Below are 88551 nucleotides of genomic sequence, written 5' to 3' on the forward strand. Positions count from 1 at the left end.
GCCATGTGTGAGACGTTGGAGCAACACACCCCAGAGGAGCTGGCGGCTTTTGCTAAAGAAGCCATCGGCTGGATGGCCAGCCGAAGAACTTAGATGTGTAGATACCAATGCAGCGATGACGGCATTCGAGTCAGTCAACATTCAGGGCAATGTTGGAGCATTTGGAACAACCAATTCCCCCTCGTACGCCCCACGCAAATGGCTTTCAAACTGTTCGATGATCGCCGCCCACCCCTGACGACTCGCATGCTGGCGCGCATTCAGGCGCACGCAGCGCAACGTTTCGTACTTCTCCAGTAACCAGGCTGCGGCATCGCAGAACGCGTCTTCATCTCCGGGCATCGCCAGCACGCCGCTGTATCCATGACGGATATGCTGCGCCGCCGCGGCCTGATCGTAAGCCACCACGCCCAACCCTGACGCCAGTGCTTCGAGTACCACGTTGCCGAAGGTTTCAGTCAGGCTCGGAAACAGAAACACATCCCCCGACGCATAGTGCGCCGCCAGTGCTTCGCCACGCTGCGAGCCGCAGAAAATCGCCTCGGGCAATTCCTTTTCCAGCGCTGCACGTTGCGGCCCGTCACCGACCACGATCAGTTTCAGATTGCGCTGTGGATAAGTGCTGCGCAGCTTTTCGAAACTGCGTTTGAGCAGACCCAGATTCTTCTCCGGCGCCAGGCGTCCTACGTGAATCACCGCAATGTCTCGCTCGCTCAGTCCCCACTGCTCGCGCAACGCGTCCAGACGTTTGGCCGGATGAAACAACTGGCTGTCGACACCTCGGGACAACAAGGCCAAGCGCTCGAAGTGCCGCCGCTCCAGTTCCAGCCGTTGACTGACGCTTGGCACCAGCGTCAGCGCCGAACGATTGTGAAACCAGCGCAGATAATGCGTGAGCAAACGCGTCAGCAAGCCAAGTCCGTACTGACTGGTGTATTGCTGAAAATTCGTATGAAAACCACTGACCACGGCAATCCCCAAACGCCGCGCCGCGCGCAACGCCGACAACCCGAGCGGGCCTTCGGTGGCGATATACAGCACATCCGGGCGCTGACGTTTCCAGCGTCGCAGCAACTTGTGCATCGACGACTGACCCCATTGCAACCCCGGATAACCCGGCAACGGCCAGCCGCGACAGAGCAGCAACGACTCGTCCTCGCTGCGCAGCGGATCGTCGCCCTGACGCGGGCGCACCAGTTCGACCCGATGCCCGCGCGCGCGCAATCCGTCGCACAAGCGGCCAAGGGTATTGGCCACGCCGTTGATTTCCGGAGGGAAGGTTTCGCTGATCAGGGTGATATTTAGAGCTGTCGTCATGACCTCAGTGTCGACTGAGGCCATGTCGTGCTTGTGACGGTCAGATGATGGATTTGTGACCGGATCAGCGTTGGGTGACGAGATTTTCAGCGCCGCGCTCGCGCACCCAGAACAGCGTTGCACCTGCGACGGCAGCCGGCATCATCAAAATGTTGACCACCGGGATCAGCAGCACCAGATACACAATCCCGCCGAAACTCATGCTCTGCCAGCGCTTCTCGCGCAGCCAGGCGAGCATTTCGTTCCAGCCGAGCTTGTGGTTGTCCGCCGGGTAGTCGATGTACTGGATCGCCATCATCCACACGCCGAACAGCAGCCACAGCGGTGCGGCGACGATGTTCACCACCGGGATGAACGAGAGGATGAACAGGCCGAGCGCCCGTGGCAGGAAATAGCCGAGTTTGCGCATTTCCCGGGACAGGGTACGCGGGACCATGGCGATCAGTTCGCCCCAGCTGAAAGCCGGGAAGTCATCGGTGCCGCGCACCACCACTTCGACTTTTTCCGCGAGGAAACCGTTGAACGGCGCCGCGATCACGTTGGCGAGCATGGTGAAGGTGAAGAACACCATCAAACCCACCAGCACCACGAACAGCGGCCACAGGATGTAGCTGAGAAAACTCAGCCATTCGGGCAGCGACGGCATCAGCGTGTCGACCCACAGGCTGAACTGGTGGCCGGCGAGATAGATCAATCCGACGAACAGCACCAGGTTGATCGCCAGCGGCAGCAGAACGAACAGGCGCAGGCCGGGACTGAGAACCAGTTTGAGGCCTTCGCGCAGGTATTGCGGGCCGGACAGAACAGGGGCGGGCATAAGGTGCTCCGAGCAAGGGAAAACGCGCCGACCTTACCGACTTTGCCGGGGTGGCGAAAGCGCGGCAGCTGGATCGACATTCACTGTAACAAAGACGTCCATCTCGTCAGTGTGTCGGCATAGAGACCACCTATGAGCTGGATTGTTAAACCGTATTTCCTTAATCTTGCCCCCCTCGATACGCTGCACCCAACTTTTTACAGGACTGTCGAGCTCATGCCTTCCCCAAGGTTATCCACAGTCCTTTTTTATTCCGCCGGCAATCCGGCGTCCGCGCCTGATGTCTTGGCCGGTCAACAGGAGACAGGTTCATGTCTGAAGTCCGTCATTCGCGAGTGATCATCCTCGGTTCCGGCCCTGCCGGTTACAGTGCTGCTGTGTACGCCGCGCGTGCCAACCTCAAGCCGCTGCTGATCACCGGCATGCAGGCCGGCGGCCAACTGACCACCACCACCGAAGTCGACAACTGGCCGGGCGACGTCCACGGTCTGACCGGCCCGGTGCTGATGGAGCGCATGCGTGAACACGCCGAGCGTTTTGAAACCGAGATCGTTTTCGATCACATCAACGCGGTGGACTTCGCTTCCAAGCCTTACAGCCTGACCGGCGACAGCGCCACCTACACCTGCGACGCGCTGATCATCGCCACCGGCGCCAGCGCTCGTTACCTGGGCCTGCCGTCGGAAGAAGCGTTCATGGGCAAAGGCGTTTCGGCCTGCGCCACCTGCGACGGTTTCTTCTACCGCAACAAGCCAGTTGCCGTGGTCGGCGGCGGTAACACCGCGGTTGAAGAAGCGCTGTATCTGGCCAACATCGCCAGCAAAGTCACGCTGATCCACCGTCGCGAGACGTTCCGTGCCGAGAAGATTCTGATCGACAAGCTCAACGCCCGCGTGGCCGAAGGCAAGATCGAGCTGAAACTCAACGCGACCCTCGACGAAGTCTTGGGCGACAACATGGGCGTGACCGGTGCGCGTCTGAAGAACAACGATGGCAGCTTCGACGAAATCACCGTTGACGGCGTGTTCATCGCCATCGGCCACACCCCGAACACTTCGTTGTTCGAAGGTCAGCTGGAGTTGAAGGACGGCTATCTGGTGGTACAGGGCGGGCGTGAAGGCAACGCCACCGCGACCAACGTTGAAGGCATCTTCGCTGCCGGCGACGTGGCCGACCACGTTTACCGTCAGGCCATCACCTCGGCCGGCGCCGGCTGCATGGCGGCACTCGACACCGAGCGCTACCTCGACGGTCTGCAGAACGCTTCGTTCTAAGATCGCAGGCATAAAAAAACCGGCTTCGGCCGGTTTTTTTGCGTCCGCGAGTCGCTGAAGAATCAGCGACGAGTCAGCGGCTGTGCTTCGAACGTCACACCGGCCAGACCATGCTTGATCAACGCACGGATGTTGCCGTGATCACTGCCCTCAGGTGTCGCAACGACCGAGCGGTAATGCTCGCCGAAAGCCAACAGCGCTTCTGCATCACTCAAGCCTTCGAGCAGCGCCAGACCTAGCGTCTTGCACGAACCTTCGTTCTGCCCGGCCGCGTTTTCCACGCCACCATTGTTGAACGCCTGAGGCTGATAGTCGTAGCCGGCAGCAATAAAAGCCAAAGTGTCGGCAAAGGCGTGCTCGCCACTGTTCAGGCTGGCGCGCAAGGTGTTGAGGTCAGTCATTCGGGTTTTCCTTTGGCGAACGCCGCTTGTTGTTCGGCGCTGGCTTCTTGCTGATATTGGGCTTTCCAGTCGGCGTAGGGCATGCCGTAAACCACTTCGCGGGCGTCGTCGAGGCTGACCTCGATCTGGCGCTCGTCGGCGGCGGCCTTGTACCACTTCGACAGGCAGTTGCGGCAGAACCCGGAGAGGTTCATCAGGTCGATGTTCTGCACATCCTTGCGGCTGTCCAGATGGGCGACCAGTCGGCGGAATGCGGCGGCTTCGAGTTCGAGGCGTTGTTGCTCGGTCATGTTGGGCTCTGTGCAATCAAATCGTGGCGCGGATGATAAAAGTCTGGCGGGCGATGCGCCAGTCACGCTCAGCGGCTGGCGGCCAGGGTAATCGACACCGACTCGGCAAAGCGCAACGCATGCGGTTTGTCGACTTCAACTTCGGCGTACAACACCGACGCATTGGTCATCACCAGATCCAGCAACTCTTGGGTCAGGCGTTCAAGCAGCGCAAAACGGTTGCCTTCCACATGAGCAATGATCGCCTTGGTGATCGTGCGGTAGTTCAGCGCGTGGTCGATGTCGTTGTCGCGCACGGCTTCTTGGGCTGCATACAGGATGGTCAGGTTGATCAGCACATCCTGCTTGTTGAGGATTTCGTCCTCGTTGATTCCGATAAAGGTGCGCAGGCGCAGATCCTTGACCCGAATGCGCGCCATTCCCGGTTGTAGTTGTGGCATTTACTTGCTCCGTCCAATCAATTGCAGGAACTCCTGACGGGTGTTGCTCGACTCGCGAAAAGCGCCAAGCATGACCGAGGTGTTCATGGTCGAATTCTGTTTTTCGACACCGCGCATCATCATGCACATGTGTCTGGCCTCGATGACTACCGCGACGCCAGCGGCATCGGTGACATGCTGCACCGCGTCGGCGATTTGCCGGGTGAGGTTTTCCTGAATCTGCAGGCGGCGGGCGAACATGTCCACCAATCGCGCAATCTTCGACAGGCCTAACACCTTACCGGTTGGAATATAAGCCACATGCGCCTTGCCAATGAAGGGCAGCAGGTGATGTTCGCACAACGAATACAGTTCGATGTCGGCGACGATGATCATCTCGTCGGAGTCGGAGGCAAACAGCGCTCCGTTGACGATTTGCTCCACGCTCTGTTCATAACCGTGACAAAGGTACTGCATGGCCTTGGCCGCGCGCTCGGGCGTGTCGAGCAAGCCCTCGCGCTCGGGGTCTTCACCGAGGTCGATGAGGATTTCGCGGTAATTCTCGGGCAGGGAACGGGTCATTGAGCATCCTCGCGGGGCCGTATTATTTAACGTGCCGTCCGCCGTTGACGGTCAGGGTCGTACCCGTCACATAAGGGTTGTCGAGCAGATAGCGCAGGCTCTGATAGATCACTTCGCTGCCGGGCTCGATGCCCAGCGCGGACTTGGCCAGCGCCTTGGCGCGATACGCCGCGTCGTCGTTGGGATTGAACAATAGCAGGGCGGGCGCGATGCCGTTGACCTTGATGGCTGGCGCATAACGCGCGGCGAAGGACAGGGTCAGGCTGTCGAGCCCGGCCTTGCTTGCGCAATAACCGATGTGTTTGCTGCTGCCCTTGCGGGTCACGTCGTCGCTGATGTGGATGATGTCGGCGGGGTTCGAACGCTTGAGCAGATCGGCGCAGTGCAGGTTGATCAGATACGGCGCGAGCATGTGAATGTTGTACATGCGCGTGAAAGCTTCGGCTTCGCTGCCCTCGGTCTCCGCCAGCCATTCCGAGGCGTTGTGCACGACGCCTCGGAGGGTGTCGGTGTGGGTTTTCAGTGTTTCGATAAACGCCAGAATCCCGCTTTCACTGGAGAAGTCCGCGTGCAGGCCGATGGCGCCGAGATCGCGCAGAGTCTGTACGCCCGGTCGTTCAGTGCGGTACGTGAAAATGACCTGATGACCGTCTTCGAGCAAGCGCTGCGCACAATGCAGGCCGACGCGCTGGCCGGCACCGGTGATCAGAATGGGGGCTGCGGGAGTAGTCATGAACGGCTCGCGTCTCTGCATGAGCAAAAACTATAACAGCGACGCGAGCGGTAAGCCTATCGCCGGGCGGCTTCAGCGGTTTAGCGTGGATGGCTCAACGGGCAGTCGGCGCACCGGCGTGCTGTTCAGCCAACTGGCGAGCATCCGGGTCGACAACGGAATAAACAGGTAAACCATCAACGGCGTCAGACACAGCGTACTGATGAATACCCGTGGCAGCAGGCTCATATCCGCGAGCAACGGGCCGAGCACAAAGTTGAACAGTAACGACACCGGAAAGAACGCCAGCCAGATCGCCACGGCCTGTTTCCAGCGCGGTGGCCGCGTGCCCGCAGCACCAAACCAGCCCTCGATGCCGCTGACCCGATGTTCCTTGGGATGCTCGAACAGTTCGCTGCCACGCGCCAGCCACGCAGTACGCGACACCGAGTGCTCCCAGGCATGCAGGGTCGGTTCGTCGGCGAAGCGGAAAATGATCTGGAATTCGTTATCGCCGGGCGGCGGAGCCAGCACGCCGGAGCCGAGATAACCGGGGAAATCAGTGGCCAGCTGTTCGCCTTCGCGCAACCAGCTCATCAGATCCAGATAGCGACCGTCGGCGACACGGCGCGCAACCATCAACGTGACGGGGGAACTAGACATTGTGTATCTCCGTATTACAAGTGCGTCACTCCGGGTAGGAGTTTCGCCAGACGCAGCACCGGGATAGAGGGCTGCGTTTTTCGACAAGCAAGGATTATTCCTGATTTTCGTGATTAGACCAGCGACTTTCGTCGCATTTAACGGCTTGAACCGTCACCGGACATCAGGGTTAGAATGGGATCCAAATTCGCCAACAAGGACGTGCACGCAAGATGGCTGTCATTACCGAGGATAATCCTGCTGCGCTGGCATCCGGCACGTTCGAAAGCACAGACCTGTTTCCCATCCGCGAAGTAGCCCGCCTGACCGGCGTCAATCCGGTGACATTGCGCGCCTGGGAGCGTCGCTACGGTTTGCTTCAACCAACGCGCACTGAAAGTGGGCATCGGCTGTATTCAATGACCGATATCGAGCGTGTGCGCAGCATCGTTGACTGGATCGACCGCGGCGTCGCAGTCAGCAAGGTCGGCAAGATTCTCGCCAAGACCGAGCCATTGAAGGTACTGGCGCACATCATCCCCGACGATCTGGTGCAGTCCGATTACCGGCAATGGCAGGAGCAGGTTCAGCGCGCAGTGAGGTCTTTCGACGACCAGGCGCTGGATCAGGTCTACGGTCAGATCTTCTCTTCTTATTCGCTGCCTGTGGTGTTCCAGGACATCCTGATGCCGCTGTGGCTGCAATTGCTGCAAAGTCAGGACTCGTTCGGACAGACCAGCGAGTGGCTGTTTTACGACGGGTTTCTGCGGGCGCGAGTGTTGCAGCGAATCGTCACGCTGCGTGGCAACCAGCCGCGCAGAGTGATCGTCAGCGCCTTGGCCGGCCAGTGTCGGGAGCTTGAACTGCTGGTCGCCGCGTTGTTTCTGAGCGGCAATGATGCGGGGGTTCGCGTGTTGACCACCGGCCAGCCGTTCGATGAACTCACCCTGGTTTGCGACAAGGTCAAACCCCAGGCGCTGGTGCTGTTTTCCAATCACGCGCCGACCGCGGAGCTGCCCCGACGGCTAAATCGTCTGGCCATGAGCCTGGATTGTCAGTTGCTGCTGGCAGGTGATGCGGCAGATCTGGCGCAGGAAAGCCTGGCGGGATCATCGATTGGATGTCTGGGCAATGAAGGCGCAAGCATGCGTCAGCGCATGACGCAATTTCTCGCCGGTACGCTGGATACTTGAATCTCAGGTGTGCAGGGCAGGGTGGGTCAGACGGTGTTGTTGCAGGATGAACTGGCGCAGGCGCTCGATCTCATCGGTGTCGGTCTGGCTCAGGTCATAGGCGTAAAAGCCGTTCTCGGTTTCACGTTCGAAAGTCCCGCGCAGGGAAATACGCTCATAACCTGAAGGGCTGAACCACAGGGCAAAATGCTTCGCCGCTTTGGTCTTGTTGCGGACTTCCACCAGTACGCCTTTATGCGAAACCTCGTGCACCCACAACGTGCCGGGCTGGCCCTTGGCATTTTCCAGGGCCACCGGCTCGTCCAGCACCAGCCGCCAAGGTCGCACCATCGGGCCGTCTTCGAAAATGCTCGGTACACCCAGGCGCAAATGCAGTGCATGGAATTCGTCTTCCACCAAGTGCAGCGGGAAGGTCATCTGTTGGTTTTCGAAGCTGGCCTGGATGGTGACTTGCTCATGGGCCGCGAGGCGGGTGAGCAAATCACGAATCTGCGATCCGCCGTTAACCAGCAGGCTCGACGTCGCATCCCGCACGTTCAGTTGCGGGTTGTGTTGCATGGTCTGGATGAAATCCAGCTCATCCTGGGTCAGGAGTGCGTCGCGCTGCATGGCCAACTCGAAAGAAATAGTTACAAAGTCATTGGTGATTGTAGTTAATGACAATTAGTTCGCAGTTTTGTTTGCGCCGTTCGTCGTTTTCAGTGCCGCCAGTTCCGTCTGGAGCGCGGCGACCTGAGCTTCGAGCTGCGCAACGCGCTGCTGAGCCTTGACCTGAACGGTGACATCTTTCTGCACGCCGACGAAATAGGTATTGCCGTCGTCCGCGTTTTTTACCATCGAAAGCGACAACTCGTTCCAGAAGGGTGTTCCGTCCTTGCGGTAGTTGCGCAAAATCTCGCGGCAGGCGCCGCCGTTTTTCAGGACTTCGCGCAAGACTTTCAGCCCTGGCTGATCTCGATCACCGGCCTGCAGAAACCGGCAGTCCTGATAGAGGATTTCCTCACTGCTGTAGCCGGTGAGGCGCTCGAAGGCCGGGTTCACATAGATCAGAATGGTGTCCTGGTCGCCTTCCTTCTCGGCCACTACGATTCCGTCGTTCGACGCGTCCACCACCATTTGCAGCAAAGTCGCATTAATCATCATTGAATCCATTCAAGGGTATCGACGGCTGGCATTCTAGAAGATCAACCGGCGCTGTCTACTGGCCATTAGCGCTGATTGAGAGCCAATCGCAGCGTTGCACTCGCGACTGTTACTATCGGCGCTCTTTTTTTCAGTTTCAGGATCAGATTGATGAAAGTCGCCATCCTCTCCGGTTCGGTCTACGGCACGGCCGAAGAAGTCGCTCGCCATGCCCAAAACCTGTTGCAAGCCGCCGGTTTTGAAACCTTCTACAACTCGCGCGCCAGCCTTGCCGATTTGCAGGCGTTTGGCCCGCAAGCGGTCCTCGCCGTGACCTCGACAACTGGCATGGGCGAACTGCCCGATAACCTGCAACCGCTGTACTCGACCATCCGCGATCAATTGCCCGCTGCATGGCGCGGTCTGCCCGGCGCAGTCATTGGCCTCGGCGACGCCAGCTACGGCGACACCTTTTGCGGTGGCGGTGAGCAGATACGTGAACTGTTCGCCGAGCTGGGTGTGCACGAAGTGCTGGACATGCTGCGCCTCGACGCCAGCGAAAGCGTGACCCCGGAAATCGATGCCGAGCCATGGCTGGAACAGTTGATCGAAGCGCTCAAAGCCTGAGCCGTGCGGCTTTATTGGCGTCGACGCGTTGACATGGATCCAGGCTGTTTGCGTAGCTGACTCGTTCAGTCATCAAGCTGGCTGCCAATGCAACTACGCGAACGCTGGCACCTGACTAGACTGCTGACACATGCAAAAAACAATAAGAACGCAGAGGTGCATACAGTGAGCGTAGCCCCCGTCCAGTCGTCAATTAATGTCAAAGACCAAGTCAGCGCCGCCGAGTGGCAGACCCGTGTGGATCTGGCTGCCTGTTATCGTCTGGTCGCGCAGCACGGCTGGGACGATCTGATCTTCACCCATATTTCCGCGAAGGTACCCGGCACCGAAGATTTCCTGATCAACCCGTTCGGGCTGATGTTCCATGAGATCACCGCGTCGAGCCTGGTCAAGGTCGATCAGGCCGGCAACAAGCTTATGGATAGCCCTTACGAAATCAACCCCGCCGGTTACACCATTCACAGTGCCGTGCATGAAGTGCGTCACGACGTGGTATGCGTGTTGCACACCCACACAGCATCTGGCGTCGCAGTATCGGCGCAGAAGCAGGGCGTGTTACCGATCAGCCAGCAATCGTTGTTCGTCCTCTCGAGCCTTGGCTATCACGCCTACGAAGGCGTGGCGCTGAATCACGAAGAAAAAGCTCGCCTGCAGGCCGACCTCGGCGAGAGCAATTTCCTGATGCTGCACAACCACGGTCTGCTGACCTGTGGCGGCACCATCGCTGACACGTTTCTGATGATGTTCACCTTCCAGCGCGCCTGCGACATTCAGGTCATGGCGCAGACCGGCGGCGCTGAACTGATCGCCATCGAACCGCAGATTCTGGCCGGCGCCAAAGCGATGATCGCCGGCGTGACCAAGAGTGCTCAAGGCATGGGGGGCGCGCTGGCCTGGCCGGCGTTGCTGCGCAAACTCGATCAACAAGACGCGGGTTATAAACTCTAATGCCTCTCGCCGAGATCCCTCTGAGCGCCTGGCGCAAGCGCGGCCAGACGTTTGTCTTCGGCGGTCAGTCGATCCGTTACTGGAGCGCCGGGCAGGGTGAGCCGCTGCTGCTGATCCATGGTTTTCCGACCGCCAGTTGGGATTGGCATTATCTGTGGCAGCCGTTGGCGCAGCGCTATCGGGTCATCGCCTGCGACATGCTCGGTTTCGGCGACTCGGCCAAACCGCTGAACCACGCCTATAGCCTGCTCGAACAGGCGGACCTGCAACAGGCATTGCTCGCGCATTTGCAGGTCGAAGAGTCGGTGCACATTCTGGCTCACGACTATGGCGACAGCGTCGCCCAGGAACTGCTCGCCCGGCATTACGAAGGACTGATCGAAGTCGCCAGTTGTGTGTTCCTCAACGGCGGCTTGTTCCCGGAAACCCACCGGCCATTGTTGGCGCAAAAACTGTTGCTTAGCCCGTTGGGCTGGATGATCGGCCGGGCCTTTACTCGCGATGCGCTGGTGAAAAGTTTCCGCCAGATATTCGGCCCGAACACTCGGCCGAGTGAAAGCGAAATGGATGATTTCTGGAGCCTGGTCGAGAGCAATCGCGGGCCGCGGATCATGCACAAGCTGATCGGCTATATTCCCGAACGCCGGGTGCAGCGTGATCGCTGGGTCGCGGCGATGCAGCGGGGCGACGTGCCGTTGCGCGTGATTGATGGCGAAGTCGATCCGATCTCCGGTGTGCACATGGTCGAGCGCTATCGCCAGCTGATTGCCGATGCAGATATCGTGTTGTTGCCGGGCATCGGTCACTATCCGCAAACCGAGGCCCCGGTGCAGGTGCTCAGGCATTATCTGGAATTTCGTGATCAACTGATATTGCCGCCGCGCCGAGTGGCTTGCTCCTGACTGATCATCATCCCTGCGCCTTATCGCGCACCATTCAGCCTCTGCCGTATTCGTTGTGACCCGAAGCATCGTGCCTGACACTCCGGAGCACTGTCCCTCAGGCCTGCTGGAGTTGCCCCGATGAATGAGTCTGTACGTTTCGAAGATAAAGTCGTGATCGTCACCGGAGCTGGCGGCGGTCTGGGCCGGGCCCACGCATTGTTGTTCGCGAAACAGGGCGCCAAAGTGCTGGTCAATGACCTCGGTGGTTCGACCCAGGGCGAGGGCGCCAATGCTTCGGCTGCCGATCGGGTCGTTGCAGAGATTCGCGAAGCTGGCGGCATCGCTGAAGCCAACCACGACTCGGTCACCGACGGCGACAAACTCGTACAGAACGCGCTGGATGTGTTCGGCCGTGTCGATGTGGTGGTCAACAACGCCGGAATCTTGCGCGACAAGAGCTTCCACAAGATGGACGACGCGGACTGGGATCTGGTCTATCGCGTTCACGTCCAAGGCGCCTACAAAGTTACCCGCGCCGCGTGGCCGCACATGCGCGAGCAAAATTATGGCCGGGTGATCTTCACGGCTTCCACTTCAGGCATCTACGGCAACTTCGGCCAGTCAAACTACGGCATGGCCAAGCTGGGTCTGTACGGCTTGACCCGTACGCTGGCCATCGAAGGTCGCAAGAACAACATTCTGGTCAACGCCATCGCCCCAACCGGCGGCACACGCATGACCGAAGGCCTGATCCCGCCGCAAGTCTTCGAGCAACTGAAACCGGAACTGGTCAGCCCGCTGGTGGTGTATCTGGCCAGTGAACAGTGCCAAGAGACTTCTGGGTTATTTGAAGTCGGCGGCGGCTGGATGGGCAAAGTGCGCTGGGAGCGCAGCCTCGGCGCCGGATTCGATCCGCGCGCAGGTTTCAGCCCGGAAGATGTCGCCGCGCACTGGCAGCAGATTTGCGATTTCGAAGGCGCTGCGCATCCGAAAGACAACATTGAAGCGCTGAAGGAAATGATGGCGAATTTGCAGAAGTATTCGTTGTAGGGGCGCACGGCCACCAAACGCGGGTTTGGTGGCCGATTGGCCGATCAGGAATATTTGTTTTCGAGCATGAACGATGGAGGCGTCCAGTTCGGTCCTTTAACCGCCAGACCACTCTCACCGATAGCCAGCACGCGTGCGGCGAATAGTCGAGAGTAAGCGTTTTCCAATGTACCGTAGCCTTTGAGCAAGTCCGGGTTATAGCGTCTGATCATCATGTCCAGGAGCGGATTGGGCTTGGTCAATGCGAACACAGCAACGATGTCATCCAGAGATTCGTTTTTGACAATCTGTTCAACCGCGCTCATTTCCACATCTCCTTCAACAGTTGCTGATAATCGCGTTCGTCCTGTTCTGCTTCGGCGGCCAGTGCTTCCGGTGTGTAAAGCAGCGAAGCATCATCCGCCAGTTGAAAGTCTTCCAATGTTGCTGTGTGCACGTTGTTCCACACTGGTGAGTCCGGATCAGGTCGCTCGGTATCTCCGTACCCCAAGGCTCTGAATCTTTCGAACTCCCTCAGCTCATGAGTGTAGAAGCGCTTATCTGTATCCGTCGCTTCAAGCTCGCCACGAACAATTCTTTCAAGGCGATCGATCATTACTTTATTGGCGGCTGATGCCGAGAACTTGGAAATATGCAGTTTCACGATATTTTCCCCTTCTGATGTAGCCATAGCTGTAGTCCAATTCAGGTTTAGAGTCGGGCCACCCGTTTCATTCGGGTTGAATGGTCGGCCGCTGTGTTCGCCGTTTTCACTCCCTCCTTCATACGTACCGCTAAACACCACATAAAGCGGCTCAATCCCCGAGTCATCGGGGAACACAATGATGAATCGTTCCCAACCCTCGACCAGAATCGGATGCAGATCCAGTCGCCCTTCAACCGGAACTATCGGTGCGCCGGAGTACGGCGGCGACTCGGTTTCAACCATTGGCGACTCAGTAGAGCTATCACCCGGTGAGATGGTGGGTGTCCAGGTGAGAAAATCCGTGGGCGAATCCGGCAGTGCTATCTCGTAAACATCATTCAGCAAGTCATACGCTGCATTGAGAACAAGCACACTCGAGCGAACATGGAAGTCGTCGGCCGATATAACGAACACTTCCGTGCCAGCACCTTGCGGTCGCACGCCCAAGCCTACGGGCATCTCCAGTGTGCCTTGTCGGTCTGCTATTTCGCGCAATGTCTGCGAAGACTCCGATGACAGCTCGGAAAATGGAACGCTCATGGCAAACCGCTCGCCGTTGCCCAGACGGGACGGCATCAGCAGCGCCGCGAAACCAATCAGTACCGGGCCGCCGAACAGTGCGGCGCCCGTCGCTTTCACCGTCAGTAAACCGGCTCGCAGTGCATTGAGAATTGCGGATGATGTCGCCGGGGGAAGACGAATGGCTGTCGAAGCAAAGGAGAAATGCGGACTGGTGGAAGCCGCTACTCCTGACGCCGGGTAAACACGTTGCATCTCCGGCGAACGGCCCTCCCGCTCTCGTATCGCCTCAATGCGCTGTTCCATGTCTGCTTGAAGACGAGCCTGCTCGGCGGCCAACTCCCGTGCGGCTGTTTCAGCTATGGCTTGTGCTTCAGCCAAGGCGATCTTCAATGCCGTAATCCGCGCTCTTTCCTGAACTTCAGCTTCAGCATTGATTCGGGCAACTTCGGCAGCCAGGCGAGCCTGTTCAGCATCCCGGTGTTGTTTTTCTGCGAGCGCGGCCAGCCTTGCCTGTTCCCGCGCCCGGACTTGTTCCTGCTCGCGGCGTATTGCCTCGGCAAGTTCTCGCTGACGTTGTTGTTCGGCTGCGATCCGCGCACGTTCTGCGGCCAAGCGCTGGGCTTCTTGCGCAGCGGCAGCCGCTTGCGCCTGATCATTGGCCAGCACGGCGGACAGCCAGTTCTGCACGTTGATTTGTTGTTGATTGAGCAACTGGACAGTCTGGTTTAGAAGCCTCGCTTCATGAGCTGCCCTATAGGACTGACTCCATAGCTCTCGCACGGCCGGACCTGCGTGGTTCATTCGCCGGATAGCCGAGGCCTGGTTCAGAAAATCATTGAAGTTTTTACCCAGCGGATCGCTTCCGAAAAAACGGTTGGCAACGGCGGTCTGCTCGTGAAGTTCAGCGGATTTGCGTTGAATAAGCGTATTTCGGACATCCAGTTCGCGGACTATTGCTGCCGCTGGCGGTAGAGGGTTCGTTGCCCCCTGTCAGCCGTGCGGCTGCGAGTTCATTCTCAATGGATTGCGGTAACAAATTGGACTTTGCGTTGAACTCTTGTTCCAGGGCGACTTGAGTTTCGTACATTAATTCGCGGGTTTTATGGTTGGCGCCTGCCGGCCCAAACATGCCGCTATAGGAATAGCCCTGATTACTTTCCTGGAAGGGGTCGTAATGATCTGGAGCGGGTGCATTAATGCGTGTTTCATCAAGTAACAAGGGGGGAGGTCTCTGCATATTCATGTCCTTTTGAATTGCGTGGTAACTCGCTGAAACGCTAGCACGGGCGATAGTGACGTCCGTGTCGCCAGCGCATGTTTGAGGTTTTCAAGTTACATCAAAATTGCTGTTACAAAATCTGAGAAACCCGTAAGTAACACGGTGTTGTTTTGACAGGTTTTTCGCAGGCTGAAAGCAAAACAGAGAGAATTCTTCTGCGTAACAGGAAAGGTCCGACGTCTTTCTCGGAAAGAGTTCATAGATCGTGGGAATGACTTTTTAAACAGCCATAAAAAAGGCCGCTGCAAACGCAGCGGCCAAATAAGACGTTGGATCAAGGAGCTACAAATCAACGTCAGTGAACACCGGGTGAGAATAAGCGTATGAGTCTGAAGGAAAAACCCCAAATGCGGACATGCACTGTTACGGGGCATGTAACAGTGGGCTCATCATCCGCCGCACTGATCATGGTTCATCCAGCGGATTCATGGACGGCGCAAAGCCCCGTTTCGAGCGGGTATTCATCCTTTCGAGCGACAATACGAATACCTCCTTGGTGCGCTTATCGTCCCCGGCGCGGGGCAGTAGGGTGAGGCCTTCTGTCACTCACCGGGGAAGACGCATGACAAAAACAACAATGCGCGCCATCTTCACACCGCAGGCGCTGGCCGCCGCGGTGGCTTTGGGTTGCTGTGCCCAGGCGCACGCGGTCGCTTTCAACATCGGCGAAATCGAAGGCACGTTCGACTCGTCGCTGTCGGTTGGCGCGAGTTGGGGCATGCGCGATGCCGACAAGTCGCTGGTGGGCACGGTCAATGGCGGTACCGGGCAATCCTCGACCGGTGATGACGGGCGCCTGAACTTCAAGAAGGGCGAAACCTTTTCCAAGATCTTCAAAGGCATCCACGACCTAGAACTGAAGTACGGCGACACCGGTGTGTTCGTGCGTGGCAAGTACTGGTACGACTTCGAACTCAAGGATGAAGACCGCGAGTTCAAGCAGATCAGCGACCAGGGCCGCAAGGAAGGCGCCAAATCCTCCGGCGCGCAGATTCTCGATGCATTCGTCTATCACAATTATTCGATCGCCGACCTGCCCGGCACCGTGCGCGCGGGCAAGCAGGTGGTGAGCTGGGGCGAAAGTACTTTCATCGGCAACTCGATCAACAGCATTAACCCGATCGACGTCTCGGCGTTCCGCCGGCCCGGTGCCGAAATCAAGGAAGGCCTGATTCCGGTGAACATGCTGTTCGCCTCCCAAGGCCTGACCGATCAACTCACCGTCGAAGGTTTCTACCAACTGGAATGGGATCAGACCGTTCTCGACAACTGCGGGACGTTCTTCGGCGGCGATGTAGCGGCGGACGGCTGCAATAGCGGTTACACCGTTGGTAACCCTGCGATTGCGCCGCTGGTGCCGTTGACCACGGCCTTCGGTCAAGGCATTCAGGTGACTCGCGAAGGCGTAGTGATCCCGCGTGGTGGCGACCGCGATGCGCGGGATTCCGGGCAGTGGGGCACGGCGTTGCGCTGGCTCGGCGATGACACCGAATATGGCCTGTACTTCATGAACTACCACAGCCGCACGCCGACTGTCGGCACGACGACCGCCGGGCTGTCGACACTGGCAGCGTTGCCGGCGATGGTCGGGATAACCAACGGCCTGGCGCCCGGCAGCGGCTCGGGCCTGGCACAAAGCGTGATGCTCGGACGCGGCCAGTACTACCTAGAATACCCGGAAGACATTCGTCTCTACGGCGCCAGTTTCTCCACCACATTGCCCACCGGCACCGCATGGACCGGCGAGATCAGCTACCGCCCCAACGCGCCCGTGCAGCTCAGCACCAACGACCTGACCCTGTCGCTGCTCAACCCGATTGCCGGCGGCGCTGCCTCGCCAATCGCCACCACCCCGGGGGCGGACAACAAGGGCTACCGGCGCAAGGAAGTCACGCAGATCCAGAGCACCCTCACGCACTTCTTTGATCAGGTACTCGGCGCTCAGCGTCTGACGCTGGTCGGCGAGGCAGCGGTGGTGCGGGTCGGTGGTCTGGAGTCGCGCGACAAGCTGCGTTACGGCCGCGACTCGGTCTACGGCCAATACGGTTTCGGCGGTGACAGGGACGGTTTCGTCACCTCGACTTCATGGGGCTATCGCGGCCGCGCCATTCTCGATTACGCCAACGTGATCGGCGGAATCAACCTCAAGCCCAACCTGTCCTGGTCGCATGACGTCGCCGGTTATGGCCCCAACGGTTTGTTCAACGAAGGCGCCAAGGCAATCAGCGTCGGGGTCGATGCCGATTACCGCAACACCTACACCGCGAGCCTCAGCTACACCGACTTTTTCGGTGGCGATTACAACGTCCTCGAAGATCGTGACTTCGTGGCCCTGAGCTTCGGCGTGAACTTCTGATCTGCCCGAGAAGGATGAAAGCAATGCGCAAATTGATTCTGCAATGCGGCGTGCTGGCCCTGAGTTTGCTGGCCGCCAATGTGATGGCGGCGGTGTCGCCGGATGAAGCCAACAAACTTGGCACCAGCCTCACTCCGCTCGGCGCCGAGAAGGCCGGCAACGCCGACGGTTCGATTCCGGCGTGGACCGGCGGCATCGCGAAAAACGCCGCAGCGGTGGACAGTAAAGGCTTCCTCGGCGACCCGTTCGCCAGCGAAAAACCGTTGTTCACCATCACCGCCGCCAACGTCGACAAATACAAAAACAAGCTGTCCGAAGGTCAGGTGGCGATGTTCAAGCGCTATCCGGAGACCTACAAGATTCCGGTTTACACCACCCATCGAACCGTGGCCGCGCCGGCGGAAATCTACGAATCGGCCAAGCGCAGTGCGCTCAATGTCACGACGATCAACGACGGCAACGGCCTGGCCAATTTCACTGGCAATCGCTACTACGCTTTTCCGATTCCGAAGAACGGCGTCGAGGTGTTGTGGAACCACATCACCCGTTACCACGGCGGCAACGTCAAACGCATCATCACGCAAGTCACCCCGCAGACCAATGGCAGCTACACGCCGATCCGCTTCGAAGAAGAGATCGCCGTGCCGCAACTGATGAAGGATATCGATGCGGAAAAAGCCGCCAACGTGCTGACCTTTTTCAAGCAGTCGGTAACCGCGCCGGCGCGGCTGGCGGGCAACGTGCTGCTGGTGCATGAAACCCTCGATCAGGTGAAAGAACCGCGCCTGGCGTGGATCTACAACGCCGGCCAGCGCCGGGTGCGTCGCGCGCCGCAAGTGGCCTATGACGGACCGGGCACCGCCGCAGACGGCCTGCGCACTTCGGACAACTTCGACATGTTCTCCGGTGCGCCTGATCGCTACGACTGGAAGTTGATCGGCAAGAAGGAAATGTACATTCCCTACAACAGCTACAAGCTCGATTCGCCGAAGCTCAAGTACGACGACATCGTCAAGGCCGGGCACATCAATCAGGATCTGACTCGTTATGAACTGCACCGGGTCTGGGAAGTAGTCGGTACGGTCAAACCGAACGAGCGGCATATCTACGCCAAGCGTCACATGTACATCGATGAAGACAGTTGGCAGGTGGCGCTGGCCGACCATTACGACGGTCGCGGGCAACTCTGGCGCGTCGCAGAAGGTCATGCCCAGTATTACTACGATCAGCAGGCGCAGGCCTACACCCTCGAAGCGCTCTACGACATCATTGCCGGTCGCTACATCGCGCTGGGTATGAAAAACGAAGAGAAGCACAGCTACGAATTCGGTTTCGAAGCCAAGTCTGCGGACTACACCCCGTCGGCCCTGCGCGCCGAAGGCGTTCGGTAAGTTTTGCGATACATACGCAAGGCAGAAGGCGACCGCTCGGTCGCCTTTTTTATGGGCGTCAATCAGCGCGCTGAATACTCGTCAACAAGCGTCCGGCAGAGGACTAGGGTTAGCGCACAACGATAAAAAGGCGCACCCGATGACCGCCATGCAGCCCACTGTGGATCGCCGAGGATTTTTCCCCAGGCTTTCTCCCCATCATTTGCTGCGTCCGCGTTTGAGTGCTGCACTGCTTGAATCGTCGGCGCGGGTCAGGCTGATTTGCGCCCCGCCCGGCAGCGGCAAAACCGCATTGCTGACCGAGTGCCTGTTGCAGGCGCCCCCGGATTGCACGGTGCACTGGATGCCTCTGGCTGGTGCGACAATCAGCGCCAGTGAATTCTCTCGGCAGTTGGCATCTGCGCTGGGTCTGCCCGAGACGGATGAAGCTGGACTGATCGCATCACTGGCGCGCTGGGCGGTGCCAACCTGGTTGTTCATCGATGATTTTTGTCGCCTGCCAGATGCGCCAGTGGATGCCTTGCTGGATCGCTTGCTGGCGGTCAGTAGTCCGGCACTGACCTGGTGGCTAGGCTCGCGTCGGCGCCCGCAATGCAATTGGCCGCGGTTGCTACTCGACGATGAGTTGTACGAGTGCGAAGGCGCGGCGCTGGCGCTTACCCGAAGCGAGATCATCCAGGTGCTGCAGCATTTGCCGGCAGAGCAGGCCGACAGCGTGGCGGCGCGGATCATGCAGCGCACGGATGGCTGGTGTGCGGGGGTGCGCATGGCCCTGCTGCAAAAGTGCGACTGGTCGCAAAAAAGCCTGCCGCAACAGCGCGTGGATACGTTGCTCGATTATCTGCATCACGAATTGTTCAGCTCGCTTACGCCAGAACTGGCGGAGGCCTGGCGGGTGCTGGCGCACTTGCCGCGTTTCAATGCCGGGCTATGCGATCACCTGTTCGGCGCCTCGGAGGGCGCGCAATTGCTGCGTACGTTGCAAGCACTTGGCTGTTTCATCGAACCGTGGCGAGACTCGACCGAGTGGCTGGAGATTTTCCCGCCGCTCTCGCGCTTGATGCGCGACGAGCAGTGGCCAACAGGACGTTCCTGGCATCGCCGGGCGTGTCAGTGGTTTTCTGCTGAGCAGGACTGGAAATCGGCATTCGAACAGGCGCTGCTGGCCGATGAGTACGAAATGGCGATCAGTCTGTTGCAGCATTTCAGTTTTGAGCAGTTGTTCGAGGAACACACCGTCGTGCTCCTGCTGCGACTGCATGAACAACAGGGCGAAGCGCTGATGCTTGGCTCGCCGCAACTGATCGGCCTGGTGACCGCCGCACTGTTGTTTGCCGGACGATTTGAGCAGGCCGGCATCTGGATCGAGCATTTTGCGCGGTTCCTGCCGCAGCCATCGGCCACCCTTCAACAGCAGTTGATTGCCCGCTGGCAGACCCAGCAGGGCTGGTTATTGCATTTGCAGGGCCGCATGCAGTCGGCCGGTGAGCATTTTCTGCAAGCCCTGGCGGTACTCGCCGCGGATGCCTGGCCGGCGCGGTTGTTGTGTCTGTCGGGACAGACCCAGCAGGCGTTGCTTCGCGGTGAGTTGGAACAGGCGCTGGCAATCAATCGCGAAGCCTTGTGCCTGGCTCGCGCCCAGGGCTCCTTGCTGTTCGAGGGCTTGCTGGAACTCGATCATGCGCAATTGCTCGAACAGCGCGGAACACCCGGGCGGGCCGAAGCGTTGTTGGCGAACATCCACGAGCTGCTGTGCCAGCAGGCCGATCCACCGACGCCGTTGCTCGGCCGTATCGCCCTGCGACGCGGACGTCTGGCGTTGACGATGGGCCAGCAGGAACGCGCGGCTGAATTTTTTCAGTCCGGGCTCGACGACTGTCTGCGCAGCCACGATAAGCGCGTGCTGTACGGCTACCTCGGACAGGCGCAACTCGCCGCCAACCGCAGCGATTTTGCCTTGGCTTTCGTGCGGTTGCGCGATGCCGAACGACTGATGCAGCAACGCCAGATTCCGGACACGGTCTACCGGGGCGTGCTGTTACAGGTCAGCAGTCATTTCTGGTTGCAACAAGGTCGCGCCGGGCTGGCGTGCGAAGCATTGCGACGGGTGCTCAAGCATTATCAGAAGCCCGACGCTCGACAGGCGCCTCCGGCGACACTGGATTTGATTGCCCGACTCGAGTATTTGCTGATTCTCGGCAGCGTTCGCGGCGAAATGTCTGCGAATGAAGGCCTGAGAATGCTTCATTCGCTGATGGAAAAAGCGCAGGCCAGCGGCATGCAGGCGCTGGCCACCGAACTGCAACTGGCCTGCGCCGAAGTGCTCTGGCTCGATGGCCGCAAACAGCAGGCGCTGGAGACCCTGAATGAGGGCTGTCGTCGCGCCGAACGTGTGCAGGCGCCGCAACTCTTGCACGAGTTGGGCCTGCGCCAGCCGCAGCTGATGGAGGCGGCGAGGCAATCGCCGGGTGTAGAGGATGTTATCGCAACGCCTCAGGTGCATTCGCTCAGTCAACGCGAACTGCAAGTGCTGCGGCTGATCGCCGGCGGCAACTCCAATCAGCAGATTGCCGATACCTTGTTCATCTCGTTGCATACCGTGAAGACCCATGCCCGACGCATTCACGGCAAGCTGGGGGTCGAGCGTCGCACACAAGCTGTGGCGAGAGCCAAGTCGCTCGGCCTGTGTGGATGATCAACCGCTGGCGATCAGTTCTGCTCCTCGCTTGCAGGTTGATAACCCATCCGCCAGCTCACGGCCTGCGTCGCAGCCAATAACCGCTGCGCCGCCGGGCCGTTTTCGTCGGCATGAAACAGCGAAGTCGGGCCAACGATGGTCAACACCGCAGCCACCTGACCGACCGCGTTGAACACTGGCGCCGACAAGGCATCCACCCCCGGCATCAGCAAACCGTGCACATGATGCAGACCGCGTTCGCGGATCTGTTCGCACAAGTTTATGTAGACCTGTTCGTCGGCCAGCGGATGCGCGCCCACGGCGACTTCCCGTTCACGTAGTTCATCGGTTTCCCGATGCGGCAGAAAAGCGCTGAACACCAGACCGGTCGATGAACTGAGCAGCGGCAGCACCGACCCCAGTTGCGTAACGACAGTGACCGCGCGCACCGCCGGTTCGATGTGCACCACGGTCGCACCTTGATTGCCCCACACCGCGAGGAAGCAGGTCTCGTTGAGTTCGTCGCGCAATTCGGACAGGGGCAGGGCGGCGACTTTCAGCACGTCCATACTGTTGAGTGCGGCCAGGCCCACGCGCAAAGCTTCACGACCCAGACCGTAATGGTTGGTAGCGGCGTTCTGTTCGGCGAAACCGCTGGCGATCAACGCCTGTAGATAGCGATGCACTTTGCTCGCGGGCATCTGCACGTGTTCGGCCAGACGCGACAGCGAAGTCGAGGGCGACAACTCGGCTAAAGCCTTGAGGATGTCGGTGCCGACTTCGGCCGAGCGCACTTTCTGTTTGCCGTTGCTGTCGCTGGTTTTTTCCATGGTGCTGCCGTGTCCCGGAACGAATGGGCGTCTTTATAGCTTGACGCTGGATAGCGAGCAAATTACGTTATGCGTAATCGAATTACGATAAAAATAACCCCGGCGTGCCAAGACCTCTGTTCCAGAGCGTTCGGCCATGCCGACTCCCTGTTCAGGAGGCTCCATGAACTCCGATTCAACGGCTTATCAGTCCGGCTTCGGCAACGAATTCAGCTCTGAAGCGCTGCCCGGCGCACTGCCGGTCGGCCAGAACTCTCCGCAAAAAGCCCCGTACGGTCTGTACACCGAACTGTTCTCCGGCACCGCGTTCACCATGCCCCGCAGCGAATCGCGGCGCACCTGGATGTACCGGATTCAGCCATCGGCCAATCACCCGGCATTCGTCAAACTGGAGCGGCAACTGGCCGGCGGGCCGTTGGGTGAAGTGACCCCCAATCGCCTGCGCTGGAATCCGCTGGAGATCCCGGCAGAGCCGACCGATTTCATCGACGGACTGGTCAGCATGGTCGCCAATTCCGGCGCCGATAAGCCGTCCGGGATCAGCATCTACAACTACTGCGCCAACCGTTCGATGGAGCGGGTGTTCTTCAACGCCGACGGCGAAATGCTGCTGGTGCCGCAAATGGGGCGGCTGCGCATTGCCACTGAACTTGGTGTGCTGGAAGTCGAACCGCTGGAAATCGCCGTGCTGCCGCGCGGGCTGAAATTCCGCGTCGAACTGCTGGATGCGCAAGCCCGCGGTTACATTGCCGAAAACCACGGCGCGCCGCTGCGCCTGCCGGATCTGGGGCCGATCGGCAGCAATGGTCTGGCCAACCCGCGTGACTTTCTGACCCCGGTGGCTGCATACGAAAACCTGCAACAGCCGACGACGCTGGTGCAGAAATTCCTCGGCCAGTTGTGGGGCACCGAACTTAATCACTCGCCGTTGAACGTGGTCGCCTGGCACGGTAATAACGTGCCGTACAAATATGATCTGCGCCGCTTCAACACCATCGGTACGGTGAGCTTCGATCACCCGGATCCGTCGATTTTCACCGTGCTGACTTCGCCGACCAGCGTGCACGGTCTGGCCAACCTCGATTTCGTGATCTTCCCGCCGCGCTGGATGGTGGCCGAGAACACCTTCCGTCCACCTTGGTTCCACCGCAACCTTATGAACGAATTCATGGGCCTGATCCAGGGCGAGTACGACGCCAAGGCCGAAGGTTTTGTACCCGGCGGCGCTTCGCTGCACAGCTGCATGAGCGCCCACGGCCCGGACGGCGAGACCTGCACCAAAGCGATCAACGCCGAGCTGAAACCAGCCAAGATCGATAACACCATGGCCTTCATGTTCGAGACCAGCCAAGTGCTACGCCCGAGCCGTTTTGCCCTCGACTGCCCACAACTGCAATCCAGTTACGACGCCTGCTGGGCAACGTTGCCCGCCACGTTCGACCCGACCCGGAGATAACCCATGACTCAGAATTCCATCACCCGCAGCTGGGTTGCTTCGGCCAACGATCACGCCGATTTCCCTTTGCAGAACCTGCCGCTGGGCGTGTTCAGCATTGATGGCGGCGAGCCGCGCAGCGGTGTGGCCATCGGCGACCAGGTGTTCGATCTGCAAGTTGCACTTGAGGCCGGTTTGTTCGACGGTGCTGCGCGCACTGCAGTCGAAGCCACCCGTGGCGGCCAGTTGAATGCATTCTTCGATCTCGGTCGCGAAGCGCGTGTTGCTCTGCGCGAGCGTCTGCTGGAACTGTTCAGCGAAGGCAGCATCCATCGCGGCACCATCGAAGCGCAAGGCGCAAAACTGCTGCCGCTGGCAGCTGATTGCCAGATGCATTTGCCCGCGCGCATCAGCGATTACACCGACTTCTACGTCGGTATCGAACATGCGCAGAACGTCGGCAAACTGTTCCGCCCGGATAACCCGCTGCTGCCGAACTACAAACACGTACCGATCGGGTATCACGGTCGCGCGTCCACCGTTCGACCGTCCGGCACCGATGTGCGTCGCCCGAAAGGCCAGACCCTGCCGGCCGGTGCTAGCGAGCCGGTTTTCGGCCCGTGTGCGCGGCTGGACTATGAGCTGGAGCTGGGGATCTGGATCGGTCAGGGCAACGAGATGGGCGATTCGATTGCCATCGGTGATGCGGCCGAACACATCGCCGGTTTCTGTCTGCTTAACGACTGGTCGGCGCGCGACATTCAGGCTTGGGAATATCAGCCGCTGGGTCCGTTCTTGTCCAAGAGCTTCATCACCAGCGTCTCGCCGTGGGTGGTGACTGCCGAAGCGCTGGAGCCATTCCGCGCGGCACAACCGGCGCGTCCGGAAGGTGATCCGCAGCCGCTACCGTACTTGTTCGACAAACGCGATCAGGATGGCGGCGCGTTCGACATCGAACTGGAAGTGCTGCTGCTCACCGAAACCATGCGTGAACAGAATCTGCCGGCGCATCGCCTGACCCTGAGCAACACCCGCTACATGTACTGGACTGTCGCGCAAATGGTCGCGCATCACAGCGTTAACGGTTGCCAGTTGCAAGCCGGTGATCTGTTTGGTTCGGGCACTTTGTCCGGGCCGCAAAACGGTCAGTTCGGCAGCCTGCTGGAAATCACCGAGGGCGGTAAAAAGCCGATCGAACTGGCTTCCGGCGAAGTGCGTAAATTCCTTGAAGACGGCGACGAAATCATCCTGCGCGCGCGTTGCGCCCGTGACGGATTTGCCTCCATCGGCTTCGGCGAGTGCCGCGGCAAAGTGCTCGCGGCGCGGTAAGGGGAGCGGGTCATGGATCTCTACACTTACTACCGATCGACCTCGTCGTACCGGGTGCGCATCGCGTTGGCGCTGAAGGGCCTGGATTACCAGGCGCTGCCGGTCAATCTGATCGCGCCAACCGGTGGCGAACATCGGCAACCGGCGTATCTGGCGATCAATCCGCAGGGCCGGGTGCCGGCGCTGCGCACGGAAGAGGGCGCGTTGCTGATTCAGTCGCCGGCAATCATCGAATACCTGGAAGAACGTTATCCACAGGTGCCGCTGCTGCCGGTCGATCTCGTCGCACGCGCGCAGGTGCGCGGTGTGGCGGCGGTGATCGGTTGCGATGTGCATCCGCTGCACAACGTCAGCGTGCTCAATCGCCTGCGTCAGTCGGGGCATGACGAACCGCAGGTGGTGGAGTGGATCGGGCACTGGATCAGTCAAGGCTTGGCGACGGTCGAGCAGTTGATCGGTGATAGCGGTTTCTGTTTCGGCGAGTGGCCGTGCGTGGCGGATGTGTATCTGATTCCGCAGTTGTATGCGGCGGAGCGTTTCAATATTTCGCTCGAAGCTTATCCACGGATTCGTCGGGTTGCTGCGCTGGCCGCGGAACATCCGGCGTTCATCACGGCCCACCCGGCGAATCAGCCAGATACACCTTAACGCCACACCGCAAAATCTGTGGGAATCCAATTTCCCACAGGATCACCGCCGCACAAAAAACCATAAAAACAAAACAGGTACCTTGCGATGCACAACCAGATTGCCAGCTTCCGGGCGGCACTCGACGCCCGTCCTGTGTCCCGATATCAGTGGTTACTGTTGATCCTGCTGGCCTTGCTGCTGGTCACCGACGGCTATGACGCGCAAGTGCTCGGCTATGTGGTGCCTGCGTTGGCGCAGGATTGGGGGTTGGAGAAGTCGGCATTCGGCCCGGTATTCAGTGCCAACTTATTGGGGCTGACCATTGGTTCTCTGGTTGTCACGCCGCTGGCCGACCGCTTCGGCGTGCGGCGGATTCTGCTCGCTTGTGTACTGATCTACGCCAGCCTGACCGTGCTCATGGTCTTTGCTAATTCGCTCAATTCGCTGATGATTGCGCGCTTTATCTGCGGGATCGGCATGGGCGGCGCGATGCCCAGCGCCATGGCGTTGATGTCCGAGTATTCACCGCCACGCCTGCGCACGCTGATGGTGACGCTGGCTGCCTGCGGTTTCTCCTTCGGCGGCGCGGCGGGTGGTTTTGTGGCTGCCGGGTTTATCGACCAATTCGGCTGGCAAGCGGTGTTCCTCGCTGGCGGCGTCACGCCGTTGCTGTTGTTCCCGTTTCTCTGGTGGATGCTGCCGGAATCCCTGCCGCGCTTGCTGCGCGATGCGCCGCCCTACACTCGACTGCGCAAAGTCACAGCGCACATGCTGCCGGACTGGCAACCGCCCGCTGCATCGGTCGAACAGAACGAGCGCGAGCAGGGCAGCAAACTGACGGTGGTGGAGTTGTTCCGCAATGGTTATGCGCGGCCGACGTTGCTGATCTGGTCGACGTTTTTTGTCAGCCTGATTCTGCTGTATTTCATGATCAGTTGGTTGCCGTCGCTGCTGCTGGAAAGTGGTTTGAAGCTCAACGAAGCCAATCTGGTGACATCGATGTTTTTGTTCGCCGGCACTTTGGGCGCGATCTGCATGGCCTGGTTTGCCGACCGCTTGAAGCGCAAAGTGCGTTTGCTCTCGGGCGTGCTGGCCGGCGCAGCGCTGTGCACGATTCTGCTCGGACTCAATCACGATAATCCGCGCTATCTGGTGGCCTGCGTGTTCGCCGCCGGGTTCTGCATCATCGGTGGGCAACTGACGCTGAATGCCTTTGCCAGCAACTTTTATCCGGCGCATGTGCGCGCTACCGGTACCGGTTGGGCATTGGGGGTAGGGCGCTTCGGTTCGATTCTCGGGCCGTTGTTTGGCAGCCTGTTGCTGGCGATGCACATTCCGGTCGAGCAGATATTTTTCTTCTGCGCGATTCCGGCGGTGATTGCGGCGTTGCTGATTATTCAGGTGCGTTCGCCCGCAGAGACAACGCTCAATGCACCACTGAATTTGGCGGCAGATGCCCCAGGCGTTCAGTCAGCCGCAGCCGCTGAATCGGGTCGTCGCTGAGCAGCAACGCGTGTTCCAGATCGAAGCGCTCGGCGTTCGGGCAGTCGAGCCGTTGATACAGACTGGCGCGCGCCAGGTAATCGGCAGCGTTGCCGTTGCCCATTTCCAGTACGCGTTCGGCGTCGATCAGCGCCGCGATGTAATCGTCATGGGTCAGATGCAATTGGCGCAGGTTGCGGGACAGACGCTGGAGCATCTGCGACGGCGTCGCAGCCAGCAGATGTTCGGCGTTGAGCTGCAGGTGATGGCCGTATTGGCGTTGCAGCAGTTCCCGGCAATCGTTGGGGTACAAGCGCCGTCCACCGCACGGGTCGAGCAAGTGATCGGCGCCGGGCACCCGCAGCAGGAAATGTCCGGGAAAGTTGACGCCGACCAAGGGGATTTCCAAACCTCGCGCCAGTTCAAGCGCGATCAGCGCCAAGGTCAGTGGCTGACCGCGCCGGGTCTGCAACACCTTGTGCAGCAACGCGGCCTGCGGGCGCAGAGGCGTGAAGTCATCCTGGGCAAATCCCAGATCGTTCATGCGCCGTAACAACGGCTGGGCCAGTTCATTGACCGGCAACATCGGCAAGCCATAACTGACCTTTTGCTGCAACTCCTTGAAGTCTTGCAGCAACGCCTCGGGATCAACGTCTCTGGAGTGCTCGGCAGCCAGCCACAGCGCCGCTTCGAACAGCGCGGGCGGTGAACGGTGCAGGCACTCGAAAAAACGTTGGCGCGGACTCATCGAAATCTCCGGGGAATGCCTCGTTTTAGCCCCGTCTCAGGCATTCGTCCAGTGCTGCGCGGCACCGCCGCCGGGATATGCCGCAACGCTCTGATGATGGGGGCTGCTTATTCCGGTGCGCTCCAGCAATTTTCAGGCGCAAGCCTATACTGGCGACTTACCAGAAGTGATTCGGGAGCCTGCCGATGTTCGCTCTCATGCAAAGCACTCGCCTGGACTCGCTGCACCTCAGCGTTGACCCGGTGTCCGGGTTGAAGGCGGTCATTGCCATCCATAACAGTCGCCTCGGGCCAGCCCTTGGCGGATGCCGTTATCTTGCCTATCCGAATGACGAGTCCGCGGTCGAGGACGCCATCCGCCTGGCCCAGGGCATGAGTTACAAAGCCGCGCTGGCCGGTCTGGAACAAGGTGGCGGTGTCGCGGTGATCGTGCGTCCGGCGCATGTGGAAAACCGCGCCGCGCTGTTCGAAGCGTTCGGGCGCTGCATCGATCAACTCGACGGACGCTACATCACCGCGATCGACAGCGGCACTTCAGTAGCGGACATGGATTGCATCGCGCAGCAAACTCAACATGTCACCAGCACCACCTCTGCCGGCGACCCCGCTCCGCACGCGGCAATGGGCGTATTCGCCGGCATTCGCGCCACGGCGATGGCGCGCCTTGGCAGTGACAATCTCGAAGGTTTGCGCGTGGCGATTCAGGGCCTGGGCAATGTCGGATTTGCGCTGGCCGAACAACTGCATGCTGCCGGGGCCGAGTTGCTGGTCAGCGATATCGACCACGGCAAGGTGCAACTGGCGATGGAGCAACTCAACGCGCATCCGATCGCCAATGACGCTTTACTCAGCACACCGTGCGATATCCTCGCGCCCTGCGGTCTGGGCGGCGTACTCAACAGTCACACGGTCACGCAATTGCGCTGTTCGGCGGTGGCCGGGTCGGCAAACAATCAGCTGACGCATCTGGACGTCGCCGATCAACTCGAGCGGCGCGGCATTCTGTATGCGCCGGATTATGTGATCAATGCCGGTGGCTTGATTTACGTTTCGCTCAAACATCGCGGCGAGGAGCTGGGCACCATCACCGCGCATCTGTCGAAGATAAGCTCGCGGCTGACCGAAGTGTTTGCCCATGCGCAGGCGGAAAAACGTTCGCCGGCGCGGGTGGCGGATGAGTTGGCGGAGAAAGTCCTGTATCGCTGATCTTTTAATGTTGCGGGCATTAAAAAGGCCCTGAGTCTCGCGACTCAGGGCCTGTTCAATTCGGGCATCGATTACTTCGCAGCCTTGGGTGCTTTGGCCGGTTTGCTCGATTCAGCCGGTTCAGCAGCATCTGCCACTTCAACAACTTCGACAGGTGCATTGATCAGCTCCGACAACGCATCGGGCTGGCTCTTGAACGCTCTGGCGAACACATCGCGGTTCTTCGCCATGAAGATCCCGACTTCTTCCACTTGCTTCTCACTCAACGACGGAACGGCTTTTTCCAGCACTTCAGCCAGCAATTCGGCGAGTTCGAGCATTTTGTCATGACGGTCAGCTTCGGCTTTATCCATGAACAAGCGCTCCAGATCTCGGCTGCTGCGGTATACCACTTCGACGGCCATTCACCACCTCACATGCCTTCATTAAGTTGTCTTAGCGACTACTGTATCTATATACAGCGAAAAGGATAAGCGAATCCCTGCGCTTTGGGTAGTGGCTTTTTAATGTAGACCGGATTTGGGCTTTGTCAGCCCGCAATTGCTGGCGAGGTGCGACCAAACGCCACGGCGCAGGTTTTATGGCGGGTCGCCATGATGCGTGGCCTTATTTCTGCATGAACACAATCGCGTGCAGAAAACCGTCACGTCCAACCTGCATCATCCGCTCGCATCGGGCTAAGGAAACATCATCGTGAAAATCAACTGGGCCGAGAGACTGCGGCAAAACGTGCATCAACTCGCGGAGTCGCTGGGCAACCTGTTCGTTGAGACCTTCCACTACCTGGCGCTGTTCGCCATCGGTGCGGTGACCGCCTATGCGGCAGTGGTCGAGTTTCTCGGGATGCTCGAAGAAGGGCACATCAAGATCGATGACATTCTGTTGCTGTTCATCTATCTGGAACTCGGGGCGATGGTCGGGATTTACTTCAAGACCAACCACATGCCCGTGCGTTTCCTGATCTACGTAGCGATCACCGCGCTGACGAGGCTGCTGATCTCCAACGTGTCCCACCACAACCCGCCAGACATGGGCATCCTCTACCTGTGCGGTGGGATTCTGCTGCTGGCATTCTCGATTCTGGTGGTGCGTTACGCCTCGTCACAATTTCCTTCGGTGAAGATCGAACACCCGCAACGCAAGATCGGTACGGGTTCCGGTGAGCATCCGGAAGTGGAAAAAGGCGAGATTTAAAGACCGGCCACCGGGCGTGGCTGGCCTTTGATCTGCGGCGGTGGCGGGGTCAGCCCGTCGCCGCTGGTCATGGCTTCGAGGATCGCCATGGCGCTGTGGCCCTGTTCGATGGCGATGCCGAACTGAATGCTTTGCACCAGCATTTTCAAACGTTTTGGGTCGTTGCGCTGTTCAGCGCTGATCATCCGTTTCGCGACGATGCGGCCGCTATTGGACAGGGTCAGCATGATGCTGCCGTCCAGGCCCTGAATGCTCAGATTGATCTGATAGTCCGGCGCGAAGGCATCGGTAATGATCTGAAAGGGGTTGTCCATGATGCGTCACCGCCTGATTGAACGTGCAGTTGTTGACCGGCCGTGCTCGGGTTGGTTCGCCCATCCAGACCACCGGCCATTCCGTGGCCAAATCGCCAATATCGCGGTTAAGGGCGTAGCAAGGGGCATGCCGGGAAAAATCCCGGACAATGAACCCGGACAAAAACAAGGCGAGCCCAGTGCTCGCCTTGTTCATTTACGGCCCGTTTCAGGGCAGGAATGAGTAGATGATCGCTGACAGTGCAATCAGGCCGATCAACACCACAAACACGTTCGACGCCTGGCCCGAATACTGGCGCAAGGCTGGCACGCGCCGGATCGCGTACATCGGCATCAGGAACAACAGGCAGGCGATCACCGGCCCGCCGAGGGTTTCGATCATGCCGAGGATGCTTGGGTTGAACGTCGCCACGGCCCAGCAGCTGAGTATCATGAACAGCGCGGTGGCGCGGTTCAGCCAGCTCGCCGACATCACCCGGCCACGGCCGCGCAGGCTTTTCACGATCAGGCCCTGAAAGCCTTCGCTGGCGCCGATGTAGTGGCCGAGGAAGGATTTGGTGATCGCCACCAGCGCAATCAACGGCGCAGCGTAAGCGATCACCGGCGTCTGGAAGTGGTTGGCGAGGTACGACAGGATCGAGATGTTCTGCGCTTTGGCCGCTGCCAAATCCGCTGGCGACAGTGCGAGCACGCAACTGAAGCAGAAGAACATTACGGTCACGACCATCATGCCGTGGGCCATCGCGAGGATGCCGCTGCTTTTGCGTTCGGCCTGATCGCCGTAGCGCTGTTTTTGATCGACGGCGAACGCGGAGATGATCGGCGAGTGGTTGAACGAGAACACCATCACCGGGATCGCCAGCCACAGGGTCTTGAACAGTACCGACATCTGCATCGGCTCCTGAGCGCTGGCAAAGAATGCGCCGTTCCAGTTCGGAATCAGGCTCAGGCCAAGCAACAGCAGCGCCGCGACGAACGGATACACCAGCACGCTCATGGCTTTGACGATGACTTGCTGGCCGCAACGCACAATGGCCATCAGCCCGAGAATCAACCCAAGCGACAGTACCGCGCGTGGTGGCGGGGCGATGTGCAATTGGTGTTCGAGGAAACTGGTCAGGGTGTTGGTCAGCGCCACGCTGTACACCAGCAGGATCGGGAAGATCGCGAAGAAGTACAGCAGCGTGATCAGTTTGCCGGCGCCGATACCGAAATGTTCTTCGACCACTTCAGTGATGTCGCCAGAGCGCCCGGACAGCACGAAGCGGGTCAGGCCTCGGTGCGCGAAAAACGTCATCGGGAATGCCAGCACGGCCAGAATCAGCAACGGCCAGAAGCCGCCGACACCGGCATTGATCGGCAGGAACAAGGTGCCCGCGCCAATCGCCGTGCCGTACAGGCCAAGCATCCAGGTGGTGTCGAATTTGCTCCAGCCCTTGTGGGCAATTGCGTTTTTGCTGGTGCGGTCTACAGCGGGATTTTCGGCAGCAGGTGTGCGTACATCGGTCATCGTTTTGGCCTCGTTATTATTCTTGCTCGGGCTCACGTGTTACGGGCGGTCAGGGAATGCTCCTCAGCACTCCACCCAGCTCACGGCCAGGCCGCCCCGTGAAGTCTCTTTGTATTTGTCATGCATGTCGGCGCCGGTATCGCGCATGGTGCGGATCACCCGGTCGAGGGAAATGAAGTGTTTGCCGTCGCCGCGCAAGGCCATCTGGGTGGCGTTGATCGCTTTCACCGCCGCAATCGCGTTGCGCTCGATGCACGGCACTTGCACCAGCCCGCCGACCGGATCGCAGGTCAGGCCGAGGTTATGTTCAAGGCCGATTTCGGCAGCGTTTTCCAGTTGCTCAGGGGTAGCACCGAGGATCTCGGCCAGACCGGCGGCGGCCATGGCGCAGGCAGAACCCACTTCACCCTGGCAGCCGACCTCGGCGCCAGAGATCGAGGCATTTTTCTTACACAGAATGCCGACAGCGGCCGCAGCCAAAAAGAATGCGACTACGTCATCGTCCGACGCTTCGGGATTGAATTTCATGTAGTAGTGCAGAACCGCCGGAATGATTCCGGCTGCACCGTTGGTCGGCGCGGTGACCATGCGCCCGCCGGCAGCGTTTTCTTCGTTGACGGCGAGGGCGAACAGGTTGACCCACTCCATCGCCGACAGCGTTGAGCTGATGACATTCGGCTTGCCGATTTCCAGCAGGCTGCGGTGCAATTTCGCCGCACGTCGCGGAACATTCAGACCACCGGGCAAGATGCCTTCGTGGCGCATGCCCTGCTCGACGCACTCGCGCATCACCGACCAGATGTGCAACAGGCCCTGACGGATCTCGGCATCGCTGCGCCAGGCCCGTTCGTTGGCCATCATCAATTCGGAAACACGCAGGTTGTGTTGGTTGCACAGCGACAGCAGTTCGGCAGCGCTGGAAAAGTCGTACGGCAGCACCACATCGCCCGCCGGTGCGACACCGGATTCGGCTTCAGCCGCTTCGATGATGAAACCGCCGCCAACCGAGTAATACGTCTGCTCGAACAGTTGCGCGGATGCACCGAAGGCTGTCAACGACATGGCGTTGGGGTGGTAGGGCAGGCTCTCGTCGAGCAACAGCAGATCAGTGTTCCAGTCGAAGGCAATCGAGCGCTGGCCGGCGAGGGACAATTGCCCCGATTCGCGCAGTTGCTGAATGCGTGGGTCGATGGTCCCCGGATCAATGCTGTCCGGCCATTCGCCCATCAGGCCCATCACACAAGCGCGGTCGGTGGCATGACCGACGCCGGTGGCGGACAGCGAGCCGTACAAACGGATTTCCACGCGTTGCACATCGAGCAACAAATGCTGGTCAATCAGTGCTTGGGCGAAGGTTGCGGCTGCGCGCATCGGGCCGACGGTATGGGAGCTGGACGGACCGATGCCGACTTTGAATAGATCGAAAACACTGATAGCCATGCTAAAGCCTTACAAGCAATGGTGTGGGAATCGCTGCCATTTTTTGTAGGACAAGCGCAATGTCGGCGATACTGCCTACCTCGCTACAGCGTGACTAACGAAACTTCCTAAGCAAGCCTTTAGCAGGACTAAACAATGAGTCGTCAATTGCATGCCCAGACTTACGTCTGGCTGCAGGTGTTTTCCTGTGCCGCGCGGCACTTGTCGTTCACCCGTTGTGCCGAGGAGTTGCACATCACACCCGGTGCGGTCAGCCAACAAATCCGACAACTGGAAGAGCGTCTGGGCCTGCGCCTGTTTCATCGCCGTGCGCGCGGTGTCGAGTTGAGCGCTGAAGGCCAGCGACTGGCCATTACCGTGAATGAGGCATACGGCAGCATCGACGCCGAATTGCGTCGGCTGGATGCGGGCATGATCAGCGGGATTCTGCGCGTGCGCTCGATTCCGTCGTTCCTCAGCAAGTGGCTGACTCCGCGCTTGCCACGCTTGCAACAGCGTTATCCGGACATTCAGCTGCGGCTGGTGGCCGAAGACAGCAGCGTGCCGTTGCACGAAGGCGATTTTGATTTGGCCATCGATTTGAACGACGGCAGCTATCCGGGGCTGTTATCCACAGCCTTGCTCGATGAACAGATTTTTCCGGTGTGCGCGCCGAGTCTGTTGCGTGGGCGCCCGCCGCTGCATGGCCCGGCGGACCTGTTGCACTTTCCGTTGCTGCACGACATCACCGCCTGGCGCGGCAGCTATGAATATGCGGAGTGGGAGTTTTACCTTAATGCCATCGGCTTTGAAGGCGCCGACGTACGGCGCGGCCACACGTTCAATCGCAATCACCTGACCATCGAGGCGGCGATCGCCGGCATGGGCGTGGCAATTGCGCGACGCACATTGCTTAACGATGAGTTGGAGCGGGGGACATTGATCGTGCCGTTCGGGCTGTCGGTGCCCAATCACAAACGCTATGTATTGCTGTATGCGCCGGGAGCACTGAGCCACCCGGGCGTGCGTGCGGTGCATGATTGGCTGGTAGAAGAAGCGGGGATATTTCGCAGCTTGCACCCGTTGGGTGATGGCCAATTGTGACTATTTTTTACTAGATCACCAGGCGACCCAACTCCCGACCTTACCAGCGCTGCGAGTGGTTGTCCGGCTTTTTTTGCGAATGAATATTTTTCTTTTTTCAGGGGTTGAAATGTTTGTTGGTCGGGCCGATTGTTGTAATCAAGAGGTCACGAAAACCATATTCACGGCCTCTCGCGAGCTAGCTGAAATAAGGGATGAACTATGCAAATCCAAGTCAACAGCGATAACCATATTCAAAGTAGTCAACGACTGGAGGAGTGGGTACGCACCACCATTGAGAGCACGCTCGAACGTTACGAAGAAGACCTGACCCGTATCGAAGTCCATCTGAGCGACGAGAACGGTGACAAACCTGGTCCGCATGATTTGCGCTGCCAACTGGAAGCGCGGCCAAAAGGTCATCAACCGATTTCCGTTACCCATAAAGCCGATTCGCTGGAACTGGCGATCGACGGCGCAGCCGAAAAACTCGAGCACGCGCTGGATCATCTGTTTGGCAAACTGCGCGGCAAGCCACGTGCTGCGACAGTGCCATTCAAGAGCAAAGCCAACGACAAGTTGCTGGAGGAAGAATTTCTGGAGAACGAGCAGGCAGCACTTAACAGTTGATGCGCTGATTCTTTAATTCACCTGATGATGACGGGCCTGCGAATGCAGGCCCGTTTTGTTTTCCGCCGCGATCAGAATGCTACAGACGTCTGCACATACACGGTCCGCGGCTCACCCACATACTTACCCTTGTTGTTGTCATCAAACGAGCGCGTGAAGTACTGGGTATTGAAAATATTCTTCACCCCCACCGCGACATTCAAATCCGACAGCTGCGGCCCGAAGTCATAGCCGGCACGGCTGCTGAACAACATATAGCCGGGGATCTTGCCGGTGCTGCCGTCAGCGCTTTCCTTCGAGGTATTGGCGTTGTCGGCAAACTGGTCGCTCTGGAAGCTGCTGTCCAGATTCAGTTTCCATGCGCCTTCGGTGTAACCCACACCCAGAGTGCCTTTGTGTTTCGACGCGAACGGCACACGATTGCCTTTGTTCGGCCCGTCCTCGCGGATGGTCGCGTCAACAAAAGCGTAACTGGCGTACACATCAAAACCGGCCAGCGCCGGGCTCAAGTCGTCGAGTGCGTAGTTGACGCTGGTCTCGATGCCTTGATGACGGGTTTCGCCGCGAGCGATCACCGAGTCGTTGGTCTGGTTACTTTCGTACTGATTGTCGAAGTTGATCAGAAACGCGCCGATTTCCGCACGCAGCGCGCCGTTGTCGTAGCGGGTGCCGAGTTCCCAGGTGCGCGCCTTCTCCGGTTTCACTTCGCCGCTGCTCACGCGATTGGGCATCTGGCTGTATTGCACGCTGCCGAACGAGCCTTCGGTGTTGGCGTACAGATTCCAGCTGTCGGTCAGGTGATACAGCACGTTGAGCGCCGGCAGCGCGGTGTTGTAGTCGCCTTTGTATTTGACGTTGGTCAGATTGTTGGTCTGCTGCGACTCGATCATCTCGTAGCGCACGCCCGGCGTGATGGTCCACTTGCCGATGTCGATGCGGTCATCAATGAAGAATGCGTTGGCCTCGGTGCCGCCACGGGTGTCGCGGTCGTTGCGGCTGTCGGTGGTCGGGAATTGGTTGCTGGCAATTGGCGTGCGATAACGCAGTTCGTGGCCGGCCTCGTTGATGTAGCGATAGCCGACCCCGACTTCGTGGCTGGTCGGGCCGAGGTCGAAACCTTGCGCGAAGCGGGTTTCCAGACCGCGCACCCAATACTCGCGCGGCGACAGCGACAGGAACGAACCCTGATCCAGATAGCCGCTGCGCAGGGTCTTGGTGAAGAAGGTGTTGGCGGTGAATTCGCGGCGATCTTCCTGATAGCGATAACCGAAATTGAACATCGTGCGACGGCCCCAGAACTGGTCTTTCTTGCGCGTGGACTGATACGGATCAGCGTCGTAATCGGCAACGTTCAGACCACCGGGCATGTCCGCCTTGCCTTCGTAATACTGGGCCATGGCGTTGAAGCTGTTGGCGTCGTCGAGCTGGTATTTGCCCTTGAGGATCAGGTCGTCGATTTCAGTATCGCTGTGCTCACGCCAGTCGCCACCACGAGTGCCGGAGTACAGCAGCGCGCCGCCCAGACCATTTTCATTGGTGCCACCGGCCAGCAGGTTGGCGCTGGTCTTGAAGCCGTCGTGGCTTGAAGAAGGACTGGTTTCAGTCTGGAAACCACCCTTGACCGTCGGTTCATCGGGGATCGCGCGAGTCACGAAGTTGACCACGCCACCGACGTTCTGCGGGCCATAACGCACCGCGCCGCCACCACGCACCACATCCACCGCGTCCATGTTGCCCATGCTGATCGGCGCGAATGACAGTTGCGGCTGACCGTACGGCGCGAATGGCACGGGAATGCCGTCCATCAATACCGTAGAGCGTGCAGCGAGGCGCGGATTCAAACCGCGTATGCCGAAGTTCAGCGCCATGTCGTGGCTGCCGGTGCCGTTGTTTTCTGGCGCATTGACGCCGGGAATGCGGTTGAGCACGTCACGCGCCTGAGTCGCGCCTTGGCGTTCGAACTCTTCGCGACGGATCACGTCACGCGCCCCCGGATGCTCGAAGACGTTGATCTGCGCCGCATCTCCCAGCCAGTCGCCAACCACTTTCGAGGTGTCCAGCTCCAGCGCCTCATCGCTCGACGATTGCAGGCTGAAGGCATTGCCGCCCTCGGCGCGGGCTTGCAGGCCGGTGCCTTCGAGCAGCGCGTTCAGACCTTGTTCCGGCGTGTAACTGCCTTCCAGTCCACGACTCTGCACGCCGTTGGTGACTTGCGAGCCAAAAGAAATCAACACCCCGGCTTCACGGCCGAACTGGTTGAGGGCGTTTTCCAGCGACGACGGCGCGATGTGATAAGCCTTGCTGTCGGCGGCATGCGCCAGCGGCAGAATGCTGAAACTCAGGCTGGCGCCAAGGATGAGATTGCGCAGAGTGCGGGCCAGAGGCGTGAGGCGGGTGGGCTGCATGGAGGACGATCCTGAGAAGGTTGAATCAAGGGGGCTTTCCTTCTCTGTCACGCCAGATCTGAAAAACGGCTCATTTATTTTTGCGCGGATTCAAACGCTGGCTTCGACGTTGACCCAGTAGCGGGTAAATCGCCGCACCTTCACCGGCAAACTGATTTGCAGCAGATCGAGAATCCGCTCGCTGTCGTCCAGTGGATACGTGCCTGAAATCAGCAGATCGGCAACCTGTGCATCGCAACTGATTTGCCCGCGACGGTAGCGGCTGAGCTCATCGAGGAAGTCGCCCAGACGCATGTGCGCAGCTATCAGCATGCCGTCAGTCCAGGCCCCGCTGTTGGCATCCAGCGATTTTGCTTCGCTGATCGTCGTCTCGCCGAAGCTCAGTTGTCGAGCGACCGGCAGCAGCATCGGCGCACGCTTTTGCGTAATCAGTTCAACCCGGCCTTCGAACAGCGCCACCTGCGTGCGCTCGGCAAACTGGCGTACGTTGAGGCGCGCGCCCTGAGCCTTCAACACACCGTGGGCGGTCTGCACTTCAAAGGATTGCGTGGCGCTCAGGTACATTTCGCCTTCGAGCAGACGGATCAGTCCACCATCCCGAACATCGGCGGCACTCGCGGTGTTGAGCTGTAAAAGGCCGCCTGAGCCGAGCGAGATTTTGCGCCGCTGACCCAGCGGGCTGCGGTAATCGGCGAGCAGCGAAGGCAATGGATTGTGCTCGCGCACGCCCCAGGTCACGGCCGAGCCGGCACCGAGAATCAGCAACAGTTTCAGTGCCTGACGTCGGCTGCCGGACTTCGGCGCATTCAACGCCGCATGCGCCAGTGGCGACGACAATCCACGCAAGCGCGAATTGACCCGCTGAATATGCTCCCACGCACGGCGATGTTCACTGTGCGCATCGAGCCATTGCTGCCACGCGAGTTGCTGGCGCGGGCTCAGCTGTCCTTGCTGCATCTCAAGCAACCAATGCACAGCTTGTTCGGCGACCTGCGCAGAAAAATCCATCGGCGGATTCACAGGGCGAAGTAGCAGCGCATTGCCGCTTTGTGCAGATGACGTTTCACCGTGGCCACGGAAATTCCCAACTCAGCGGCGATCTGCGGATAAGTCAGGCCATCGATCTGCGCCAGTAAAAAAGCGCGTTTGACCGGACGCGGCAAACCATCGAGCAACTGATCAAGCTCGAGCAGGGTTTGCAGGATGATTGCTTTGTGTTCTTCCGAAGGCGCAAGCATTTCCGGCATCTGCGCGAGCGTGTCGAGGTAGGCGCGCTCCAGGTCCTGGCGGCGGTAGTGATTGCACAGAACGCGCTTGGCCAACGTGGTAAGGAATGCGCGCGGCTCGAGAATCACCGGCGTTTCGCGAGCGGTCAGCACCCGGATGAACGTGTCCTGCGCCAGATCCGCCGCGCGCTCCGGGCAGCCGAGCTTGCGCCGCAACCAGCCGTTGAGCCAGCTGTGGTGGGCCTGATAGAGCGATTCGACAGGATGGGCGGGTGGCAACGGCATTACTCCGGGCGCATTGGGCGTGCGTTAGAGAACAAGAACGGTTCGCATTGTAGGGTGTCGAGGCGACGTGCGGCAATCAAACGCTTTTGCGTATGAGAATATTTATCATTAATATTGCCGTCTGTTGATTCGGCTTCGTTGGCCGGACGTTTTTCGTTTCAGGGTCGAAACATGAAAGCCAAACTCGCCGCACTTCCCATGTCCTATCGTCTGGCTGTCACCTCGCGGGTGCTGGCGGCGGTGTTTGGCGGCTATCTGGTCGCGGCGCTGGCGAGTGTCACGCTGACGATGTGGCTGCCGCTGAGCCGCGCCGAAGCCGTGGTAACCGGCATGACGGTTTCGTTTCTGGTGTATGTGGTGGCCGTGCTCTGGTGTTTCGCCTGCCGCAGTCCGTGGTCGGCATGGGTCGGTTTGTTGGTGCCGAGCGTGATTCTGGCGACCGTTTCCGGCGCGGCGCGCGGTCTGGGGTTCACATGAAAGAGGGCTTTCGCCAGTCGATGGCCTGGCTGCATACCTGGACCGGGCTGGTGTTCGGCTGGTTGCTGTTTGCGATTTTCCTGACCGGCACGCTGGCGTATTTCAAGGATGAAACCAGTCACTGGATGCAGCCGGAAATTCCCGCACGCCCGCTGAATGCCGAAGCCAGCCTGAATCTGGCGCAACACTATCTGCAACAGAACGCCGCCGGCGCGTCACGCTGGCTGATCGACTTGCCCGACGCCCGCGACCCCGGCCTCACCGTGCGCTGGCAGCAGACGCCAGCCAATCCCGGCGAACGCGGACGGTTCACCAGCAAGACCCTTGACGCGCAGACCGGCGCCGAAGTGCAGGCCCGTGAAAGCATGGGGGGCGAGTTTTTCTACCGCTTCCACTTCCAGTTGCAGATGCCGTATCCGTGGGGCCGCTGGCTGGCAACCATCGCCGCGATGGTGATGTTCGTCGCGCTGATCAGCGGCATCATCACCCACAAGAAAATCTTCAAGGACTTCTTCACCTTCCGCCCGCGCAAAGGTCAGCGCTCATGGCTCGACGGGCATAACGCGGTAGGGGTGCTGGTGTTGCCGTTTCATCTGATGATCACTTACAGCAGCCTGGTGATTTTCATGTCGATGGTCATGCCGGCGAGCATTCTCGCCTCCTATGGCAACAACGCCCGGGCGTTTTACGACGAGGTTTTCCCGGCTTCCAATGTTCCCGAGCGGGCCAATCAACCGGCAGATCTGGCACCAATGACGCCACTGTTGATTCAGGCCCGCGAGCGGTGGTCGGGCGGCAATGTCGGGCGCGTGTCCGTCAATAACCCGGGTGATGTGAATGCATCGGTGGTGGTGTCGCGCGCCGGGTCCGACCGCGTTGTTCACGACTCCGGCAGCGCCGTAACCTTCAATGGCGTGACCGGACAAGTCCTCAGCGCAACGCCGCAGCAACGCGTGCCGATGGCGATTGCCGGCGCTTTCTACGGTTTGCACATGGGCCATTTCGCCGCGCCCGTGCTGCGTTGGATGTACTTCATTTGCGGTCTGGCCGGCACGGCGATGATCGGCACCGGGCTGGTGATCTGGCTCGGCAAACGTCAGCTCAAACACGCGAAAAGCGCTGTGATGCCGTTCGAATTGCGGCTGGTGGAAGTGCTGAACATCGCCAGCATGTCCGGGCTGGTCGCAGCAGTGGCGGTGTTCTTCTGGGCCAATCGTCTGCTGCCGGTGAGTCTGGCCGGGCGTGCCGATTGGGAGGTCAATGCGTTTTTCATCGCTTGGGGTTTGAGCCTGGTCCATGCGTTGTTGCGACCGGGCCGCAAGGCGTGGATTGAGCAGCTTCTGTTCGGTGGCGCGTTGTTTGCGGCGGTGCCGTTGCTGAGTGTGCTGACGCCTTATCACCTCGGTGTGACCTTGGCGAATGGTGACTGGACGCTCGCCGGTTTCGACCTGACCTGTCTGGCAACCGGGGTATTCCTCGCATGGGCCGCATGGAAAATGCAGCGCGCCGGACAGTCGGTCAGCGTGAAAAAACCACGCCCGCAAAAATCTCGACCGATCACCCTTGAGCAAGGGGTCAACTGATGTTGCTGGCGCTCTTGCTGTGTTACGCCGGCTTCACGGCACTGTGTCTGTCGATGCCCCGTCACCATGATCAATTGCTCGGCAACAAGCCGACTGCGCAGCGTCGGCGCACTCTGCATATCGGTGGATGGTTGCTGCTGGGTTTGTCGCTGTGGGCGGCGATCAGCATCCACGGCTGGAGCTTCGGTCTGGTCGACTGGTTCGCCGTATTGATGATCAGCGCTTTGGCGCTGGTGCTGTTGCTGCCGTACCGCCCCCGTCTGGCGCTCGCCTTGGCGGGCGTGAGTCTGCTGGCCAGCCCGGTCGCTGCATGGGCATTCAACTGAAATGCTGATCAGCCATCCCCCGGAATCTCGCGACGATGAGCCGAGCGGGGCGCGTGCGCATTTCCTTCAGGTGTTTCTCTCGCAGCGCCCGCAGATGGAAGCGTTGGTCAGCCGGCGCGTCGGCTGTCGGGCGACAGCGGCGGATCTGGTGCAGGATCTGTTTCTGCGCTTCTGGCGCCGGCCGCTGGTGCAAGTCGAAGAACTCAGCACCTATCTTTTGCGTTGTGCCGGCAACATCGCCATCGATCATTTGCGCAGTGAAGGTGCGCGGGTGCGCGTCAATGAAGGCTGGCAACCGGATGAACCTGACAGTAGCGCCAGCGAACCGCAAGCGGCGCTGGAAGCGGGCAACGATTTGCGCCATGTCGAGGCAGCACTGCGCGCCTTGCCCGAGCGCACGCGACAGATCTTTTTGCTCAACCGCATCCACGGGCGCAAGTACGCCGAGATCGCCAAAGCCATGGGCCTGTCCCAAAGCGCCGTGGAAAAACATATGATGCGCGCCCTCGAGGCCTGCAAGGCCAGCCTGCGCGAACCCACGCCACGCATGCGAAGGAAAGCACCGTGAATCACATGGATCGCGTCACGCCGACGCCCGCGCAGGAACAGGCCGCTTTGGCCTGGCTGAGCCTGCTGCACGACCGCCCAAGCGCTGGCGATCAACTGACGTTCAGCCATTGGCTGCGCGCCGATCCGGCCCACGCCGAGGCCTACTCCCAGGCGCAAGTGGTCTGGGAACTGAGCGAAGAGCCGGCGCGCACCTTGGCCGATGAAGATTCGCTGGCGTTGCAGTCGTTGCTCAATGCGATGGATCGACCGCGGCGTCCGCAGATTCGGCGTTGGGCTGGAGCGCTGGCAATGGCCGCGTGTCTGGTGCTCATGATCAGCCTCGGCAGCGGTTGGCAGCCGCAGCGTTGGGTCGATGATCTGGGCGCCGATTACGTGTCGGCTCCCGGTGAAATTCGCATGGTCACGCTGGCCGATCAATCGCAAGTGACGCTGGATGCCGACAGCGCCATTGCGGTGGATTTCAGTCACGGTGAGCGCCATGTGCAACTGCGCCGTGGCGCCGGATTCTTCACCGTCACCCACACTGGCGAGCCGTTTGTGGTCGAGGCCGAGAAAGGTCAGGCGCGCGTGCTCGGCACGCAATTCGAAGTGCGTCTGCAACCGCAGGGTGCGCAAGTCACGGTGCTGTCCGGGCGCGTCGGCGTGAGCGCAACCCCTGGCGCTCAACAACAGATTCTTACCGCCAACCAACAAGTCGCGTACGGCCAGGGCAATGCGGAAAAATTGCATGCCGTGGACAGCGCCGCGCAACTGGCCTGGCGTCAGGGCTGGCTGACTTACTACAAGACTACGCTGGCCGATGTCGTGCAGGATCTGCGCCGCTATTACCCCGGACGAATCATGCTGCTCAACGATGAACTGGCGGCACGCAAGGTCAGCGGCAGTTTCCCGAGCAAGGATCCGCAGGCGGTTCTGAGTTCGCTGCAAGGGGTGTTGGGATTCGAGCAGCATCAGGTACTCGGAACGCTGATCATCCTGCGCTGAAAATATTTTCACAATTGTAGTGAGGTAAACCCGGAGCTCATCCGTGTAGTGACTGAAACTGCGAGTCATTCGCATCCGTTGCGGTTCTACACAGGTCATGAGCAATGAAGTCCAGGGCAAAATCGGGTTCGGTCAAACAGTGGTTCGGTGCATCAGTGCTGAGCGTTTCGGCGATGGCATTGTTGCCACTGAGCGTGGCGCTCGCCGCGGAAACCGTCAGCAGCCAGCCGCAGAAGCAGTTCAGTTTTTCCCTGAGCGCCAAACCGCTACCGCAGGCCTTGAGCGACTTCAGCCGCGTGACCGGCCAAAGCGTGGTTTACACCGATGAAGCGCCGTACGGCCTCACCGCGCCAGCGGTCACTGGTCAGATGAGCGCCGAGCAGGCGCTGCAACGTCTGCTGAGCGGCTCGGGCCTGAACTTCCGTCGCACCGACAGCCACACCTTCGCCCTCGAACCGCAACCGACTGCCGGGGCGTTGACCCTCGGCGCCACCACCATCACTTCGCAGGTCAATTCGTCGATGAGCTATCAGCCGCCGGCGACCACGTCGGTGATGCGCTCTTCGGCTTCGCTGCAGGAAATCCCGCAGACCATCAACGTGATCCCGGCCCAGGTCATCCGCGATCAGGCACCGCGCAATCTCGACGATGCGCTGGCCAACGTCAGCGGCATCACCCAGGGCAACACGCTGGCCAGCACCCAGGACTCGGTGATGACCCGAGGTTTTGGCGACAACCGCAACGGCTCGATCATGCGCGACGGCATGCCGGTGGTGCAGGGACGCGGCATGAACGCCACGGTCGATCGCGTCGAAGTGCTCAAAGGCCCGGCCTCGCTGCTCTACGGAATCCAGGACCCGGGCGGCGTGGTCAACATGGTCAGCAAGAAGCCTGAACTGACCCAATACAACGCGTTGACCTTGCGCGGCTCGACCTACGGCGATGGCAAAAATGGCAGTGGCGGCAGCTTCGACAGCACCGGCGCATTGGGCGATTCCGGCCTTGCCTACCGCATGGTGCTCGATCACGAAGACGAAGATTACTGGCGCAATTTCGGCACCCACCGTGAATCGCTGATCGCGCCGTCGATTGCCTGGTTTGGCGAAAGCACCAAGCTGTTGTTCGCCTACGAGCATCGCGAATTTCTTACTCCGTTCGACCGGGGCACGGTGATTGATCCGCGCACCAATCATCCGCTGGACATCTCGCGCAACGAGCGCCTCGACGAGCCGTTCAATGACATGGAAGGGCGTTCGGATCTGTACCATTTCGAGGCCGATCACGAACTCAACGACGACTGGAAAGCGCACTTCGGCTACAGCTGGAACCGCGAAACCTACGATGCGAGCCAGGTGCGCGTGACTGCGATCGACACCAAAAAAGGCACGCTGACGCGCAGCATGGATGGCACGCAAAACGCGATCAGCACCGACCGTTTCACCACTGCCAGCCTCGAAGGCAAAGTCAATGTATTGGGCATGCAACACGATCTGGTGTTCGGCGTCGACGACGAGTACCGCAAGATCTACCGCGAAGACCTGATCCGCCAGAAAAGCCTGAGCACCTTCAGCTACGTCAACCCGGTCTACGGCCGCGAAGTTGCCGGCACCACTGTCAGTGCCGCCGACAGCGCACAGACCGATGAACTGCGCAGCGACTCGATCTTTTTGCAGGACTCGATCCACCTCACCGACAAGTGGATTCTGGTGGCTGGCGGACGTTTCCAGGAGTACGACCAGTACGCCGGCAAAGGCGTGCCATTCAAGGCCAACACCGACAGCAACGGTCAGAAATGGGTGCCGCGCGCAGGTCTGGTGTATCGCTACACCGACGCGTTGTCGTTCTACGGCAGCTACACCGAATCGTTCAAACCCAACTCGACCATCGCCCCGCTGAGCGGCAGCAGCACCGTACTCGACGGCAGCATTGCGCCGGAAGAGGCCAAGTCGTGGGAGCTCGGCGCACGCCTCGACATGCCGGGCAGCATCACTGGCAACATCGCGTTGTTCGACATCAAGAAACGCAACGTGCTGGTAGCCAACTCAGAAGGACCGACGACAATTTACAGCGCGGCCGGTGAAGTGCGTTCGCGCGGTCTGGAAGTTGATCTGAGCGGCCAGCTCAGCGAGCGCTGGAGCATGATCGGCAGCTACGCCTACACCGATGCTGAAGTCACCGAGGATCCGGATTACAAAGGCAAGAAACTGCAAAACGTGGCGAAGAATACCGGCTCATTGTCCGCGGTGTACGACTTTGGCAGCGTGATTGGCGGCGATCAGTTGCGAGTCGGCGCTGGGGCGCGTTATGTCGGCGAGCGCGCGGGAAATGCGGTGAATGATTTTGATCTGCCGAGCTATACCGTGGCTGACGCGTTTGCTACGTACGACACCAAAGTCGAAGGGCAGAAGGTCAAGTTCCAGCTGAATGTGAAGAACCTGTTTGACCGGACTTATTACACGTCTTCGGCGAGCCGGTTTTTTGTGTCGATGGGGGATTCGCGGCAGATTTCTTTGTCGAGCACTTTGGAGTTCTGAGGGCAGATCAAAAGCTACCCTCACCCCAGCCCTCCCGAAACGTCGGACCGCCCGAAGGGAGAGGGGGCCGACCGAGGTGTTTGGCGTTGTACATCGACCTGAAAGATCGAGGCGATTATGGATTCAGCGCGGCACGTTCAGGTCGGCGTATTTCCCCAATATCCCCGTATCGGTCCCCTCTCCCTCTGGGCGGTCCGACGTTTCGGGAGGGCTAGGGTGAGGGGAAAAGGCTTCAGCGCAAAAACGCCTGGCGATACTCGCCGGGCGTCCCACCCAATACCTGCCGAAACCGGTTAGTGAAATGACTCGCACTGGCAAAACCGCAAGCCAGCGCAATCTCCCCCAACGGCAACCGCGTCCCGCGCAACAACTGCCGCGCCCGGCTCAACCTGCGTGCCAGCAGATACTGATGTGGCGGCAAGCCAAAACTCATCCGAAACATCCGCGCAAAGTGGTATTCCGACAACGCGCACAAACCGGCCAGTTGCCCGAGGCTGATTGGCTCGGCCAACTGACTGTCGATGAACTCCACCAACTGTCGGCGTTGATGCGCCGCCAGTCCACCCTTCAGGCGCAAACCCTGACGAATCCCGACTTGGCTGAGCAACGTATGGCTGATCAATTCATGCGCCAGACTGCTGGTCAGCAGACGCTCGCCCGGCTCATCCCAGTTGAGGCTGATCAACTGGCGAAAGCGTTTGGCCTGTTGCGGATCATCGAGAAACGTCTGCTCGCGCAACTGCAATTCGCGAGGTTCGCGATCGAGCAAGGTCACACAGCCCAGCGCAAACTGCTCAGCACTGAAATACAGATGCGCGAGGCGGATATCGCCGTTGATCACCCAGCCGGATTCGTGGTCGGCCGGCAGGATGCACAGCTTGTCCGGCCCGCCCTTGTGGCCCGGCTGACCACGGCGAAACGTGCCGGTACCGCCAGCGATGTAGCAAGAGAGGGTGTGATGACTCGGCGCTTCGTATTCCTGCGCGTCGTGGTGGTTGGTCCACAAAGCGGCAGACAAGCCGTCACCGAGCTCGGCGCTGTGCACAAGGCGAGCGTTCGGCGAGCGGTTGAGGGCTTGAAAGACTTGCAGTGAATCCAGGGCGGCCATATTGGTTCTCTCCATCGCCTTGCATCCTACTCCGTAGGCCCTGCGCTGCCAGCCTGCGCGCCGACAAAAGCGCAAGTTTATGCAAGTGCGATCGAACACCGCGGGCGGACACTGAACGCCAATTGAGGAGTGTCCACCATGAACCTGTCGTTGTACCTGCTGACCGTGCTGATCTGGGGCACCACCTGGATTGCCTTGAAATGGCAACTGGGCGTGGTGGCGATTCCGGTGTCGATCGTCTATCGCTTCGGCCTCGCCGCGTTGGTGCTGTTCGTTCTGTTGCTGTTGAGCCGGCGCTTGCAACCGATGAACCGTCGCGGGCATGTGATCTGCGTGGCGCAGGGCTTGTGCCTGTTCTGCGTCAATTTCATGTGTTTCCTGACCGCCAGCCAATGGATCCCCAGCGGTCTGGTAGCGGTGGTGTTTTCCACCGCGACCTTGTGGAACGCGCTGAATGCGCGGGTGTTCTTCGGCCAGCGCATCGCACGCAATGTGCTGATGGGCGGCGCGCTGGGGCTGGGTGGTCTCGGTTTGCTGTTCTGGCCGGAACTGGCCGGGCATCAGGCCACCCCGCAAACCTTGCTCGGCCTCGGTTTGGCGCTGTGCGGCACGTTGTGTTTTTCGGCCGGTAACATGCTCTCGAGCCTGCAACAGAAGGCCGGTCTCAAACCGCTGACGACCAACGCCTGGGGCATGGCTTACGGCGCGGCGATGCTCACGGCGTGGTGTCTGGTCAAAGGCATTCCCTTTGACATGGATTGGTCACCGCGTTACGTCGGTGCGCTGCTGTATCTGGTGATCCCGGGATCGGTGATCGGTTTCACCGCGTACCTGACGCTGGTCGGCCGGATGGGGCCGGAGCGCGCCGCTTACTGCACCGTGTTGTTCCCAGTGGTGGCGCTGAATGTCTCGGCATTTGCCGAAGGCTACCAGTGGACAGCGCCAGCGCTGGGCGGTCTGGTGTTGGTGATGCTGGGTAATGTGCTGGTGTTTCGTAAACCACGCCCCCCGGTTGCTTCGAGTCATGGAAAGTTGGCCTGAGATAATCAGGAAATTGAGCGCTGCACGTTCAGCGCTCGGTTTTCAGTGCAATAAAAATCAGCAGCGGCAACATGAAATCGACAATGTGCCGCGCCCAGTCCTTGGCGTTCCAGGTTTTTGAAGTGTCCATGTTGAACCATTCAACTCCAACTATTTGCAAGCATACGTAATAAATAAATATCGCGATTAACAGGCCGATAATTGAAAATTTTTTAGCATCGTGGAACATTTCTGCAGGGTCATTGCGCTTTCGAAACAGTTGATAGGTGCCTAGCAGGCAAAAGGCCGTGTAGGTCACTTCCATGGTGATGATGAACCAGTAGATTCGGTGGTGCATCATCGGTGATTCGATCGCCCGATATCGTATGTTCGGATTAACCAGGGTCGTATCCATGCTCAGAACATGTCCGACATACTCATAGTTGGAAGCGTAGTCGGTGAAGTTGCTGTACATCACCAGCAAGCCGAAAAAACTGATGTAAGCCATCAGGAGTATTTTGCTATAACGGATTAATTGATCGGTACTCAATGTGTTCACGGATATTGTTCTCCATTGTTTTATCGTGGTTTCGATAAGTCAGGAGAGTTTATAGCGGTAGTCACTATTTCGGTGTCAGGTTGGTTTGCAAGGTATGTATCTGCAAACTTTGAACAGGGCAAGTACAGTGCTGTACTTGCCCTGTTTGATTCAGCCGCGCCAGACTTGCGGATTCACCAAGTCCTGTGGTCGCTCACCCAGCAGGGCGCTGCGCAAGTTGGCGAGCGCGCGATTGGCCATGGCTTCGCGGGTTTCATTGGTTGCCGAGCCGATGTGCGGCAGGGTCACAGCGTTTTTCAGCTGGAACAGCGGCGATTCTGCCAGCGGCTCTTTTTCGTAGACATCCAGGCCTGCGCCGCGAATGCGGTTGTTCTGCAACGCTTCGATCAGCGCCGGTTCATCAACCACCGGGCCTCGGGAGATGTTCACCAGAATTGCGCCCGGCTTCATCAACCCCAGCTCGCGATGGCTGATCAGGTGACGAGTCTTGTCACTGAGCGGCACTACCAGGCAGACGAAGTCGGCTTCGGTGAGCAGTTGATCGAGGCTGCGAAATTGTGCGCCGAGTTCTTGCTCGAGTTCAGTCTTGCGGCTGTTGCCGCTGTAGATGACCGACATGTTGAAGCCCAGGCTCCCACGGCGGGCGATGGCCGCGCCGATGTTGCCCATGCCGACGATGCCCAGGGTTTTGCCGTGCACGTCACAGCCGAACAATGGTGCGCCGACGCTGGCTTGCCACTGGCCGGCCTTGGTCCAGGCATCCAGTTCGGCGACGCGTCGGGCGCTGCTCATGATCAGCGCAAAGGCCAGGTCGGCGGTGCTTTCGGTGAGCACGTCGGGGGTATTGGTGAGCATGATCCCGCGCTCGTTGAAATAGGCGAGGTCGTAGTTGTCGTAGCCGACCGAGACGCTGGAGACCACTTCGAGTTTTGCGGCGGTTTCAAGTTGTGCGTGGCCGAGTTTGCGCCCGACGCCGATCAAGCCGTGGGCGTGGGGCAGGGCTTCATTGAACTGGGCGTTGATGTCGCCGTTTTTCGGATTGGGGACGATGACGTCGAAGTCCTGTTGCAGGCGTTCGATCATGGGTGGGGTGATGCGGCTGAAGGCCAGGACTGTTTTTTTCATTGCTGAGGACTCGTCGGGCGTCTGGGTGCCAAGCAAGCTAACATTTCTGTTTTGTGTTGTCTTGGCGGCCTCTGGGCCGACCATGCTTTGGGGTGTTTGAGTGAATATCCGTTCCTTCGGGTGCTGGCGCTGGCGGTTTCGCTTTTACAGCGACTCACTTTTTCAAACGCCAAAAAGTAAGCAAAAGGCTTTGCCCCAACGTTCGGCCCGCTCGCCGGGGCTCGGGGTTCCTTCGCTCCGGGGTTCATCCGGGGCATCGCCTCCGGTTTGCTGCGCTGCACCTCCTCTCGATGTCTCCCCCGGATGAACCCCTCCACTCAGCCGGCCGACGGGGCCTTGAGATCAAGAGCGGTACGCGAGCTAACGCTCATTGTGTTGAGTGGTGGTGGGGCAAAACGGGGCGGATCTTTGTGCTTTTCAAGTTTGAATTCACTTCGGTATTTCACGTCGGCGTATTTCTTGTGGGCACCTCGGTCAGTCCCCTCTACCTTTGGGAGAGGGTTAGGGTGAGGGGGCATTTACCATTGTGAACCTCACTGCCTACTGTGATGACGGCAGTGAGGAATTGATGTTTTCCGCCTTTAAACTTCGCTCCACCTATCGACTTTGATTTTGCCAATTGCTTGGTGGCCTTTGCCTTCATCTAAAACACTGACGTTGAATTCGGCTTCGAATTCACCTGTCTTTCGATCAAACTTTTTAACGGTGAAATGACCTGAATTCTTGTCGGTTACGTAGTTTCTGCTGTGAGTTTCACCGTGTTCATCCATCCAGACTTCTCGAAAGTTGGGGGCGATGTTAACGGCAGCGTTGGGTAGCTCATAGCGTATAGGCTGGATGTCCTGAGAAACGACGAAACTGATTTCATTCCATTCGGTTTCACTAAGTGGTTGCTTGGCGATTAGATAAATTCCTATGGAGCTGCCGTCGAAAAAAAACGAGACCTGACCTTGAAAGTCGGGAAATTTGAAACCGTGGATTTTAGCGTCAAGTGTGCCAACGTCTGCACGTGTTTTGATATCAGCGAACATAGGTGATGCTCCTCGAATGAACTATGAAATTACGTCACAAAGTGTCATGTCGAAGAACTATCCTGCCAACTGTCAGAAATGACAGCTGGCTAGACTTGATCGCTATTACCGGGCGCGACTACTGCCAATTTCCAGCACTAGCCGCCAATAATCAATTCGCCACCCGCGCGCCCGCCAGGCTCCCGCTCAACTCATAAGCCGCCAATGCCGCCTGATGCGCCGCCAGTATCTCCGGCAGAGACCCGCGCATGTATTCCACCCAGGTCTTGATCTTCGCATCCAGGTACTGGCGCGACGGGTAGATCGCATACAGGTTCAGTTCCTGCGAACGGTAGTTGGGCATTACCCGCACCAGTGTGCCGTTGCGCAGGCCTTCTATTGCTGCGTACACCGGCAACACGCCAACGCCCATGCCGCTGGTGATCGCGGTTTTCATGGCGTCGGCGGAGTTGACCAGGAACGGTGAGCTGTTGATGGTGACCATTTCCTGGCCTTCCGGGCCGTCGAAGGCCCATTTTTCCAGCGGGATCACCGGGCTGACCAGGCGCAGGCAGGCGTGGTTGAGCAGGTCGCTGGGTTTTTGTGCGCAGCCGTTGGCTTTCACGTAGGCCGGGGAGGCGCAGACGATGCTGTAGGTGATGCCCAGGCGTTGGGAGACGAAACCCGAGTCCGGCAGTTCGCTGGCGAGCACGATGGACACGTCGTAGCCTTCGTCGAGCAGGTCCGGGACGCGGTTGGCCAGGGTCAGGTCGAAGGTCACGTCCGGGTGGGTCTTGCGGTAGCGGGCGATGGCGTCGATCACGAAGTGCTGGCCGATGCCGGTCATGGTGTGCACTTTGAGCTGTCCGGCCGGGCGCGCGTGGGCGTCGCTGGCTTCGGCTTCGGCTTCTTCGACGTAGGCGAGGATCTGTTCACAGCGCAGCAGGTAGCGTTTGCCAGCCTCGGTCAGGGCGATGCGCCGTGTGGTGCGGTTGAGCAGGCGGGTTTGCAGGTGGGCCTCAAGGTTGGAGACCGCGCGCGAAACGTTGGCGGTGGTGGTGTCGAGTTGCACGGCGGCGGCGGTGAAGCTGCCGGCTTCGGCCACGCAACTGAAGGCGCGCATGTTTTGCAAAGTGTCCATGGGGTGCTCTCAAGGCAGATGGCAAATTGTGACACGAAGTTTCGAGGCTGAGACCCCGACCAAGGGATTATCGCGTTAACGGTAACAAAGATTCACAGGAATCCCAGCTTATCGCCGCAAAGGCGCCCCCCTAGAATTGCGCCACCTCGAAACATCTCCCTCTCTCAGGAATTCGCAGCAGTGCCGCGTCGCATCAACAGAGCGCTTATGCCGCTCAGTGTTCTGGCTTTTACCCTGTTCATCAGCGGCTGCATCGGTACCCAAGGAATTGCCCCGCAGGGCAAGGCGCTGGAAGCCAATTCACTGGCCACCGACGAGGCCATCGCCCACGCCGCCCGTGATGCAAACTGGCCGACTGCGCAATGGTGGCAAGCCTACGGCGACCCGCAACTGAATCGCTGGATCGATCTGGCCGTGCAAGGCAGCCCGAGCATGGCGATGGCCGCCGCGCGGGTGCGTCAGGCCAGATCCCTGGCCGGCGTTGCCGAGGCCGCCGAGTCGTTGCAGATCAACGGTGAGTCGACGCTTAAACGCCACAACTGGCCGACCGATCAGTTCTACGGTCCGGGCGAGTTGGCCACCACCACCACTTGGGACAACAACGCAGCGCTGGGTTTCAGTTACGCCCTCGACCTCTGGGGCCGGGAAAAGAACAGCAGCGAACGTGCAGTGGATCTGGCGCACATGAGCGCCGCCGAAGCGCGTCTGGCTCAACTCGAATTGCAGAACAACGTCGTGCACGCCTACATCGAGCTGTCGCTGCATTACGCCCAGCGCGACATCGTTGTCGCGACGCTCAGGCAGCAACAGCAGATTCTCGATCTCGCGCAAAAGCGCTTGAACGGCGGGATCGGCACGCACTTCGAAGTCAGCCAGGCGCAAACGCCGTTGCCGGAAACCCATCGGCAGCTGGATGCGCTCGACGAGGAAATTGCCCTGAGCCGCAACCAACTCGCCGCCCTCGCAGGTAAAGGGCCGGGGGAGGGCGCGCAATTGCAACGGCCAACTTTGGCGCTCGGTGCTGCGCTGAAACTGCCTTCGGCGCTGCCGGCCGAACTGCTCGGCCAGCGTCCGGACGTGGTCGCCAGTCGCTGGCAAGTCGCGGCGCAGGCACGCGGAATCGATGTGGCACACGCGGGGTTCTATCCAAACGTTGATCTGGTCGGCAGCCTCGGTTACATGGCCACTGGCGGTGGCGCGCTGGAGTTTTTGACTGGCAAGAAGCTCACCTACAACGTCGGTCCGGCGATCTCGCTGCCGATCTTCGACGGCGGCCGATTGCGCGCTGAACTCGGTGAAGCATCCGCCGGTTACGACTTCGCCGTGGCGCATTACAACCAGACGCTGATCAATGCGCTGAAGAACATCTCCGACCAGTTGATCCGCCGCGAATCGATGGACAAGCAGCAAGCATTTACCGCCGAGTCCGTGGCCACCGCGCAGAAGACCTACGACATTGCGCTGATCGCTTATCAGCGTGGGCTCACTGATTACCTCAACGTGCTCAACGCCCAGACTTTGCTGTTCAAACAGCAACAAGTGCAGCAGCAAGTGCAGGCGGCGCGGCTGAGTGCTCACGCGGAACTCGTGACTGCATTGGGCGGAGGTCTCGACGCCGGCAACGACGCGCCAACCGCCGAACAAACCCAAGCCCCGAAAACCCCGGCACTCTTGCGTTGAAACTACCCCCTGTGGCGAGGGAGCTTGCTCCCGCTGGGCAGCGAAGCGGCCCCAGAAATCCTGTGAGTGCTGCGCACTCAAGCGGGAGCAAGCTCCCTCGCCACAGGTTTTGCATTCGCCACAGAAAATTCTGTAATCCTGGATCACTGAGCCAAACTTCATGACTCCCTTGCCCGCCCCTCTGCGCTGGCTCTACTCGCTCGAATGGCGTCGCGGTTTGTTTGACTGGGCGCGCAGCGATGGCGTGACCTGGGTCTACATCTTCAAGGTGTTGCTCGCCGCTTTCCTCACCCTGTGGCTGGCGATGCGTCTGGAGCTGCCGCAACCGCGCACGGCGATGATCACCGTGTTTATCGTCATGCAGCCGCAAAGCGGTCAGGTGTTCGCCAAGAGTTTCTATCGCTTTCTCGGCACCTTGGCAGGGTCGGCGATGATGGTCACGCTGATCGCCCTGTTCGCGCAGAACACCGAACTGTTCCTCGGTTCGCTGGCGATCTGGGTCGGTGTCTGTACGGCTGGCGCAACCCGCTGCCGCAACTTCCGCGCTTATGGTTTTGTGTTGGCCGGCTACACCGCTGCGATGGTCGGGCTGCCAGCGCTGGCGCATCCCGACGGTGCGTTCATGGCGGCAGTTTGGCGGGTGCTGGAGATCTCGCTGGGGATTCTCTGCGCCACCGTGGTCAGCGCCGCGATCTTGCCGCAAACCGCCAGCGCGGCAATGCGCAACGCCTTGTATCAACGCTTCGGCGTGTTCGCGCTGTTCGTCACCGATGGCCTGCGTGGGCGTAGCCAACCTGATTCGTTCGAAGCCACCAACGTGCGTTTCATCGCCGAAGCCGTCGGCCTCGAAGGCCTGCGCAGCGTGACCGTATTCGAAGACCCGCACATGCGTCGGCGCAACGGTCGGCTCAGTCGCTTGAACAGCGAATTCATGAGCATCACCACGCGCTTCAACGCCTTGCATCAGTTGCTCGAACGCCTGCGGCGCAACGGCGCGGATCATGTTGAAGCGGCGATCCAACCGGGTTTGCAGGAGCTGGCCGAAGTGCTCGACGGCTTCAGCGGCCGCTCGCTGACCAGCCCCGATGCGGCGCGTCTGGTGACGGCGCTTGCGTCCTACAAGGCAGGCTTGCCGGCGCGCGTGCGGGCCTTGCGCGCTGAGTTTCAGCAGAGCGATCCAAGCGACGCCGAGCAGCTGGATTTCCACACCGCTTACGAACTGCTGTATCGCTTCGTCGACGAGCTGCACAGTTATGCACAGACCCACGCCTCTCTGGCCGAACACAGCCACGAGCGCGAGCGCTGGGATGAGCCGTTCTCCCCGCAAACCAACTGGTGGGCCGCAGCGGCATCGGGGATTCGCGCGTCGTTCATCCTGATTGTGCTCGGCAGTTATTGGGTCGCCACCGCGTGGCCGAGTGGCGCGACCATGACCATGATTGCCGCCGCCACCGTGGGCCTGTCTGCCGCGACCCCGAATCCGAAACGCATGGCGTTTCAGATGGCTTGCGGCACCTTTCTCGGGGCGCTGATCGGCTTCGTCGAGATGTTTTTCATCTTCCCGTGGATCGATGGTTTCCCGCTGCTGTGCGTGATGCTCGCGCCAGTGATCGTGCTCGGTTCGTTCCTGACTTCGCGCGCGCAATACGCCGGAGTCGGTCTCGGCCTGCTGATCTTTTTCAGCACCGGTTCGGTGCCGGACAATCTGACTATCTACAACCCGTACACCTTCATCAACGATTACATCGCCATGGTCATCGGCATGCTGGTGTGCGCCGCTGCCGGCGCGATCATCCTGCCGCCGAACAGTCGCTGGTTGTGGAAACGTCTGGAGCAGGATCTGCGCGGGCAAGTGGTGTATGCGATCAGCGGCAAACTCAAAGGTTTGACTTCGCGTTTTGAAAGCCGCACCCGCGATCTGCTGCATCAGGCTTACGGCTTGGCGGCAGGTGAGCCGAAGGTGCAGCAAAATCTGCTGCGCTGGATGTTCGTGGTGCTTGAAGTCGGTCACGCGGTGATCGAGTTGCGCAAGGAGCAGGCGATCCTGCCGGTGCATCCGGCGTATGCCGAATCGCAGCCGTGGCGTCAGGCGATCCGCGTGATGGGCCGTTCGTTGGTGCGGCTGTTTCTGCAACCGAATACGAGCAATCTCGAACGCGCACTGGTCGCGGTGGACCACGCGATCAGCCGTGTCGCGGCCACCGACGAGCCGTTCGCGCCGCACTTCGACACCTCGGCGTTGCGCCGGGTAAAGAGCTACCTGCACTTCATCCGCACCTCATTGCTCGACCCGCAATCGCCGCTTTCGGCCTACACCGTCGCCAAGCCCGAAGGACTTGCCCATGCCTCGTGAAATTGCGTTCCACGGCGTGTACATGCCGACCATGACCCTGATGTTTTTCATCGCTGCGGCGTTGGCCTGGGCGCTGGATCGGTTTCTGTCCGGGTTCGATCTGTACCGTTTTTTCTGGCACCCGGCGCTGCTGCGTCTGAGCCTGTTTTTCTGTCTGTTCGGCGCGCTGGCGCTGACTGTCTACCGTTGAGAACGATCTGATGAAAAAGTTTTTCAGCCTGCTGGCGACCCTGTTGGTGCTGGCCTTGGCGCTGTGGATCGGCCGCACGTTGTGGGTGCATTACATGGACACGCCGTGGACCCGTGACGGACGCGTGCGCGCCGACATCATCAACGTTGCCGCCGACGTCACTGGCGAGGTGATCGACGTGCCGGTGCGCGACAACCAGTTGGTGAAGAAGGGCGATCTGCTGATGCAGATTGACCCCGAGCACTACCGCATTGCCGTCAAGCAAGCGCAGTCGCTGGTGGCTTCGCGCAAGGCAACGTGGGAAATGCGCAAGGTCAACGCCCACCGTCGCGCCGACATGGACGCGCTGGTGATCTCCAAAGAAAACCGCGACGACGCCAGCAACATCGCCGACTCGGCGCTGGCCGATTATCAACACGCCCAGGCACAGCTGGAAGCCGCCGAACTCAACCTCAAACGCACGCAAGTGCGCGCTGCGGTCGACGGTTATGTGACCAACCTCAACGTGCATCGCGGCGACTACGCGCGCATCGGCGAAGCGAAAATGGCCGTGGTCGACATGAACTCGTTCTGGGTCTACGGCTTCTTCGAAGAAACCAAACTGCCGCATGTTCGGGTTGGCGATAAAGCCGACATGCAGTTGATGAGCGGCGAAACGCTTAAGGGTCATGTGGAAAGTATTTCGCGCGGCATCTACGACCGCGATAACCCGCAAAGCCGCGAGCTGATCGCCGATGTGAATCCGACCTTCAACTGGGTGCGGCTGGCGCAACGGGTGCCGGTGCGGATTCACATTGATCAAGTGCCGGAAGGAGTCTTGCTGGCAGCGGGGATTACTTGCACGGTGGTGGTGAATCAGGCTTCTGTGGATAACTGATCGACCGAGTTGCTGTCATCGCGGGCAAGCCACGCTCCCACAGGATTTTTGGCGTACTCAAAATTCCTGAGCACCGCAAAACCTGTGGGAGCGTGGCTTGCCCGCGATGCAGGCAACTCGGTCCTGCAGGAAATTGCCGAACGACTAGACGCTGCAAAACGTCTCGTGCAGATGCAGCCAGATAATCTGCCCGGATGCGAGTTTTTCAAACACCACGGTCGAGCGCCGATCCGTATGCAAGCCGCTCGCATCGGTCTGCTGCTCGCGGTAACTCACCGTCGCTCCGTGTTCATGGATGGCAATCCCGTGCAGCTCGCTGAGCGCGATCCGGAACCCGCTCTTCTTGCCTCCGGCCATTTGAAACAACGCGCGCAAGGCCTCGAAATCCAGCACCCGGCCCAGCGGCGAGACCATGCAAAAGCGTGGCGAAAAACGCGTCAGCAATCGCTCCAGTTCAGCCTCGGCTTGCGCCACGGCAAACCATCGTTCGATCGCCTCGTGCGCCTGAATCACTTCGTCAAAATATTCGGTGTAGTCAGTCATGTGGATTTTTCCGGAAGGGGTGGAGAGGTCAGCAGCGCGAGCACTTTGCTCGCATCGAAACGCAGCACGGCGACCATTGGCAACAGTGTGAGCAGCGCGGCGGCGAGGAAGCAATATTTGAAGCCGTTGGCGCCCAAGGCGCCGAGCAGTGAACTGAGCAGCGCCGCGCCGAGGCAGAAACCGAGCTGGCGATTGATGTTCCACAGGGCGCTAGAGTGGCCCATTTTCTCCGGCGCGATGCCGACAAACGCCAAGGTCTGCGCGGTAACGCTGCACAGACTGCCGCCCAGCCCCATCAGCGCGTAGGCAATGATCAGCGGGCCACTTGCGGGTTGTTCAATCTGCATCAGCACAACAATCCCAACGCATTGCAACAGCATGCCGGCGATCAGCAACGGTTTGGGACCGACGCGGTTGAAGCTGCGTTTGCCAAGCATGATCGCCACGCCCGAGGCCGCCGCCCAGGACAGCATCAGCGCGCCGGTTTGCGCCGCGCCGAAACCGAGCTCGTGCAGGTACAACACGGCAATCATGTTGGTGCCGGTGAAGATGCCCGGCACAAACAGGTAGATCAGCATCGCCAGGCGCAGGGACGGGTTCCTGATCAGTTGCAGATCAAGCACCGCACCGGGTTTGTGCCAGCCATCGCGCAGATATATCCACAGGATCACGCCGCTGAACAGCAGCACACCGCCCGCGAGGTTACGAGTTGCGGCTGCGCTCGCCAGGCTCACGGCAACCAACAACAGACTCAGGGCCGACACCGCCAGCAGCAGGCCGCGAGCATCGAGGGTCGGGCGTTCGCGGGTCGGTTGGTCGGTCTTTAACCAGAGCAAGCCGAGCGCGAAAGCCAGTAACGCCATTGGCATGTTCAGGTAAAAAATCCAGCGCCATGACAATGTCTGAACGATCAACCCGCCGGCCGCTGGCGACAGCGCCGGCACCATCAGCGCCACCAGCAAAACCACGCCAGTGAAGTGCGCGCGTTGCGTCGCCGGAAACTCGCGATAGGCCAAGGCCTGACCGACCGGCAGCAGCAATCCACCGCCCAGCCCTTGCAACAGCCGCCAGCCGATCAGGCTTTCAATCGAACCGGCCTGGGCCACCAGTCCGGACGCTACGCCGAATACCAGCAACGAAGCGAGGATCAGCCGGCGCTCGCCGACCCGCGCGGCCAGCCACACACTCAGCGGAATGATCAGTGTCAGCCCGAGCATGTAAGCGTTGGTGATCCACGCCAGTTGCGTCAGCGATGCCTGCAACTGCCGGGCGATGTCCGGGTAGGCAATGCTCGCGGCGAACATGTTCAGCAAGTCGAGAGCGAACCCCAACAGATACACCAACGCGACTTTCGAGCGGTAGGCCATGGCAACTTCCCTGTGATGAGGTGTGCAGGGTAGGGCGCTTCTGATGTTAGGAAAACGCTGGTTTGGCTGTTAGTTTGTCAAAATAATTTTGACAAGGAGCGCTGCGAGCATGGTCAGCCTGGATCGTTTTGACACCTTCAAAGCTGTGGTCGAGGCCGGGTCATTGACCGCAGCCGCCGATACGCTGGGGCAGACCCGCGCAGTAGTGAGCTTCAACCTCAAGCGGCTGGAGGAAGAGTTGGGCGTGACCTTGCTCACGCGCAACACCCGGCAGCTGGCGCTGACCGATGCCGGCGAGCGCTTTTACCGGCGCTGTTTGCGCACCTTGGACGAGGCGCGACTGGCCATCGAGGAAGCGCGGTCGGAGCATTCACAACTCAAGGGCACGCTGCGCATCACCACCACCGTGGAGTTTGCGCTGGCGCAGGTGGTGCCGGCGCTGGAAGTGTTTCGTCAGCAGCAACCGCAGTTGAATATTCACTTGTCCACTTCCTCGACCCACGCCGATCTGATCTCCGAACGTTTCGACATGGCGATCCGTCTGGGGCGCATGCACGACTCCAATCTGCGCGCGGTACAGTTGTCGACGTTCGAGGTGTTTGCGGTGGCGGCGCCGGGGCTGGTCGAGCGTTTCGCGCCGGTCGACACGCTGGCGGTGTTGGAGTCGATGCCGACGCTGGGCCATGCGCGCGTGCCGGAAATGAGCGTCACCGACCCGGCCGGCACCGAGCATTTCTATCAGCCGAAACCGGGCACCAGCGCAATCGTCGCCGACAACTCGGCAACGTTGCGGGCATTCGCGTTGACCGGGCAAGGCGTGGCGATTTTGCCGCAATGGCTGATTCAGGAGGATCTGGACGCCGGGCGGTTACAGCGCTTGCTGGTGGATTTTCGTTTTGCTCCGCAAGGGGTGTACGCGCTGTACCCGGACACCCGGCACCTGCCGCTGAAGGTGCGCGCGTTCATTGATTTCATGAAGGGTTGGGCTTGAGATTTGTGTTGGCTGATCGGACCTCATCGCGGGCAAGCCACGCTCCCACAATTTTTGCGTCGTTCGGGATATTTGGTTACCCCCCAAAACCTGTGGGAGCGGGCTTGCCCGCGATTGGGTCAACTCGGTGTCAGAGCTGCCCACGCAAACCAAACCGCTTCATCAACGCCGACTCCAGCAAGCCTTTGGGCAGCAGCGTCGCCAACAACGGCAACGCCCGGCTGCCGTTACCGATCCGGATCATCCGTGGCGGCTTGCTCTGCTGCACGGCTTTGAGCAACTCGGCAGCAAACTCACGCGCCGGCGTCGGTTTGTCCTGCGACGCCTTGGCCCGTGCCCGAATGCCCTCGCGCAACGGAAACCATGGTGATTGTTCGTTGATCAACTGCTCGGCTTCATGCCCGGCATTCTTGGCGAAACTCGATTCAATCGCCCCCGGCTGAACTTCCATCACGCGAATGCCGAACGGCGCCAGCTCCATTCGTAATGCATCGCTGAGTGCATGCACTGCCGCTTTCGACGCGCAATAGGCGCCAGCGAACGGCGTGACCAGAACCCCGGAAACGCTGCCGATATTCACCACCAGGCCCTTGGCCCGACGAAGCACCGGGAACAGCGCGCGCGTCACGCCGACAATCGAAAACACATTGGTTTCAAACTGTCGCTGCATCGCCGCAACTCCACCGTCGAGCAGCGGCCCCATCGCGCCATAACCGGCGTTGTTGATCAGTACATCGAGGCCGCCGTGCTGCTGATTGATCCGTTCACCCAACAACTCCAGTGCCGTGCCGTCATTGACGTCGAGCTGCATCGCGGTGAATCCGGCAGCGCTCAATGCCGACACGTCTTCAGCCTTGCGCGCACTGGCCCAGACTTCATAACCAGCGGTTTTGAACGCATCGGCCAAGGCACGGCCGATGCCGCTGGAACAACCGGTAATCAACGCAACGGGCATGGCGCATTCCTTGTGCAAACGTGTGAGGAAGAGGATCAGTCGGAGAAACTACCCTGCAAGCGCTCGGCGCGAAACTCCAGGGTTTGCGGGCGATAACCGGGGCGCAGCGGCGGCAGCGGCAAACAGTCTTCCCAATTGCCGCCGGCCTGTAATTCGCCGGGGCCGCGATAGCGCGGGGCAGTGTATTGATTGTCGGCCAGATTGACCGTGTCGCCCGGCGCATAAGCCGCGATGCGCCAACGCAGTTCGGTCAGCGGCACGTCGTTGCCATTATTCATTTTAAGTTGCAGCGGACGATCCGCCGGGCACTGCTCCGGGGCATAACTGATGCGCAGCTCAAGGCGCGCCAGTTGCTTGACCTCGCGATTGTCCAGCCACACCACCCACATCGCCACCAACCCCAACCCGACGGCGGCCGCCATTGAAACCGGCAAGGCTTTGGCCGGGTAGCGCAGCAACAGGATCAGCCAGGTGATGATCAGCAAGACGCCGATGAACATGTTGGAACGCTCCTTGAACTCGTGACGACCATCCTACCTAAGGGGCGCGGGAATGGACATTCGCAGATATCGAAGCACCGTTGGTCGGGACTGTAATTTCTGACAGGCGCCAATTCCCTGCCTGCCGGTGTAGAAGCATTGAAGCGAGGAATTTTTCCAGGAAGCGGTGATGCACTTCAACACTCCCAAGCTGACAGTCGTTGACCCGCGCGGCTTGCCGATTCGCTCGGTCGATTACTGGCGTGCGATTGAGGGGGCAGCTGTCGAGCCACGGGTCGAACGTACCTGCCACGATGCTGCCGGGCGGCCGGTGCAGCGGTGGGACGCTCGGTTGTGGGCGTTGCAGGCGGGCGATCCCGCCACGCCGCCGAATCAGCAAACGGTGTATTCGTTGGACGCAGCAGCACTGTGCACCGTGAGTGTCGACGCCGGGGCGCAATTCAGTCTGTATGGTCTGGGCGGGGAGCTGCGGTCGGGTTTCGACAGTCGTGAGACGGTGGTGGAAATTCAATATGATCCCTCCCTGCGCCCGGTTGCGGTACTCGAACAAGGGGTCGGGCAGCCTCGTGGCTGTGTCGAGCGGTTTACCTACGGCGCTCCTGGTGTGGGTGATCAGCAGCGCAATCAGTATGGCCAGTTGATCGATCACTACGACACGGCGGGTCAAATGCGTTTCGACGCATTCGCGCTCGGCGGGCAGTGCACGGAAAACACCCGGCGTTACACACTTGATCCGCGCCTCCTCGACTGGCCGCAACTGCCAGCCGAGCGTGAGCGGCTGTTGGAAGCTCCACCAGGTGCGACGACGCAATGGCGTTACGGCGCCCTGGGCGATGTGCTTGAGCAGACGGATGCCAAGGGCAACCGTCAGTCCTTCTCCCAGACCGTTGATGGTCACTTGCGCGAATCTCGCCTGCAGCCAAAAGGCCAACCTGAAAAAACAGTGGTCAGCGCGATCGAGTACAACGACTATGGCAATGTCGAGCGCGAAACTGCAGGCAACGGCGTGCAGACCAGGCTGAGCTACCGTGCTGCAGACGGGCGTCTGATATCGCGCGAGGACAAGCACAGTGGTGCGGTTCTGCAGCATTTGATCTACGCCTATGACCGCATGGGCAATGTCTTGAGCATCGAAGACAAGGCGCTGCCCATCCGTTACTTCGCCAGCCAGCGCATTGATCCGGTCAGCCGCTTTGACTACGACAGTCTGTATCAGCTGATCCACGCATTCGGCTGGGAAGCGGGGAGCGTCAGTCAGGGGCCGCAATCGATCGGTCGTGCTGATCCGGCGGCCATCGGCAACTATCAGCAGACCTTCGATTACGACGCGGCCGGTAATTTATTGAAGCTGACCCACGTCGGGCCGCAAAGCCACGGGCGCAAGTTGCAGGCCGCGCGCTACAGCAATCGCTGCTTGCCCTGGGAAGGTGATGTGCCGCCAAGCGAAGCGAAAATCGCTGCCGCTTATGACCGCCGAGGCAACCTGCTGGAAATCGATAAAGGTCGCTCGCTACGCTGGAATTTGCGCAATCAACTGCACTCGGTCAGCCCGGTGGAGCGCGCCTCCGGCCTCGAAGACAGCGAAATCTATGTCTACGACGGCAGTGGCCAGCGCGTGCGAAAGATTCGCTCACTGCACACCAACGCCCGCTCAGTGATCGCCGAAGTGCGTTACCTGTCTGGTGGTCTGGAATTGCGCAGCGACAGCGGTACCGGTGAAAGGCTTCAGGTCATCAATATCAAAGGTGCTCTGAACACTATTCGGGTGTTGGTTTGGGACAGTCCACCGCCAATGGGTAATCATCAATACCGATACGGTTGCGCTGATCATCTGGGCTCGACCAGCCTGGAAACGGCTGATGATGGCACGATCATCAGCCGGGAAAGATTCCACCCATTCGGCGGAACCGCCTCGCAGGATGGCGATCTCGCCTACAAGTTTGTGCGCTATTCAGGCAAGGAGCGGGACGCGACCGGGCTTGATTACTACGGTCTGCGCTATTACATCCCATGGTTACAGCGTTGGGCCAGCGCAGATCCGGCGGGTTATGCCGATGGATCGAATCTGTACCGGATGACCCATAACAATCCGGTCAACTTCGTGGATGACGATGGCGCGGTCACCCGCCAACAGCTGCCAAACGGGTTGTGGGCGCCTGTCATCGCGACGGGGGCAGATCGCGTGATCGCTGGGGCGCGGAATGTCGAAAGCGGCCCTCCTCATCGTAGTGTGCCAGCGTCGGGCAAACCGACCAGTATCAGCTCTGCGCTCAATGCCGCAGAGTTCGGCCGGCTGGAGGTGAGCACACAATTTCTGGATCCTGCCCCTGGCCGCTATTCACCGGCAACAGTGGCCCATTTGAGCCGCAAACAGGGCGGGGGCGAGATGATATTCACCATGGACCGAGTGAGCTATTCGGGAGTAGCCAAAGGCGAGTTCAATGCGTTGAGGATTGTCGACATTCCGCGAGGCGAAGTCCCCGACAAAAACAGCGCGGTTTCCGGGTTCTGGGCACCTCAGGGTGGATTCGTCGACATACCGCTGCATCCGGCCGGCACGCAACCGGATCACGTTTTCACCCCCGGGTTCAGCGGCTGTTCGCTGACGGTCGACCAATTGAATGACAACGTGCTGCGAGTGCGGCATGTGGAGGGTGGGAAGGAAGATGCGCAATACAACAAACTTCCCGCGCAGGAGCATGGAATGGGTCAGGCGGCAGCCATGGAATTCGCCGATTACGGCTACGCCAAGGATCAGCAAGGTCGCTCGGAAACCGTGACAACCGGTTTCGCTTTTATGAAATACGACCGCAAACAGCAAGCCTGGAACATTCATCATCAGACCATTCAAGGCGCCAGCGGCATCGAACGCTACACCCCGGGCGGTGGCGGCATTTTCAGTCGATCGAATGCGTCGGTCTCGGTCTATTCAAAATACCGGGTCAGAAATGCCATGGCCAGGAAAATCATGACGAGCAACAGGCGAAGCGCGGGCTAGAAACAGTCATTTATCCTCTTCAAGGCAGAAGGAGTTGGCGATGGGGGGGCAATCCAGAACACCAGATGTGACGGTATTCGATCCGCGTGGGTTGGAGGTTGGCAGGGTTGCTTATTGGCGTTGTGCCGCCGACTTGCCAGTTCAGCCCCGGACAAGTCGCACCCTCCACGACGCCGCGGCAAGAGCAGTGAAGCAGTGGGATGCAAGATTGTGGGCACAGCAAGCAATAGACCCCTTGACGGTGGCCAATCTGCAATCCGTTTTCTCACTCAGGGGTGAAGTCTTGCGCACTGAAATTCTTCGGACTTCAAACTGGTTGAAGTGGGCGAGGGACCTGAGTTTTCAATAAACAAGGGTGAGCTGTCGCACCACCTGAGGCTGTTTCGGCGCCAATACCGTGAGATGTACCACAACTCGATGCGGCGAGATCCGCAGAGCAGAGATATCAGCGCGGCGCAGAATTTTGAATTGGGAAAAGAGATTGCCGAGATGACCTCCTCCTCTCTCAAGTATGCAAGCGAGCCCCGTGTATCGGAGGAGAAAACGGTCACCCACCGTTTCTTCGCATTGATCAATCGGGACGATGTCGAAAAGAAAGATCAGGACAAAGTGATTTACGGCATTGCTGAACTGAGTATTGCGTCAACGAAGGGCGGAGAGCGCACGGTTGGTGTCAGCAACGTCCTTGCGCATCCACTGTCGCAGCCGGGAGCTGAGAATTTCGCGGGTGAATCGGCTGAGTCAGCCGAGGTTTTCCGACCTTTCAAATTACGTGGTATCGGAACCTATCTGACCATTAAATCGTTGGCGCGGATGGTGGACACGCATGAGATTCAGAAAGTCAGGACAGCCGCCGTCAATCCGCGATCGGCGGCTATCGCCATAAGATTGGGGGCCAAAAAAGTAGCGTAAAAAAGCCCCCGCCCAACCCGCTTCGGATAGGGGACGCAGCGGGCTGGGCGAGGGCTTGTTGTGTTACTGAACACTTACTGCGCGATGGTTTTCACCGACACGCCGCGCTCGAGCGGGGTGGAGCGACCGTAGATATCTTCAAAACGCTCGATATCGTCTTCGCCCAGGTACGAGCCCGACTGCACTTCGATGATTTCCAGCGGGATCTTGCCCGGGTTACGCAGACGATGCACCGAGGCGATCGGGATGTAGGTCGACTGGTTTTCGCAGAGCAGGAACACGTTGTCATCGCAGGTCACTTCGGCGGTGCCGCTGACCACGATCCAGTGTTCGGCGCGGTGGTGGTGCATTTGCAGCGACAGGCACGCGCCCGGTTTGACCGAGATGTGCTTGACCTGGAAGCGCCCGCCCATGTCTACCGAATCGTAGGAGCCCCACGGACGATAGACTTCGCAGTGGTTCTGGGTTTCGCTGCGGCCCTGCTCGTTGAGCGTGTTGACCATCTGCTTCACGCCTTGGACCGAGTCCTTGTGCGCGATCATCATCGCGTCCTTGGTTTCGACCACCACGATGTTTTCCAGACCGATCACCGACACCAGTTTGCCGTTGCCGTGGATCATGCAGTTCTTGCTGTCCTGGATCACCACATCGCCTTTGCTGACGTTGCCGTTGGCGTCTTTCTCGTTGACCTCCCACAGCGACGCCCAGCAACCGACGTCGCTCCAGCCGGCAGTCAGCGGCACAACACAGGCGCGCTGGGTTTTTTCCATGACGGAGTAGTCGATGGAGTTGTCCGGGCAGCAGGCGAAAGTCGCTTCGTCCAGCGTCACGGTGTCGGCATCTTGCTCGCTGCGTTCCAGGGTCAGCAGGCAGGTGTCGTAGATGTCCGGATCGTGCTTTTTCAGTTCTTCGAGGAAGCGGCTGGCGCGGAACAGGAACATGCCGCTGTTCCAGTAGTAACCGCCGGACTCGACGTATTCGGTGGCGCGTTTGACGTCAGGTTTTTCGACGAAGTGCGAGACGCGGCTGACGCCCTCCGGCAGCAGCGAGTCTGCGGTGGATTTGATGTAACCGTAACCGGTTTCCGGTTTGGTGGCAGGTACGCCGAACAGCACCATCTCGCCGTTTTCCGCAGCGACGGTGGCCAGGGCCAAGGCGCGTTGCAGGGCTTTCTGATCTTCCAGCACGTGGTCGGCCGGCAGCACCAGCATCAGTTCGTCACGACCTTCGTTGACCAGCATCATCGCGGTCAGCGCCACGGCTGGCGCGGTGTTGCGGCCGAACGGTTCCATCAGGATGCGCTGGGTTTCCAGTTTGCGGCTGGCCAGTTGCTCGTTGACGATGAAGCGGTGGTCCTTGTTGCAGACCACGATCGGGGTGTCCATGCCTTCGAACACCAGGCGTTCCAGGGTTTGCTGGAACAGCGTGTGTTCGCCGGTCAGGGCGAGGAATTGCTTAGGGAATTGTTTACGCGAAAGCGGCCAAAGACGTGAGCCGCTACCACCTGACAAGATCACCGGAATCATATTGTTACTCCATAAAATCGATTGGTTAGAGGCACGAACGCTGTGTCGTTTCACTCTTGTTTTTGTCACATATCCGAACTCTCACCTCGGTCCCTGTGGGAGCCTGGCTTGCCAGCGATGGCATCACCTCGATGTATCTGCAGAACCGAGGTGTCTGCATCGCTGGCAAGCCAGCTCCCACAGGAAGCCGGGTCAGTTCGGGAAAAATTGGTTAGCGGGTCGATACCGGGCGTTTCACCCAGACTGGCGACAGGCTGCTGCCCGAGCCGGTGACGTACAGCACTGCTGCCTCACCGCGCTCCAGCGCAACCGGCTTCACGTCGCCGACTTTCTTGTCGCCTTCGTACAGCGCGAGGCTGACTTTGACCGGGTTGATTTCACGTTCGCCACGGCCCTTGGCGGCGACATTCGGCACCACGTCGGTCTTGCCGTCGGCGGTTTTCAGGGTCAGCGCTTTGTCGCTGAGGTTCTGCACACGTACCAGGGATTTCTGCTTGTTCTTGAACGGCGGTTCTTCGATCAGTTGCGGTGCGCCGGAAGCGTTGTTGACCAGGGTGTAGTAGTGATCCCCGGCGAGTTTCACCGGCAGGGTCTGGCTGCCGACCTTGGCGCTGTAATCGCCACCCGGCATGAAGCTGAAGTCGCTGCTGGCCAGTGGCGCAACATCGCTGAGGTTGGTGCTGCCAACGGTGGCGCTGACTTCCGCGTTGCTGGCGTTGTAGATGCGCACGAAGCTCGAGCCTTTCGGCGCAGTCGGGCCGTACAGCGCGGCGTCGCCACCGGCGAATGCGGGTACGGAAAGCACGCTGAGGCCAGCAACCAGTGCGAAGCTTTTAGCGAGACGGCGAGGAGTAGTAGTGAAAGTCATGGTGTACCTCTCTTTCAGTTTTGCGCCCGGTCGGGCGTCTCGGATTTAGTGTTTGCAACTACGTTTTGTTGGCGTGCGCCGGCTTGTTTGAGCTCTGCGACCCACTGCGGGTCGGCGTCACCGATTTCGTTGTTCACAGGCAGATAACGTTCAGGAAACTCCCAGATCAGCACCTGTGGCGGGCTGTTCTTGAAGTCATCGCTTTTCAGATAGCTGAGCATCGGCAGAATCGGGCCGTGGCCGTCTTCGGCGTAATTGACCACGTCGCTGTGCAGCGCTTGCTTGAGCGCACCAACGAAGTTCCAGTTCGGGTTGGCGCTGTAACTGGTGCCGATCAGTGCGACCGGTACTTCGCTGTTGGCGAACAGTGCGTCGTCACCGGCAGGCTGATCGCCAGCCGCCACGGTGTTGCGCTTTTGCAGTGGCTCTGGCGCCGGCATCAGGTTTTCAAACAGCGGATCGAGCGGCAGGAACAGACGCAGGTCGCCCTTGTGCGTGACCTTCTCCGCTGGCGTGGTGACGAAGCGCTGCGGTTCGCCGCTGAGCGGGAATTTTTCAGCGATGGTCTTGGCCAGGGTGTTGGCGGCGATTTCCGCACCTTCCGGCGTCCAGTGCGTGTCGGTGCGCAGGAACACTTGCTGACCGTTGTCTTTAGCCTGCTGGAATGGCTTGAGCAGATCAGGCGCAAGGATCTTGTCCGCCGCGACCCGCGCGTGGAAATCCTCGTAAAGGTTGGCGTGGATGCTCGCCGGTTTCACCTCACCCAAGTGCTCCGGGTACAGGCGAACCTTGGCCGGCACAATCGCCATCACCAGTTTCACGCCTTTCTCTTTAAGGGTCTGGCGCACGCCTTCGACCAGCGCGTAGTTGCCTTGCAGGTTCAGCTCTTCGTTGACGATCGGGTTGAATTCCTCATCGCTGTACAACCATTGATCGCGACCGAGCACGACGCCCGGACGACCTTCGTTGAACAGTTTGAAATCCAGCGCGGCCCAGAGATTGGTGCCCAGACGCTTGATCGGGAATTCGTCGTCGTAATGGGTTTCCACGGCTTTGCTCCAGCGACCGTTGAGCACGGTCGCGTCGGCGTTGGTGCTGAAGCCGAAGAAGCTGCGCACCGACCACACGCCGAGCACCAGCAGGGTCACCAGAAACAGCGCGATGTAGAAGATGCGTAATGAGCGGGTCATGTCAGATCCCTCAGAACTGGAAGTAAAGGAACGGCGAGAAGCTTTGCGCCGAGAGTTTGAGAATCGAGGCAATGAACAGCAGCAGAATCGCTGCGCGCATTGCGTAGCGCGACCAGTCAGCCGTCCAGTAGGCCGGTTGCACCTGGGCGTCGACGCCGACGATGTAGCCGGGTTCGTGGATGCTCGCCGGGTTGTCGCCGGGCACCGCTTTGATCATTCCAGGTGTTGCGGTGGCAGGGCCGTCGGCCGCGACGTTGACGTCTGGCTTGACCTTGGCCGGTGGCTGATTGGTGTACAGATCACGCAGGCCGAAGAACGCCAGCGTCACGTAGGCCACCACCAGCGTTGCGACTTGCAGGCCGGTGAGGCTGGCCTGATTGAGTTCCGACAACGACCATTCGCCGAAGCTGAACATCGCGCCGTACATGCGCCCGGCAACGTGCAGGTTCTCTGCGCGGAAGATCACCCAGCCCATCACTACCAGCAGGAACGTCAGTGCCCAGCGGATCGGGTTGAGGCTGCGTGGCGAAGTGTTCAGGCCCAGCGCTTTTTCAATCGCCAGCCACATGCCGTGCCAGGCGCCCCAGACGATGTAAGTGATGTTCGCGCCGTGCCACAGACCACCAAGCAGCATGGTCAGGAACAGGTTGCGATAGGTCATCAACGTGCCTTTGCGGTTACCGCCAAGGGTGATGTACAGGTAGTCACGCAGCCAGGTGGACAGGCTGATGTGCCAGCGACGCCAGAACTCGGTGATCGACTGACTGATGTACGGCTGTTTGAAGTTTTCCATGAAGCGGAAACCCATCATCAAGCCCAGACCAATCGCCATGTCGCTGTAGCCGGAGAAGTCGAAGTACAGCTGCGCGGTGTACGCCAGCGCGCCGAGCCAGGCATCGCCGGTAGTCGGGTTTTGCAGGGCGAAACAATGGTCGGCAACCACCGCCAGGGTGTCGGCAATGAACACCTTTTTGATGAAACCCTGCATGAACCGCGTGCAGCCCTCGGAGAACTTGTCGAGGGTGTGGGTGCGGTTGTTGAACTGGTCGGCGAGGTCACGGAAACGCAGGACCGGGCCGGCAATCAGGTGCGGGAAGATCGCCACGAACGCTGCGAAGTCGATCAGGTTACGCGTGGCCGGGGTGTCGCCGCGATACACGTCGATGATGTAGCTGATCGACTCGAAGATGTAGAACGAGATACCGATCGGCAACAGCACGTGGGTCAGGATGAACGGCGACAGACCGACCGAAGTCATCATCGCGTTGATGCTGTCGACGCCGAAGTTGGCGTACTTGAAGTAGCCGAGGATGCACAGATCCACTGCCACGCCGAGCAACAGCCAGCGCTGGGCCGGTTTGGTTCTGACCCCGGCGGCGCCGACTTTCAGGCCGATCCAGTAGTTCCACAGCGTCACAGCGGCGAACAGCGCCAGGAAGTCCACCCGCCACCACGCATAAAACACGTAGCTGGCGAGCAGCAGCAGCAGATTGCGATAACGAATCCCGCTCAGGTAGTACATGCCGAGAAAGATCGGCAAGAACAGAAACAGGAACACGTTGGATGAAAATACCATCCCGATCTCTCCAGTTTTAACCAACAGTCAAGGGCCAAAGCCCCCCCAAACCCCCCACGCAAAACCGGAGGGCTAACTCAAATCTCGATGCTCCCCTGTAGGAGCTGCCGGAGGCTGCGATCTTTTGATCTTGATCTTAAAAAACAAGATCAAAAGATCGCAGCGTGCCGCAGCTCCTACAGGGTTTTGCGTCTGCCTTACGAACCTTTGCCCTTTTCATGGGACGGGTCGTAGACCTTGGTCAGATCCCCGCCAAGCCGGAAGGTCTTGAACGGCTGCATCTCGCGCTTCTTCTCGATCACATCCGCCGGGCAGGTGTAGAGCGTGCAGAACGGTTCGAGCCAGGCGAATTTGGAGTCAACCTTGAGGTCGTCCATGTCCTGTTTTTTGCCGTTCTTTTCTTCAAAGGCATCGGGGTCTTTCACCCCGGCCAGCACCCGGTCACCCAGACGTTTCAGCGCGCCATTGTTTTCCTGACGCAGATCCACACCATTGACCTGCGCGAAACTGGCGATCATCGCCAGCGGCGGCAGGGCGTAGTTGTGATAGGCGAGGGCGCGTTGCTGGCGCTTGAGTTCGTTGGGCAGGAAGCCGTCGGCATCGACTTGATTGACGCCGACCTTGTATTCCTTCACCGACCAGTCGAACAGGTCGCGACGGTTGGTGGCGATAGAAGTTGCCATCACCGACCAGGCGGCCCAGTACGAGTGGTTGTTGGTTTTTTCCAGCGGCAGGTTGTCCCAGTCGCTGACCACTTGATCGGCCATCTTGCTGAACCACGCCTCGATCAACTGCGCTTGCTGCTGATGCTGGGCCAGTGGATGCGAGTCGGAGAACTTCAGGCGAATGTACGAAGAGGCCATGCTGCCCAACGCCCATTTGCGCATCGACTTGCCGGTGTGGTTGAAGTCCTTGGACATCAACGCGTCAGCCTTGGCCCACGCGGTCAGCCAGTTCAGCGTGCATTCGAGCTGCTCCGGGCGACCGTCGCGCATGAACTGCATCACGCGTTTGGCGGTGCCGCGTTCCAGCGTGGTGATGTCTTTGGTGGTGTCGCGGAAGGCTTTTTCCGACTGCACGTTCAGGGTCGAACGGGCCTTGTCCGAGCCTTCGTATTTGCTGCGAAATTGCAGCGGGCCGGTGTACGGCGTCGGCAGTGCATCGCAGCCTTCGCTGTTGTCGCCGGTCTTGAATTTTTCCACCGGCGCGAAGTAGCCCTGAGGTGGACGCAGTGGCGCAGCGGCCTGAGTCGCCCCGGCGAACATCGCCAGGCTCAGCAGCGTTGGCGCCAACAAGGATTTCAATTTCGGATTTCGCATAGCAGACCTCATTGCCCGGCCTGAGCAGTTTGTTGCCCAGTGCTCGGGAATACGTTGCGTTTGCAGATTTTCGCTTCGACTTTCTGTGGCGCGGCACCCGCTTCCGGGCCCTGGACTTCGACGGCCAGCAGATTTTGCGAGGCCCAGTCTTCGTCCGTGCGCAACTCAAAGGCGAAACGACCGTCGGTATCGGAGGTTTCCGGTTTCTCGATCTTGATGTCCTCGTGGCGACCGTTCATGTACCAGAGGGTGGCTTGCAGGGTTTTCACCGAGGGGTCGGCGAAGCGGATGTCCACCTGATGGCTGCTGTTCTGCAGGTTCAGGTTTTTGCTGTTGACCAGCAGTTCTTGTTTGCTGCCCGGCTTGAGCGTGGTGCTGCCGGTCATCTGTGCGTCTTTGCCTTCGCAACCGTTATCCAGCAGCGCCATCATCTGGCGGTAGATGGTTTCCTGGTCGAGGCGATACAGCGGCGAGAATTCCCAGATGAGAATTTTCGGCGGGGTTTTCTGGAATTCGTCGCTGCCCAGATACTGCAACATCGAACCTTCCAGACCACCGCCGGGAAACGCAACGTTGAGGATGTCCGCGCCGATGGCTTCCTCAAGGAAACCTGCGAAGTTGTAGTTCTTGCCGCTGTGCGAGGTGCCGACCAGGGTGATTTGCGGGTTGCCGGAATCACCGAACAGGTCGCCGTCGCCCGCTTCGCCTTTCGGCTCGGTGGTGAACTGGTCCATGTACTGGATCGCGTAACTGGTGCCACACAGCTGGCCGGCCATGTTATGCAGAGTGCCGGTCTTGCCCATGCGCCCGGAGCGCTTGGTTTCGAATTCACGCTTGGTGATGTCGGCGAAAGCCGGGATCTGCTTGACCTTCTCGGCGACGATTTTAGCCGTGCGCTGGGCGCCGTATGGCGTCCAGTGCTGGTCGCCACGGAAGTAGAAGTCGTGGGCGGGCAGAGTGTCTGGCAGCGACTCGTTGGTCAGCGGCGACAAGTCCGGCACCACATAACCCATCTGCGCGAAACGGCCGAGCATGCTCTTGTAGTTCTTCAGTGCCTTGTCGTAATCGAACGCGGCTTTTTCCTGCGGGTTGAGCTTGTTGCGATTCACCAGACCCCGGGTCGGTTGATAGACAATCACCAGCTCGACGCCTTTGCTCTTGAACGCATCGTGCAACTGCTGCAGGCGCTTGTAGCCGGCCGGGGTGGTGTTGAACTCGGTGCGCAAGTCTTCCTGGGTACGGAACAACCAGTCGCCTTGGGCTTGCACCAAGGTGGTGAAGTTCTGCTGATAACGCGTGGTGTAGTTCTTCGCGTCGTGCGCGGCCGGGCACAGGTTGCAGCACGGCTCGGCGGTGAACTGCGGCGCTTTGACTTCGTCCGCGCGGGCGCCGTTGCTGGCCGCCAGAATGCCCACGGTCAGGGCCGACAGGCTGAGTAATTTGATCAAGTGTGGGTGCATAAATTATCCTCAGTCCTGCATTTCGGTCTGGCGTTCGACAGGGTCGATCAGCACGGCTTTCTGCTGGCGCACCAACAGGTCAAGAATTTCATCCTGACGTTCGCCGAGGATGCCGTTGAAGCTGATGCCGCTGGATTTGGTCGGCGCCAGCATCGATACGCGATACAGCTCGACGCTCAACGGCGAATCGATCGACAGCGGGCCGCTGCCGTTGGCCGCCAGTTCGCCGCCAACCACGATCAGCGACACCTGGGCGTCGAACGGATCGAGCTTGATGTCACGGTCGGTGTCGCTCAGATCCTTGATGTGGCCGTAGACGCCGGTCAGCCCATTGGCCATGGCGATGTTTTCGTACAGGCGAATGTTCACGCTGTTACGAATGCGGATGCCGTGGCGCCGGTTGCTGATGACCTTGTTGCCCCACAGCAGATTGTCGGCAGACTCGTAGAGGGTGATGCCGTCTGTGTGGTTCTGGTAGATCTCGTTGTAGGCGATGATGTTGTTGACGCTGTTACGGTCGATCACCAGGCCCGAGAGTTTGTTGTCGTAGCTTTTGTTGTTGAAGATAAAGCTGTCGTTCACCTCACGGGAAATGATGATCCCGTGTTTTTTCTTGGTGCCGTGGACGGTGTTCTCGGCAATGATCAGACCGTGCGAGCGGTCGTGTGGGTCGATGCCGTAAACGATGTTGTCTTTGTAGGTGTTGCCCTTGACCACGAAGTCGCGGGTCTCGTAGCAGTAGAAGCCGTACCACATGTCCGAGAATTCGGAACCGACGATCCAGCCAGTCGGCTCGGGACGCTTGAGCACCTTGGCCATGTTCGGCGTGTACTGGGAAATACTTACGCCGTACGACTTACTGTTGGCGTAGCCGAAGCTGGCCATCTTGCTGTTGACGATGTAAGTCTCGGTGCCGCCCCAGGCCAGCAGGAACGGACGGAATTCTTTCGGCGAACGAAAAGTTGCCGGGCCGTTTTCCTTCTCGCGCCAGCCAGTGATTTTGGTATCACGCACGAACAGCTGACCGTCGTTGACCAGGAACGAACCGGCCTCTTGCGACAGGCGCAATTCCTGGGTCTGCCCGTCGATTTCGAGGATGCCTTTACGGCCGACCACGATCGGCAGCTTCGACAGATACACGCCCGGCGCGGTTTCGCTGAAGTACTGCTTGGGCAGTTTCTGCGCGAGTTCCTTGAGGTTCATGTAGCCGTCGTCAACGAAGATCGCCTGCGGGATACCGTGCTGACGCACCACCCACTCGGCCATCTTGTTGTCGCCGCCGATGAAGTCCTTCAGGGCGTCTTCCTGCATCATTCGGCGCACGCTGACCTTGCCCGCTTTGCTGCGGACGATTTTCGCGGCAGCGGCTTCGGCGGTGTAGCCGGAGATGTCCGGCAGTTTCGGTGCGGCCAGATTCAGCGCCTCGGTCGGCGCGCTGCTGACGGTGTAAGTCTTGGCTTGTTGCAGCTCTTTCGCAGTGGTCACCGGTTTGGCCGGCTCCACTGTGGCGAAGGCGCCGGCCGAGGCCAGCAGCATCGCGCCGGCCAGCAGACTGAGTGAGCCTTTGCGGGCACTGTTCATGTCGGGCACTCCCTTGGCGGTCAGCATCAGAAGCGCCAGATCACGTCGACGAACGCGCGGTGCATGTACGAATCGACTTGCTTGCCGTAGGCATCGCCGGGCTTGAACACGCCGCCACGGAAACGCACCAGCGCCGACGGCTCATCGATCGACTGGCTCAACGCCGCCGGCAACAGGCCTTGCTTGAAGTACTTGGTGACGACCAGATCCATCTCCTGACCCAGATCCTTGTTGCCATCTTCCAGCGGCAACGAAGTGCTGGAGAGGATCGCGCCAGTGCCGTCGTCGGTGTTGTTCTCGACCGCGTTGATGCCGTTGCTGCCGACCGGCTTGTTGCCGTCGACACGCCAGAACTTGTGGTAGATCAGGCTGGCGTCGTACTCGTCGTTGAGCATCCACGAACCGAACAAGGTCGCGGTCTGCATGTTGTTCATTTCGCCACGGAACGCTTCGCCGAAACGGTGTACTCGTGAACGCGTACCGGTGTAGTTCGAGCGGTTGCTTTCCAGGCCGGTCTGTTCGTAATCAGCGCTGGCGCGGGCATAGGCTGCGCCGACTTGCCATTGCGGATCGAGGCGCAGACGCACGCCGATGTCGGTGGCCCAGCCATTGACGTCATCGCTGCGCTTGGCCTGCGTTGGACGCGTGCCATCGGCGTTCAGCGCGTTGACCGTGTCACGGTCGCCGCTCATGCCGGTGATGCTGCCCCAGTAGTTGACGCTGTTGGTGTTGCGCCAGTTATAGGCGTCGCTGTCGGCGGTCAGGCCGAGCCAGCTGATGTCGCCATTCTCTTTCTTGTCCAGCGAATCGCCGGCAACGCCTGGCTCTGGATAGTCGAGTTTGCCGTCATCGTGGGTGTGGTGACCGCGAATGCCGACCCAGTTGCCCGGTGTCCATTGGTAAGCGGCATCGGCGTAGGCGTGCAGGCGATCCTTGTCTTTCGGCGCCAGCTCTTTCAAGTCGGTGCGGTATTCGCTGAAGCGTTCGGCGACACCGGCATTGGCGCGCAGCAGGGTCGTGTCGAAGGTCCAGTTCAGCGCTTCGATGTTGCTGTCGCGCCACTGGCCGTCGTCATTGCGCAGGCGCTGGCGACCGAGCTTGAGCATCTCGCCCGGGTAAGGAGTGAGGCCGCTGTAGCCGACCCAGAACTCGCGCATGGCCAGGTAGTTTTTCTTGGTCTTGCGATCACCGCTGTCGGTGGTCTTGGTGGCGTCGCTGTCCGACTGCTGCAGGGTGTCGGTCTCGATGATGTCGGTCGAGGTCACGGCCTGGCCCATGGCGTAGGCGCTCCACGCGCCGCTTTCGCCGTAGACCCATGGACGCAGGTCGAGGCCGACGCCGTTGACGTCGCCGCCGCTGGCAGTACCCAGATCACGGTCGTCTTCGGACTGGCCGGTGAGCTTCACTTCGAGGCCGAAGTTTTTGCTTTCAGTCATCGCGGCGAGAGTCGGGCAGGACCAGATCAGCGCGAAAGTGAGGCCAATGCCGGCCTTCACGAATGGATTGAGCTTCATAGTTTTTCCTCGCCGTCTTCTTCTTGCAGGGCGTGCAGTTGCAGCGTGTTCTGGTTCAGCGCGCCACGGCTGGCCTGCTCTTGTTGCAGCAGGCGCCGGGCTTCGGCCAGACGCTCGGGCGGCAGTTGCGCGGCGAGGGTGGTCGCCAGCTCATCCGCCTGCGGAGTGTTTTGCGCTTTGGCCAATTGGCTGAATACATAAGCGTTGAGCGGGTCGGGCTTGGTGCCTTTGCCTTGAGAAAACAGCTGGGCGATGGCGAAATCGGCGCTGTTCTGGCCGTTGCGCGCAGCGGTCAACAGATGATCGAGGGCCTTCTGCGGATAGACCTTACCCAGGTAACCACGGCGATAGATCTGGCCGAGGTAGTAGTCGGCGGCGACTTCACGGCCGACAGCTTTCTGGAAATGTTCCTCGGCGACCTTGGCATCGGCCGGGACCATTTTGCCTTCGTAGTAGAGCTTGCCGAGCAACAGTTCGGCGCGCGGCTGATCCGCTGCGCGGCCGTTTTCCAGGTACTTCATCATCTGGTCTACGTCGCCCAGTTCCGGGTAGTCGTAGAGCAATTGCGCGAGGGTCACCCAGGATGCCGGGTAGCCCGGAGCGATTGGCTCGAGCAGCGACTGCGCGGTTTTTTCGTCGGTCTTGCCCAGGGTCGGATCAGCCAATACGCGGGCGACGCTGTCGACGCGCTGAGCACTGACCGTGCCACGGCTGTGACCGGCCTGCAGTTGCTTGATCAGCTCGGCCTGTTGCTCGGGCTGGGCACGTTTCTGATAGACCGTGGCCAGTTCGACGTAGCAGATGTCGGTGCTGTTGAGCGCGGCTTTGCAGATCTTTTCCACGTCATCCAGATGCTGGTCGTAGGTGCCCTGAGTGCGATACAGAAGCACTTGCGCCAGGCCCGCTTCCGGATAACCGGATTTGCGCCACTGGTCGATCTGCTGCTGGGCATTGATGTTCGGGAAGCTGTGCGGGTATTGCAGATAGAGCATCGCCAGCGGGATCAGCGTGTTGCCTTCGCCGTTGGCGGCGGCTTTTTTCAGCAGGCTTTCGGCTTCCTGATGCTCGGCTTCGGTCGAGCCAGGCTTGGCCACCAGCAAGCGCCCGAGACGCGCCTGAGCACGCGGCGACACGCTGGCCGCCGCGCGATAGGTGGCTTCGGCCTGTTTCATTTGCGCCGGGTCGCGGCTGTCGACCTGAATGTCGGCCAGACCGACCTGGGCTTCGCTGTAGCCCAGATCCGCCAGTTGCCGATAATTCTGCGCCGCAGTTGCGGTGTCGCCGCGCTTGAGCGCTTCGTTGGCCAGACGCTGGTCGGGCAGGCCGGCGCAACCGGCGAGAGACACTGCCAATGCCAGCGAGCAGACGATATGGCCCCTGTGGGAGCTGGCTTGCCAGCGATTCAGGCGACTCGGTATTCCAGCAAGACCGCAGTGATCCCATCGCTGGCAAGCCAGCTCCCACAGGGATTGTGGTGTTTTCAGGAAAAAGGTCACAGGCATGTCCTCGACTTAAAGACCGGAAGCCATGGCTTTGTCGATCAGCCAGTTCAGGTTCGGGCCACGGTCGCTGTTCACTTCCACCGGGCGGCCGGCGAGGCTGCTGTCGAGCGGCTCATCAGGCTGGATCTGCACGCGGATATCGGAGGACAGATCGGCGCTTTTCAGGCTGGTGCTGCTGACGATCTTGCCGGTGCGGGTTTGATCTTCGCCGGCGATCTGGAAACTGACGTGAGTGCCCGGACGCACATCGCTGAACTGGCGATAGGAGAAGCGCGCCTCAACGGTGGCCTGAGTGTTGCGCGGCACCAGTTGGAAAATCACATCACCTTTGCTCGCGTATTGACCGTCAGCCACCAGTTGCTGAGCCACGGTGCAATCGCACGGCGAGGTCAGGGTGCCGGTCATTTGCTTGCCGAACAGTTCTTCAACCTTGGCCGGGGCCAGTTGATCTTCTTCCAGATGGCCCTTGAGTATGTCGAGCATGCTGGTGCTGAAGGTCGCCAGCGGTGCGCCTTTGGCGGCAACGCCGTCAGCCTTGACCAGACTCTGCACAGTGCCGTCGCGCGGCATGGTGATGTTCATCCCCGGCACGCTGACCAGACCGGCCTGCGCATGGCTGACGAAGTACATGCCGTACACCGATTTGGCGATGAAACCGAACGCCACCAGACCGACCACGAAAATACCGGCGCTAAAGGTCACAGCTTTCAGACGCCCGAACGGAGTCATGCCATGCCCGCCATCCTTGACCTTGCGCGCCTTGGTGAAGTTGTCACGCTGCAGGGTTGCCAATACTTCGCCGATGCTGACGATGTCGCCGGCCAGGTGCGAAGTAATCAGGTGGCGCAGGGTGGAAATGTCCTGCTGATCGAGGTTCTGGAACTGGCAACCGACGCGGCCGGTCTGGCGGTCGAAGGAGCGCACTTGCAGCTCGACATCCATGGCCAGGCCGAGGTTGTCGATGACGAATTGCAGGCGTGCCTTGTGCACCTCGCCGATGGTCAGCGGCATCTGCCCGGCGTTGAACGCCAGGCCACCGGCGGACAGATCCAGCACGCGGGTTTCCAGCGGCGTCCGGTCAGGTCCGAAGAAACGCAGCTTGGCCGGGATTTTTACACGGGCGTGTTGGCGCTGGGCTTCGGATTCGTGCACTACGTTGGCGTTGACGGCGGTATTCATATTGGCGATTTCCTTGTTAATTCAATAGGGGCGGGTCAGACCATCATCAGCAGCACGGCGACAAAAATGCTGCCGGCGGAGAAGGTCATGGTCCGAGACGACCAAGTGTTGAACCAACGTTGAAAGCTGGCGAGATCACGGGTCAGGGAAGTGGGCTGGCGCGTCCAGGATTGTTGGTCGAGGCGGAAGAACACGTAGATCTTCACCAGCGCGCCGACGATCTGGTTGTAATAGAGAATCACCGGGTAAGCCGGGCCGATACGGTGGCCGGAACACGACAGCAGCAAGGTCAGAATCAGGCGGGTAATGCCGATCCACAGCAGGTACACGAGGATGAACGCGCTGCCGTACTTGAAGCTGGCGATGATCGCCACGGTCAGCCCGAGCAGCGAGGTCCACATCGATACGCGCTGGTCGAAGAGCACCAGCGAAGTGAACGCACCGAGGCGTTTCATACCGAGGCCCAGGGCACGCGAGTTCTGGCGCAGGTTATTGCCGTACCAGCGGAACATCAGCTTGCGGCTGGCCTTGATGAAGCTCTTTTCCGGCGGGTGTTCCACGGTGTGGATCGCCGCGTCCGGCACGTAAAAGGTGTCGTAACCGAGGCGCATCAAGCTGAACCAGCTCGACTTGTCGTCGCCGGTCAAAAACTTGAAGCGGCCCAGGCGCCAGTGTTGCAGCGAGTCGCTTTCAACGTCGGCGATGAAGTCCGGGTTGGTCACTACGCTGGCGCGAAATACCGACATGCGACCGGTCATGGTCAGCACGCGTTTGGACAGGGCCATCGAGCACATGTTGATGTGGCGCTGGGCGAAGCGCAGCTTGTGCCACTCGCTCATGATGTAGCCGCCGCGCACTTCGCAGAACTCGTTGGTGGTCAGGCCGCCGACGTTGCCGAACAGCTGGAACCACGGCACGGTCTTGCGCACTACGCCCTCGGCGAGCACGGTGTCGCCGTCGATCACGGCCACCACAGCGCGGTCATCCGGCAGGTGCCGCGAGATTGCACGGAAGCCGTAGGCCAGGCCATCGCGCTTGCCGGTGCCGGGAATGCGCACGAAGTCGAGCTTGACCCGATCCGGCGGATTCATCCGCGCCCACAGGCTTTTCACCAGCAGCTCATCGGACATTTCCACGATCGAGCAGACCATGGTCGCGGGCAGGCCGCAGTCGATCGCTTCGCGGATCACCGAGCTGTAAACCTGCGCGGTGGTCAACGCGTCGATACGAAAACTGGTGACCATCAGGTACACGTGCGACGGGTCCGCCGCAGCACCCAGCTTGCGCACTTTACGGCGCAGGTGCGGGTAGACGATGTACAGAAAGATCATGCCGCGCACAAAGTGCGTGGCACCCATCGAGTAGCGCCAGATACCCACGGCGCCAATCAGGAAAATGAAGTCCTTCGACTCGGAGTCGAACGTGGACGCGGGCAGCATCAAGGCGAGGCCCATCAGCAGGCTTAAAAACAAAAGCCAGCCGGCAGCTTGCAGAAAAAAATGTTTGAGCTTGTTCGACATAACCGTCATCCGAAGGTGATGGAGGCTTCAAGCCGCCTTGTCAGCGGCTTGAAGCTCGAGGCTTGCTGCTGACTTACCAGCAGATGCCTTCGGTACGGGTGCCGGGATCAGTGGCCTTGGCCATGAAGCCGACCAGGTCGATGACCTGTTTGCCGTGCGGTGCCTGTTGCGCCAGCGCACGGAACTTCTCGTCACGGTTGCCCAGGATGATCACGTCGGAGTTGTTGATCACGTCGTCGAAGTTGGCATTGAGCAGCGACGATACGTGCGGGATCTTCGACTCGATGTAGTCCTTGTTCGCGCCGTGGACACGGGCGTACTCGACGTTGCTGTCGTAGATGCTCAGGTCGTAACCCTTGCCGATGAGCATTTCGGCCAGATCCACCAGCGGACTTTCGCGCAGATCATCGGTGCCGGCCTTGAAGCTCAAGCCGAGCAGGGCGACTTTGCGCTTGTCATGGCTTTCGACGATGTCGAAGGCGTTCTGCACTTGCGAGACGTTGCTGCGCATCAGCGAGTTGAGCAGCGGCGCTTCGACGTCCAGCGAACCGGCGCGGTAGGTCAGCGCACGCACGTCTTTTGGCAGGCACGAACCGCCGAAGGCGAAACCTGGACGCATGTAGTACTGCGACAGGTTGAGGGTCTTGTCCTGGCAGACCACGTCCATTACTTCACGGCCATCGACGCCGACGGCTTTGGCGATGTTGCCGATCTCGTTGGCGAAGGTCACTTTGGTCGCGTGCCAGACGTTGCAGGTGTACTTGATCATCTCGGCCACAGCGATGTCCTTGCGGATGATCGGTGCGTCGAGCTCTTCGTACAGCGATTGCAGAACGTCGCCCGAAGCCTTGTCGAACTCGCCGATGACGGTCATTGGCGGCAGATCGTAGTCGGCGATGGCGGTGGATTCGCGCAGGAACTCAGGGTTGACCGCGACGCCGAAATCAACGCCGGCCTTCTTGCCGGAGCAGTCTTCGAGGATCGGGATGACAACGTTTGCGACGGTGCCCGGGAGTACGGTGCTGCGCACCACGATGGTGTGGCGGGTGGTCTTGTCACGCAGAACAAAACCGATCTCGCGGCATACCGCTTCGATGTAGTTGAGTTCCAGATCGCCGTTCTTCTTGCTTGGCGTGCCGACGCAGATCATCGACAGGTCAGTATCGCGAATCGCTTCGGCGAAGTTGGTAGTACCGCGCAGACGACCGGTCTGAATACCTTGCTGCAGCAGTTCGCCCAAACCTGGTTCAACAATGGGAGATTTGCCAGCGTTGATCATGTCGATCTTGTCTTTGGCAACATCGACGCCAATTACGTCATGGCCCCGTGCAGACAGGCAACCGGCACATACCGCGCCAACGTAACCCAAACCAAATATGCTGATGCGCATCGCAATTACCTCTGTATATATCAGGCCGTTAGATGGCCGGAGTTAATGGTGTTCAGCGGTCATAGTGCACTCGCAAGTGCGCCTTACTGGCGCCGCAATGCCGTGTGCAGGCATACAAAGTTGCGAGTGTCTAAATAAGTGCACTCAAGGTGTGCGCAACCAGGCCTTGTAGTTATGACTTGCCCTGTAATGCAGCCAATCCACATTTTTTGGGTATTGGTGCACCGGTGTTTCACGCTCGATCTCTGGAAAAATGCCAATAGATCAATCGGTTGAGTGCTCAGGTGAGCACGTTGATAGGGGCGCAGTCTTGGCCTCGCAGGGGATAGTAATGCTGCGTATCTCCTGTGCTTCGTTCTTCGTTCAGACTAGTGAGTCATCTATTCAAGTAGTCGTGACAACTTGGTTACATGGCTTTCATCTGTGCGTAAGTTATCTCGTACAAACTCGGCGAGAATCGTTACCGGTGGTATGAGCTACGCATTTGGACATAGTTCCTGTCCGCTGATCGCTCAGTCTGAAATTTTTTGAAATATTGAGAAAGATGGCACTGCTCTCATATTGATAGCACTTTCGATTTCGCCCTTTAATACCGGGGTCGTAATCAAGGTCGATATTTTTGTGCCACTACAGAGAAAAAATTTGCGTGCCACTACTGAAAAAAATGACAAGTGTCGAGTGAAACTAAAATTAGAAAACAGGGGCGTAGTTTTATGGCGCCAAGAAAACGGCGGAAACTAGCGAGGGTTTTTTGACATCGTGCGAGGTGCACGACTCTTGTAATAAAGAGTCGTGCAATGGGCATGCTTTATTCGGGGGCGTGATCGCGCAGAAACACCAGATTGTCCGGTTTAGACTGTTCGGCACTGAAGCGATAACCTTGAGCATCGAACTGCTTGAGGGCGGCGGGATCGTTGATGCGTTCCTGGATCACGAAACGGCTCATCAGGCCTCGGGCTTTTTTGGCGTAGAAACTGATGATTTTGTATTGGCCGTTCTTCATGTCCTTGAACTCGGTGTTGATGATCCGCGCGTTCAGCGCGTTGCGCTTGACCGCCGAGAAGTACTCGTTGGACGCCAGATTCAGCAACACGTCATCGCCCTGATCGGCCAGCGCTTCGTTCAGCCAGTCGCTGATGCGTGTGCCCCAGAACGCGTACAAATCCTTGCCGCGCGCGTTGGGCAGTTTGGTGCCCATTTCCAGACGATACGGCTGCATCAGGTCGAGTGGGCGCAGCAGGCCGTACAGCCCGGAGAGCATGCGCAGGTGTTGTTGTGCGTAATCGAAGTCGGCTTCGCTGAATGATTGAGCGTCGAGGCCGGTGTACACGTCGCCCTTGAACGCCAGCAACGCCTGCTTGGCGTTTTCCGGGGTGAACGCTGGCGTCCAGCTGCCAAAACGCGCCGCGTTCAGACCGCCGATCTTGTCGGAGACGTGCATCAACTCGCTGATCTGCGCCGGCGTCAGCTCGCGCAATTGCTGGATCAGCTCCTGGGAATGGTCGAGGTACTGCGGCTGGGTGAAACGCTGGGTCGCCGGCGGTGTTTGGTAATCGAGGGTCTTGGCGGGGGAAATCACCATCAGCATGAAGTCGTCTCCTTTAATCGTGGGGGCGATTCTAGGGGGTTGGCTGCGTTGACTCCAGCTATGGGGGTTATAGGTATGTGTTAGTGCGCACATTTGCGACGGCTGGGGGATTTTTCCATCGGGTGAGGGCAGCGTCCTCGAACCTTGCACATCAGCTATAGTGCCGCGCGGGTTTTGTTATGGAGACGTCCCATTGCGCATTGTTCTTTTATTCACCGCGTGGCTGTTGAGCTGCGGGGCCATTGCGGCACCCGGCGACATCGCAACGCTGGATCGCAACACCTGGCCGGAAAAACTCGACAACCCGACCCTGTTCGACGTCGCCTCGCGCGCCGAAATCCTGATGTTCGCCCGCGGCCTGCTCGGCACCGAATCGATGACCGAAGCCGCACTGGCGCAACGCCTGGGCCTGCGCACGATCAATCTGGACGCAATCAACAGCCTGCGCGAGCGCCTGTGGCAGCGTCTGCTTGCCGGCTACAACTTCGCCCAGCAGAGCTGCGATCAGGACGCCTCGTTCTGCTTCCTCGTCGAAGACATGGCCACTTTGCGTGAAGAAGCCGGCAAGTTTCAGCTTGGCGACGACAGCTATTACATCAAATGGGCCGAACCGAGCCGGATCTTCCATTTGCAGTATCTGGACGAGCTGATGCGCAAAGCCGCACTGTCACCGCAGACCACCAGCGAAGTCGATCGTTTTGGCGACTACGAGCGCAGTGGCGACGCAATGCACGACCGGCTGTTTCTGCTGACCTTCGACAGCGCCGCCAACGCGCAACCGGACAATGCCAACTGGCTGACCGAATACCTGCGCAAGTCAAACATGAGCGCCACGTTCTTCATGTTGGGCAAGGATATTCAGGCGCGCTTGAGCGAGCGCTCGGCGGCCAGCTTGCAAGCCTCATTCTCGCAGCAATGCGTTGGCGTGCAGGGCTGGGAGTTCCGCAGTCACAGCCACTGGCAGGACTGGCAGGACTCGGTGCGGCGCAGTGCCGATCTGGTGAAAAACAAATTACCGGAAAACTACGTGCCGCTGTTCCGTCCGCCGGATGGCCAGCGCCGCAGCGATGCACAGGATTTTTTCAACAGCCAGGGCCTGCAAGTGGCGCTGTGGGACATCGACGCGCAGGACGGCGCCGGCAAACTCAAGGGCACCGCCAGTGCGCAACGCGTACTGACCCTGATGCTGTTGTGGCGTCACGGAGTGATCAATTTCAACATGAAACAGGACGCGGTGAAGACCGCGATGCCGTGGCTGATCACGCAAACGTCGCAGAGCGGTATCGGTTGGGAAGACTGTCAGGACGCGTTTCGCTGAGAAACGACGAAAGCCCGCAAACATTGGGCTGGGGGTGATTTTTTTGCAGGAATCGATACAGGCGGACTTCCGACTCTAACGGGGGGCGGGCAGTCCGCCAAGGGCTATTCGTCACTTTGCAAAATAAACTTCAAAAAAGCGTCAAAGTGCTTTTTCCTGTCACAGGTTTTGGAGTATTACGAAGACAGACCGCCGAAACCTGCAACACAGGTGGCGTCTCCCAAGACCCAGTTTGTGTGCAAGTCACCTGCCTCTTTCAATAAAAGCCCGGCAGATGAATCGGCAGTCACTTCGAGGCGCAGCACTGTAGCGGTATTGCGTCGAATGGCTCTGACAAAGGTGACCGAGTATGGATGATCACGGACGTAGCCCTTCCAACCAGCCAATCCTTTATGTACTCGATACCAACGTACTGATTCACGATCCAAACGCCCTGCTGAATTTCGAAGAACACCACGTTGCGATCCCGATGACCGTGCTTGAAGAGCTGGACAAGCTCAAGAGCGGGCATCACAGCGTGGCCGCCGAATGCCGCCAGGCGATCCGGCTGATCGACAAGACCCTGGGCGATGCTTCACCCGAAGACGTCGAACTGGGTGTGCCGATCCAGCGCGGCAAGGGAGGGCCGAAGGGCTTGCTGTCAATTCTGATGAGCAAGCAGGCCGAATCGAACCTGATTCTGCCTGAGCATCTGAACGACAACAAAATCATCAACCAACTGATCGACCTGCACACCCGCGAGCCGAAAAAACCGGTGGTGCTGGTCACCAAAGACATCAACATGCGCCTCAAGGCGCGCGCCTGCGGGATCGCGGCCGAGGATTACAGCACCGACCAGTTGGTTGACGACGTGTCCTTGCTGCCCAACGGCTACCACAACATGACCGGCTCCTTCTGGGATCTGGTGAAAAATGTCGAAACCCGCCAGGACCACGGCCGTACCTGGCACCAGGTGCGGATGATCGACAACCTGCCGGCAGTGCACATCAACGAGTTCATCATCGACGAACAGGGCTTTGTCGGCTGGATCAAGGAGATCGACGAAGACAAGCTGCTGATTCTCGATCTGCATCAGGAACCCCTGTTGCACCAGGAAGCCTGGGGCCTGAAACCGCGTGATATCTACCAGAGCCTGGCGCTGTACGCACTGCTCGACCCGGACATTCATCTGGTCAACCTGTCCGGCGCCGCCGGCTCGGGTAAAACCATTCTGGCGCTGGCTGCTGCGATCGAGCAGACCATGGTCAGCAAACGCTATCGCCGCATCATCGCCACCCGCAGCGTGCAGGGCCTGGACCAGGAAATCGGCTTTCTGCCGGGCACCGAAGCGGAAAAAATGGAGCCTTGGCTGGGCGCCATCACCGACAACCTCGAAGCCTTGCACATGGATGATGAAAACACCCATGGCAGCGTCGACTACATCCTCAGCAAAGTGCCGTTGCAGTTCAAATCGCTCAACTACATTCGCGGTCGCAGCTTCCAGCAGAGCCTGATCCTGATCGACGAATGCCAGAACCTCACGCCGCACCAGATGAAAACCATCATCACCCGTGCCGGCGCCGGTTCGAAAGTGGTGTGCCTGGGCAACCTCGCACAAATCGACACCCCTTACCTGTCCGCGACCAGTTCCGGGCTGACTTACCTGACGGAACGCTTCAAGGATTTCCCTAACGGTGTGCACATCACCCTGCAAGGGGTGCCGCGTTCGATCCTGGCCGAATACGCCGAAACGCATTTGTAACTCGGCACAAAAAACCGGGCGGCCGAAAAGCCGCCCGGTTTTTTATGTGCGGGAAATTGACCCGCAGGTTTACAATCGGCGCTCCTGATCAGGAGTAATCCCGTGCTGACTCATCTCGATTCCCAAGGTCGCGCCAACATGGTCGACGTCACCGACAAAGCCGTGACGTTCCGTGAGGCGACGGCTCAAGCGCTGGTGCGCATGCTCCCCGAAACGTTGCAGATGATCGTCAGCGGCGGCCATCCCAAGGGTGACGTGTTTGCCGTGGCGCGCATTGCCGGCATTCAAGCGGCGAAGAAAACCAGCGATCTGATTCCGCTGTGCCATCCGCTGATGCTGACCGGCGTCAAAGTCGAACTCAGCGCTGAAGGTGACGACGCGGTGCGTATCGTCGCCCGTTGCAAACTGTCCGGGCAGACCGGCGTTGAAATGGAAGCGTTGACCGCTGCCAGCGTCGCCGCTCTGACCATTTATGACATGTGCAAAGCCGTGGATCGTGGCATGACCATCGAAAGCGTGCGCCTGCTGGAGAAAGTCGGCGGCAAGAGCGGGCACTTTCAGGCGGATCAGGCATGAAGCTGACCGTGAAGTTTTTCGCCCGTTACCGTGAAGCGCTCGGTGTGGATTCGGTGCAGGTTGAAGGCGATTTCGCCACCGTCGATGACGTGCGCGCGCTCCTGGCCAAACGTGATGGCGCCGAGGTGTTGAGCGAGCAGAACCTGATGTGCGCGCGTAATGAAGACCTGTGTCAGCTCGATGAGCCGCTGGTCGATGGCGACGAAGTGGCGTTTTTCCCCACTGTGACCGGAGGCTGAACGATGGCGATTCGGGTGCAGTCCGAACCGTTCGATCCCGGTGCCGAGGTCAACGCGATGCATGCGGCGAATGTCGGTGTTGGCGCGGTAGTGAGTTTTGTCGGCTACGTGCGCGACTTCAACGATGGGCTGGATGTGGCCGGGATGTTTCTTGAACACTATCCAGGCATGACCGAAAAGGCCTTGGGCAAAATTGCTCTTGAAGCCGAACAGCGCTGGCCGCTGTTGAAACTCGAAGTGCTGCACCGCATCGGCGCGCTGGAGCCGGGCGAACCGATCGTGTTCGTCGCCGCCGCCAGTGCCCACCGTCAGGCTGCGTTCGATGCCTGCGCGTTTGTCATGGACTACCTGAAAACCCGTGCGCCGTTCTGGAAAAAAGAAAACACCAGTGACGGCCCGCGTTGGGTCGAGGGGCGGGACAGTGATCATGCGGCGGCGGATCGCTGGAACAAATAGCTCTGTAGCGTTCTTCAGTCAGTCATCGCTGGCAAGCCAGCTCTCACAGTGTTTTGCGTCGTGCGCAGATTTTTTGTACACCGCTGAACCCTGTGGGAGCTGGCTTGCCAGCGATGAGGCCATCTCCCACACCAAAAACCTCGCAGACACACTCTTCTCCCCGATTGACGGCTTGTACCTATAAGTCCAGTATGGATTTATAAGTACAAAATAGTTTGCTGTTGCTCCTCTTTCATCTTGCCAAACCAACAACAACCCGCGAGAGAATGAACATGAAGAAACTCCCCCTCATTACCGGTCTGGCCCTCAGCCTGTTGGCGTGCAGCAGCGTGTTTGCCGCCGAGAAAACCCTGCGCATCGGTATCGAAGCAGCCTATCCACCGTTTGCCTCCAAGACTGACAAAGGCGAGATCGTCGGTTTCGACTACGACATCGGCAACGCCTTGTGCGCGCAGATGAAGGCCAAATGCGTGTGGGTCGAGGGCGAGTTCGACGGTCTGATCCCTTCCCTCAAAGTGAAGAAAATCGACCTGGCGCTGTCGTCCATGACCATCAACGAAGACCGCAAGAAGTCCGTGGATTTCACCCACAAATACTATTTCACCTCCTCGCGGCTGGTGATGAAGGACGGCGCGACAGTCGATGACCAGTACGCGAGCCTCAAGGGCAAAAACGTCGGCGTGCAGCGCGCGACTACCACTGATCGTTATGCGACCGAGGTGTTCGAGCCGAAGGGCATCAACGTCAAGCGTTACAGCAACAACGAAGAGATTTATATGGACCTGGCGGCCGGTCGCCTCGACGCGATTTTTGCCGACACCATTCCGCTCAATGACTTCCTGAACATGCCGCGTGGCAAGGGTTACGCGTTTGTCGGGCCGGAATTGAAAGATCCGAAATATGTGGGCGAGGGCGCGGGGATTGCGGTGCGCAAGGGCAACACTGAATTGGTGTCCGAGCTGAACAGCGCGATTGATGGCATTCGCGCGAGTGGCGAATATCAGAAGATTTCCGACAAGTATTTCAAGTCCGACATCTACGGCGACTGACACACCGCTATCGCTGGCAAGCCAGCTCCCACAGTATCCGGGTCGTACACAGGATTCATGTACACCGCTGAACCTGTGGGAGCTGGCTTGCCAGCGATGAGCATAGGTATCTACACATCTCCCCATCCTGGTCTATAAAGGGACGGCATGGATATCAAATGACTGGGCTAGATGCCCGCCTGATAAAACGATACGACGAGTTAGTCATGGGACACAGTAATGGACTACCGGCTTTGGCGGCAG

80 protein-coding genes and 1 pseudogene are annotated in these 88551 nt (G+C 59.5%); 37 read left to right on the forward strand and 44 right to left on the reverse strand.

The annotated features are described in order from the left end of the window. Positions 1-141: 141 nt before the first annotated feature. Together ACP7EE_RS22880 and cysZ are read right to left on the reverse strand one after the other, a co-directional pair. Complete coding sequence (locus ACP7EE_RS22880; protein ID WP_426236929.1) at positions 142-1341, reverse strand: glycosyltransferase family 4 protein; 1200 nt, start codon at positions 1339-1341, stop codon at positions 142-144. A 40-nt stretch (positions 1342-1381) separates the two neighbouring features. Next, positions 1382-2134 carry a sulfate transporter CysZ gene (gene cysZ, locus ACP7EE_RS22885; protein ID WP_426236931.1) on the reverse strand — a complete coding sequence of 251 codons (753 nt, stop codon included), beginning with the start codon at positions 2132-2134 and terminating at the stop codon, positions 1382-1384. Between the two features lie 311 nt (positions 2135-2445). On the opposite strand from cysZ, the gene trxB reads away from it, so the two are divergent. Then, complete coding sequence (gene trxB, locus ACP7EE_RS22890; RefSeq protein ID WP_426202500.1) at positions 2446-3408, forward strand: thioredoxin-disulfide reductase; 963 nt, start codon at positions 2446-2448, stop codon at positions 3406-3408. Positions 3409-3470: 62 nt separating this feature from the next. Here the strand turns inward: trxB and ACP7EE_RS22895 are convergent, their stop codons facing one another. The 6 genes from ACP7EE_RS22895 to ACP7EE_RS22920 form a co-directional block, all read right to left on the reverse strand. Further along, the gene (locus ACP7EE_RS22895) at positions 3471-3809 is read right to left on the reverse strand and encodes a HopJ type III effector protein (RefSeq protein WP_426236933.1); all 339 of its coding nucleotides are present in this window, start codon (positions 3807-3809) and stop codon (positions 3471-3473) included. Further along, entirely contained in the window at positions 3806-4099 is a 294-nt protein-coding gene (locus ACP7EE_RS22900; protein ID WP_426236935.1) for a DUF1244 domain-containing protein, read from the reverse strand. The genes ACP7EE_RS22895 and ACP7EE_RS22900 overlap by 4 nt, the downstream gene beginning before the upstream one ends. A gap of 68 nt (positions 4100-4167) precedes the next feature. After that, entirely contained in the window at positions 4168-4539 is a 372-nt protein-coding gene (gene folX, locus ACP7EE_RS22905; protein ID WP_016771653.1) for a dihydroneopterin triphosphate 2'-epimerase, read from the reverse strand. Next, a complete protein-coding gene (gene folE / locus ACP7EE_RS22910; protein WP_426236937.1) occupies positions 4540-5100 on the reverse strand; it encodes a GTP cyclohydrolase I FolE in 561 nt (186 codons plus the stop codon). It abuts the gene before it with no gap. A 22-nt stretch (positions 5101-5122) separates the two neighbouring features. After that, positions 5123-5833 carry a dihydromonapterin reductase gene (gene folM / locus ACP7EE_RS22915; protein ID WP_426236939.1) on the reverse strand — a complete coding sequence of 237 codons (711 nt, stop codon included), beginning with the start codon at positions 5831-5833 and terminating at the stop codon, positions 5123-5125. Positions 5834-5905: 72 nt separating this feature from the next. Next, positions 5906-6475: an antibiotic biosynthesis monooxygenase gene (locus ACP7EE_RS22920; RefSeq protein WP_420647661.1), complete on the reverse strand. Its 570-nt coding sequence runs from the start codon at positions 6473-6475 to the stop codon at positions 5906-5908. A gap of 212 nt (positions 6476-6687) precedes the next feature. Between ACP7EE_RS22920 and ACP7EE_RS22925 the strand changes: the two genes are divergently transcribed. Further along, positions 6688-7647 (forward strand): MerR family transcriptional regulator, encoded by a 960-nt coding sequence (locus ACP7EE_RS22925; RefSeq protein ID WP_426236941.1) that lies wholly within the window; start codon positions 6688-6690, stop codon positions 7645-7647. A 3-nt stretch (positions 7648-7650) separates the two neighbouring features. On the opposite strand, the gene ACP7EE_RS22930 is transcribed toward ACP7EE_RS22925, so the two are convergent. Then, positions 7651-8256, reverse strand: a complete 606-nt coding sequence (locus tag ACP7EE_RS22930) for a hypothetical protein (protein ID WP_426202490.1) — start codon at positions 8254-8256, stop codon at positions 7651-7653. A gap of 54 nt (positions 8257-8310) precedes the next feature. Beyond that, a complete protein-coding gene (locus ACP7EE_RS22935; RefSeq protein ID WP_420647814.1) occupies positions 8311-8787 on the reverse strand; it encodes a PAS domain-containing protein in 477 nt (158 codons plus the stop codon). A 153-nt stretch (positions 8788-8940) separates the two neighbouring features. On the opposite strand from ACP7EE_RS22935, the gene ACP7EE_RS22940 reads away from it, so the two are divergent. From ACP7EE_RS22940 to ACP7EE_RS22955, 4 genes are all read left to right on the forward strand, one after another. Continuing rightward, positions 8941-9396, forward strand: coding sequence for a flavodoxin (locus ACP7EE_RS22940; RefSeq protein ID WP_426236943.1), 456 nt, complete (start codon positions 8941-8943; stop codon positions 9394-9396). 165 nt (positions 9397-9561) lie between these two features. Continuing rightward, complete coding sequence (locus ACP7EE_RS22945) at positions 9562-10344, forward strand: class II aldolase/adducin family protein (RefSeq protein ID WP_426202483.1); 783 nt, start codon at positions 9562-9564, stop codon at positions 10342-10344. Then, positions 10344-11246 carry an alpha/beta fold hydrolase gene (locus ACP7EE_RS22950; protein ID WP_426236945.1) on the forward strand — a complete coding sequence of 301 codons (903 nt, stop codon included), beginning with the start codon at positions 10344-10346 and terminating at the stop codon, positions 11244-11246. Before ACP7EE_RS22945 ends, ACP7EE_RS22950 begins: the two co-directional genes overlap by 1 nt. Before the next feature lie 120 nt (positions 11247-11366). After that, the gene (locus ACP7EE_RS22955; protein WP_426236947.1) at positions 11367-12278 is read left to right on the forward strand and encodes an SDR family oxidoreductase; all 912 of its coding nucleotides are present in this window, start codon (positions 11367-11369) and stop codon (positions 12276-12278) included. Positions 12279-12322: 44 nt separating this feature from the next. Here ACP7EE_RS22955 and ACP7EE_RS22960 read toward each other — a convergent pair whose 3' ends face one another. From ACP7EE_RS22960 to ACP7EE_RS22970, 3 genes are all read right to left on the reverse strand, one after another. After that, positions 12323-12583 carry a hypothetical protein gene (locus tag ACP7EE_RS22960; protein ID WP_420647667.1) on the reverse strand — a complete coding sequence of 87 codons (261 nt, stop codon included), beginning with the start codon at positions 12581-12583 and terminating at the stop codon, positions 12323-12325. Continuing rightward, the gene (locus tag ACP7EE_RS22965) at positions 12580-14196 is read right to left on the reverse strand and encodes an S-type pyocin domain-containing protein (RefSeq protein WP_426236949.1); all 1617 of its coding nucleotides are present in this window, start codon (positions 14194-14196) and stop codon (positions 12580-12582) included. The genes ACP7EE_RS22960 and ACP7EE_RS22965 overlap by 4 nt, the downstream gene beginning before the upstream one ends. A gap of 190 nt (positions 14197-14386) precedes the next feature. Beyond that, complete coding sequence (locus ACP7EE_RS22970; RefSeq protein WP_426236951.1) at positions 14387-14722, reverse strand: hypothetical protein; 336 nt, start codon at positions 14720-14722, stop codon at positions 14387-14389. Between the two features lie 604 nt (positions 14723-15326). On the opposite strand from ACP7EE_RS22970, the gene ACP7EE_RS22975 reads away from it, so the two are divergent. The 3 genes from ACP7EE_RS22975 (at position 15327) to ACP7EE_RS22985 (ending at position 21206) form a co-directional block, all read left to right on the forward strand. Next, positions 15327-17120 (forward strand): DUF1302 domain-containing protein, encoded by a 1794-nt coding sequence (locus ACP7EE_RS22975; RefSeq protein WP_426236953.1) that lies wholly within the window; start codon positions 15327-15329, stop codon positions 17118-17120. A gap of 23 nt (positions 17121-17143) precedes the next feature. Next, complete coding sequence (locus ACP7EE_RS22980) at positions 17144-18511, forward strand: DUF1329 domain-containing protein (protein WP_426236955.1); 1368 nt, start codon at positions 17144-17146, stop codon at positions 18509-18511. A 139-nt stretch (positions 18512-18650) separates the two neighbouring features. Continuing rightward, on the forward strand, positions 18651-21206 hold the full coding sequence (locus ACP7EE_RS22985; protein WP_426236957.1) for a LuxR C-terminal-related transcriptional regulator: 2556 nt from the start codon (positions 18651-18653) through the stop codon (positions 21204-21206). A 14-nt stretch (positions 21207-21220) separates the two neighbouring features. Here ACP7EE_RS22985 and ACP7EE_RS22990 read toward each other — a convergent pair whose 3' ends face one another. Continuing rightward, positions 21221-22018, reverse strand: a complete 798-nt coding sequence (locus tag ACP7EE_RS22990; RefSeq protein ID WP_420647673.1) for an IclR family transcriptional regulator — start codon at positions 22016-22018, stop codon at positions 21221-21223. A 163-nt stretch (positions 22019-22181) separates the two neighbouring features. On the opposite strand from ACP7EE_RS22990, the gene hmgA reads away from it, so the two are divergent. From hmgA to ACP7EE_RS23010, 4 genes are all read left to right on the forward strand, one after another. Then, on the forward strand, positions 22182-23474 hold the full coding sequence (hmgA, locus tag ACP7EE_RS22995; protein WP_426236959.1) for a homogentisate 1,2-dioxygenase: 1293 nt from the start codon (positions 22182-22184) through the stop codon (positions 23472-23474). A 3-nt stretch (positions 23475-23477) separates the two neighbouring features. Beyond that, positions 23478-24782, forward strand: coding sequence for a fumarylacetoacetase (gene fahA / locus ACP7EE_RS23000; protein WP_426236961.1), 1305 nt, complete (start codon positions 23478-23480; stop codon positions 24780-24782). A gap of 12 nt (positions 24783-24794) precedes the next feature. Next, entirely contained in the window at positions 24795-25430 is a 636-nt protein-coding gene (gene maiA / locus ACP7EE_RS23005; RefSeq protein WP_420647676.1) for a maleylacetoacetate isomerase, read from the forward strand. 87 nt (positions 25431-25517) lie between these two features. Continuing rightward, a complete protein-coding gene (locus ACP7EE_RS23010; protein ID WP_426236965.1) occupies positions 25518-26915 on the forward strand; it encodes an MFS transporter in 1398 nt (465 codons plus the stop codon). On the opposite strand, the gene ACP7EE_RS23015 is transcribed toward ACP7EE_RS23010, so the two are convergent. Continuing rightward, the gene (locus ACP7EE_RS23015; protein WP_420647678.1) at positions 26839-27642 is read right to left on the reverse strand and encodes a SirB1 family protein; all 804 of its coding nucleotides are present in this window, start codon (positions 27640-27642) and stop codon (positions 26839-26841) included. The genes ACP7EE_RS23010 and ACP7EE_RS23015 overlap by 77 nt on opposite strands. Before the next feature lie 185 nt (positions 27643-27827). Here ACP7EE_RS23015 and ACP7EE_RS23020 point away from each other — a divergent pair, with 185 nt between their 5' ends. Continuing rightward, positions 27828-28847 carry a Glu/Leu/Phe/Val dehydrogenase dimerization domain-containing protein gene (locus ACP7EE_RS23020; protein WP_420647679.1) on the forward strand — a complete coding sequence of 340 codons (1020 nt, stop codon included), beginning with the start codon at positions 27828-27830 and terminating at the stop codon, positions 28845-28847. 164 nt (positions 28848-29011) lie between these two features. Here the strand turns inward: ACP7EE_RS23020 and ACP7EE_RS23025 are convergent. Further along, positions 29012-29251, reverse strand: a pseudogene (locus ACP7EE_RS23025) (YebG family protein); the annotation flags it as partial. Between the two features lie 289 nt (positions 29252-29540). Between ACP7EE_RS23025 and ACP7EE_RS23030 the strand changes: the two are divergent. After that, on the forward strand, positions 29541-30041 hold the full coding sequence (locus ACP7EE_RS23030; RefSeq protein WP_426236967.1) for a phosphate-starvation-inducible protein PsiE: 501 nt from the start codon (positions 29541-29543) through the stop codon (positions 30039-30041). On the opposite strand, the gene ACP7EE_RS23035 is transcribed toward ACP7EE_RS23030, so the two are convergent. From ACP7EE_RS23035 to ACP7EE_RS23045, 3 genes are all read right to left on the reverse strand, one after another. Then, a complete protein-coding gene (locus tag ACP7EE_RS23035; protein ID WP_426202448.1) occupies positions 30038-30355 on the reverse strand; it encodes a DUF3509 domain-containing protein in 318 nt (105 codons plus the stop codon). The genes ACP7EE_RS23030 and ACP7EE_RS23035 overlap by 4 nt on opposite strands. Before the next feature lie 208 nt (positions 30356-30563). Continuing rightward, a complete protein-coding gene (locus tag ACP7EE_RS23040) occupies positions 30564-31865 on the reverse strand; it encodes an HAAAP family serine/threonine permease (RefSeq protein WP_426236969.1) in 1302 nt (433 codons plus the stop codon). A gap of 63 nt (positions 31866-31928) precedes the next feature. Then, positions 31929-33305: an L-serine ammonia-lyase gene (locus ACP7EE_RS23045; RefSeq protein WP_426236971.1), complete on the reverse strand. Its 1377-nt coding sequence runs from the start codon at positions 33303-33305 to the stop codon at positions 31929-31931. 135 nt (positions 33306-33440) lie between these two features. Here ACP7EE_RS23045 and ACP7EE_RS23050 point away from each other — a divergent pair, with 135 nt between their 5' ends. Next, positions 33441-34388, forward strand: a complete 948-nt coding sequence (locus ACP7EE_RS23050; RefSeq protein WP_420647684.1) for a LysR substrate-binding domain-containing protein — start codon at positions 33441-33443, stop codon at positions 34386-34388. A 201-nt stretch (positions 34389-34589) separates the two neighbouring features. Next, on the forward strand, positions 34590-34997 hold the full coding sequence (locus ACP7EE_RS23055; protein ID WP_420647685.1) for an HPF/RaiA family ribosome-associated protein: 408 nt from the start codon (positions 34590-34592) through the stop codon (positions 34995-34997). A gap of 71 nt (positions 34998-35068) precedes the next feature. Here ACP7EE_RS23055 and fecA read toward each other — a convergent pair whose 3' ends face one another. From fecA to ACP7EE_RS23070, 3 genes are all read right to left on the reverse strand, one after another. Further along, positions 35069-37402, reverse strand: coding sequence for a TonB-dependent Fe(3+) dicitrate receptor FecA (fecA, locus tag ACP7EE_RS23060; RefSeq protein ID WP_426236973.1), 2334 nt, complete (start codon positions 37400-37402; stop codon positions 35069-35071). 90 nt (positions 37403-37492) lie between these two features. After that, on the reverse strand, positions 37493-38422 hold the full coding sequence (locus tag ACP7EE_RS23065; RefSeq protein WP_426236975.1) for a DUF4880 domain-containing protein: 930 nt from the start codon (positions 38420-38422) through the stop codon (positions 37493-37495). Further along, on the reverse strand, positions 38419-38913 hold the full coding sequence (locus ACP7EE_RS23070; protein WP_420647688.1) for a sigma-70 family RNA polymerase sigma factor: 495 nt from the start codon (positions 38911-38913) through the stop codon (positions 38419-38421). Before ACP7EE_RS23070 ends, ACP7EE_RS23065 begins: the two co-directional genes overlap by 4 nt. Before the next feature lie 171 nt (positions 38914-39084). On the opposite strand from ACP7EE_RS23070, the gene ACP7EE_RS23075 reads away from it, so the two are divergent. From ACP7EE_RS23075 to ACP7EE_RS23100, 6 genes are all read left to right on the forward strand, one after another. After that, a complete protein-coding gene (locus tag ACP7EE_RS23075) occupies positions 39085-39390 on the forward strand; it encodes a DUF3649 domain-containing protein (protein ID WP_426236977.1) in 306 nt (101 codons plus the stop codon). Continuing rightward, complete coding sequence (locus ACP7EE_RS23080; protein WP_426236979.1) at positions 39387-40973, forward strand: PepSY-associated TM helix domain-containing protein; 1587 nt, start codon at positions 39387-39389, stop codon at positions 40971-40973. Before ACP7EE_RS23075 ends, ACP7EE_RS23080 begins: the two co-directional genes overlap by 4 nt. Further along, positions 40973-41299, forward strand: coding sequence for a DUF3325 domain-containing protein (locus ACP7EE_RS23085; RefSeq protein WP_426236981.1), 327 nt, complete (start codon positions 40973-40975; stop codon positions 41297-41299). The genes ACP7EE_RS23080 and ACP7EE_RS23085 overlap by 1 nt, the downstream gene beginning before the upstream one ends. A gap of 1 nt (position 41300) precedes the next feature. Continuing rightward, positions 41301-41867 carry an RNA polymerase sigma factor gene (locus ACP7EE_RS23090; protein ID WP_426236983.1) on the forward strand — a complete coding sequence of 189 codons (567 nt, stop codon included), beginning with the start codon at positions 41301-41303 and terminating at the stop codon, positions 41865-41867. After that, complete coding sequence (locus ACP7EE_RS23095; protein ID WP_426236985.1) at positions 41864-42853, forward strand: FecR family protein; 990 nt, start codon at positions 41864-41866, stop codon at positions 42851-42853. Before ACP7EE_RS23090 ends, ACP7EE_RS23095 begins: the two co-directional genes overlap by 4 nt. 104 nt (positions 42854-42957) lie before the next feature. Beyond that, positions 42958-45387 carry a TonB-dependent siderophore receptor gene (locus ACP7EE_RS23100; RefSeq protein WP_426236987.1) on the forward strand — a complete coding sequence of 810 codons (2430 nt, stop codon included), beginning with the start codon at positions 42958-42960 and terminating at the stop codon, positions 45385-45387. A 232-nt stretch (positions 45388-45619) separates the two neighbouring features. On the opposite strand, the gene ACP7EE_RS23105 is transcribed toward ACP7EE_RS23100, so the two are convergent. Then, a complete protein-coding gene (locus ACP7EE_RS23105) occupies positions 45620-46495 on the reverse strand; it encodes a helix-turn-helix domain-containing protein (RefSeq protein WP_426236989.1) in 876 nt (291 codons plus the stop codon). 138 nt (positions 46496-46633) lie between these two features. Between ACP7EE_RS23105 and ACP7EE_RS23110 the strand changes: the two genes are divergently transcribed. Further along, positions 46634-47536, forward strand: coding sequence for a DMT family transporter (locus ACP7EE_RS23110; RefSeq protein WP_426202422.1), 903 nt, complete (start codon positions 46634-46636; stop codon positions 47534-47536). A gap of 28 nt (positions 47537-47564) precedes the next feature. Here ACP7EE_RS23110 and ACP7EE_RS23115 read toward each other — a convergent pair whose 3' ends face one another. The 4 genes from ACP7EE_RS23115 to ACP7EE_RS23130 form a co-directional block, all read right to left on the reverse strand. Then, positions 47565-48074 carry a DUF2165 family protein gene (locus tag ACP7EE_RS23115; protein WP_426202420.1) on the reverse strand — a complete coding sequence of 170 codons (510 nt, stop codon included), beginning with the start codon at positions 48072-48074 and terminating at the stop codon, positions 47565-47567. Between the two features lie 150 nt (positions 48075-48224). Beyond that, positions 48225-49199, reverse strand: a complete 975-nt coding sequence (locus ACP7EE_RS23120; protein ID WP_426236991.1) for a 2-hydroxyacid dehydrogenase — start codon at positions 49197-49199, stop codon at positions 48225-48227. 581 nt (positions 49200-49780) lie between these two features. Then, positions 49781-50230, reverse strand: a complete 450-nt coding sequence (locus ACP7EE_RS23125; RefSeq protein ID WP_426236993.1) for a hypothetical protein — start codon at positions 50228-50230, stop codon at positions 49781-49783. Positions 50231-50381: 151 nt separating this feature from the next. Then, the gene (locus ACP7EE_RS23130) at positions 50382-51350 is read right to left on the reverse strand and encodes a LysR family transcriptional regulator (protein WP_426236995.1); all 969 of its coding nucleotides are present in this window, start codon (positions 51348-51350) and stop codon (positions 50382-50384) included. A 180-nt stretch (positions 51351-51530) separates the two neighbouring features. Between ACP7EE_RS23130 and ACP7EE_RS23135 the strand changes: the two genes are divergently transcribed. The 4 genes from ACP7EE_RS23135 to ACP7EE_RS23150 all read left to right on the forward strand — a co-directional run bounded on the left by ACP7EE_RS23135 (position 51531) and on the right by ACP7EE_RS23150 (position 56450). After that, entirely contained in the window at positions 51531-53030 is a 1500-nt protein-coding gene (locus ACP7EE_RS23135; protein ID WP_426236997.1) for an efflux transporter outer membrane subunit, read from the forward strand. A 160-nt stretch (positions 53031-53190) separates the two neighbouring features. Then, on the forward strand, positions 53191-55383 hold the full coding sequence (locus ACP7EE_RS23140) for an FUSC family protein (RefSeq protein WP_426236999.1): 2193 nt from the start codon (positions 53191-53193) through the stop codon (positions 55381-55383). Continuing rightward, complete coding sequence (locus tag ACP7EE_RS23145; RefSeq protein ID WP_420647702.1) at positions 55373-55573, forward strand: DUF1656 domain-containing protein; 201 nt, start codon at positions 55373-55375, stop codon at positions 55571-55573. Before ACP7EE_RS23140 ends, ACP7EE_RS23145 begins: the two co-directional genes overlap by 11 nt. 10 nt (positions 55574-55583) lie before the next feature. Beyond that, positions 55584-56450, forward strand: a complete 867-nt coding sequence (locus ACP7EE_RS23150; RefSeq protein ID WP_426237001.1) for an efflux RND transporter periplasmic adaptor subunit — start codon at positions 55584-55586, stop codon at positions 56448-56450. A 144-nt stretch (positions 56451-56594) separates the two neighbouring features. Here the strand turns inward: ACP7EE_RS23150 and ACP7EE_RS23155 are convergent, their stop codons facing one another. Next, positions 56595-56993, reverse strand: a complete 399-nt coding sequence (locus ACP7EE_RS23155) for a DUF4440 domain-containing protein (RefSeq protein WP_426237003.1) — start codon at positions 56991-56993, stop codon at positions 56595-56597. Next, complete coding sequence (locus ACP7EE_RS23160; protein ID WP_426237005.1) at positions 56990-58360, reverse strand: MFS transporter; 1371 nt, start codon at positions 58358-58360, stop codon at positions 56990-56992. The genes ACP7EE_RS23155 and ACP7EE_RS23160 overlap by 4 nt, the downstream gene beginning before the upstream one ends. A 109-nt stretch (positions 58361-58469) precedes the next feature. Between ACP7EE_RS23160 and ACP7EE_RS23165 the strand changes: the two genes are divergently transcribed. Next, complete coding sequence (locus tag ACP7EE_RS23165; protein WP_426237007.1) at positions 58470-59351, forward strand: LysR family transcriptional regulator; 882 nt, start codon at positions 58470-58472, stop codon at positions 59349-59351. 130 nt (positions 59352-59481) lie between these two features. Here the strand turns inward: ACP7EE_RS23165 and ACP7EE_RS23170 are convergent, their stop codons facing one another. Next, positions 59482-60306 (reverse strand): SDR family oxidoreductase, encoded by an 825-nt coding sequence (locus tag ACP7EE_RS23170; protein WP_426237009.1) that lies wholly within the window; start codon positions 60304-60306, stop codon positions 59482-59484. 35 nt (positions 60307-60341) lie between these two features. Continuing rightward, on the reverse strand, positions 60342-60806 hold the full coding sequence (locus tag ACP7EE_RS23175) for a multidrug transporter (protein ID WP_420647709.1): 465 nt from the start codon (positions 60804-60806) through the stop codon (positions 60342-60344). A gap of 169 nt (positions 60807-60975) precedes the next feature. Between ACP7EE_RS23175 and ACP7EE_RS23180 the strand changes: the two genes are divergently transcribed. Together ACP7EE_RS23180 and ACP7EE_RS23185 are read left to right on the forward strand one after the other, a co-directional pair. Then, on the forward strand, positions 60976-63804 hold the full coding sequence (locus ACP7EE_RS23180) for an RHS repeat domain-containing protein (RefSeq protein ID WP_426237011.1): 2829 nt from the start codon (positions 60976-60978) through the stop codon (positions 63802-63804). A 402-nt stretch (positions 63805-64206) separates the two neighbouring features. After that, positions 64207-64716, forward strand: a complete 510-nt coding sequence (locus ACP7EE_RS23185; protein ID WP_426237013.1) for a hypothetical protein — start codon at positions 64207-64209, stop codon at positions 64714-64716. Positions 64717-64790: 74 nt separating this feature from the next. On the opposite strand, the gene ACP7EE_RS23190 is transcribed toward ACP7EE_RS23185, so the two are convergent. The 13 genes from ACP7EE_RS23190 to yaaA all read right to left on the reverse strand — a co-directional run bounded on the left by ACP7EE_RS23190 (position 64791) and on the right by yaaA (position 82929). Next, on the reverse strand, positions 64791-66242 hold the full coding sequence (locus ACP7EE_RS23190; RefSeq protein ID WP_420647711.1) for a mannose-1-phosphate guanylyltransferase/mannose-6-phosphate isomerase: 1452 nt from the start codon (positions 66240-66242) through the stop codon (positions 64791-64793). 211 nt (positions 66243-66453) lie between these two features. Beyond that, the gene (locus tag ACP7EE_RS23195; RefSeq protein WP_426237015.1) at positions 66454-67110 is read right to left on the reverse strand and encodes an alginate O-acetyltransferase AlgF; all 657 of its coding nucleotides are present in this window, start codon (positions 67108-67110) and stop codon (positions 66454-66456) included. Between the two features lie 14 nt (positions 67111-67124). Next, the gene (locus ACP7EE_RS23200) at positions 67125-68300 is read right to left on the reverse strand and encodes an alginate O-acetyltransferase (protein WP_426237017.1); all 1176 of its coding nucleotides are present in this window, start codon (positions 68298-68300) and stop codon (positions 67125-67127) included. A 10-nt stretch (positions 68301-68310) separates the two neighbouring features. Beyond that, positions 68311-69876 (reverse strand): MBOAT family O-acyltransferase, encoded by a 1566-nt coding sequence (locus ACP7EE_RS23205; RefSeq protein ID WP_426237019.1) that lies wholly within the window; start codon positions 69874-69876, stop codon positions 68311-68313. A gap of 197 nt (positions 69877-70073) precedes the next feature. Continuing rightward, positions 70074-71195: a mannuronate-specific alginate lyase gene (locus tag ACP7EE_RS23210; protein WP_426237021.1), complete on the reverse strand. Its 1122-nt coding sequence runs from the start codon at positions 71193-71195 to the stop codon at positions 70074-70076. Between the two features lie 8 nt (positions 71196-71203). Then, positions 71204-72655 carry an alginate O-acetyltransferase gene (locus ACP7EE_RS23215; protein ID WP_426237023.1) on the reverse strand — a complete coding sequence of 484 codons (1452 nt, stop codon included), beginning with the start codon at positions 72653-72655 and terminating at the stop codon, positions 71204-71206. Between the two features lie 9 nt (positions 72656-72664). Then, positions 72665-74236, reverse strand: a complete 1572-nt coding sequence (gene algG / locus ACP7EE_RS23220) for a mannuronan 5-epimerase AlgG (RefSeq protein WP_426237025.1) — start codon at positions 74234-74236, stop codon at positions 72665-72667. 26 nt (positions 74237-74262) lie between these two features. Beyond that, positions 74263-75750, reverse strand: a complete 1488-nt coding sequence (locus ACP7EE_RS23225) for an alginate export family protein (RefSeq protein WP_426237027.1) — start codon at positions 75748-75750, stop codon at positions 74263-74265. After that, positions 75747-77252, reverse strand: a complete 1506-nt coding sequence (algK, locus tag ACP7EE_RS23230) for an alginate biosynthesis TPR repeat lipoprotein AlgK (protein ID WP_426237029.1) — start codon at positions 77250-77252, stop codon at positions 75747-75749. The genes ACP7EE_RS23225 and algK overlap by 4 nt, the downstream gene beginning before the upstream one ends. A gap of 9 nt (positions 77253-77261) precedes the next feature. Then, entirely contained in the window at positions 77262-78431 is a 1170-nt protein-coding gene (locus tag ACP7EE_RS23235) for a PilZ domain-containing protein (protein WP_420647719.1), read from the reverse strand. Between the two features lie 35 nt (positions 78432-78466). Then, the gene (gene alg8, locus ACP7EE_RS23240; RefSeq protein WP_426202381.1) at positions 78467-79951 is read right to left on the reverse strand and encodes a mannuronan synthase; all 1485 of its coding nucleotides are present in this window, start codon (positions 79949-79951) and stop codon (positions 78467-78469) included. A gap of 73 nt (positions 79952-80024) precedes the next feature. After that, positions 80025-81341, reverse strand: coding sequence for a nucleotide sugar dehydrogenase (locus tag ACP7EE_RS23245; protein ID WP_420647721.1), 1317 nt, complete (start codon positions 81339-81341; stop codon positions 80025-80027). Positions 81342-82149: 808 nt separating this feature from the next. Beyond that, positions 82150-82929 (reverse strand): peroxide stress protein YaaA, encoded by a 780-nt coding sequence (gene yaaA, locus ACP7EE_RS23250; RefSeq protein ID WP_426202376.1) that lies wholly within the window; start codon positions 82927-82929, stop codon positions 82150-82152. 193 nt (positions 82930-83122) lie between these two features. Between yaaA and ACP7EE_RS23255 the strand changes: the two genes are divergently transcribed. The 6 genes from ACP7EE_RS23255 to ACP7EE_RS23280 all read left to right on the forward strand — a co-directional run bounded on the left by ACP7EE_RS23255 (position 83123) and on the right by ACP7EE_RS23280 (position 88308). Next, on the forward strand, positions 83123-84247 hold the full coding sequence (locus ACP7EE_RS23255; protein ID WP_426237033.1) for a polysaccharide deacetylase family protein: 1125 nt from the start codon (positions 83123-83125) through the stop codon (positions 84245-84247). Positions 84248-84596: 349 nt separating this feature from the next. Further along, positions 84597-85988 (forward strand): PhoH family protein, encoded by a 1392-nt coding sequence (locus ACP7EE_RS23260; protein WP_420647724.1) that lies wholly within the window; start codon positions 84597-84599, stop codon positions 85986-85988. 102 nt (positions 85989-86090) lie between these two features. Continuing rightward, positions 86091-86564, forward strand: coding sequence for a cyclic pyranopterin monophosphate synthase MoaC (gene moaC, locus ACP7EE_RS23265; protein ID WP_426237035.1), 474 nt, complete (start codon positions 86091-86093; stop codon positions 86562-86564). After that, positions 86561-86803, forward strand: a complete 243-nt coding sequence (moaD, locus tag ACP7EE_RS23270) for a molybdopterin converting factor subunit 1 (protein WP_426237037.1) — start codon at positions 86561-86563, stop codon at positions 86801-86803. The genes moaC and moaD overlap by 4 nt, the downstream gene beginning before the upstream one ends. Positions 86804-86806: 3 nt before the next feature. Then, complete coding sequence (moaE, locus tag ACP7EE_RS23275) at positions 86807-87259, forward strand: molybdopterin synthase catalytic subunit MoaE (RefSeq protein ID WP_426202369.1); 453 nt, start codon at positions 86807-86809, stop codon at positions 87257-87259. Positions 87260-87531: 272 nt separating this feature from the next. Next, entirely contained in the window at positions 87532-88308 is a 777-nt protein-coding gene (locus tag ACP7EE_RS23280) for an ABC transporter substrate-binding protein (protein ID WP_426237039.1), read from the forward strand. Positions 88309-88551: the final 243 nt, after the last annotated feature.

Origin of the sequence: Pseudomonas sp. TWP3-2 (assembly GCF_049897765.1) — a bacterium.
GTDB lineage: Bacteria > Pseudomonadota > Gammaproteobacteria > Pseudomonadales > Pseudomonadaceae > Aquipseudomonas.

Bases quoted from the DNA above. Each gene is read 5' to 3' on its own strand.
- yaaA (WP_426202376.1), bottom strand. From the start codon at position 82,929: ATGCTGATGGTGATTTCCCCCGCCAAGACCCTCGATTACCAAACACCG.
- ACP7EE_RS23040 (WP_426236969.1), bottom strand. From the start codon at position 31,865: ATGACCGATGTACGCACACCTGCTGCCGAAAATCCCGCTGTAGACCGC.
- ACP7EE_RS22960 (WP_420647667.1), bottom strand. From the start codon at position 12,583: ATGAGCGCGGTTGAACAGATTGTCAAAAACGAATCTCTGGATGACATC.
- ACP7EE_RS22920 (WP_420647661.1), bottom strand. From the start codon at position 6,475: ATGTCTAGTTCCCCCGTCACGTTGATGGTTGCGCGCCGTGTCGCCGAC.
- ACP7EE_RS23210 (WP_426237021.1), bottom strand. From the start codon at position 71,195: ATGCGAAATCCGAAATTGAAATCCTTGTTGGCGCCAACGCTGCTGAGC.
- ACP7EE_RS23145 (WP_420647702.1), top strand. From the start codon at position 55,373: ATGCCTCGTGAAATTGCGTTCCACGGCGTGTACATGCCGACCATGACC.
- maiA (WP_420647676.1), top strand. From the start codon at position 24,795: ATGGATCTCTACACTTACTACCGATCGACCTCGTCGTACCGGGTGCGC.
- moaE (WP_426202369.1), top strand. From the start codon at position 86,807: ATGGCGATTCGGGTGCAGTCCGAACCGTTCGATCCCGGTGCCGAGGTC.
- fahA (WP_426236961.1), top strand. From the start codon at position 23,478: ATGACTCAGAATTCCATCACCCGCAGCTGGGTTGCTTCGGCCAACGAT.
- ACP7EE_RS23080 (WP_426236979.1), top strand. From the start codon at position 39,387: ATGAAAGAGGGCTTTCGCCAGTCGATGGCCTGGCTGCATACCTGGACC.
- ACP7EE_RS22970 (WP_426236951.1), bottom strand. From the start codon at position 14,722: ATGCAGAGACCTCCCCCCTTGTTACTTGATGAAACACGCATTAATGCA.
- trxB (WP_426202500.1), top strand. From the start codon at position 2,446: ATGTCTGAAGTCCGTCATTCGCGAGTGATCATCCTCGGTTCCGGCCCT.
- ACP7EE_RS23235 (WP_420647719.1), bottom strand. From the start codon at position 78,431: ATGAATACCGCCGTCAACGCCAACGTAGTGCACGAATCCGAAGCCCAG.
- ACP7EE_RS23035 (WP_426202448.1), bottom strand. From the start codon at position 30,355: ATGGACAACCCCTTTCAGATCATTACCGATGCCTTCGCGCCGGACTAT.
- ACP7EE_RS23075 (WP_426236977.1), top strand. From the start codon at position 39,085: ATGAAAGCCAAACTCGCCGCACTTCCCATGTCCTATCGTCTGGCTGTC.
- ACP7EE_RS23050 (WP_420647684.1), top strand. From the start codon at position 33,441: ATGAGTCGTCAATTGCATGCCCAGACTTACGTCTGGCTGCAGGTGTTT.
- ACP7EE_RS23175 (WP_420647709.1), bottom strand. From the start codon at position 60,806: ATGTTCATCGGCGTCTTGCTGATCATCACCTGGCTGATCCTGTTGCTG.
- ACP7EE_RS22880 (WP_426236929.1), bottom strand. From the start codon at position 1,341: ATGGCCTCAGTCGACACTGAGGTCATGACGACAGCTCTAAATATCACC.
- ACP7EE_RS22985 (WP_426236957.1), top strand. From the start codon at position 18,651: ATGACCGCCATGCAGCCCACTGTGGATCGCCGAGGATTTTTCCCCAGG.
- ACP7EE_RS23090 (WP_426236983.1), top strand. From the start codon at position 41,301: ATGCTGATCAGCCATCCCCCGGAATCTCGCGACGATGAGCCGAGCGGG.
- ACP7EE_RS23190 (WP_420647711.1), bottom strand. From the start codon at position 66,242: ATGATTCCGGTGATCTTGTCAGGTGGTAGCGGCTCACGTCTTTGGCCG.
- ACP7EE_RS23215 (WP_426237023.1), bottom strand. From the start codon at position 72,655: ATGCACCCACACTTGATCAAATTACTCAGCCTGTCGGCCCTGACCGTG.
- ACP7EE_RS23160 (WP_426237005.1), bottom strand. From the start codon at position 58,360: ATGGCCTACCGCTCGAAAGTCGCGTTGGTGTATCTGTTGGGGTTCGCT.
- ACP7EE_RS23130 (WP_426236995.1), bottom strand. From the start codon at position 51,350: ATGGACACTTTGCAAAACATGCGCGCCTTCAGTTGCGTGGCCGAAGCC.
- ACP7EE_RS23055 (WP_420647685.1), top strand. From the start codon at position 34,590: ATGCAAATCCAAGTCAACAGCGATAACCATATTCAAAGTAGTCAACGA.
- folX (WP_016771653.1), bottom strand. From the start codon at position 4,539: ATGCCACAACTACAACCGGGAATGGCGCGCATTCGGGTCAAGGATCTG.
- ACP7EE_RS23125 (WP_426236993.1), bottom strand. From the start codon at position 50,230: ATGTTCGCTGATATCAAAACACGTGCAGACGTTGGCACACTTGACGCT.
- moaD (WP_426237037.1), top strand. From the start codon at position 86,561: ATGAAGCTGACCGTGAAGTTTTTCGCCCGTTACCGTGAAGCGCTCGGT.
- fecA (WP_426236973.1), bottom strand. From the start codon at position 37,402: ATGCAGCCCACCCGCCTCACGCCTCTGGCCCGCACTCTGCGCAATCTC.
- ACP7EE_RS23110 (WP_426202422.1), top strand. From the start codon at position 46,634: ATGAACCTGTCGTTGTACCTGCTGACCGTGCTGATCTGGGGCACCACC.
- folE (WP_426236937.1), bottom strand. From the start codon at position 5,100: ATGACCCGTTCCCTGCCCGAGAATTACCGCGAAATCCTCATCGACCTC.
- ACP7EE_RS22955 (WP_426236947.1), top strand. From the start codon at position 11,367: ATGAATGAGTCTGTACGTTTCGAAGATAAAGTCGTGATCGTCACCGGA.
- ACP7EE_RS22980 (WP_426236955.1), top strand. From the start codon at position 17,144: ATGCGCAAATTGATTCTGCAATGCGGCGTGCTGGCCCTGAGTTTGCTG.
- ACP7EE_RS23200 (WP_426237017.1), bottom strand. From the start codon at position 68,300: ATGACCCGCTCATTACGCATCTTCTACATCGCGCTGTTTCTGGTGACC.
- ACP7EE_RS23165 (WP_426237007.1), top strand. From the start codon at position 58,470: ATGGTCAGCCTGGATCGTTTTGACACCTTCAAAGCTGTGGTCGAGGCC.
- ACP7EE_RS23195 (WP_426237015.1), bottom strand. From the start codon at position 67,110: ATGACTTTCACTACTACTCCTCGCCGTCTCGCTAAAAGCTTCGCACTG.
- ACP7EE_RS22935 (WP_420647814.1), bottom strand. From the start codon at position 8,787: ATGATTAATGCGACTTTGCTGCAAATGGTGGTGGACGCGTCGAACGAC.
- ACP7EE_RS22950 (WP_426236945.1), top strand. From the start codon at position 10,344: ATGCCTCTCGCCGAGATCCCTCTGAGCGCCTGGCGCAAGCGCGGCCAG.
- ACP7EE_RS23120 (WP_426236991.1), bottom strand. From the start codon at position 49,199: ATGAAAAAAACAGTCCTGGCCTTCAGCCGCATCACCCCACCCATGATC.
- ACP7EE_RS23070 (WP_420647688.1), bottom strand. From the start codon at position 38,913: ATGCCGTTGCCACCCGCCCATCCTGTCGAATCGCTCTATCAGGCCCAC.
- ACP7EE_RS22990 (WP_420647673.1), bottom strand. From the start codon at position 22,018: ATGGAAAAAACCAGCGACAGCAACGGCAAACAGAAAGTGCGCTCGGCC.
- ACP7EE_RS22975 (WP_426236953.1), top strand. From the start codon at position 15,327: ATGACAAAAACAACAATGCGCGCCATCTTCACACCGCAGGCGCTGGCC.
- algG (WP_426237025.1), bottom strand. From the start codon at position 74,236: ATGAACAGTGCCCGCAAAGGCTCACTCAGTCTGCTGGCCGGCGCGATG.
- ACP7EE_RS23280 (WP_426237039.1), top strand. From the start codon at position 87,532: ATGAAGAAACTCCCCCTCATTACCGGTCTGGCCCTCAGCCTGTTGGCG.
- algK (WP_426237029.1), bottom strand. From the start codon at position 77,252: ATGCCTGTGACCTTTTTCCTGAAAACACCACAATCCCTGTGGGAGCTG.
- ACP7EE_RS23245 (WP_420647721.1), bottom strand. From the start codon at position 81,341: ATGCGCATCAGCATATTTGGTTTGGGTTACGTTGGCGCGGTATGTGCC.
- folM (WP_426236939.1), bottom strand. From the start codon at position 5,833: ATGACTACTCCCGCAGCCCCCATTCTGATCACCGGTGCCGGCCAGCGC.
- ACP7EE_RS22925 (WP_426236941.1), top strand. From the start codon at position 6,688: ATGGCTGTCATTACCGAGGATAATCCTGCTGCGCTGGCATCCGGCACG.
- ACP7EE_RS23205 (WP_426237019.1), bottom strand. From the start codon at position 69,876: ATGGTATTTTCATCCAACGTGTTCCTGTTTCTGTTCTTGCCGATCTTT.
- ACP7EE_RS23085 (WP_426236981.1), top strand. From the start codon at position 40,973: ATGTTGCTGGCGCTCTTGCTGTGTTACGCCGGCTTCACGGCACTGTGT.
- ACP7EE_RS23020 (WP_420647679.1), top strand. From the start codon at position 27,828: ATGTTCGCTCTCATGCAAAGCACTCGCCTGGACTCGCTGCACCTCAGC.
- ACP7EE_RS22940 (WP_426236943.1), top strand. From the start codon at position 8,941: ATGAAAGTCGCCATCCTCTCCGGTTCGGTCTACGGCACGGCCGAAGAA.
- cysZ (WP_426236931.1), bottom strand. From the start codon at position 2,134: ATGCCCGCCCCTGTTCTGTCCGGCCCGCAATACCTGCGCGAAGGCCTC.
- ACP7EE_RS23180 (WP_426237011.1), top strand. From the start codon at position 60,976: ATGCACTTCAACACTCCCAAGCTGACAGTCGTTGACCCGCGCGGCTTG.
- ACP7EE_RS23100 (WP_426236987.1), top strand. From the start codon at position 42,958: ATGAAGTCCAGGGCAAAATCGGGTTCGGTCAAACAGTGGTTCGGTGCA.
- ACP7EE_RS23185 (WP_426237013.1), top strand. From the start codon at position 64,207: ATGTACCACAACTCGATGCGGCGAGATCCGCAGAGCAGAGATATCAGC.
- ACP7EE_RS22900 (WP_426236935.1), bottom strand. From the start codon at position 4,099: ATGACCGAGCAACAACGCCTCGAACTCGAAGCCGCCGCATTCCGCCGA.
- ACP7EE_RS22930 (WP_426202490.1), bottom strand. From the start codon at position 8,256: ATGCAGCGCGACGCACTCCTGACCCAGGATGAGCTGGATTTCATCCAG.
- ACP7EE_RS23015 (WP_420647678.1), bottom strand. From the start codon at position 27,642: ATGAGTCCGCGCCAACGTTTTTTCGAGTGCCTGCACCGTTCACCGCCC.
- ACP7EE_RS22895 (WP_426236933.1), bottom strand. From the start codon at position 3,809: ATGACTGACCTCAACACCTTGCGCGCCAGCCTGAACAGTGGCGAGCAC.
- ACP7EE_RS23260 (WP_420647724.1), top strand. From the start codon at position 84,597: ATGGATGATCACGGACGTAGCCCTTCCAACCAGCCAATCCTTTATGTA.
- ACP7EE_RS23010 (WP_426236965.1), top strand. From the start codon at position 25,518: ATGCACAACCAGATTGCCAGCTTCCGGGCGGCACTCGACGCCCGTCCT.
- ACP7EE_RS23140 (WP_426236999.1), top strand. From the start codon at position 53,191: ATGACTCCCTTGCCCGCCCCTCTGCGCTGGCTCTACTCGCTCGAATGG.
- ACP7EE_RS23150 (WP_426237001.1), top strand. From the start codon at position 55,584: ATGAAAAAGTTTTTCAGCCTGCTGGCGACCCTGTTGGTGCTGGCCTTG.
- ACP7EE_RS23105 (WP_426236989.1), bottom strand. From the start codon at position 46,495: ATGGCCGCCCTGGATTCACTGCAAGTCTTTCAAGCCCTCAACCGCTCG.
- alg8 (WP_426202381.1), bottom strand. From the start codon at position 79,951: ATGTCGAACAAGCTCAAACATTTTTTTCTGCAAGCTGCCGGCTGGCTT.
- ACP7EE_RS23155 (WP_426237003.1), bottom strand. From the start codon at position 56,993: ATGACTGACTACACCGAATATTTTGACGAAGTGATTCAGGCGCACGAG.
- ACP7EE_RS23225 (WP_426237027.1), bottom strand. From the start codon at position 75,750: ATGAAGCTCAATCCATTCGTGAAGGCCGGCATTGGCCTCACTTTCGCG.
- hmgA (WP_426236959.1), top strand. From the start codon at position 22,182: ATGAACTCCGATTCAACGGCTTATCAGTCCGGCTTCGGCAACGAATTC.
- ACP7EE_RS23045 (WP_426236971.1), bottom strand. From the start codon at position 33,305: ATGGCTATCAGTGTTTTCGATCTATTCAAAGTCGGCATCGGTCCGTCC.
- ACP7EE_RS23170 (WP_426237009.1), bottom strand. From the start codon at position 60,306: ATGCCCGTTGCGTTGATTACCGGTTGTTCCAGCGGCATCGGCCGTGCC.